The sequence below is a fragment of the Mesonia algae genome (assembly GCF_003253545.1).
In the GTDB taxonomy this organism is placed as follows: domain Bacteria; phylum Bacteroidota; class Bacteroidia; order Flavobacteriales; family Flavobacteriaceae; genus Mesonia; species Mesonia algae.
Window position 1 is genome coordinate 115344 of the sequence record NZ_QKYV01000004.1, and the last position, 115343, is coordinate 230686.

General features: G+C 32.5%; 105 protein-coding genes, 1 tRNA gene and 3 other RNA genes (2 of these 109 cut by a window edge). 54 read left to right on the forward strand and 55 right to left on the reverse strand.

Annotation, left to right across the window (positions count from 1 at the left end):
* The 4 genes in view from LX95_RS07915 to LX95_RS07930 are tightly spaced (at most 41 nt apart) and all read right to left on the reverse strand, a layout consistent with a single transcriptional unit that may run on beyond the window.
* Positions 1–1896 carry the 5' portion of a gliding motility-associated C-terminal domain-containing protein gene (locus LX95_RS07915; protein WP_111540910.1) on the reverse strand. The gene continues 486 nt to the left of window position 1, outside the view, so 1896 of the gene's 2382 nt are visible here — the first part of the coding sequence; it begins with the start codon at positions 1894–1896; its stop codon lies off the left edge, out of view.
* A gap of 41 nt (positions 1897–1937) precedes the next feature.
* Complete coding sequence (locus LX95_RS07920; RefSeq protein ID WP_111540911.1) at positions 1938–4811, reverse strand: T9SS type B sorting domain-containing protein; 2874 nt, start codon at positions 4809–4811, stop codon at positions 1938–1940.
* Between the two features lie 32 nt (positions 4812–4843).
* Positions 4844–5680, reverse strand: a complete 837-nt coding sequence (locus LX95_RS07925; protein ID WP_111540912.1) for an ABC transporter permease — start codon at positions 5678–5680, stop codon at positions 4844–4846.
* Entirely contained in the window at positions 5681–6589 is a 909-nt protein-coding gene (locus LX95_RS07930) for an ABC transporter ATP-binding protein (RefSeq protein WP_111540913.1), read from the reverse strand. It abuts the gene before it with no gap.
* Positions 6590–6683: 94 nt separating this feature from the next.
* Here LX95_RS07930 and LX95_RS07935 point away from each other — a divergent pair, with 94 nt between their 5' ends.
* On the forward strand, positions 6684–7751 hold the full coding sequence (locus tag LX95_RS07935; protein WP_111540914.1) for a hypothetical protein: 1068 nt from the start codon (positions 6684–6686) through the stop codon (positions 7749–7751).
* A gap of 75 nt (positions 7752–7826) precedes the next feature.
* Here the strand turns inward: LX95_RS07935 and LX95_RS07940 are convergent, their stop codons facing one another.
* The 5 genes from LX95_RS07940 to LX95_RS07960 form a co-directional block, all read right to left on the reverse strand.
* Positions 7827–8885 (reverse strand): nucleoid-associated protein, encoded by a 1059-nt coding sequence (locus LX95_RS07940; protein ID WP_111540915.1) that lies wholly within the window; start codon positions 8883–8885, stop codon positions 7827–7829.
* Positions 8886–9034: 149 nt separating this feature from the next.
* Positions 9035–9556 (reverse strand): IS1096 element passenger TnpR family protein, encoded by a 522-nt coding sequence (locus LX95_RS07945; protein WP_111541153.1) that lies wholly within the window; start codon positions 9554–9556, stop codon positions 9035–9037.
* A 27-nt stretch (positions 9557–9583) separates the two neighbouring features.
* On the reverse strand, positions 9584–10606 hold the full coding sequence (locus LX95_RS07950; RefSeq protein WP_111541154.1) for a COX15/CtaA family protein: 1023 nt from the start codon (positions 10604–10606) through the stop codon (positions 9584–9586).
* On the reverse strand, positions 10599–12041 hold the full coding sequence (locus LX95_RS07955; protein WP_111540916.1) for a CCA tRNA nucleotidyltransferase: 1443 nt from the start codon (positions 12039–12041) through the stop codon (positions 10599–10601). Before LX95_RS07955 ends, LX95_RS07950 begins: the two co-directional genes overlap by 8 nt.
* 1 nt (position 12042) lies before the next feature.
* Entirely contained in the window at positions 12043–12603 is a 561-nt protein-coding gene (locus LX95_RS07960; protein WP_111540917.1) for an L-threonylcarbamoyladenylate synthase, read from the reverse strand.
* Between the two features lie 130 nt (positions 12604–12733).
* Here LX95_RS07960 and LX95_RS07965 point away from each other — a divergent pair, with 130 nt between their 5' ends.
* The gene (locus LX95_RS07965; protein ID WP_111541155.1) at positions 12734–13519 is read left to right on the forward strand and encodes a glycosyltransferase family 2 protein; all 786 of its coding nucleotides are present in this window, start codon (positions 12734–12736) and stop codon (positions 13517–13519) included.
* On the opposite strand, the gene LX95_RS07970 is transcribed toward LX95_RS07965, so the two are convergent.
* Positions 13508–14641, reverse strand: coding sequence for a CDP-glycerol glycerophosphotransferase family protein (locus tag LX95_RS07970; RefSeq protein WP_111540918.1), 1134 nt, complete (start codon positions 14639–14641; stop codon positions 13508–13510). The genes LX95_RS07965 and LX95_RS07970 overlap by 12 nt on opposite strands.
* A gap of 90 nt (positions 14642–14731) precedes the next feature.
* Between LX95_RS07970 and LX95_RS07975 the strand changes: the two genes are divergently transcribed.
* Positions 14732–15490, forward strand: a complete 759-nt coding sequence (locus LX95_RS07975) for a lipopolysaccharide kinase InaA family protein (protein WP_111540919.1) — start codon at positions 14732–14734, stop codon at positions 15488–15490.
* Positions 15478–16098, forward strand: coding sequence for a YIP1 family protein (locus LX95_RS07980; protein ID WP_111540920.1), 621 nt, complete (start codon positions 15478–15480; stop codon positions 16096–16098). The genes LX95_RS07975 and LX95_RS07980 overlap by 13 nt, the downstream gene beginning before the upstream one ends.
* A gap of 14 nt (positions 16099–16112) precedes the next feature.
* Here the strand turns inward: LX95_RS07980 and LX95_RS07985 are convergent, their stop codons facing one another.
* The gene (locus LX95_RS07985) at positions 16113–16868 is read right to left on the reverse strand and encodes a glycosyltransferase family 2 protein (protein ID WP_111540921.1); all 756 of its coding nucleotides are present in this window, start codon (positions 16866–16868) and stop codon (positions 16113–16115) included.
* Positions 16869–17075: 207 nt separating this feature from the next.
* On the opposite strand from LX95_RS07985, the gene LX95_RS07990 reads away from it, so the two are divergent.
* Positions 17076–17900 (forward strand): glycosyltransferase family 2 protein, encoded by an 825-nt coding sequence (locus tag LX95_RS07990; RefSeq protein ID WP_111540922.1) that lies wholly within the window; start codon positions 17076–17078, stop codon positions 17898–17900.
* Here LX95_RS07990 and LX95_RS07995 read toward each other — a convergent pair.
* The 3 genes from LX95_RS07995 to LX95_RS08005 are packed head-to-tail and all read right to left on the reverse strand — an operon-like array spanning position 17897 to position 20688.
* Positions 17897–18799, reverse strand: a complete 903-nt coding sequence (locus LX95_RS07995) for an ATP-grasp fold amidoligase family protein (RefSeq protein WP_245924740.1) — start codon at positions 18797–18799, stop codon at positions 17897–17899. The genes LX95_RS07990 and LX95_RS07995 overlap by 4 nt on opposite strands.
* Positions 18789–19871, reverse strand: coding sequence for a glycosyltransferase family 9 protein (locus LX95_RS08000; protein WP_111540923.1), 1083 nt, complete (start codon positions 19869–19871; stop codon positions 18789–18791). Before LX95_RS08000 ends, LX95_RS07995 begins: the two co-directional genes overlap by 11 nt.
* A 1-nt stretch (position 19872) precedes the next feature.
* Positions 19873–20688 carry a 2,3,4,5-tetrahydropyridine-2,6-dicarboxylate N-succinyltransferase gene (locus LX95_RS08005; protein ID WP_111540924.1) on the reverse strand — a complete coding sequence of 272 codons (816 nt, stop codon included), beginning with the start codon at positions 20686–20688 and terminating at the stop codon, positions 19873–19875.
* A 90-nt stretch (positions 20689–20778) separates the two neighbouring features.
* On the opposite strand from LX95_RS08005, the gene ruvX reads away from it, so the two are divergent.
* The 6 genes from ruvX to LX95_RS08035 all read left to right on the forward strand — a co-directional run bounded on the left by ruvX (position 20779) and on the right by LX95_RS08035 (position 25815).
* Complete coding sequence (gene ruvX, locus LX95_RS08010) at positions 20779–21189, forward strand: Holliday junction resolvase RuvX (protein ID WP_111540925.1); 411 nt, start codon at positions 20779–20781, stop codon at positions 21187–21189.
* 68 nt (positions 21190–21257) lie between these two features.
* Complete coding sequence (gene def, locus LX95_RS08015) at positions 21258–21848, forward strand: peptide deformylase (RefSeq protein ID WP_111540926.1); 591 nt, start codon at positions 21258–21260, stop codon at positions 21846–21848.
* A 55-nt stretch (positions 21849–21903) separates the two neighbouring features.
* Positions 21904–22341, forward strand: a complete 438-nt coding sequence (locus LX95_RS08020) for a DUF5606 family protein (RefSeq protein WP_111540927.1) — start codon at positions 21904–21906, stop codon at positions 22339–22341.
* A gap of 195 nt (positions 22342–22536) precedes the next feature.
* A complete protein-coding gene (mazG, locus tag LX95_RS08025; RefSeq protein WP_111540928.1) occupies positions 22537–23310 on the forward strand; it encodes a nucleoside triphosphate pyrophosphohydrolase in 774 nt (257 codons plus the stop codon).
* Between the two features lie 14 nt (positions 23311–23324).
* Positions 23325–23780, forward strand: coding sequence for an SRPBCC domain-containing protein (locus LX95_RS08030; protein WP_146240766.1), 456 nt, complete (start codon positions 23325–23327; stop codon positions 23778–23780).
* 97 nt (positions 23781–23877) lie between these two features.
* A complete protein-coding gene (locus tag LX95_RS08035) occupies positions 23878–25815 on the forward strand; it encodes a M1 family aminopeptidase (protein WP_111540930.1) in 1938 nt (645 codons plus the stop codon).
* Positions 25816–25898: 83 nt separating this feature from the next.
* Here LX95_RS08035 and LX95_RS08040 read toward each other — a convergent pair whose 3' ends face one another.
* Positions 25899–26561, reverse strand: a complete 663-nt coding sequence (locus LX95_RS08040) for an alpha/beta hydrolase (RefSeq protein ID WP_111541157.1) — start codon at positions 26559–26561, stop codon at positions 25899–25901.
* A gap of 64 nt (positions 26562–26625) precedes the next feature.
* Here LX95_RS08040 and LX95_RS08045 point away from each other — a divergent pair, with 64 nt between their 5' ends.
* From LX95_RS08045 to LX95_RS08065, 5 genes are all read left to right on the forward strand, one after another.
* Positions 26626–27048 (forward strand): PaaI family thioesterase, encoded by a 423-nt coding sequence (locus LX95_RS08045; RefSeq protein ID WP_111540931.1) that lies wholly within the window; start codon positions 26626–26628, stop codon positions 27046–27048.
* 3 nt (positions 27049–27051) lie between these two features.
* Positions 27052–28164 (forward strand): chorismate-binding protein, encoded by a 1113-nt coding sequence (locus tag LX95_RS08050; RefSeq protein WP_111540932.1) that lies wholly within the window; start codon positions 27052–27054, stop codon positions 28162–28164.
* A gap of 72 nt (positions 28165–28236) precedes the next feature.
* Entirely contained in the window at positions 28237–29973 is a 1737-nt protein-coding gene (gene menD, locus LX95_RS08055; protein WP_111540933.1) for a 2-succinyl-5-enolpyruvyl-6-hydroxy-3-cyclohexene-1-carboxylic-acid synthase, read from the forward strand.
* An 85-nt stretch (positions 29974–30058) separates the two neighbouring features.
* Entirely contained in the window at positions 30059–30397 is a 339-nt protein-coding gene (locus LX95_RS08060) for a DUF2853 family protein (protein WP_111540934.1), read from the forward strand.
* Between the two features lie 94 nt (positions 30398–30491).
* Entirely contained in the window at positions 30492–31337 is an 846-nt protein-coding gene (locus LX95_RS08065; RefSeq protein WP_111540935.1) for a CvfB family protein, read from the forward strand.
* On the opposite strand, the gene LX95_RS08070 is transcribed toward LX95_RS08065, so the two are convergent.
* The 4 genes from LX95_RS08070 to LX95_RS08085 form a co-directional block, all read right to left on the reverse strand.
* Entirely contained in the window at positions 31334–32293 is a 960-nt protein-coding gene (locus tag LX95_RS08070; protein WP_111540936.1) for a DUF4421 family protein, read from the reverse strand. The genes LX95_RS08065 and LX95_RS08070 overlap by 4 nt on opposite strands.
* A 28-nt stretch (positions 32294–32321) precedes the next feature.
* Complete coding sequence (locus LX95_RS08075) at positions 32322–32846, reverse strand: hypothetical protein (protein WP_111540937.1); 525 nt, start codon at positions 32844–32846, stop codon at positions 32322–32324.
* 77 nt (positions 32847–32923) lie between these two features.
* Positions 32924–33298, reverse strand: a complete 375-nt coding sequence (locus LX95_RS08080; protein WP_111540938.1) for a protein kinase family protein — start codon at positions 33296–33298, stop codon at positions 32924–32926.
* A 41-nt stretch (positions 33299–33339) separates the two neighbouring features.
* Positions 33340–33642: a hypothetical protein gene (locus tag LX95_RS08085; protein WP_111540939.1), complete on the reverse strand. Its 303-nt coding sequence runs from the start codon at positions 33640–33642 to the stop codon at positions 33340–33342.
* Positions 33643–33915: 273 nt separating this feature from the next.
* Between LX95_RS08085 and LX95_RS08090 the strand changes: the two genes are divergently transcribed.
* From LX95_RS08090 to LX95_RS08100, 3 genes are read left to right on the forward strand one after another with little or no spacing between them, the layout of a single operon-like run.
* Positions 33916–34755 carry a 1,4-dihydroxy-2-naphthoyl-CoA synthase gene (locus LX95_RS08090; RefSeq protein ID WP_111540940.1) on the forward strand — a complete coding sequence of 280 codons (840 nt, stop codon included), beginning with the start codon at positions 33916–33918 and terminating at the stop codon, positions 34753–34755.
* Positions 34743–35288, forward strand: coding sequence for a PH domain-containing protein (locus tag LX95_RS08095; protein WP_111540941.1), 546 nt, complete (start codon positions 34743–34745; stop codon positions 35286–35288). Before LX95_RS08090 ends, LX95_RS08095 begins: the two co-directional genes overlap by 13 nt.
* On the forward strand, positions 35281–36804 hold the full coding sequence (locus tag LX95_RS08100) for a PH domain-containing protein (RefSeq protein WP_111540942.1): 1524 nt from the start codon (positions 35281–35283) through the stop codon (positions 36802–36804). The genes LX95_RS08095 and LX95_RS08100 overlap by 8 nt, the downstream gene beginning before the upstream one ends.
* Positions 36805–36819: 15 nt before the next feature.
* Here the strand turns inward: LX95_RS08100 and asnB are convergent, their stop codons facing one another.
* From asnB to uvrA, 5 genes are all read right to left on the reverse strand, one after another.
* A complete protein-coding gene (asnB, locus tag LX95_RS08105) occupies positions 36820–38484 on the reverse strand; it encodes an asparagine synthase B (protein WP_111540943.1) in 1665 nt (554 codons plus the stop codon).
* Positions 38485–38702: 218 nt separating this feature from the next.
* Positions 38703–41117 carry an alpha-ketoacid dehydrogenase subunit alpha/beta gene (locus LX95_RS08110; RefSeq protein ID WP_111540944.1) on the reverse strand — a complete coding sequence of 805 codons (2415 nt, stop codon included), beginning with the start codon at positions 41115–41117 and terminating at the stop codon, positions 38703–38705.
* A 261-nt stretch (positions 41118–41378) separates the two neighbouring features.
* Positions 41379–44141 carry a gluzincin family metallopeptidase gene (locus LX95_RS08115; protein WP_245924741.1) on the reverse strand — a complete coding sequence of 921 codons (2763 nt, stop codon included), beginning with the start codon at positions 44139–44141 and terminating at the stop codon, positions 41379–41381.
* A gap of 145 nt (positions 44142–44286) precedes the next feature.
* Positions 44287–44976: an LOG family protein gene (locus LX95_RS08120; RefSeq protein WP_111541158.1), complete on the reverse strand. Its 690-nt coding sequence runs from the start codon at positions 44974–44976 to the stop codon at positions 44287–44289.
* Positions 44977–45007: 31 nt separating this feature from the next.
* The gene (uvrA, locus tag LX95_RS08125; protein WP_111540946.1) at positions 45008–47839 is read right to left on the reverse strand and encodes an excinuclease ABC subunit UvrA; all 2832 of its coding nucleotides are present in this window, start codon (positions 47837–47839) and stop codon (positions 45008–45010) included.
* A gap of 292 nt (positions 47840–48131) precedes the next feature.
* Between uvrA and LX95_RS14530 the strand changes: the two genes are divergently transcribed.
* The 5 genes from LX95_RS14530 to LX95_RS08150 all read left to right on the forward strand — a co-directional run bounded on the left by LX95_RS14530 (position 48132) and on the right by LX95_RS08150 (position 51810).
* On the forward strand, positions 48132–48347 hold the full coding sequence (locus LX95_RS14530; protein WP_146240767.1) for a hypothetical protein: 216 nt from the start codon (positions 48132–48134) through the stop codon (positions 48345–48347).
* 317 nt (positions 48348–48664) lie between these two features.
* Positions 48665–48889 carry a hypothetical protein gene (locus LX95_RS08135; RefSeq protein ID WP_111540948.1) on the forward strand — a complete coding sequence of 75 codons (225 nt, stop codon included), beginning with the start codon at positions 48665–48667 and terminating at the stop codon, positions 48887–48889.
* 39 nt (positions 48890–48928) lie between these two features.
* Positions 48929–49738: an MbnP family protein gene (locus LX95_RS08140; protein WP_111540949.1), complete on the forward strand. Its 810-nt coding sequence runs from the start codon at positions 48929–48931 to the stop codon at positions 49736–49738.
* An 82-nt stretch (positions 49739–49820) separates the two neighbouring features.
* Positions 49821–50831 carry a cytochrome-c peroxidase gene (locus LX95_RS08145; protein WP_245924742.1) on the forward strand — a complete coding sequence of 337 codons (1011 nt, stop codon included), beginning with the start codon at positions 49821–49823 and terminating at the stop codon, positions 50829–50831.
* The gene (locus tag LX95_RS08150; RefSeq protein WP_111540951.1) at positions 50809–51810 is read left to right on the forward strand and encodes a transporter family protein; all 1002 of its coding nucleotides are present in this window, start codon (positions 50809–50811) and stop codon (positions 51808–51810) included. The genes LX95_RS08145 and LX95_RS08150 overlap by 23 nt, the downstream gene beginning before the upstream one ends.
* Positions 51811–51833: 23 nt before the next feature.
* Here the strand turns inward: LX95_RS08150 and LX95_RS08155 are convergent, their stop codons facing one another.
* Positions 51834–52445, reverse strand: a complete 612-nt coding sequence (locus LX95_RS08155; protein ID WP_111540952.1) for an acyl carrier protein phosphodiesterase — start codon at positions 52443–52445, stop codon at positions 51834–51836.
* A 94-nt stretch (positions 52446–52539) separates the two neighbouring features.
* Here LX95_RS08155 and glmM point away from each other — a divergent pair, with 94 nt between their 5' ends.
* A complete protein-coding gene (glmM, locus tag LX95_RS08160) occupies positions 52540–53928 on the forward strand; it encodes a phosphoglucosamine mutase (RefSeq protein WP_111540953.1) in 1389 nt (462 codons plus the stop codon).
* Between the two features lie 84 nt (positions 53929–54012).
* Here the strand turns inward: glmM and LX95_RS08165 are convergent, their stop codons facing one another.
* Entirely contained in the window at positions 54013–54894 is an 882-nt protein-coding gene (locus tag LX95_RS08165) for a lysophospholipid acyltransferase family protein (protein ID WP_111540954.1), read from the reverse strand.
* 185 nt (positions 54895–55079) lie between these two features.
* Between LX95_RS08165 and LX95_RS08170 the strand changes: the two genes are divergently transcribed.
* The gene (locus tag LX95_RS08170) at positions 55080–55727 is read left to right on the forward strand and encodes a rhomboid family intramembrane serine protease (protein WP_111540955.1); all 648 of its coding nucleotides are present in this window, start codon (positions 55080–55082) and stop codon (positions 55725–55727) included.
* 50 nt (positions 55728–55777) lie between these two features.
* The gene (locus LX95_RS08175; RefSeq protein WP_245924743.1) at positions 55778–56470 is read left to right on the forward strand and encodes an SIMPL domain-containing protein; all 693 of its coding nucleotides are present in this window, start codon (positions 55778–55780) and stop codon (positions 56468–56470) included.
* 79 nt (positions 56471–56549) lie between these two features.
* On the opposite strand, the gene LX95_RS08180 is transcribed toward LX95_RS08175, so the two are convergent.
* A complete protein-coding gene (locus LX95_RS08180; RefSeq protein WP_111540957.1) occupies positions 56550–57668 on the reverse strand; it encodes a TlpA disulfide reductase family protein in 1119 nt (372 codons plus the stop codon).
* Positions 57669–57811: 143 nt separating this feature from the next.
* On the opposite strand from LX95_RS08180, the gene LX95_RS08185 reads away from it, so the two are divergent.
* Positions 57812–60178: a GAF domain-containing protein gene (locus LX95_RS08185; RefSeq protein ID WP_111540958.1), complete on the forward strand. Its 2367-nt coding sequence runs from the start codon at positions 57812–57814 to the stop codon at positions 60176–60178.
* Positions 60179–60225: 47 nt separating this feature from the next.
* On the opposite strand, the gene LX95_RS08190 is transcribed toward LX95_RS08185, so the two are convergent.
* Positions 60226–61410, reverse strand: coding sequence for a Pycsar system effector family protein (locus LX95_RS08190; RefSeq protein ID WP_111540959.1), 1185 nt, complete (start codon positions 61408–61410; stop codon positions 60226–60228).
* A gap of 55 nt (positions 61411–61465) precedes the next feature.
* Here LX95_RS08190 and LX95_RS08195 point away from each other — a divergent pair, with 55 nt between their 5' ends.
* Positions 61466–65197: a metallophosphoesterase gene (locus tag LX95_RS08195; protein WP_111541159.1), complete on the forward strand. Its 3732-nt coding sequence runs from the start codon at positions 61466–61468 to the stop codon at positions 65195–65197.
* Between the two features lie 94 nt (positions 65198–65291).
* Positions 65292–65843, forward strand: a complete 552-nt coding sequence (locus tag LX95_RS08200; protein WP_111540960.1) for a GNAT family N-acetyltransferase — start codon at positions 65292–65294, stop codon at positions 65841–65843.
* 43 nt (positions 65844–65886) lie between these two features.
* Here LX95_RS08200 and LX95_RS08205 read toward each other — a convergent pair whose 3' ends face one another.
* The 4 genes from LX95_RS08205 to dnaN form a co-directional block, all read right to left on the reverse strand.
* Entirely contained in the window at positions 65887–66795 is a 909-nt protein-coding gene (locus LX95_RS08205) for a mechanosensitive ion channel family protein (protein WP_111540961.1), read from the reverse strand.
* A 12-nt stretch (positions 66796–66807) separates the two neighbouring features.
* On the reverse strand, positions 66808–67305 hold the full coding sequence (locus LX95_RS08210; protein ID WP_111540962.1) for a Dps family protein: 498 nt from the start codon (positions 67303–67305) through the stop codon (positions 66808–66810).
* 103 nt (positions 67306–67408) lie between these two features.
* Positions 67409–67717, reverse strand: coding sequence for a phosphoribosylpyrophosphate synthetase (locus LX95_RS08215; RefSeq protein ID WP_111540963.1), 309 nt, complete (start codon positions 67715–67717; stop codon positions 67409–67411).
* A 164-nt stretch (positions 67718–67881) separates the two neighbouring features.
* The gene (gene dnaN, locus LX95_RS08220) at positions 67882–69000 is read right to left on the reverse strand and encodes a DNA polymerase III subunit beta (protein ID WP_111540964.1); all 1119 of its coding nucleotides are present in this window, start codon (positions 68998–69000) and stop codon (positions 67882–67884) included.
* A 205-nt stretch (positions 69001–69205) separates the two neighbouring features.
* On the opposite strand from dnaN, the gene pyrR reads away from it, so the two are divergent.
* Genes pyrR through LX95_RS08260 form a run of 8 tightly spaced genes read left to right on the forward strand, consistent with a single transcriptional unit; the run spans position 69206 to position 76125 of the window.
* Entirely contained in the window at positions 69206–69745 is a 540-nt protein-coding gene (gene pyrR, locus LX95_RS08225; RefSeq protein ID WP_111540965.1) for a bifunctional pyr operon transcriptional regulator/uracil phosphoribosyltransferase PyrR, read from the forward strand.
* Between the two features lie 5 nt (positions 69746–69750).
* The gene (locus LX95_RS08230) at positions 69751–70674 is read left to right on the forward strand and encodes an aspartate carbamoyltransferase catalytic subunit (RefSeq protein WP_111540966.1); all 924 of its coding nucleotides are present in this window, start codon (positions 69751–69753) and stop codon (positions 70672–70674) included.
* A 5-nt stretch (positions 70675–70679) separates the two neighbouring features.
* On the forward strand, positions 70680–71018 hold the full coding sequence (locus LX95_RS08235; RefSeq protein WP_111540967.1) for a ribonuclease Z: 339 nt from the start codon (positions 70680–70682) through the stop codon (positions 71016–71018).
* 18 nt (positions 71019–71036) lie between these two features.
* Positions 71037–71945 (forward strand): ribonuclease Z, encoded by a 909-nt coding sequence (locus LX95_RS08240; RefSeq protein WP_111540968.1) that lies wholly within the window; start codon positions 71037–71039, stop codon positions 71943–71945.
* Between the two features lie 60 nt (positions 71946–72005).
* Positions 72006–72650, forward strand: coding sequence for a pyridoxamine 5'-phosphate oxidase (gene pdxH, locus LX95_RS08245; protein WP_111540969.1), 645 nt, complete (start codon positions 72006–72008; stop codon positions 72648–72650).
* 3 nt (positions 72651–72653) lie between these two features.
* Positions 72654–73139 carry a SixA phosphatase family protein gene (locus LX95_RS08250; protein WP_111540970.1) on the forward strand — a complete coding sequence of 162 codons (486 nt, stop codon included), beginning with the start codon at positions 72654–72656 and terminating at the stop codon, positions 73137–73139.
* Positions 73139–75211: a polyphosphate kinase 1 gene (gene ppk1 / locus LX95_RS08255; RefSeq protein ID WP_111540971.1), complete on the forward strand. Its 2073-nt coding sequence runs from the start codon at positions 73139–73141 to the stop codon at positions 75209–75211. The genes LX95_RS08250 and ppk1 overlap by 1 nt, the downstream gene beginning before the upstream one ends.
* Before the next feature lie 14 nt (positions 75212–75225).
* Positions 75226–76125: a Ppx/GppA phosphatase family protein gene (locus LX95_RS08260; protein WP_111540972.1), complete on the forward strand. Its 900-nt coding sequence runs from the start codon at positions 75226–75228 to the stop codon at positions 76123–76125.
* Here LX95_RS08260 and miaE read toward each other — a convergent pair whose 3' ends face one another.
* Complete coding sequence (gene miaE / locus LX95_RS08265) at positions 76126–76707, reverse strand: tRNA-(ms[2]io[6]A)-hydroxylase (protein WP_111541160.1); 582 nt, start codon at positions 76705–76707, stop codon at positions 76126–76128.
* On the reverse strand, positions 76707–78419 hold the full coding sequence (dnaX, locus tag LX95_RS08270) for a DNA polymerase III subunit gamma/tau (protein ID WP_111540973.1): 1713 nt from the start codon (positions 78417–78419) through the stop codon (positions 76707–76709). The genes miaE and dnaX overlap by 1 nt, the downstream gene beginning before the upstream one ends.
* Positions 78420–78524: 105 nt before the next feature.
* Here dnaX and rnpB point away from each other — a divergent pair.
* Positions 78525–78828, forward strand: an RNA gene (rnpB, locus tag LX95_RS08275) — RNase P RNA component class A.
* On the opposite strand, the gene LX95_RS08280 is transcribed toward rnpB, so the two are convergent.
* From LX95_RS08280 to LX95_RS08295, 4 genes are read right to left on the reverse strand one after another with little or no spacing between them, the layout of a single operon-like run.
* Positions 78827–79204 carry a hypothetical protein gene (locus LX95_RS08280; protein WP_111540974.1) on the reverse strand — a complete coding sequence of 126 codons (378 nt, stop codon included), beginning with the start codon at positions 79202–79204 and terminating at the stop codon, positions 78827–78829. The two genes, rnpB and LX95_RS08280, sit on opposite strands and share 2 nt — an antisense overlap.
* A 5-nt stretch (positions 79205–79209) precedes the next feature.
* Positions 79210–79749, reverse strand: a complete 540-nt coding sequence (gene rsmD, locus LX95_RS08285) for a 16S rRNA (guanine(966)-N(2))-methyltransferase RsmD (protein WP_111540975.1) — start codon at positions 79747–79749, stop codon at positions 79210–79212.
* The gene (locus LX95_RS08290) at positions 79749–80567 is read right to left on the reverse strand and encodes a DUF3822 family protein (protein WP_111540976.1); all 819 of its coding nucleotides are present in this window, start codon (positions 80565–80567) and stop codon (positions 79749–79751) included. The genes rsmD and LX95_RS08290 overlap by 1 nt, the downstream gene beginning before the upstream one ends.
* Entirely contained in the window at positions 80548–81201 is a 654-nt protein-coding gene (locus tag LX95_RS08295) for a hypothetical protein (RefSeq protein WP_111540977.1), read from the reverse strand. The genes LX95_RS08290 and LX95_RS08295 overlap by 20 nt, the downstream gene beginning before the upstream one ends.
* Before the next feature lie 115 nt (positions 81202–81316).
* Here LX95_RS08295 and LX95_RS08300 point away from each other — a divergent pair, with 115 nt between their 5' ends.
* Positions 81317–82756 (forward strand): ATP-dependent DNA helicase, encoded by a 1440-nt coding sequence (locus tag LX95_RS08300; protein WP_111541161.1) that lies wholly within the window; start codon positions 81317–81319, stop codon positions 82754–82756.
* 72 nt (positions 82757–82828) lie between these two features.
* Positions 82829–83554 carry a 3-deoxy-manno-octulosonate cytidylyltransferase gene (gene kdsB, locus LX95_RS08305; protein ID WP_211307654.1) on the forward strand — a complete coding sequence of 242 codons (726 nt, stop codon included), beginning with the start codon at positions 82829–82831 and terminating at the stop codon, positions 83552–83554.
* Positions 83555–83557: 3 nt separating this feature from the next.
* On the opposite strand, the gene LX95_RS08310 is transcribed toward kdsB, so the two are convergent.
* From LX95_RS08310 to LX95_RS08320, 3 genes are read right to left on the reverse strand one after another with little or no spacing between them, the layout of a single operon-like run.
* Entirely contained in the window at positions 83558–84868 is a 1311-nt protein-coding gene (locus LX95_RS08310) for a cryptochrome/photolyase family protein (protein WP_111540978.1), read from the reverse strand.
* Positions 84869–84870: 2 nt separating this feature from the next.
* Positions 84871–85566, reverse strand: a complete 696-nt coding sequence (locus tag LX95_RS08315) for an SDR family NAD(P)-dependent oxidoreductase (protein ID WP_111540979.1) — start codon at positions 85564–85566, stop codon at positions 84871–84873.
* 8 nt (positions 85567–85574) lie between these two features.
* Positions 85575–86036, reverse strand: a complete 462-nt coding sequence (locus LX95_RS08320) for an SRPBCC family protein (protein ID WP_111540980.1) — start codon at positions 86034–86036, stop codon at positions 85575–85577.
* A gap of 131 nt (positions 86037–86167) precedes the next feature.
* Between LX95_RS08320 and LX95_RS08325 the strand changes: the two genes are divergently transcribed.
* Positions 86168–86722 (forward strand): hypothetical protein, encoded by a 555-nt coding sequence (locus LX95_RS08325; RefSeq protein ID WP_111540981.1) that lies wholly within the window; start codon positions 86168–86170, stop codon positions 86720–86722.
* Between the two features lie 65 nt (positions 86723–86787).
* Here the strand turns inward: LX95_RS08325 and LX95_RS08330 are convergent, their stop codons facing one another.
* On the reverse strand, positions 86788–87795 hold the full coding sequence (locus LX95_RS08330; protein ID WP_111540982.1) for a M28 family metallopeptidase: 1008 nt from the start codon (positions 87793–87795) through the stop codon (positions 86788–86790).
* Positions 87796–87955: 160 nt separating this feature from the next.
* Between LX95_RS08330 and LX95_RS08335 the strand changes: the two genes are divergently transcribed.
* Positions 87956–88040 (forward strand) — tRNA-Ser (locus LX95_RS08335).
* A 370-nt stretch (positions 88041–88410) separates the two neighbouring features.
* Here the strand turns inward: LX95_RS08335 and LX95_RS08340 are convergent.
* From LX95_RS08340 to LX95_RS08360, 5 genes are all read right to left on the reverse strand, one after another.
* A complete protein-coding gene (locus LX95_RS08340) occupies positions 88411–89091 on the reverse strand; it encodes a DUF4276 family protein (RefSeq protein WP_111540983.1) in 681 nt (226 codons plus the stop codon).
* Between the two features lie 5 nt (positions 89092–89096).
* Complete coding sequence (locus LX95_RS08345; RefSeq protein WP_111540984.1) at positions 89097–90194, reverse strand: AAA family ATPase; 1098 nt, start codon at positions 90192–90194, stop codon at positions 89097–89099.
* 200 nt (positions 90195–90394) lie between these two features.
* Complete coding sequence (locus LX95_RS08350) at positions 90395–90973, reverse strand: hypothetical protein (protein ID WP_111540985.1); 579 nt, start codon at positions 90971–90973, stop codon at positions 90395–90397.
* Positions 90974–91207: 234 nt separating this feature from the next.
* Complete coding sequence (locus LX95_RS08355) at positions 91208–93664, reverse strand: TonB-dependent receptor (RefSeq protein ID WP_111540986.1); 2457 nt, start codon at positions 93662–93664, stop codon at positions 91208–91210.
* A 12-nt stretch (positions 93665–93676) separates the two neighbouring features.
* Positions 93677–95377: a M23 family metallopeptidase gene (locus LX95_RS08360; RefSeq protein WP_111540987.1), complete on the reverse strand. Its 1701-nt coding sequence runs from the start codon at positions 95375–95377 to the stop codon at positions 93677–93679.
* Between the two features lie 174 nt (positions 95378–95551).
* Between LX95_RS08360 and LX95_RS08365 the strand changes: the two genes are divergently transcribed.
* The 4 genes from LX95_RS08365 to rny all read left to right on the forward strand — a co-directional run bounded on the left by LX95_RS08365 (position 95552) and on the right by rny (position 97925).
* Entirely contained in the window at positions 95552–95842 is a 291-nt protein-coding gene (locus LX95_RS08365) for a cell division protein ZapB (RefSeq protein ID WP_111540988.1), read from the forward strand.
* A 6-nt stretch (positions 95843–95848) separates the two neighbouring features.
* The gene (locus LX95_RS08370) at positions 95849–96139 is read left to right on the forward strand and encodes a cell division protein ZapA (protein ID WP_111540989.1); all 291 of its coding nucleotides are present in this window, start codon (positions 95849–95851) and stop codon (positions 96137–96139) included.
* Positions 96140–96200: 61 nt separating this feature from the next.
* Positions 96201–96308, forward strand: a non-coding RNA gene (ssrS, locus tag LX95_RS08375) — 6S RNA.
* A gap of 45 nt (positions 96309–96353) precedes the next feature.
* Positions 96354–97925 (forward strand): ribonuclease Y, encoded by a 1572-nt coding sequence (rny, locus tag LX95_RS08380; RefSeq protein ID WP_111540990.1) that lies wholly within the window; start codon positions 96354–96356, stop codon positions 97923–97925.
* A gap of 53 nt (positions 97926–97978) precedes the next feature.
* Here the strand turns inward: rny and LX95_RS08385 are convergent, their stop codons facing one another.
* Complete coding sequence (locus LX95_RS08385) at positions 97979–101002, reverse strand: AAA family ATPase (RefSeq protein ID WP_111540991.1); 3024 nt, start codon at positions 101000–101002, stop codon at positions 97979–97981.
* 12 nt (positions 101003–101014) lie between these two features.
* Positions 101015–102223 carry an exonuclease SbcCD subunit D C-terminal domain-containing protein gene (locus LX95_RS08390; RefSeq protein ID WP_111540992.1) on the reverse strand — a complete coding sequence of 403 codons (1209 nt, stop codon included), beginning with the start codon at positions 102221–102223 and terminating at the stop codon, positions 101015–101017.
* Positions 102224–102334: 111 nt separating this feature from the next.
* On the opposite strand from LX95_RS08390, the gene LX95_RS14590 reads away from it, so the two are divergent.
* Positions 102335–102490 (forward strand): hypothetical protein, encoded by a 156-nt coding sequence (locus LX95_RS14590; protein ID WP_170116594.1) that lies wholly within the window; start codon positions 102335–102337, stop codon positions 102488–102490.
* Here LX95_RS14590 and LX95_RS08395 read toward each other — a convergent pair.
* Positions 102487–103011, reverse strand: a complete 525-nt coding sequence (locus tag LX95_RS08395; protein WP_111540993.1) for a 1-acyl-sn-glycerol-3-phosphate acyltransferase — start codon at positions 103009–103011, stop codon at positions 102487–102489. The two genes, LX95_RS14590 and LX95_RS08395, sit on opposite strands and share 4 nt — an antisense overlap.
* 87 nt (positions 103012–103098) lie before the next feature.
* A complete protein-coding gene (gene clpB / locus LX95_RS08400) occupies positions 103099–105714 on the reverse strand; it encodes an ATP-dependent chaperone ClpB (RefSeq protein ID WP_111540994.1) in 2616 nt (871 codons plus the stop codon).
* 191 nt (positions 105715–105905) lie between these two features.
* Between clpB and ytxJ the strand changes: the two genes are divergently transcribed.
* Positions 105906–106298 carry a bacillithiol system redox-active protein YtxJ gene (ytxJ, locus tag LX95_RS08405; protein WP_111540995.1) on the forward strand — a complete coding sequence of 131 codons (393 nt, stop codon included), beginning with the start codon at positions 105906–105908 and terminating at the stop codon, positions 106296–106298.
* 69 nt (positions 106299–106367) lie between these two features.
* Here the strand turns inward: ytxJ and fahA are convergent, their stop codons facing one another.
* On the reverse strand, positions 106368–107648 hold the full coding sequence (gene fahA / locus LX95_RS08410) for a fumarylacetoacetase (RefSeq protein WP_111541163.1): 1281 nt from the start codon (positions 107646–107648) through the stop codon (positions 106368–106370).
* Between the two features lie 109 nt (positions 107649–107757).
* On the opposite strand from fahA, the gene LX95_RS08415 reads away from it, so the two are divergent.
* Positions 107758–109032, forward strand: coding sequence for a serine hydroxymethyltransferase (locus LX95_RS08415; protein ID WP_111540996.1), 1275 nt, complete (start codon positions 107758–107760; stop codon positions 109030–109032).
* Between the two features lie 25 nt (positions 109033–109057).
* Complete coding sequence (locus LX95_RS08420) at positions 109058–109459, forward strand: DUF2059 domain-containing protein (RefSeq protein ID WP_111540997.1); 402 nt, start codon at positions 109058–109060, stop codon at positions 109457–109459.
* Positions 109460–109535: 76 nt separating this feature from the next.
* Here LX95_RS08420 and LX95_RS08425 read toward each other — a convergent pair whose 3' ends face one another.
* Both LX95_RS08425 and LX95_RS08430 read right to left on the reverse strand, forming a co-directional pair.
* Complete coding sequence (locus tag LX95_RS08425; RefSeq protein ID WP_111540998.1) at positions 109536–111077, reverse strand: hypothetical protein; 1542 nt, start codon at positions 111075–111077, stop codon at positions 109536–109538.
* Positions 111078–111080: 3 nt separating this feature from the next.
* Positions 111081–112145, reverse strand: coding sequence for a glutaminyl-peptide cyclotransferase (locus tag LX95_RS08430; RefSeq protein WP_111540999.1), 1065 nt, complete (start codon positions 112143–112145; stop codon positions 111081–111083).
* Positions 112146–112232: 87 nt separating this feature from the next.
* On the opposite strand from LX95_RS08430, the gene ffs reads away from it, so the two are divergent.
* The 3 genes from ffs (at position 112233) to fsa (ending at position 113904) form a co-directional block, all read left to right on the forward strand.
* Positions 112233–112331, forward strand: an RNA gene (gene ffs / locus LX95_RS08435) — signal recognition particle sRNA small type.
* An 86-nt stretch (positions 112332–112417) separates the two neighbouring features.
* A complete protein-coding gene (locus LX95_RS08440; protein WP_111541000.1) occupies positions 112418–113224 on the forward strand; it encodes an SDR family oxidoreductase in 807 nt (268 codons plus the stop codon).
* A gap of 23 nt (positions 113225–113247) precedes the next feature.
* Complete coding sequence (gene fsa, locus LX95_RS08445; protein ID WP_111541001.1) at positions 113248–113904, forward strand: fructose-6-phosphate aldolase; 657 nt, start codon at positions 113248–113250, stop codon at positions 113902–113904.
* Between the two features lie 47 nt (positions 113905–113951).
* Here fsa and LX95_RS08450 read toward each other — a convergent pair whose 3' ends face one another.
* Positions 113952–115343: the 3' portion of a TlpA family protein disulfide reductase gene (locus LX95_RS08450; RefSeq protein WP_111541002.1), read on the reverse strand. 33 nt of this gene lie beyond the right edge of the window; the window shows 1392 of its 1425 coding nt (coding positions 34–1425); the start codon falls outside the window, past its right edge; it ends in the stop codon at positions 113952–113954.

The window sequence follows — 115343 nt, forward strand, 5'->3', positions numbered from 1 at the left end:
TTGTTGTGAAATCTCACTTAAATCAAAATCATTGGAATCAAAACCAATATCACACTTTAAATCTCCATCGATCTCTGTAACCTCAATATCTTCAACTGAAAGAATAAAAGATGTAATATCCATGCAATCTTCAAAATTTGAATTAGTTAGAGATGCATAAATGGTTTGTGGATTATTGGTATTTTCAAAAAAACCAGGATTCATAACAGGATTCGTACCATTATATGCGTCGGTTTGAGTGGAGTAGTAATTAATATTAATATTTTGTTGATTATTTATGATTAGACTGTTATTTTGGGTTAGGTCAAAAGTAGCTAAACCGTCAATTTCATTAGAATCGCACACAAAAAGGTCTTCAGGGTTTCCAGCTATCGGTAAATCATGTATGATTAAGAAAAAGGAATCAATTTCATAGCAATCTGGATCTGTTAAAGATTGGATTTTGATAAATATTTCTTGAGGATTCTGAGTGTTTTGATATTCAGTTGTGTTGAGTATTGGGTCGTTATCATTTTCTGCATCATTTAGCGATAAGAAATAATTTACAATTGAATTGGTCTGGTTACCTAAAGCTAAGGCCGTGTTAGTTGTGAAATCAAAAGATTCGATGTTATCGTTGCTTGCGTCGTCGCAAATTTCAATATTTAAAGGAGGAGAAGCAATACCAATATATATTAAATGTGCGGAAACAGAGGTTATATTGTTATTTGGATTAAGCTCTGAAATTATAGTATTACCCTGATTGTTTAAATTAGTTCTTACTTCTAGATTAAAATTTTCAGGAATTGAAGAGGGAATAGTTAAACTAATTTGAAAATTATCGAACTCTCCAACAGGGATGATATTCGGGGTGAACACTTCATCTAATAATAAATTGTTAGCAAAGAAGGTAACAGAGATTCCACTAGGTAACACATCTGTTCCGTTAAAATTGTCAATGCTATAATCTACTAGAATTTCTCTTGAGTTACAAGTAATTGTAGTTTCATCTATATTTACTGCAGGGTCTGGTAAGGTGCTATTAAATACGGTAACAACACTATTTACCATTACATAGTCTGCTGAAGATGTTAATTCAATCGTAGCAAAAGTATCTCCAATGTTGATGAAGCTTTCTACCCCGTATACATCAAGATCCATGTTATATAGATCTGTCGCTCCTGTGAAACTGTTGGTGCCATTGAAAGCATTATCTGCAGGGTTAAGCGAATTGCTTAATACATTTCCGTTAATCCTCAATTCTTCATTATCGGCTAAAGAAGCATCACCTTCCCAGGCTAGAAAACCAATTTTAGCCCCTTCAGTATCAATTACATTTAAATTATCTAATTGAAAGTCTATACTATTGTTCTGAAAATTTCCTACTAACTCAAAACCATCATATAAGTTAATTTGATTGAGGGGAAGTGATAAATCTTTATAAACAATTATAATACTCCAGCCTCCAAAATTTACCCCATTATTACAATGAGATGGGTTTATAAAGTCTTCCAAATCTAATTCATCAATGGTATAATTTGTATTTCCTTGACTTTCTACAATTGTAGTAATATTAGCGAATGCAGCAAAAAAGTCTAAACCATTAACAATTAAACTAAACTCTCTTTGAGAAGTAACAATTTGATTGTTAACCAAAATTTCAAAATCTCCAGTACCAGAACCAGCCCAATAAATATAAGCAGCTTCTATCTCTTGTCCAGGATTCAGGGAAAGTGTAGCTGAAGAGCTTGTTAATATTTCACAATCTGAATTTACTTCATTTTCTTCAATATTTAATGTATTTCCAATGGCTGTATAATCATACTGACCATTAAATTGTGTGTATAACTCAATGTTTTGACTATTAGCTGAATAAAAAAAGAATGTAATAAAAAAGAATAGTAATGGTTTTTTCATAGGGAAGAATTTACTTCCCTAAAGATAGCATTTTTTTTAAGTTATCTTATTAGCGAGAAATTACCTGTAAAAACCTGTCCGTCTTCTAAAATAACCTTGTACCAATAATCGTTAGAAGGCATATTTTTTCCATTATAGCGGCCATCCCAACCTAGTGAATTTCCTTTAAGACCCGCTAAAAGTTTACCAAAGCGATCATAAATATAAATTTTAGCGTTTGATAAATTACTTTCATATTTTCCTAAAATCGTCCAGCGGTCATTGAACCCATCTTGATTTGGAGTAAAAAACTTCATTATGTTTTTAACACCTACTGTTTTTTTTGAAATACCGCAACCATTGATATCTCTTACATAAATACTGTAAATACCAGGTTTTAACCCATCAAAATGAGGTTCGGGTTGATATGGTCCTAAGCTATTATTTAACGCATATTCATAGCTTCCAACCGAATTTTCATTTAAGAGTATGTTTAAACTATTATTTTCAGAAAAATCATTAACCTTAACCTCAAAACTAGCTTTGTTAGATGCTTTTATAGTAATATTTCTTGTTTGGCTGCAGCCGAATTGATCTGTAACTGTTACACTATGAGTAGTGATTTCATTAGTTTCAATGGTTTCGCTAGTTTTTCCACTTGGGCTCCATAAATAAGTATAGTTACTAGTTAAATTGGAGGGAATACCAGAATTCAATTCTATTTTTTGCGGTAGGTCTTCTAGGCAATAAATTATTTCAGGTATATCTTCTCCAATAGGAATAGGTTCATAGACTTCTAAATTCACTTTTAAAATGTCATTACAACCTAAAGAAGTGTCTATTCGTAAATAAAGTGTTTGATTAAAAGGGTTTTCATTTTCAAACGAATTTTGATTCTCTATAGGATTGACTTGCGAAACTGCATTTTCTATGCTTGTATAAAAAATTCCGTTAAGGTTTTGATTGTTGTTAATTGCATTATCTTCAATTTCAGATAAATTAAAAATTTCGATACCTGAATCATTTGTAGGACAAAGACTTTTAGTGATTTCTGTATTTTGTATAATTACAACCTCTAATTCTACTGTTGCTATTTTTGAACATCCTGTTTGATTGTCAAATACTTTTACATATAGAATTTGAGGATTTGATGTGTTTTGATAATTGGTAATGTTATTAATAGCATTATTTTCATTTTCTGCTTCAGGAAAAGTTTCGAAAAATGAAGCTTCTATATTGGAAGAGGTTTCTATATCTGGATTTACCTTGCTATAAATACTTTCTAAGTTGAATAATGAAGTAGGTTGTGAGTTTAAAGAACAGTTTAAATATTCTACATTATTTGCGGTAGGAAAATCATTATATATTATCGTAGCAATACCTTTAAAAGGGCATTCTCCATTATTAGGTTCGATCTCTAATTTATAGGTGTTTGAATAGGGTAGTGTTTGAGTAGTATCAAAACTAGTATCTAAAGTATTGTCAACTTCTCCGGGAATTAATTGACCATCTTTATACCAAGAATAAGTTGCTCCGGGTATATTTTGATAGGATAAACTATAATTCTCTTGTGGACAAAGTTTAAGTTCTGTAACTATATTTTCATCATCTCCATCTATGATGTTTATCGTATTGAGAAAGAAAGACTGGATAAACGGTGGTAAACCAAATGTAGAGCTATTTCCGTTAAGGCTAATTGCTCCGTTTGTAGTAGATTGAGAATAGTCAACATTGGCAGCATCAGCTTCTGGATTATTGATTACCGCTAGAACATTACTGCCGATTATAGATTTGTAAATTTTTCCATTTGAAGCTAATTGTAATGCGGTTGCAGATGATCCAGTTGCTCCAGGAATAGACTGAATACTGTTAGGAATATCATTACTTTCTAAATCCCATTGGTATAGATTGAGTGTGTTTTGTTGAGTAGTTGTTGCATAAGCCTTTTTGGTGTTCATCGAAAACTCAACCCCATAAGCGTTAACATTTTCTATTAAAGCAGTACTGTTTGAAACGGTTCCTGTGATAGGATCAAAATCAGACAAATAAACACCACCGTCATCCCAATCTTCATTTCCATTTTGGTTAAATGTCCTAGTATTATGGGCTATTAGTATTTTTTCTCCATTTGGAGATGCTTTCATATAGCCTAAAGCACTGCGTCTGTAGGAGGCTATTGGTATATTAGGACCGGTTTGAGAAATGATAGGAGTAGTGTCAACACCAGAAGCATCTATCTTAAAAGCATAAAATTTATCAATAAAGTGCGTCATTAACCAGATAGAATTACAATCTGCACCCTTAACAGCTGTAATTTTTTCTGAACACTTATATTTTATTTCTTCAGCATCACTGGGGTCATAAGTGATCAATGGCATATTTTTTTCCGTGGCAACAATATCACCTAAACCGCCATTAAGGTTCATATCTACCAACGAATAATTAAGACCATTATTAAAGCCATCATCATCTTGCGGAATGGTTCCATTAATATCGGTATAAGTAGGAATAGAGTTTCCACTGGCATCTGCTGGTCCTTGATTAGGGTAGGCATTGGCATTTTCATGATGAGGTTCATCTACTGTGAAAATGTAATACAAATCATCATTGGTAGGGTGAGGAACGATAAGACCGCTAGAAGTACTGGAAGGATCACCTAATAATCCTGAACCACCAAAATAATTGGCATTTGCCATAATTTGGTGGTTTCTATTCCATACTGTTCTACCATCGGTATAAAAAAGTAGCTGACCATTTTCGTTAGAGATGGAGGAACAGCCTTCATTGGTATTCACTTGTCCGTTATTTAAAGCGGAAGGAGGAGACGTGTTAAAATTAACACCTGCATTGTTTCCAAAGTACCAAGTGTTGGCTTCTCCTTGTGCGTAAACTCCAATAGAGAATAGAACAAGAAAGAGATTCAATAAAGATTTCATGGAGCAATTTTCCCCAAAAATAATACTTTTAATTATAAATCTCTCTTTTTAAGCAGTGTAAGTGAACCCCATATAAATATGGCTGTCCAGCCTAAAACAATGATAACTTGATACCAGTGTACCGCATAATCAAACGCAACATCAGTTTGAAGTTGATTGGCAGCAGATTGTATAATATTTAATCGAGTAAAAGGTTGCTTTACCAAATTAGCCATAGATTCTAATGGTAAAAATTGAGAAATATATTCGGTAGTTACGGCATCTTTTAATATAAGAAAACGTAGAACGCCTATAATAATACTTTCAAAAATCCACCAAACAAATAGAAATCCTAATGCAAAAGCAGATCGTTTTACCAAAACGCCTAAAAATAAACAAAAACTAAAAAAGCCTAAAAGCTTAACGAAGTATGCCAGTAAGTATTCTAAATCAGAAAAAATAATCCCAATTTCAGTATAATCAGAAAAAATTAAACCTAAGATTAATGAGACTATAAATATAAAAACAGTGGAAATGAGTGAAAATGAAGCAACAACATAAAATTTAGATAGAATAAATTCCTTTTTACTTAAACCATCGATTAAATTTTGCTTAAGAGTACGATTACTATATTCATTAGAAATAAGAGAAACTATAACTATAGCTAAGAAAATTTTTAATAACGCTGCGCAATACGTGTTAAAGTGCCAAATGTAAGGGAAATTAAAAATTCCTTGATCGGCAATATGAATTTCTGCACCAAATAAATTAAATTTAATAGAGGCGATGAGAGCGATCAAGGTAAATAAGCCAAAATAAATAATAGATAATACTTTAGCAGATCTACTGTAGCGTAATTTTTGGAATTCTATTGTGAGTAATCGTAACATCTAGGCGCTTTTTTGATTGGTTAATTGTAAGAATTGCTGTTCTAAGCTCTCTCTTTTCTTTACTAAATGAGAAAGAATAATTCCTTTATCTATAAGTATTTTATGAAGCTCTTCGGCCTCCATAGGTTTAGTTAGAATAGCTGTAAAAAAATCATCTTCTTGATTTTTCTTTACGGAATCGAATAAATTAGTTTCCGTTAAGGCATTTTTTAGAACCTCCATATTACTACTTCTCAATTCAAAGAAACCATGATTTGCATTTAATTGATCAACAGGACCAGCGTAGAGCTTAACTCCCTTTCTAATTATAACTACATGATTACAAACTTTTTCTACTTCGTCTAGTAAATGTGAAGCCAATAGTATGGTAGTTCCTGTAGAGGCAATTTTTCTTATAATCTCTCTTATTTGATGAATTCCTTGTGGATCTAATCCATTAGTTGGTTCATCTAAAATAAGAATTTCAGGGTCATTAAGTAAGGCAGAAGCAATAGCTAAACGCTGTTTCATACCCAATGAAAAGGTTTGAAACTTACTGTTTTTTCGATCTAATAATCCAACAATTTCTAGCTTTTCCTCGATTTTAGCATCGGTCACATTTTTTATCTTGCATACCAAATCTAAATTTTGGGCTGCTGTCATATAAGGGTAAAAATTTGGTCTTTCTATAATGGCACCAACTTTTTTTAAGGCTTCGTGAGTGGTATCATTTCCATCAAACCAATGAAAATCTCCGCTGGTTTTATTAACCACATTTAAAACCATTCCTAGGGTGGTAGATTTACCACTACCGTTAGGGCCTAAAATTCCGTAGACATTTCCTTTCTCAATGGTAAAAGATAAATTATCTACGGCAGTAATGGGGCCAAATTTTTTTGTGAGGTTGTTAATCGTAAGAATTGTTTTCAAAATAAGATCGATTTTCTAATACGACGTCTAAGTTAACGTTTTGTTACAGTGATTTTACAAAATAGAATGCTATTTTTGAAAAAACCGAAAATCAATGGATGAGAAGTTGATGTCAAAAAAAAAGCCTAGTTTTCCTATAAATGAAAGGCTTAGCAAATATTTGATCAAGCACAATCGAAATACAAAAATCCCAGTTTTCTATGAGGATTTACTTAGGTTTTCGGGTTCGATCGTGGTTTACGATCAACATGATGAAGACACACTTTGGGTACGTTGTTATTATCCAGATCATGAACGCACCGAAATTGACAATAGTCTTAAGCGAGTATATACTATTCTACACTCTGATGGTAGTGATGATTCTTTTGAATTTTTAAATGTAGATGCCATTGATTATTGCACATTTGGAAATTCTAAACCTTTTCGCGTTAAGGTGAGAAATATTTTAAATGATAGTTACACTTACTTTTATGTAAAAAAAGCAGATGCCTCTAGAATCTACGGATTAGAGTTTGAACATATTCTTTCCCCGCACCGTATTAACTTTCTTATTTATAAGGAAACTCTTATAGAAGAACACATTGCTGGAATACCAGGTGACGTTTTTATAGAGGAAAAACTACAAGAGTGCGATGAGCGAGAAAAAACCCAAATCGCTAAGCAGTTTGTAAAATTTAACGAGCGCTGTACCTTACGTTTATTGGGAGACATGCGATCATATAATTATGTTGTGATTCCTACACACGATTTTGATCATGTTGCTTACCAAATAAGAGCCATAGATTTTGATCAACAATGTTATGAGGGTAAATTAAAAGTGTACCGACCACAATTTTTTAAAGAGAATTATGAAATGGTAATGCTTGTTGCTAATAAACTAGAGCAAAGCTCGATTGAGCAATACCGAAGAGAAGAACGCTCTCAAGTAGCTAAAAGATTAATTACCTCTCAAAAAAGATATAAAGAATTGATTCGTTGTATGACGCAAGATTCTATTTCTACCGATAAAAATGTAAAAAGACTTAAAGCCGATTTGGTTGAATTCTCTAAAGATGTAAAATTTAGACGAGCGAAAACTATGGGACATATATTAAAAACTGCTTTAGATTTTGTAAAACGTAATTATGTAGATACCAATACGAAAGAAATTATGGAGTTTTAATTTTCTGTAGTTTTAAAGCAAAAAAAAGGCAGCGATATAAATTATATTGCTGCCTTTTTTTTATATAAAATAAGATTAGTTTTTTTCTTCTTTGTTGAAGTATACAAGGTAATAGTACATTTGTTTTTCTTCATCCCAACCTTTTTCAATAAATTTTTCAGCGCTTTCAGGATTAATAAAATCTAACTTAATTTGCATGTTAGTATCTAAATTAATCACACTTTTAATTTTCTTTCTCGCAGAAGTTACTGCAGTATTAGAAACAGGAAACTCGGTTAAATCTTCAATCTTATATTTAGGAGCTTTCTCGGTTTTATAATTTTGAAATTCAGGAATCAAGTCTGGGTTTTCCATAACTTCGTTTAAGAAATTATTTTCTTGAAAGTTATCATTTTTAGCAAAATGATTTACTGCGCGGTTCATAAACATTACCTCTTGTTGTTTATCTTCTGCAGGTAAAACCACATCTTTAGCAAAATCCTGACAAAATTTTAAATACTTTTTAGTATAGAAATTTTCATCTGCAAATACATCTACTCCCAAAAATTGCTCCAACCAATATTTAGTATCGTAGCGGTTAGAATCTATAGAAAGCACCTTGTAACCCTCTTCTTTATTTTTGTTGAAAATAATAGCTCCTTTATCTAGCTTATTTAAATTCACACCTTGTTGTAAAATAGCTTCCAAGTTTTCAGACTTTTCTTCAAACTGAAGAAAATCGTGCTTTAACTCAGATTTAAAAATACCCACGGCGTCAACTTTCTCGTTATCCAAAAGCATATTTTCAAAATATACCACGTATAATTCTCCGTTTTTAATGTGTGGATGTTTTCCTTCGTTAAAAAGCAACTGCGCTATTTTCTTCGAATTTTCATGAACGGTCCTGGGATCATTAAAAATTTCTGAACAAGTATTGTATAAATCATGAAACTCCAAATCGGTTTCGTGTACAAATTGATAGTAATTCTCTTCCTTTTCTCTAAATGACTTCAAAAAATACTCTTTCAATAAAGAGTTAAGCTCGTCACTTATTACTAACGGAGACTGGGAAAGAAAAATCCCTTCATTTCTAGCTTTATTCCCCACGCGGTGAATAGAAAGCGACTCAATTTGAGCATTATATACGTTAATCATAGTGTTCTGTAAATTGAAATATTAATACTTTGGGCATTACCCTGCGGGTCGGGCTATTCGCTATATCTTTTTTAACAGCTTAGTGCTTCGCATAAGCAGTTAAAAAAGGATGCCGCTAATATCCCTAACGCAAAAAAATAGAGATTGATTTAATTCCAGTTTTCATCAAAATCGAAATCATCTAAACTCTCAAAACCATCTCCCTGACTATACAAATCTTCATCTTCTTCTGCATAAGGATCATCTTCGGCTTCAAAATTTTTATCTGGAGGACTATCAGGTAACTGCCCTTGAACATACATAAGATTCGGGTAATCTCTACCATCTTCTGGTTCTGTGATATCGGCCAACTCCACATAGAATGTCCACATACTTAAAAAGTCATACACATAAATGAGCTTGGTTTCTTTTTGAGAAACTACTGTATCTAATGCAGTTTCATTCATCATACGAACAGGGTTATGACCTTCGCTCATATCAAAAAGAACAATTTCTTCACCTTGATTCCACTCCTCATCACTTGTATAAAAGGAAGCCATTTCGGTTCCATCAAAACCAAAGGCCTGTGTAATCGCATTGTGTAAATCTTCTAAAGTATCGTTTTCTTCAATCTCGATATCTCTAAAAACATCATCTAACGTATCTAATACGATTCGAAATTTATAAATCATCATCTTTCAAAAATTTGGATTGCAAAGTTAGCTATTTTTTGTCTGAATTTCGGCTTTCTTGCTTTGCAATAAAAGGTAAAATTGAAGTCCAAATAGTACACTTGCAATAACCAAATGTGCAGCTTGAGTAGCAAACGGAAAATCAAAATAATACATCGCAATTCCCGTAAAAACTTCAAGAATAATAAGCAGCATCACCCAGTGGGTAAGAGAGTAGCCTAAATGCTGTTTTTTGTTTTTCCACCAAATAAACACATTTAATAAAAAGACTAAAACAGAAAAACTTCTATGAGCATAAAATTGAAAGTTTGGATTTTCTAACCATAGGTGCTTTTCGTAGCCTATATCTTTAATTTGCATATCCACAAACTGTCTAACCTCGGTACCTAAAACCACTTGAATAAGAGTTAGTACAATAGAAAGTATAAGTAAATTTTTAAATAAGAGATTATAGCTAAAATTTACTTTTTTAGGGCTAGCTAGGTGTAAAATATAAAGTATCAAGGCTACAATAATCAAAGCCACAACCATGTGTATCGTGATTCTTACCGGAGCCAACACTGAATATACCACCGTTGCGCCTAGCCAAGCTTGAAACCCCATTAAGAATGTAGTAAACCAAGAAAGTAAGGTTATTCTTCTATTTTTTTTCCATTTCCAAATAGATAAAATAGCCATTAAAAGAACGGCAAGCCCTGCAAGAGCTCCAAAAAGTCTATTAATATATTCTACCCAAGTGTGAGTAGGATTAAAAACGGCATAATCATGTTTGGTATAAAGTTCCCAATTACTTTTATTAAACTTTTTAGAAGATGTAAATTCAGATTTAGAGACTTGTAAAGTTTCGTCTACTATAATTACTTGCCCTTTGTGAAAATTTTGCTCTGGATGCCATTCTAATTGAGCACGTTCTGTAGGAGGTATAAAATGACCAAAACATTTAGGCCAATCGGGGCAACCCATTCCGCTTCCAGTCATTCTCACCACTGCTCCTGCGATGATGACTAGATAAACTAAAATAAGAGATATTTTAACAACTTTTCTAAACATTTTTGGTCTCATTAGTGGTTAATCCTAGTTGCGTGCCTTTTTCAATCATGAACGCTTTAGCAGCTTCATATTCATTCGGAATTTCACCATCTAAAATAGCTTCTTTTATCGCGCTTTTAATAATGCCTATTTCTTTAGAAGGTTGAATATTAAAGGTCTTCATAATCTCTTCACCTGAAACGGGTGGCTGGAAATTACGAACATGATCTCTTTCTTCTACTTCCTTAAGCTTTTGCCTTACTACTTTAAAATTGTTATGGTATTTTTTGTAACGTTTCGGATTTTTAGTAGTAATATCTGCCTCACAAAGCGTCATGAGACTTTCAATAGATTCTCCAGCATCAAAAATCAATCTTCTCACGGCAGAGTCGGTTACATGATCTTCTGCGATAACAATAGGACGTGAGCTCATGAAAACCATTTTTTGAACGAATTTCATTTTTTCATTCAAGGGCATTTTTAATCTTTTGAAAAGAGAGAATACCATTTTGGCTCCTACAAATTCGTGACCATGAAATGTCCAGCCAATTTTTTTGTGAAACTTTTTTGTGGGTGCTTTACCAATATCGTGTAGTAGTGCCGCCCAACGTAACCAAACGTCGTCTGTATTTTTAGCAATATTATCTACAACTTCTAAGGTGTGCCAAAAATTATCTTTGTGTCGTTGTCCTTCTTTTTCATCAATACCTTGTAAAGCCGATAATTCTGGCAATATAATGGGGAGTAATTTTGTCTTTCTAAGTAATCCAAATCCTATAGAAGGAGTAGGGGACGATAAAATTTTATTGAGCTCATCTACTACACGTTCTTTAGAAATAATTTTAATGCGTTTGTGGTGAGTAGTAATGGCATCTAATGATTTTTCTTCTATTTTAAAACCCAACTGAGAGGCAAACCTAATGGCACGCATCATTCGTAATGGATCATCTGAATAGGTTACACCTGGTTCTAGAGGTGTTTTGATGATTTGATTTTTTAAATCATTTAATCCGTTAAACGGATCTAATAATTTCCCAAAACTACTTTTGTTTAACTGAAGCGCTAGAGCATTAATGGTAAAATCTCTTCGGTTTTGATCGTCTTCCAATGAACCCGATTCTACTTCGGGATTTCGACTATCTTCGGTGTAAGATTCTTTACGTGCTCCAACAAATTCAATCTCCAAATCAAACGCTCTAAGCATGGCGGTACCGTAGGTTTTAAATACTTGTACCTTGGGTTGATGAGGCAATAGTTTTGCTACTTCTTCCGCTAAGGCTATTCCGCTACCTACAGCAACTACATCTATATCTTTGGCATCACCTCTTTGTAAAAAATAATCTCTAACGAACCCGCCAATTGCATAGGTTTCTAGAGAGAGATTATCTGCTGCTTGGGTTATATATTCAAAAACTTTATGTGATAATGCTTCTTTATACGTTTTCTCTTCGGGCATTTTATTTTCTAATAATTTGCACTTTTCCGTCTAAGGTCAATTTAATAATTGTTGAGGGTTTAGCGCTTTTATTTGCTGGCTGCAAATTTACAACATAGTCTACTCCTTTTAAAATTTCGGGACTTATTTGATCGAAAGATTTTGGAGTAGGTTGACCGCTAATATTAGCTGAAGTAGATACAATAGGGCGTTTAAATTTTCTTATTAATTTATTGCAAAACATATCCTTGCAAACTCTAATGGCTAATGAATTGTCTTCGGCAATTAAATTTTCAGCAACTCTAATAGGGTCATCAAATATGATGGTTGTTGGTTTTGCCGCAAATTTTAAGATATCATAAGCAACTTCTGGTATTTCTTCTACATATTGATTAAGCATCTTATAATCTGAAACTAAACAGATAAGAGATTTGCTTTCTGCTCTTTTCTTTAGTGCAAAAACTTTCTCTACTGCCTCTGCATTGGTGGCATCACAGCCAATTCCCCAAACCGTATCGGTTGGGTAAAGTATAAGTCCGCCTCGTTTTAAAACTGTTAGGCATTCGTGAATTTCGTCTATCATTTTATTTCATTATAAGTATATACACGTGGAAGTGCTAATCAATTTTATTATAGACTACAAATGTAAGTTTTTAAAGAGAGCTTTCGAAAAAAGAATAATATATTTGAAACTTATTCAATCCATTTATATTTTGAAGACCACTTTAATTATTACAACTTACAATTGGCCAAAAGCATTAGAGTTAGTGCTTAAAAGTGCAGAACATCAGACCCATATGCCAGATGAAATTATTGTTGCAGATGATGGTTCTGGTCTAGAAACAAAAAAAGTTGTAGAGAACTTCATAGACAAGCTGCCACTTACGCATTTGTGGCATGAAGATGAGGGTTTTAGACGAACAGTAATTTTGAATAAGGCTTTGGCAAAAGCTGATGGAGATTATATTATTCAGTTAGATGGCGACTGTATTATGCATCCTAAATTTATTGAAGATCATTATAAAAATATGCAAAGAAATACATTTTTGTATGGTAGTAGAGTAAATATAAAAAAAGAATTTGTAGAGAACCTTTATAAAACCAAAAATATCGTTTTTCCATATGGTGATGCGAGAGTAAAAAATAAAACTCGAAACTTTCATCATTCTTGGCTTCAAAAATTATACTCTCCCTCCTCAAAACTTTCAGAAAAATTAAGAGGCTGTAATTTATCTTATTTTAAAAAAGATATTATAGCTATAAATGGATATAATGAAAATATGACGGGTTGGGGCAGAGAAGATTCTGAAATGGCCATACGCTTATTAAATAAAGGTATTAAAGGTAAGCGGTTAAGATATGGAGGTATAATATATCATATTTGGCACTTAGTTGTAGAAAAATCACGACTAAATATTAATGATAGCATTCAACAAAAAGCACTTGACGAAAAGCTTACTTGGTGTGATGAGGGATTAAAAAAATATTTAACTGTTTAAGAAAATGTCTATTTCTTCCGCAGCTAATTGCGAAGCTGTTTTATTTTTTTCTTTGTGAAAATTTTCTTGATTAATTTTTACTTGAAGATCTTTATAATTTTCAAAATCTTGTAGACTATTTTTTAAACGATTATCTAGCTCTTCTATTTCATTGATTACTGCCCCCATTTGCCAAAACCTAAACTCTAATTTATTATGATACGATTCTTGATTGGAATTAAGGAAAATACAAGGTCTAGGATTAATAATAAATTCATAAACTTGGCTAGAGACATCACCTAGGTAAATATCTGCTTGTAGGGTATATGTCATATCAACACTATTATCGCTGCCTAAATCTATGTGGATATTTTCTGCATTTGTATAAATCTCGGGAAAATTACTTTTATCTTCAAATCCAGTTTTATTGAAAAGATTAATATGCGGAGCAAAAATGAGATTGTATGAGTTTTGTGCTAAAAAATAATCTAAAATATGCATTCCCCAAGAATACCAAGATGATAATGGTTTAGAAAAATGCGGATTGTAAACTACTGTTATTTTGTCATTATTAAAAAGATGCTTTTTTTTGGGTAATTGAGTAACAGCGTCTATTTTAGGGTAACCTGGTGTAATTGGATGCGGTCCTAGAAGGTTCTTTTTCTTATATTCCTCATATTGAAATTTGCCAAAAATTAATTGGAGGTCAAAATCTAATAATTCTTTGTTATAACTATAACTTCTACCAGGAGCACCGTGAGGAAATTTCAAAAATTTAGTATTACTTTCATACAAGGTCCTATATTTTAAAAATTTATGATGAGTATAATCTGTAAATATTAATGCATCATAATTTTTAAGAATTTGTTTTGCGTTTTTTTTTACCCAAAATCCTTTTCTAGGGATGTCTCTATTTTTGAGCGTGTCTGTAAAAGCTCTAAAAAAATGAGTTTTTAGTTCTAAAACCCTAACCTTATCTGCTTGAATATTTAATAATGATTGCTTTAAAAAAGTATGCTCGCCAGGGTATGTAAGAATATCAACAAAATTGGTTTTTGAAAGTTCTTTAGCCACAGTTATAAAATGAAAAACGTGATGAATTTCATCTAAAAACATAATCCCAATGCGATTTTTTTTCCTCATTTAAAAAATAGGTTTTGTATTAGAATACAAGGTTAATAATTTTAAATTTTAAATACTATTACCTTTTCATTATTATTGTAATTTTACAAAATGGATTATACTTTTTCAAACACCTGGAATGCTTATACCAAAGAAATTATTGGGTTTATTAAAAACTTTAAAGATGAAGGAAAACTTTTTGGTGATGGTGACAGAAATGTCATTAAGTTATTTGAAATAAATAATGCTGTAGTAAACGTAAAATCGTTTAAAATACCCAACCTGATAAATCAAATTGCTTATCGTTTTTTTAGAAAAAGTAAGGCTCAACGGTCTTTTGAATATGCCCAACATTTAGAAAAATTAAATATAGGCACTCCTAAGCCTATTGCTTATTTTGAAGAAAGTACTTTACTATTTTTTAAAAGTAGTTATTATGTAAGTGAGCATTTAGATTGTGATTTGACATATCGCGAGTTAACGAGAGATTTAAATTTTCCTCATCACGAAGAAATACTTAGAGCTTTTACAAGATTTACTTATCAGCTTCATGAACATAACGTACTTTTTTTAGATCACTCTCCAGGAAATACATTAATTAAGTTAAATGACGGAGATTATCAATTTTATTTGGTTGACTTAAATCGTATGAATTTTAAAAGTTTGAGCTTGGAAGAGCGTATAAAAAACTTTGCTCGATTAACTATACATAAAGAAATGGTAAAAGTTATGAGTGATGAATATGCTAAATGTGTAGGTGAAAACAAAAATAAAATTTTTGAAATGATGTGGAGTGATACTCAAAAATTTCAAGAAAAATTTTATAGAAAAAGAAGATTAAAGAAAAAAATTAAGTTTTGGAAAAAATAAGTATTCCATACATTTTAAAAAATATTTGGTTTAGACCCTCAAAAGTTCTGGAGCTTATTGTTACTTCTAAGAATAGAGATAATGTATATGTCTTACTTTTTTTGGGAGGGATTGCATATTCATTTTACAAAGCTATTGATAAGGGAGAATTAGATTTCTCATCTATTTACAGTGTGGTAATTTTTAGAGGCATTTTAGGAGGTCTTTTAGGCTGGTTAGTTTTTTATATTTTCACTTCTCTTTTAAGTTTCACGGGAGAATGGATAGGAGGAAAAGCAGAGGGAGGTCAATATAGAACAGTTTTAGCTTGGTCGATGATCCCGGCCATTGTAGGTTTATTTTTACTTATCCCTGGTTATATGATCTTTGGAAATGATTTGTTTTCTAATACTCAAGAAATTTATCAATTTGAAGATATTTCCTTTTACATAGGTTTCAAAATTTTATATTTTATCCTGAACTTATGGTCAGTAATTATTTTTATAAAAGGAATAAAAATAATTCAGAATTTTAGCACGTTAAGAGCTGTAGGAAATCTTTTTCTGCCAAGTTTAGCGTTGGTAGCAGTCTTTTTTATACTATTATTTATCTTTAACTTAATTAATTAATACTTAGGAAGAAGTTATTTGATACCTTTTCTAAGAAGCCAAATTTTTAAATAACGTGTAAAAATAGAATATGATCTAAGAAAAGCGATGGTTAAACCAGGGACTCCGTCTTTAAATCCGCTTTGTAAAAGATAATGCTTAAAAAAACCCCAAAACGGTTTAACAATAAAATGGTAAGCGGTTATTTTATCTACTTTTTCATTATAATCTAAAGCACGCCACCAAGCATATTTGTTCACTTTCTCAATATGATTGTCAAAACTGGTATAGGTATAATGAAGAAACCTACTATTTAGTTTTCCAATATTTCCATCAGAAGTAATTTCTTCGTGTACTCTTTTATTATTATAACGACATTCATCTCTTTTAAATAGACGAATAACTTTATCATTTTTCCAACCACTATGATTAATAGGTTTACCCATAAAGTAGTTTTGTCTTCCTATCCAATACCCGACTGTATCATTAGATGGGTTTTTAAGAACGTCTAAGATTTCTTGTTTTAACTCTGGAGTAACACGTTCATCGGCATCAACTAATAAAATCCATTGATGTTTAGCCTGAGGGATAGCCCAATTTTTTTGGGAAGAAGGGTAATCAAATTTTCGTTGTAAAACGACATCTGCAAGAGTTTGAGCTTTTTCATAAGTGCCATCAGTACTAAAACTATCTACCACCATGATTTCATCGGCAAAATCTACAGAAGCTATTACTTCTTCAATATTGTGAATTTCATTTCCGGTAGGTATTAGTGCTGTAAGTTTTTCCAACTTTTTTAATTATTGCTTTATACTAATGAAAAATTTTAATCTTAAACCAATGACAAATTTATATCAAACAAAAGATACTACATAACAAAGATGTATTTTTCTTAAAATGGTTGCGGCGATTTATTAACTTTTTTTGACTTTAATCAAGCGACTTGGTAAAAATCGTTATTTTTGTGGCTATAAAATTAATCCAATAAATTCTTGAAGTTGAATAATAGCATCAATATATCAGTTATCATTAGTACCTATAATTCCGAAGATTGGTTAGAAAAAGTTCTTTTGGGATATGCTTGTCAGGATGATACTACTTTTGAAATAGTAATTGCTGATGATGGTTCTAAACAACCTACGTTTGATTTGATAGAACGTTTACAAAAGGAAGTTTCTTATCCTATTCAACACGTTTGGCAAGAGGACGAAGGTTTTCAAAAATCAAGAATATTAAATAAGGCAATTTTAGCGTGCAAGGCAGATTATATTCTTATGAGTGATGGGGATTGTATCCCGAGAAAAGATTTTGTTTCTACTCATTTAAAATATCGTGAAAAAGGTTTCTTCCTATCGGGAGGATATTTTATGTTGCCTATGAACATCTCCAAAATCATCACCAAAGAAACTATTTTTTCTCAAGATTGCTTTAAGGTCAATTGGCTGAAAAAAAATGGTTTATCTTCTTCTTTTAAAAATAATAAGCTTAGTGCTAATGGTTTCATGCAAGGCTTATTAAATAAAGTAACACCTACGAATGCTAGTTGGAACGGACATAATGCTAGTGGTTGGAAAGAGGATATTGTAGCAATTAATGGTTTTGACGAACGTATGCAATATGGAGGTCAAGATAGAGAATTAGGAGAGCGTTTAATGAATAAAGGTGTTAAGTCTAAACAAATTCGTTATTCTGCTGTGTGCGTACATTTAGACCATCCAAGAGGGTATAAAAACCAAGATTCTATTAATAAGAATTTAGCCATTAGAGCAGAAACTAAAAATAAGAATAAGACTTGGACCAATTACGGTATTAAGAAAGATTAAATTTCTTTAATTTCTTTTTGGCCTTCAGCTAAGTGAGGTAATTGAATATAATCTCCTAAAATCTTATTGTATTTTAAAGGATGAAAATCTTTTCTTCCGTCAGACGGATAAAAAGTCATTTCTCCAAAAATGGTTTTATTTCTAATAGAATATAGATCAACCCTAACAAAAGGAAATTTATCTGCTAATGTTCTCGCAGCCCAAACCATTTCTTCAAAATTCTCTGGTTGAGTCATTTCTCCTTCATATACTTTATTTTCTTTATTGTAGAACTCTAGTTTGTTCCATTCTAAATCATAAAAAGCACGCTGATCATTAATACCTCTTTCTACATCTATTTGCAAAAACTTAGGTTCCCCGTTAAAACAAAAAAACTTGTAATCTAAGATAACATCTTTATCCATTTCGGTAAGAAACTTCTCGGCAATAAGCCTTGGCGGAACATTCTTATAAGCCCACTCAAAACCACCTCTAAAATATTGATTTTTACTCATCCATTTATTCATAAGGAAACGAGCTCTTTTTCTATTTAGTTTGGTTTTGTCATTTACAATTAAGTTAAAATGAAAACCATGAACTCCTTTAATTACAAATTGATGTGGAAGTTCATCAAAATTCACTTTTGAAGCTTTATCGTAAACAGCAATAAGTTCATTAAGGTATTGAGCACCTATTTTTTCTTTTACATATTCCCGCACAGAATATTTATCTACCAATTGAGTTAATATATCGGGGTGATAATAAGTTTTTAACCATTGTATTTTTTGGTTAAATTCTACAGGGTTATTAAGATCTAGTTTTTTTCCTAAATAATACTCATAATAAATAGGGATATAAGTTTCGGGAGGAAGAAACTTCATCTTTTTTAAAATTCCGTAAAGTAATTTTTTAACTCCCATTTAAACTAGTAATTGAATTTTTTATAAAATTAACTAAAGTTTTCTTTATTAACTCAGGTTCAAATTTAAGGTAATATTCTTTTTGATTCTTTCTAAAGTCTTTTTTATTGTAATTTTTAAATAATTGAGGTTCAAAATCTCTTAAATGAACATTTAAATTCTGGTCATCCTCATCATTTGCACCCCAAGTTTCTTTTCTTATCCAAGGTGAAAAAATTGCAAAACTAGGAATGTTTACAGCTTTGGCCATATGAATGGCTCCTCCTTCGTTGCCTATCATGGCATCACAAAAAGACGTAAGTATAATAAATTCTCTTAAACTAGGGGCGTAAAAATTAAGTATATTATTTTGTGTTTTTTGAGAACAATAAGACTTTAAGGTATTTACCTGATCTTGTTGTTTGGGAATATAATTGAATAAAAATTTAATATCTTTAAAGTGATTAACCAATTCATCTAATAATTCGGCTAAATAAGGAAGTGGATAGGTTTTGCTAGGAGAACTACCTAAAATATTGACCATCACCACGGGATCTTCTTTTAAAGACAATTTTTCATTTTTTAGTTTCAGTTGTAACTGATCTTTCTCTTTTTCAGTAATAAAAATTTGTGGTTCAACCTTGTAATTGATGTTTTTTACAAACGGAGTTAGCATATTGAGTCTATTCTCATAAGCTAATGGAATGCCGTGATTCCTCACTAAATCCATTCCCGATTGATGTGTATAAGCCCAATTAAGATAGGACTTTGATTTTCCTATTCTAATCTTTGCTTTAGAGAAAGAGGTAATAAATGCACTAGAAGTTTTGCTATAAACATCTATTACAATATCATATTTTTCTTTACGGATTTCTTTAAGAAAACGATAAAACTGAAGCTTGCTATTTTCAATTTCTGGCGTAAATAAAACCAATTTGTCAATAAACGTATTGTTTTCAACTACAGGGACTGTGTGGCTATTGACTAAATAATGTAATTCAGCAGAAGGGTGTTCTAGTTTTATAGCTTCAAAAAGAATAGAAGAAGTAAGAACATCTCCAATCATTTTCTGCTGAATTACAAGTACTTTCATATTATACCGCTACATCATAAGTTCGTAAGGCATCATTTAAAGATGTCTTCTTATTTGTACTTTCTTTGCGTTGACCAATTATTAGAGCACAAGGGACCTGATATTCCCCAGCAGGGAATTTCTTTGTATAACTCCCAGGAATCACTACAGATCTAGCTGGTACAATTCCTTTCATTTCTTTAGGTTCAGCTCCTGTAACATCTATAATTTTGGTTGAGGCTGTTAAAACCACATTAGCTCCTAATACAGCTTCTTTTTCAACACGAACACCTTCTACGACAATAGATCTAGATCCTAGAAATGCATTGTCTTCTATAATTACTGGAGCAGCTTGTAATGGCTCTAAAACACCACCAATACCAACTCCGCCAGATAAGTGTACGTTTTTACCTATTTGAGCGCAGCTACCTACAGTCGCCCAAGTATCTACCATAGTACCTTCATCTACATACGCACCAATATTCACATAACTAGGCATCATAATCACACCGCTAGAAATATAAGCACCATGTCTGGCCACTGCATTTGGGACTACACGTATTCCTTTTTCTTTGTAACCTGTTTTTAATGGCATCTTATCGTGATATTCAAAAATACCCGTTTCTAAGGTTTCCATTTTTTGGATAGGGAAATATAAAACAACAGCTTTTTTTACCCATTCGTTTACTTGCCAACCTTCTGTTGTAGGTTCTGCACAACGTAATTCTCCAGCGTCAATTTTATTTATTACTTCTCTAATGCTATTTTGCGTAGACTCTTCTTTTAAAAGCTCTCGGTTTTCCCAAGCTTCTAATATATGTTGTTGAAGTTTTTCCATAGATCTAAAAATTTTGCGTAAATATAAGGCTTCCGTATAAATATTATAGCAATACTAGGAGAAGTGTTACCTTTGCAAAAAAAAATTTTGATGGCAAGAATCCTCGCATTAGATTTTGGAACTAAACGTACTGGAGTAGCAGTAACCGATGAATTAAAATTAATCGCCTCTGGTTTAACTACGGTAGATACTAAAGAGTTAATGCAGTTTTTAAAGGATTATTTCCGTAAAGAAAAAGTAGAGCTAGTGGTGGTGGGAGAGCCCAAACAAAAAGATGGTACAGCCTCTCAAAGTGAAGTTTATATACAGTCCTTTTTAGAAGAGTTTGCTAAACAATTCCCTACGATGCCCGTAAAGAGAGAAGATGAACGCTTTACTTCTAAAATGGCTTTCCAAACGATGATCGATAGCGGTCTTAAAAAGAAACAACGCCAAAATAAAGCGTTAGTAGATGAGATTAGTGCCACGATTATCCTTCAAAATTACCTTTATAACGTATAGTGTCTCTCTCTTTTAATTTAAGATTTCAAATCACTACCTTTGCAAAAAAGAATTAAAGTATCTTATATATGATTTTACCTATTGTAGCTTACGGGGATCCCGTTTTAAAAAAGCAAGCGAAAGATATTCCAGAAGATTATCCTAAGTTAAAAGAACTTATAGAAAATATGTGGGAGACCATGTATGGCGCTTACGGAGTAGGTCTAGCGGCACCACAAATAGGTCTTCCTATACGTATGTTTATCATAGATCCATCTCCTTTTGCAGAGGATGATGATTTATCTGAAAATGATAAAGAACAGCTACAAGGACTCAAAAAAGTATTTATAAATCCGCAAATCACTGAGGAAACTGGAGATGAATGGGCTTTTAATGAAGGTTGTTTAAGTATCCCTGAAGTGCGTGAAGATGTGTTTAGAAAGCCAAATATCGTTATAGAATACTACGATGAAAACTTTAAAAAGCATACCCAAGAGTTTACAGGTTTAGCAGCAAGAGTTATACAACATGAGTACGATCATATTGAAGGAATTTTATTTACCGATAAACTTTCAAGCCTAAAAAAAAGATTAATTAAAGGAAAATTAGAAAATATTTCAAAAGGAAAAATAAGCATTGATTATAGAATGCGTTTCCCAAAAGTAAAAAAAGGGCGTTAAAATTTTTGTGATTACCTACAGAGATTAGATATTTGCCACCCAAAAAAAATAGAAGATGAGTTTAGACAAAGTTTTAGCAATTTCAGGGAAACCGGGATTATATGAGTTAAAGGCACAAACCAGAGGAGGTTTTGTAGCAGAAGCATTAGCAGATGGTAAAAAACTATCAGTATCTGTGAGACATAATGTAAGCATGTTAAGTGAAATCGCTATGTATACCTATACAGAAGAAGTTCCGTTAAGAGAAGTTTTTCAAAAAATAGCTGAGAAAGAAGATGGGAAAGAAGCTATTAGTCACAAAGAATCTAAAGCTAAATTAGAAGAGTATTTTAAAGAAATTTTACCAGAATATGATGAAGATCGTGTATATGTAAGCGATATCAAAAAAGTTTTTCAGTGGTATAATATCTTAATTGGAGCAGGAATGAACGACTTTTCTGCCCCAGAAAAAGAAGAAACTACTAAAGAAGAAGCAACTACAGAAGAAAACTAACATTTCTTTTTTTTGTTATATAAATAGAGCCTTGTTGAAAAACAGGGCTTTTTTTATGGCATTCCCTTCGGGCCGGGCTTTCCGCTATAGCTTTTTCACCGCAAAAATGCGATTAAAAAGGCTGCCGCTTCTATCCCTAATGCAAAACGATATAAAGTAAAATATACTTACATTTAAACTTTTAAATTTACCTTTATGACTACAAGAGAACAACAACTCAAAGCATTTGATAGACTACTAAGCATTATGGATGAACTTAGAGAGCAATGCCCTTGGGATCGTAAGCAAACTATGGAAACGCTCCGACACTTAACTATCGAAGAAACGTACGAGCTAGGCGATGCTATTTTAGATAATGATTTAGAAGAAGTGAAAAAAGAGTTGGGTGATGTTTTGTTACATATAGTGTTTTATGCTAAAATAGGAAGTGAAAAAAATGCTTTTGATATAGCCGATGTAGCAAATTCTATTTGCGATAAACTCATCGATAGACATCCGCATATTTATGGAGATGTAGAAGTAGCGAATGAAGAAGAAGTAAAGCAAAATTGGGAAAAGTTAAAGCTTAAAGAGGGTAAGGAAAGTGTTTTAGAAGGGGTGCCAAAATCTTTACCAGCTTTAGTAAAAGCAAGTAGAATACAGGATAAAGTCGCTGGTGTTGGGTTTGACTGGGAAGAACCACAACAAGTTTTCGAAAAAGTTAAAGAAGAGTTGGAAGAATTACAGCACGAAGTGAATAGTCAAAATCAAGATCTTATTGAAGCGGAGTTTGGAGATGTCTTGTTTTCTATGATAAATTATGCTCGTTTTTTAAAGGTAAATCCAGAAAATGCTTTAGAAAGAACCAACAAAAAATTCATTAAACGATTTCAATACATTGAAAAGAAAGCTAAGGAAAACAGTAAAGAATTAAAAGATATGACCTTGGCAGAAATGGATCTTTTTTGGGAACAGGCAAAAAAAATATAAACTTAAAAGCTAAAATGGAACAGAAAATAATTCAGAATACAATAAAAATAAATGCTACACCTCATCAAATTTGGGAGGTATTAACTTTAGCTGAACATACTCAAAAATATATGTATGGATGTAAAGCTATTTCTACTTGGGAAGAAGGAGCACTTTTAAAGTGGGAAATGTTACACGAAGGGAAACTTTTTATTCCTGTAGAAGGAATAATTCTCACTATAGAAAAGCCTTTTGTATTAACTTATACGGTTATTGATCCTTATGCAGATTATGATAATATTATTGAAAATCATTTGCAGGTTAATTATCATATAGAAGCCATTAATGAGAACGAATCTAGGTTGACTATATCACACTACGGTTTTGAGACAGTTGAAAGTGGAGAAAAACGCTATGAAGAAATTTATAATGACGGTAAAGGTTGGGAGTCTATTGTTCAGCAAATAAAAAATTTAGCAGAAGCTCTATAAATAGAACTTAAATTATTGTTTCTTCGTAAGATTTTATGTAAAATTAAGACTACAACGGTCAATTAAGTTAATTAACCCTAAGAATATCACACTTTATATGAAATATTTATATCTTTTCCTGTTTTTTATTGCTTTTCAATCAACCTTTGCTCAGCAGTTAGTTGATGAAGATTTTGAAATTTGTAAAGCAGAACGTCTTTCAGCAGAAAAGCGAATACAATTTGTTCCTAACAGTAATACGGGGAATTATGATGTGGATACCCAAGAATTGAATTTACAGCTAGATCCTTCCGTAGCTTATATCGAGGGTGTAATTACAACTACTTTTACAGCCAAACAAAGCTTATCGTCTATTATATTTGATTTAGCAGCAAATATGCAAGTAAATGAAGTTACCAATTCTAGTAATCAAATTCTTAGTCACTCGCGTAGTGGAGACGAATTAACTATCAATTTAAATACAACACTAGCTGCAGGACAAACTTATACATTGAGTGTAGATTATGAAGGTAATCCTATAAGCTCTGGATTTGGTTCTTTTGAGCAAACTACACATAATGGCCATGAGGTAATTTGGACGCTTTCAGAACCTTACGGAGCAAAAGCTTGGTGGCCTTGTAAGCAAGATTTAAATGATAAAATTGAAAGTGTAGATATTTTTTTAACGGTTCCCCGATTTAACAGCAATAACGAAGAAAATATACCTGTTGCCAACGGTCTAGAGGTGAGTAATAGCTTTATTGGTAATTCTAAAACCGTTCATTTTAGTCACGATTATCCCATTCCTGCTTATTTAATAGCTGTAGCAGTTACCAATTACGCGGTTATAAATAACAATTATTCTTTTAACGGAATGAACTTCCCACTTGTTGATTATGTATACCCCGAAAATTTAACGAGTGCTTCTCAAGATTTACAAGAAACCGCACCAATTTTAAATCTATTTTCAACACTATTTGGCAATTACCCTTATGAGAATGAAAAATACGGACACGCTCAATTTGGTTGGGGAGGTGGTATGGAACATACAACCATATCATTTATGGGTAACTTTAGTAGAGGACTTATAGCTCATGAAATGGCGCACCAATGGTTTGGAGATAAAGTAACTTGCGGAAGCTGGAAAGATATTTGGTTAAATGAAGGCTTTGCGACTTATTTATCAGGTTTAGTGGTAGAAGATTTTGACGGAGCTTCAGCTTTTAATAACTGGAAGGAAAGTAAAGTCCTACAAATTACATCGCAACCCGATGGTGCGGTTTACCTATCAGATGGTGATACTCTAAGTGTCGGGAGAATATTCAGCGGAAGGTTAAGTTACAGCAAAGGAGCGATGGTTCTTCATATGTTACGAAAAAAATTAGGGGATGCAGATTTCTATCAAGCGACTCAAAATTATTTAGATGATCCAGCTTTAGCTTATGGTTATGCTAAAACACCCGATTTTAGGCAAAAATTAGAGCAGCAAAGCGGTCTTTCTTTAACCGAGTTTTTTGATGATTGGATTTATGGAGAGGGTTTTCCAACTTTTTCTGCATACGTAACTCAGCCTACTTCTAGCAGTGTGACACTTACACTTAATCAAACCCAGAGTCATCCTTCAGTAAGCTTTTTTGAAACATTACTTCCGGTAAGACTTTTAGGTGCTAATGGAGAAATTTTAGATACCACGGTCGAGCATACCAGTAACAATCAGCAATTCACTATTCCTGTGAATTTTACTGTGATAGATGTAGAAATTGATCCGCAGTACGACGTAATCACTTTAAACAGTACCGCAAACTTATCTATTTCTAACGCTAAAACGGAATTATTTAAAGTTTATCCGAATCCTGCTCAAGATAAAATATACTTTTCTCAGGTTCAAAAACCAATCCAGCATATTGAAATTTTTGACCTTAACGGAAGAAGTGTAATTACTGAAAAACAAAATTTTAAAGAAGTGAATGTAGAGAGTCTATCTCAGGGAATTTACCTCTTAAAAGTGAATTTTGAAGATGCAACAAGCACAACAAAAAAGTTGATAAAAGAGTAACGTATCTCTATTTTGCGAATTAAAAACGCCGATAATTTTAAGAATTATCGGCGTTTTTAATTGGTGTATTAACTCAAAGAATTTTAGTTATTTACTTTTTGATCTTTCAAGATGTCAGCAATAAGTTGAGGTTTTACTTCGTGTACTCCCTCAAAAGGAAAAAGTTGTAAGCGATGTTTAAAAAGAGATTGTGCAATTTCTTTTTCGGCTTGTAGTTTAGCTTCAGTGATGTATTGATCTTTATTTCCGTAAAGAAAATTCACTTTGCAATTGTTGTTTAAATACTCAAACTGCTTTGGTTGAAGCTCTTTAGGAATACTTCCTGAATGCAAAAACAATGCTTTTGGTTGTAATTGTTTAGCAGCCATCCAGCGCGTAATAACAGATACTCCTTGAGAATATCCCAGTAAAATTAAATTTTTTTCCTTTCCTTCAGCTTCTTCCGTAAAGACAGCGTTTAAATAAGCCAGAACATTTTCCATTTCTAAGGCTGTAGCTTCTTTGGTAAGCCAACTGGCACCAACATGTTTAAAATCTTGTTTTTGGTAATATTTGGCTTGCGCTTGCGGGGCTACAATATAATTTTCTTTACTGTCTAATGTTTTAAAATACTGAATAAAATATCTGCTTAAATAACCTAATCCGTGACAGCAAATCCATATGTTTTTTGTGTCTTGGGTTAGCGAATTTAAAGTGGAATAGGAGTTAGTTGTGGTATAACTTACTTGCTTTTCTATAGAAGCCATTTTATAGGGTTTTTGTACTTTTACAAAAGTAAAACTTTCAGTAAGTAAACGTAAACTTAAACCAATGAAATATTCTAAAGAAGAAATTCTTGCCAGTTTTGCCAAGAGGTGTAAAAACACTTTAATGGAAACTTTAGCTATAGAGTTTATAGATATAGGAGAAGATTATTTAACAGCTAAAATGCCAGTTAATTCTAGGGTTCATCAACCCGATGGAGTGCTGCATGGGGGGGCTATGGTAGCTTTAGCAGAAAGTGTAGGGAGCGCGGCAAGTTTCATTTTTCTTGATGGAGAGCATTTTTATATTCGCGGAATAGAAATTTCGGCGAATCATGTAAAAAGTATTGCAAGCGGTGAAGTTTTTGCAAAAGCTCAATTTTTACATAAAGGAAGAACTACCCAAGTTTGGGATATAAAAATTAAAGACGCAGAAGAAAACTTAATTTCTGCTGTAAAATTAACGACCATTGCTTTGCCTAAAAAATAAACTATGAATTTCGATTCTTTTCTAGAAAAAGTAAGGGAACATCATTCTTTGCAATTACCTTTTGTAATCTACCGTCATCCTGGTGAGAAGTTGGTAAAGGGACAATTACAACCTAATAATATCATAGAATATATTAACGATTTTCAAGAAAAGGGTTTTGTATTTGCTCCGTTTAATTCACAAAAAAGAGCAATTGTTTTTTCATTCGCTTCCGCGGAAGCGATTTCTGTTGAACAAGAATCTTTTCAGGTCAACTTAAAAAAAAGAGAATATAAAGAAGAACAACAAGAACAAGATCGATATGAGAAGCTAATAAATAAAACTATAGATACTATTAAAGCTTCAGGCTTAGAGAAAGTGGTTATTTCTAGAAAGAAAGAAATTGAGTTAGAAACAGAACCTTTTCTTTATTTTAAACGCTTGTTAGAACTATATCCTGAAGCTATGGTGTACTGTTGGTATCATCCTCTTGTGGGAATGTGGATAGGAGCAACACCAGAAACATTAGTGAAAACAGAAGGTAGACGTTTAAAAACCATGGCTTTGGCTGGTACGCAAGTATTTAATAATACTAAAGAAGTAAGCTGGAAAGAAAAAGAAAAAGAAGAGCAAGCTATTGTTACCAGAGCTATTGTAGATGGGTTGTCTCAAATTGCCGAAGTAAGTAACCTACAAGTTGGAGAGCCACATACGGTAAGAGCTGGTAATGTTTTACATTTAAAAACAAATGTTTCGGCTACTTATGAAACAAGTGGTTTAAAGAAAATAATTAAAAAATTGCATCCCACACCTGCGGTTTGCGGTTTGCCTTATGAAATGGCGTATGATTATATTCTTACTAAAGAAAACTATGATCGTAGTTATTACACAGGTTATTTAGGAGAGTTGAATTTTCAACATACCAAAAATAGAAATCCACGTCGGAGAAATGTAGAAAACTCTGCTTATCAATCCGTTTCTAAACAAACTAATTTGTATGTTAATTTACGATGTATGCAAGTATTTGATAACCGATTAGAAGTATATGTGGGAGGAGGAATTACAAAAGATTCTCAACCTAAATCTGAATGGGAAGAAACACAAAGAAAGGCAGAAACGATGCAACAAGTGTTGTGAAACACATCTTATAAATCTTAGGCATTCCCCAATAATAAGTTTATTTTTGTAAGAATAAACAAGCAATTATTTATGCAAATTTCAAATATTCCTTTGGCACAATCGGTTGTGTTATTGTGTCTTTCTAAAGGTATAAATCATGTGGTTATATCACCAGGTTCTAGAAATGCGCCACTTACTTTAAGTTTTGCTAACCATCCTCAAATAAATGCCTATAGTATCGTAGATGAACGTTGTGCTGCATTTTTTGCTCTGGGAATGGCTCAGCAATTAAAAAGACCAGTGGCTTTGGTGTGTACATCGGGAAGTGCATTGCTAAATTATTATCCAGCTGTAGCCGAAGCTTTTTATAGCGATATTCCTTTGGTGGTCATTTCGGCAGATCGACCTGTGGAAAGGATTGATATAGGCGATGGGCAAACTATACGTCAAAAAAACGTTTTTCAAAATCATATCTTATATTCAGCTAATTTATATTCAGAGGTTGCTTTAGATATTTCTCCTGAAGATAGAAAAATACAACAAAAATTTTCGGAGGCCCAAAAACATAATGAAAGGGAAATTAACCTAGCCTTAAATACAGCAATAGAGCAAAACGGACCAGTGCATATAAATGTTCCTTTTTATGAACCTTTATACGGGATGGTAGAGAAAACATCGGTAAATCCCTTAGAAATTGAGCCTATAAAAGAACCTAAAACTATTTCCGCGGAAGCGTTAAAAAAATACGCATCTACGTGGAATAAAGCCAAAAGAAAATTGGTTTTAGTAGGTGTTCATGAGCCTAACCAAATAGAGCAAGAATTGTTAGATAAATTAGCGAAAGACCCTTCTGTATTAATCTTTACGGAAACAACTTCTAATTTACACCATAAAAAATTTATCACAAGAATAGATAAACTTATTGCTCCTTTAGAAGTAAGCGAGAATCCTGAATCTGAATTTCGACAATTACAACCTGAAATATTATTAACTTTTGGAGGGCTAGTTATTTCAAAAAAAATAAAAGCATTTTTAAGAACTCATAGTCCGCAGCAGCATTGGCACGTAGATACCAAAAAAGCATTGAATACTTATTTTTGTTTGAATAAGCATTTTGATGTTTCTGCAAATGAATTTTTACAACACTTTTTACCTCAAGTAAATCAACCTGAAAGCAATTATAGAGATTTTTGGTTAGAGGTAAAAGAACGAAGAGATATACATCATCTTCAGTATATAGAAAGAATCCCATTTTGTGACTTAAAAGCATTTAGTAAAATCGTTACCTACTTGCCTAAAAAACAACTTATTCATTTTTCTAATAGTAGTATCATTCGTTATGCTCAATTATTTAAGTTTGAAAAAGAGCAATTTATATATTGTAATAGAGGTACTAGTGGGATTGATGGCAGTACTTCAACATCGGTGGGGGGAGCGGTAGCATCTACGATGCCTACTACATTAGTTACAGGAGATTTAAGTTTCTTGTATGATAGTAATGCTTTGTGGAATAACTATATACCTAAAGATTTTAAAATTATTCTTATAAATAATCAAGGAGGAGGCATTTTTAAAATTTTACCAGGAGCTAAAGAAACCAAAAAATTTTCAACTTTTTTTGAAACTAAGCATCAACTCACTGCAGAACATTTGTGTAAAATGTATGGGTTTGAATATCAAACTGCAAGCAATGAAGAAGAATTAGAAGGTAATTTAGGTTTGCTTTACGCGGAAAAAAATAATAAACCTCAGCTTTTAGAGGTTTTTACGCCAAGCGATATTAACGATAAGTATCTAAAAGATTACTTTAAGTTTATATTGCCGTAAATTTCATTAAAAATTAAGAAATAATATTTTTAATTCTTCTTAAAAAGGTTAAATTGAACCTTTATTAACACTAAACGAAACCACTATGAGTAAGTTAGATGAAAAAATGGGTGACTACCTAAAACACTTAGACGAAATTGAAGGAAACCATGATGTAGAACTCCTAAGAAAAGTAGCTAAAGGTTTAGGACCATCAATATATAATAGAGATGCTTCAACAGTTTCTGGGTCTGATCCTAAAGAATTGCAAACTGTGAGAAAAAACTTTCTAGTTAAAAAATTAGGTTTAGAAGATACGGATGATTTAGATAAAGGTATTAATGCGGTTATCGAAAAATATGGTAAATCTAAAACTAATAAATATAGAGCTGTAGTTTATTATCTATTAGCAAAGCATTATAAAAAAGAAGATATTTATAATTAATATCTCTTTCATAAAATTTAAAAACACCGTAAAAATTCTACGGTGTTTTTTTATGTATTAAAAGCATTACCTTTGCCAAAAAATAAAGTAGTTTATGTTAGCGATAGGACAATTACATACCTTAACGATAGATAGAGATACTCCTCCTGGATTGTTTCTTAAAGATGATAGTGGAGAAAAAGAAAATGAGATTTTATTACCTAATAAATATAAACCAGAAAGTTTTGAGTTAGAAGATGAAATTGAAGTATTTGTTTACTTAGATCATGATGAAAGACCTGTAGCTACAACTTTGAAACCTTACGTAAAATTAGACGAATTTGCTTATTTACGTTGTGTAGAAGTTAATAAAATAGGAGCTTTCTTAGACTGGGGTTTAGAGAAACATTTATTTGTTCCGTTTAAGGAACAAGCTTACCCTATGAAAGAAGGTCAATGGTATCTTATTTTTTGTTATTTAGATGAGGCTAGTGAACGCTTGGTGGCATCAAGTAAAGTAAATCACTTTTTAGATAATGATGAGTTAACAGTAGAACCTTATGAAGAAGTGAGACTTATTGTAACTAATAAAACAGAACTTGGTTTTAATGTTATTGTAAATGAATTACATCAAGGGTTAATTTATCACGATGAAATTTTTCAGGATTTAAAGACAGGAGATCAGCTTAAGGGTTGGGTAAAGAAAACTAGAAAAGATAAAAAGATAGACATTACACTTCAACGTCCTGGTTATAGAAGTATAGAGCCCAATGCCCAAGCCATTTTAAATGAACTAGAGTTGCAAAATGGATCTTTACCTTTACACGATAAATCTTCTCCAGAGGAGATCAAATCTTACCTAGAAATGAGTAAAAAGAGTTTTAAAAGAGCTATTGGTACTCTTTATAAGCAAAAGATGATCACTATAGAAGAAAACGGAATTAAGCTGAATAAAGATTAATTATTTCTGCTAAAAAAATTATAAACCGCTCTATTAGCATCTTTTACAAACTGCGGAGCATTAAAGCGGTAACCTACTAAAAAAGATATGGATCTAATGGTGTCATCGCCTACGACGTTGGCACCATTATTTTGTTTTTGTAATGTCCCATTAGAGATAATACCAGCGTAAAAATTATCTGTATTATAACCCACAGATAAATCAATAGAGCTTGTAGTAAGTAAGGTAGTAACACTTCTATCACTGTCTATGGTTTGAGTGAGTCCTAATCCCAAAGAGAGCCCTCCAGAGACTAAAAAATGTTCATCTATAACCCAATTGTAATGATAGGCTGGAGCTACTGCCAAATTAATAAACCTAGCTTTCGTATCATAATCTACTTCTTTGGTTTGTTGTAAAGAAGTATAGTAATAAACTAAAGAAGGAATAAAGCTACCAGTACTTTTTAGCTGCCTTTCATTTTCAAAATTTTTAGCTTTATAGGAAAAGTTAGGGTTAAAATTAAATGAAGTGCTTCCGCCTACTTTAAAGGTTTTTAAGTTTTCTAAGTAAATAGATGGTTCATTGAGTAATTCTAAGGTCATCCCTTTTTGATAAAATAAATCAAGATGTTGTATCCAAGGTCCTAAAAATAAATCGGTAGAAAATGATAAGAGTTTAGAGTTTTTATTGTCTCTATTTTCGGTTAAAAAAGCAGGAGCAAAACCAATACTAAAAGCTAAAATGTCATAGTTGGCAGAAAATCCTAAAGATGTTTTTCGGTTGGGAGTTAGTAAAATTCTTTTATCTGCATTTTCATCATATAACTCAAAATCATTAGACCTATTCAAAGTAAACATTTTGGTAGATAATTTACCAGAATACCTTTCATAAAACGCTTGATTGCTAATACTATCTTGTTGAGAAAAACTTACTTGATAAAGTAATATAAAGACTAGTATAAAAAATCTATTCATAAATATAAAAGGAATTTTTAAGGTTTAATTAGTATCGCGTTATAGAAAACCTTGGTCGGTTAGATCTTCTATAATAAGAATTGTTTCTATAATAAGGGGTAAAATAAAACGGACGCTCTTGACTTTCATAAACCTCATTTCTTATGCCGCCATCTGGGGTAGTTCCATTAAAATTAAAATCATTATTAGTTCGCCTGTCAAAATTAAACTGATTAGCAAAAATTTGCACATTAGAATTTATTTGTGAGGCTTGCTTTTCAGGAAATTCATATTGTTGAGCTGCCAATTGTTTCTGTCTTTCATTATCCCAGGCCATTCCTAACATATCAATTTTTTTCTTTGTATTAACCCCATATACATCTACAGGAGGAATACTAAATTCTCTTTTTTCTATTTGCATTCCGTAAAAATGAGAGAGAGAAGTGGCGTTTTTTAAAGAAATAAAGTTGTCAAAACCACTGTTGAGGTTGGTCAATGTATTAGATGTAGATAACTCTTGGGCTTCCGCGGAAGAAAATCCGATAAATATTAAAATAAAAAAAATCCTTTTCATACTGAATAATATACCCTTCACACAACAAATATGATGCTAAAGTACCATAAATTAAAAAGTTTGTAGAATATAATACTTTAAAGTTTCGTATTAACTTGGGGAAATGGTCGAATTAAAAATTGAGTAGTATTTTCAATTAAAATTCCGCTAGGATAATTTAGATTAGGATACAAAGTTTCATTTAAAGAAGCTTCTTTTAAATAATTAATAGAATTATAATATCGAGTTTGTAACATCTTTTTTAAACTCACCTCTTTAGGTTTTAAAAAATCCCGATTAAAAGTAAAAGAATGATCTTGTGCAATATCTATATTCTGCAAAAATCGAGAAAGACGAGGAGTAGAGTCGCGCTCAGTATTTTGATTTAAGTCTACGCTATGACTTTTTTCTTGTCCCCAACTGTTAATTGAAAACAAGCCAATAGATAAGATATAAAAAAGTAAGTTTTTCATACTTAAAGATATTACTTTTTTATTTGAAAACAATTAAACTTTTAAATCCCTATAGAAAAATCTTTAAATATTCTCACTTCAACCAGAGGGTAAGGTTGGCAGGTTGGGTTTTTAGTATAAATTCCACGATTAGGGTAATTTCTATTAGGATCTAATTGTCTACGTAATTGTAATTCTTTTAAATCTTGATGAATAGAAAAGTGATTAAACTGTGATGTAGAGTTAATTTGTTTGGCGTTAAAACCAAGATCAAAAAGATAATTACTTCTTAGTTTTGAGGATTCTAGTATTGTAGGTATCTCTGCTTTCTCTTGTAGTAGAAAATTTCGGAACTTATCTCCCATCCAAAAGATGTAATTTGAGAAACATTTAAATTTTTAGGAGCCATTTCTTGAGAAATTCCGTAAAGCGGAAATCTCATGATTAATTTTAATAAGTATACAATTGATTTTATATAAAATAAGTCTTTTTCTAAATATAAGAAATCTGAAGCAAAAACCTTAAATTTGGACTCTTAAACTTTATGTTTCGAGAGTCTATAGTTCGATCAGCGTAATTTTCATTATTACTTACATTAGACTTAAAAAGAATTTTAAAATAAAACTAACAAAAAATATATGAGTTCGATAAACTGGAAAACCGCTAAAGAATATGAAGATATCACCTATAAAAAATGCGATGGGGTTGCTAGGATAGCTTTTAATCGTCCAGATGTAAGAAATGCATTTAGACCAAAAACGACATCAGAGCTTTTAGATGCTTTTCATAACGCACAAGAGGATACAAGTATAGGAGTGGTATTACTTTCAGCAGAAGGACCTTCTTCTAGAGATGGGGTTTATAGTTTTTGTAGTGGAGGCGATCAAAAAGCAAGAGGACAACAAGGTTATGTAGGTGAAGATGGTTACCACCGTTTAAATATATTAGAAGTTCAACGTCTTATTCGTTTTATGCCAAAAGCTGTTATATGTGTAGTTCCTGGTTGGGCTGTCGGAGGCGGACATAGTTTACACGTGGTGTGTGATATGACTTTAGCGAGTAAAGAACATGCTATTTTTAAACAAACTGATGCCGATGTAACCAGTTTTGATGGAGGTTATGGTTCTGCGTATTTAGCAAAAATGGTAGGTCAAAAGAAAGCTAGAGAAATTTTCTTTTTAGGTAGAAATTATTCAGCTCAAGAAGCCTTTGATATGGGAATGGTAAATGCAGTTGTGCCTCACGATCAATTAGAAGACACTGCTTTTGAATGGGCTCAAGAAGTATTGGCAAAAAGCCCTACATCTATAAAAATGCTAAAATTTGCCATGAACCTTACTGATGACGGTATGGTAGGACAGCAAGTTTTTGCAGGAGAAGCGACTCGCTTAGCTTATATGACCGAAGAAGCAAAAGAGGGTAGAGATGCTTTCTTAGAAAAAAGAGCTCCAAATTTTGACAAAAAATGGCTACCATAGAACCTCATACAAATTTTACCAATAACGCAATTTCATCCCAAGAGCTTCCAGATTATAAACTTGAAGCTTTAGAAAAGGTATCAAAAAGATTGCTTAAAAAAATACTAACAGGATTAATTGTTTTTTTAACCCTAATCCTAATAGTAGCGGGAGTTCTTTATTTGAAAGAATGGGTAAAATTAAATTACATTTTCGTGGGTGTATTAAGTGCGATAGGTTTATTATTATTATTAATGTTTATTTATCATTTTTTTGCACAAAAAAATTATGGTTATGTAGTGCGAGAGAAAGATATTTTATTTCAAAAAGGAGTGTTGGTTATTAAAACGACTATCATTCCATTTAATAGGGTACAACATGTTTCGACTACTCAAAGTTTATTCGATAAGTATTTTAAATTAAAAAATGTAAAAGTTTTTACGGCAGGAGGACAAGGGAGTGATATAAAAATTCCAGGACTAACTCCGCAAAAGGCATTGCAAATTAAAGAATGGATTGCTCATAAAATTGTAGAAGAAAAGATTGATGAGTAAAGCTTTTTCACAACCCGAACGACAATCATCCATAGGGATTATTCTTATTTTTTTAAGTGCACTGTATAAATCATTACGAGGACTCTGGGCTATTGCTGTGTATGCATTGTTAGGTAAAACTTCTCAGTTTAACTATACTTATATAGTTTTAGGGTTAACGGTTTTTGCACTTCTTATTCTCGTTTTTAGTATTCTTTCTTATCGGAATTTTCTTTTTTATATTAATTATGAAGATGATGAGTTTGTATTAAATAAAGGGGTTTTTTCATCTGAAAATATTACTATTTCATTCGATAAAATTCAGCAGGTATATTTTAAACGTTCTATTATTCAGCGAATGATTGGGGTTTATAGCGTAGTGATAGAATCTGCTGGGAGTAGTGAGAAAGAAATAGAAATTAAAGCACTATCAGAAGAGAAAGCGGTTTTGCTTCAAAAGAAATTACACTCTTTTATTAGTGAGGAACATGAACAAGAGAAGCCTGAGCTTTCTACCGATACCACTTCAGAAGAAAGGATTTCTCCTACTTATTGGGAACATCGATTAACATTCAACGACCTCTTAAAACTTGGTATTACAAGTAATTATTTTAGAGGTTTCGGACTTATTCTTATATTTTTTAGTTCGCTTTATAATCAATTTTCTGATTTATTTAAAGAGAATGAATATGCCGATGAAGCTGCCAATTATCTAAACACATTTCAATCGGTTGGAGAGATTGTTATGGTTTTACTATTTATGTTTGTGGCTGTCTTCCTTGTCGGAATTGTAGTAAGTATTATAGAAATTTTCATCAAGTATTTTGAACTGAAACTTACTCAGAGTAAAGATAGTTTAGAGTTAGAAATGGGCCTGAAAACCAATACCAAGGTATCATTACATCCCCATCGTGTTCAAATTTTGAGATTGATTACGAATCCAATTCAGCGAAAGCTAAATTTGTATCAATTACAGCTTTCACTAACGAGTAGCACAGAAACACATAAAAAAAATAGAATCAATATTCCAGGATTGTCTTGGGACAAAGCTAAAAAAGCAAGTCGATTTTTACACCAGCACGAACGTAAAGAAGGAGTGACTTATAAACCTCATCAACTCTGGTTGTATAGAAGATTGTTTTGGGGAATTGTCCCTTTACTCATAGCGGCAGTGGTTCTAAGTTTTATTTTTGATGATTTACATATTCCCGTTCTTTCTATTTTTATCTTAATCTATGTTGTGTTGTTTTTTATATATCAGCGGAAAGTATATCAAAAAATGCAATTGGAGATAAGTGAAGAGTTTTTGGTAAAATCTACGGGACTTTGGAGTAAAGTACAAGTGGTGATAGAAACTTTTAAGCTGCAATCTATAAGTGTAAGTCAGCCAGTGTGGTTAAGAAGAAGAAAATTGGTGAATATAACTTTTCATACCGCCTCGGGAGATGTCCGTTTTCCATTAGTAAGCGAAGAATTTGTAAAACAAGTAAATTATTTACTCTATAAAATAGAAACATCCACAAATGCGTGGATGTAACTACTATCTTGGGATTTAGTAAGCATCGCTATGTACTCGTGCTATCGCTCTACCGCTAGGATCATTCATATTTTTAAAACTCTCGTCCCAGGCTAATGCAACCGGACTACTACAAGCTACAGAGGGAACCGAAGGCACGCTTAAAGCTGCGGTATCACTCGGGAAATGTTCCTCAAAAATACTTCGATAATAAAACTCTTCTTTACTAGTAGGGGTTTGTATAGGAAATCTGTGATGTGCATTTTCAAATTGATGATCACTAATTTTATCATTTACCATTTCTTTTAGCGTATCAATCCAGCTGTAGCCTACGCCGTCACTAAACTGTTCTTTTTGTCTCCAAACTACACTTTTGGGAAGCATATCTTCAAAAGCTTTTCGAAGTACCCACTTTTCCATACGTTCCCCATTTATCATTTTGTCTTTCGGGTTAATGCGCATGGCAACATCTATAAATTCTTTGTCTAAAAAAGGAACTCTTCCTTCAATTCCCCAAGCAGCTAAACTTTTATTTGCTCTAAGACAATCATATTGATGTAATTTCTCTAGCTTTCTCACCGTTTCTTCATGAAATTCTTGAGCATTAGGTGCTTTGTGAAAGTATAAATAACCTCCAAAAAGTTCATCGCTACCTTCCCCACTTAACACCATTTTTATTCCTAAAGCTTTAATAGCTCTAGCCATGAGAAACATAGGGGTGGAAGCTCTAATGGTAGTTATATCATAGGTTTCGAGATGATAAATTACATCTTTAATGGCGTCTATGCCTTCTTGAATGCTAAATTTAATTTCGTGATGAACGGTATCTAGATGCTTAGCAACTTTTTGAGCAGCTGCCAAATCTGGACTACCTTCTAAACCTACGGCAAATGAATGTAAGCGTGGATACCAAGCATTTTCTCGGTCTCCAGTTTCTATGCGTTTGTCTGCATATTTTTTCGCTAATGCGGAAGTGATAGAGGAATCTAAACCTCCCGATAGTAAAACTCCGTATGGTACATCACTCATCAATTGACGTTTTACAGCTTCATCTAAAGCTTGACGGATTTTTTGTATCGAGGTCTCATTATCTTTTACAGTTTTATAATCTTTCCAATCTCTCGTGTACCAAGTTTTTAACTCTCCTTCTTTGCTAGATAAATAATGCCCTGGAGGAAATAATTCTATTTTGCTGCAAATACCCTCCAATGCTTTTAACTCTGAAGCTACATAGAAGGTTCCATTTTTGTCCCAGCCCATATATAATGGAATAATGCCCATATGGTCTCGAGCAATCAAATATTCATCTTTTTCTACATCGTAGAGAGCAAATGCGAATATTCCATTGAGGTCATTTAAAAATTCAGCGCCTTTTTCTTGATAAAGTGCCAATATGATTTCACAATCCGATTGTGTTTGGAATTCATAGTCTTTTTTTAGCTCTTTCCGTAAAGACAAATGATTGTAAATTTCACCATTAGCAGCAAGAACTAGGTTTTTATCTTTGCTATAGATAGGTTGTTTACCTGAAATAGGATCTACTATCGCTAAGCGTTCGTGAGCCATTATTACATTATTATTATCAAAAATCCCACTCCAGTCGGGCCCGCGATGTCTAATTTTTTTTGACATTTTTAATACTTGAGGTCTTAACACCTCTACCGATTCTTTTAGTTCAAAAGCACATACAATTCCGCACATAATCTTCTATTTTTAAATTAAAATTTCATTTTTGGGTATAAAAAAACCCGTCAGGTAAAAAACCTGACGGGCTATATATTCGCGACAAGTTTTTGTTACGGGAACGGGTTATTATTATTGTTATTTAAACGAAATACTAACATAAAACTTATCTTATTTGATCAATTGTTATTTGTAAATATAAATTAAAAATACAAATTTACCTTCTTTTTATTAAATTACTTTAATGCAGGAAACTGATTTGGGTTTACTTCATTAAAGATTTCATATACTTTTTCGAATACATCTTCAGCAGAAGGTTTAGAGAAATAATCCCCATCAGTACCGTATGCAGGACGATGCGCCTTAGCAGTTAAGGTTTGTGGTTTACTATCTAAATGTTTATATCCATTCTGGTTTTCTACAATTTCTTGTAGAATATATGCAGAAGCTCCTCCTGGTACATCTTCATCAATAACCAATAATCTATTAGTTTTTGCAACACTTTTTACAAGGTCGTGATTAATATCAAAAGGAAGTAAAGATTGTACATCGATAATTTCTGCATTAATACCTACTTCTAATAAGTCTTTAGCAGCCTGTTCAATAATTCTAAGTGTAGAACCGTAAGACACAAGCGTAATATCTTCACCTTCTCTTATGGTTTCTACCACTCCTACAGGAGTTCTAAACTCCCCTAAGTTATTAGGCATTTTTTCTTTAAGACGGTATCCGTTAAGGCACTCTACAATAAGTCCTGGTTCATCACACTCTAATAAAGTATTATAAAAACCAGCAGCAATAGTCATATTACGGGGAACTAAAATATGAATTCCTCTAAGTAAATGCACCAATCCTCCCATAGGAGAACCACTATGCCATATACCTTCTAAACGGTGACCACGAGTTCTCACAATAAGTGGAGCTTTTTGTTTTCCTTTAGTCCTATAATGTAAGGTTGCTAAGTCATCACTCATAATTTGCAACGCATACAAAATGTAATCTAAGTATTGAATTTCTGCAATAGGGCGTAAGCCTCTCATCGCCATTCCTATTCCCTGTCCTAAAATAGTCGCTTCACGAATACCAGCATCAGCAACTCTTAGCTCACCGTACTTCTCTTGCATTCCTTCCAAACCTTGGTTGACATCTCCAATGTTTCCTGTGTCTTCTCCAAAAATTAAGGTTTCTGGTTTGTTAGAAAAGATTTTATCGAAATTATTACGAAGAATTAGTCTCGCATCTACATCTTCCGCGTCAGCGTCATAAGTAGGTAATATTGCGTCTATGTTTAATGCAGAAAATTCACTTTCACTATGTAGGTGACTGCTATAATCAGGTTGTGTGATGTTTACATAATTATCAATCCAGTTGATCAATTCGCTTTTCGCGGAATTATTCTCTTCACGTACGTAACGTAAGGCTTTTCTTCCTGCTCTAAGAATTTGATGTTTTTCTGGGTTTCCTAATTGTTCTATTTCTTCTTTTAAAGGCTGAATGAAACTACGGTTAGAAGAGCTTTGAGCTAAGTTGTCTAACAAACTTGTCATTTCTTTTTGAGCTGCTTTAGGACCTTGAGTTACCTCGTTCCAAGCTGCTTTTTTACCTTCTCTAACTATTTTTTTAGCCTCTTTTTCTAAGGCTTTTAATTCATCTTCAGTAGCAAGGTCGCTTTCTAATATCCACTGACGCATTTGTACGTTACAGTCATATTCTTTTTCCCAATTAAGGCGATCTTCACTCTTGTAACGTTCGTGAGAACCAGAAGTTGAGTGTCCTTGAGGCTGAGTAAGCTCGTAAACGTGAATTAGAACAGGGACGTGCTCTTCTCTAGAAATTTTACTTGCTTTTTGGTAAGCTTCCATTAACTCAGGATAGCTCCACCCTTTTACTTTAATAATTTCGTAACCATCTCCCATTTCATCTCTTTGAAAACCTTTTAAAATTTCAGAGATGTTTTCTTTAGTGGTTTGGTACTTAGCAGGTACAGAGATACCATATTCATCATCCCAAACGCTAATAACCATAGGTACTTGCATTACTCCCGCAGCATTAATGGTTTCCCAAAATAGCCCTTCACTCGTACTTGCATTACCAATAGTTCCCCAAGCGATTTCGTTTCCTTTGTTAGAAAACTGAGGTGCTATATCTATTCCTTCAACGTTTCTGTATATTTTTGAAGCCTGAGCAAGTCCTAAAAGTCTAGGCATTTGTCCTGCAGTAGGAGAGATGTCGGCACTAGAGTTTTTTTGTTCTGCTAGGTTTTTCCATGTTCCATCTTCTTGAAGACTGTGGGTACCAAAGTGTCCTCCCATTTGTCTTCCTCCTGCCATAGGTTCTTTTTCTAAATTGGTATTACCATAAAGACCTGCAAAAAATTCTTCTACAGATAGAAGGTTTAATGCCATCATAAAAGTTTGATCCCTGTAATACCCAGATCTAAAATCACCGTTTTGAAAAGCTTTAGCCATTGCCAATTGAGGCACTTCTTTACCATCACCAAAAATACCAAACTTGGCTTTTCCTGTAAGTACTTCACGACGTCCTAGTAAACTACATTCTCTACTTATAACGGCAGTCTTATAATCTTGTATTACTTGTTCCTTAAAATCTTCAAAGGAAAGGTCATTTTTTTCTATAGTTTTCTCTTGCATGGGTTGTATGTTTAATACCCTCATAGGGCGTTATACGTGGTATGTTTTCAAAAATAATAAAATGCTTATTTAAGAATTCATACTTCAGTATTTGATTCCCAGACTGTTCATTTTGGGAACTTTGCGAAGATAAGAAAAATGATTTTAAAAATCAATCAAAAATTGAGGTGTGAAATTATTGAATTTTCAGCATTTTCTATTTTTACTGAATTATATTCAAAATTATGTAGTAATTAAAGCTTTTATTGAGAATTATTCATTTTAGTACCATCTCCTTGTAAAGAGTTTTAATAGGGTATTAAAATCTAAAGAAACGATGAATCTTATTTTTTGATCATAATTTGGCTGAGCTATTTCCCACCCTAAATTAGAGTGTATGGGGAAAAATACCTCGAAATAATCTTGCACCAAACTTACGCGTACTCCAGAATCATAGAGAAATTGCGCATTCTCCTCTTTATTTTTTACTAAACCAACATCACCATAAGCGTGAATCCAATTCCATATAGTGAAACTACCGTTAAGGGAAGTGAGCCATTGATTGGCAAATGCAGGTTGTAATTGAGATTTAAAACCTCCTTCGGCTTCAATAAATTGCTGACTAAAAAGTCCTTGATCTTCGCTTCTTCCGTAGTAATTATAATCAAATAAATAATCTGTAGGACGGTCTAAAGCAAAACTAAAATAGTCTGAATCTTTCGCTTCATTGAATAAGAAAGCACCAGCGAAAAAACGCAGTTCTATTTGTCTATTATTAAGAAATAGCTTTCTCCATTTTGAGGTTACCGATATTTTACTGAATTTTTTAGCTACTTGATAATCAAAAGTACCTGTAAAATAATCGGCAAAATTACGGTCGCTAAAACCGTACCTTGCGTTGAGTACGCTATAATCTGGTTCGTCTACTGTATTTAAAACATCTCTATCTCTAAAAACATTTATGTTTCGAATACTTATAAATTGATATTCGTTGCTTCTTAAATCGTCATCTCTAAAACCTATGCTAATAAAAGGAGTTACTTTATGATAGTATAAATCTTGTGCATAAGAAAAGCGAGTACCGCTAATTCCCATTTTAAACTCGTATAAATTTTGGTTTTGATATTGGGTAGAGTGTGTCACTGATGCAGAACCTAAGATAGCACCGCTACCAAAACCATATTTAGGAGCAATTTTATAATTAAAATTTCGAGATAAAATCGTAGTGTTATACAGTTTTGGGCCAATAGTAATACCATCATATAAATTATAATCAAACTCAGGAATAATAAAGAATTGATTGTAATAAGGATCTTCAATATCTAAAAGCAATCTTACTTGCACAGGTTTATCAAGCCAAGTGGTTACTTTTTTATAATTATCTCTTTGGTTAAATTCAGGAATTACAGCTTCATAATTTAAGGCAAGGCGTTCTACATTTTGCGCGGATATAGTGATGGTTTTCTTGTCTAAAAAATGATTTACCCAAGTTTTAGAAACTATATCTCTGTCTTTTATTCCGTAAAGGGAAATAGGGATTTCTTTATGGGTTTTATTTTTTATGGTTACTTGTAAAGAATCACCAGATTTTTTAACCTTACTAATCTTAAAGTCAATATTAATATTGTTACCCACATAGTCATCAAAAAACCAATTTACATCTTTAGAAGTATTTTGGCGGAGTATTTCTTTAAAAGCATTTGTGTTAGTGGGGTTTAAAACATTTTTAGTATAAAACTGTTTTATAGTCGTATTAATCACCTCGTCATCTTCTAAGTAATCTTTTAAATAATTAAAACCAATACCAGCTTTATAAGGATTAGCAATATTTTTATTGAATTTTATGAGCTTATCGTTGTTTTCATCTAAAGCTTGGTCTAGATTTAAACGAGCCATATTTAAATAGAGTAGAGGATAACGATCATTAAACTCTAAGTCTGAAGCATGAAACCATCTAACACCTATAATTTCACTAAAGGAACCCAATAGTTTCGTGTTCTTATAAAATTGGTTTACATAATCCATCAAGATGTAAGTGATGATACCTTCATTTAACCAACTTTCTTCTCTAGAATTAAGAATTAGTGTATTTTCTAAATAATTTCTGGTAATGGTTTTTAAGAGTTTAATATCATATTGAAAACCATCTGGAAAAGGCCTTATAAATGTTGGCAATTGGTTAAGTCCGTATACAGGATTAGAAAGATAATCTTCCTCTGAAACCATTAAATTTTTATGAGGAAAATCTCCTAGCCTGTAATTTAAATAGTGAGTAATTCTATCTACAATCAAGGCTTTCATTTCTGGCCTTAGGTTATTATCCTCAATATTGGTAATAACGTTAAGCTTGTCTGTTTCAATCGTTTCAAAATTAGATACTTTAACAATATGTAATTGAGTGTCTACTTGTTTTTTTTCGCTAAAGCGGAATTGATGTGTGCTTTCTAAGCTGGTTTTTCCCACGTTGTTGAGACCAGAAATAACCGTAAAGTCTTTAGGGACTTCTAAATTAAGTTCAATATCATAAGGAAGAACATATAAGTCATTAAGATCTTTATTGCTGTAAAATTGCCATCTCCCATCCTCAAATACCGAAGGAAATATGAGCCAATACCTTAACTCAAATCCTTTTTTGCTATAACCATAACGAGTAAATTTATCGTTAGGGATTTTAACGCGGTATTGAAGCTTAAATGTTATTTCTTCATTGGGAAATAGAGGCTGATCTAAATCTAACTTTATAATATCAGGATGCTTTTCTGGTCTTGACCAGTTGACGGCATGCTGATTGTGTGTAGAAATTGAAAACATCTCTGTATTTCCTCTTTCATAGCTTTTAGCATAATAAAAATTACGCTGAAACTCTTCCTCAAAACGTTGCGCTAAAGGAGTTCGCTTATCTTTAAAACTATTAGCCCAATCGGTAAGATAAACGTCATTTAAAATTTCTTGCGAAGTATTTTTATACGTAATTTCTTGACTAATATCTATCGTTTTCTCTTCTGCATTTAATTTTGCATCTACGGCAATAAAAGATTGCCCCATCGTAGAAAGACAGGTGAAAATAAAAATTAAAAAGAAGAGTAAACGGTTTATCAACCTGAATTAAGATTTTAAGATTTGGGTATTCATAAAAATGCTACTTAAAAAGTATATTATTTTAAGTAGCATGAACTGTGCCTAACAAACTTTAGAAATTAGGACTCAAATTAAATTGTTTGTAGAATTGGTCTAAAATTTCGATCACTTCATCCTCTGTGTCTACCATTTGAACCAAGTCCATATCCTTTGCACTAATATTTTTAAAAGAATCTAGCAGAGTAGTTTGTACCCACTCAAATAATCCTCCCCAAAATTCTTTTCCTACTAAGATAATTGGGAATTTATCTATCTTATGAGTTTGTATAAGAGTAATAGCTTCAAAAAGTTCATCTAAAGTTCCAAAACCTCCTGGCATTACTACAAAACCTTGAGAGTACTTTACAAACATTACCTTTCTTACAAAAAAGTAATCAAAATCAAGGTTTTTATCTTTGTCTATATATGGATTATCATGTTGCTCGAAAGGTAAGTCTATGTTTAAACCTACCGAAACTCCTCCAGCATTATGAGCACCTTTATTACCAGCTTCCATAATACCAGGACCTCCTCCTGTAATTACACCGTAACCGTGTTCTACTATCTTTTCGGCAACCTTGGTAGCTAGCTTATAATATTTATGATTTTCATCTGTTCGGGCCGAACCGAAGATAGAGACACAAGGTCCTATTTCGCTCATTCGTTCATAACCTTGAACGAATTCTGCCATAATTTTAAATAAAGCCCAACTATCGTTGGTTTTAATTTCGTTCCAGCTTTTATTCTGTTGATCGCTTCTCATGATACTCATTATTCAAAAATTTACAAGACGGCTAATGTAATTCTTTTCGTAAGAATTTGGCCGTATAACTCTTTTTATGCTTTACAATTTCTTCTGGGGTTCCTTCTGCAACTACTTTTCCTCCATTTTTTCCGCCTTCATAACCTATATCAATAATATGATCGGCAAGCTTAATTACATCCATATTATGTTCTATGATAAGTACGGTATTTCCTTTATTGGCTAGTTTATTTAATACCTCCATCAATACACGAATATCTTCAAAATGTAATCCAGTAGTGGGTTCATCTAAAATATAGAATGTATTTCCTGTATCTCGTTTAGATAATTCCGTAGCTAATTTAATACGTTGTGCTTCTCCTCCAGAAAGGGTGGTGCTTTGTTGTCCCAAGGTAACGTAGCCCAACCCCACATCTTGAATGGTTTTAAGCTTACGGTATATTTTAGGGATTTGATCAAAGAAATCGGTAGCTTCATTTATGGTCATTTCTAAAACATCACTAATCGATTTTCCTTTATATCTAATCTCTAGGGTTTCTCTATTAAAACGTTTTCCTTGACAAGTTTCACACTCCACATACACATCGGGTAAGAAATTCATTTCTATTACCCGTAAACCTCCACCTCGACAAGTTTCACAGCGTCCGCCTTTCACATTAAAGCTAAAACGACCCGGTTTGTATCCTCTAATCATCGCCTCTGGAGTTTTTGCGAATAAAGATCTAATTTCTGAAAATACACCTGTGTACGTAGCAGGATTAGAACGCGGAGTTCTCCCAATAGGGGATTGGTTAATATCTATGACCTTATCAATATGGTCTAAACCTTTAATGCTTTTGTAAGGAGCTGGCACTTTTACACCATTAAAATAATGGGCATTCATAATAGGGTAGAGGGTCTCGTTGATTAAAGTAGACTTCCCACTTCCTGAAACGCCAGTTACCAATATCATTTTTCCTAAAGGAATCTTTACGGAAACATTTTTTAAATTGTTACCAGTAGCACCTTTTAATTCAATAAAATTACCGTTACCTTTTCTACGTTTCTTCGGAACTTCAATTTCTTTAGTTCCGTTAAGGTAAGAAGCGGTGATCGTTTTATGTTTTAAAATCTCTTTAGGAGTTCCTTCACTAATAATTTCTCCGCCAAATTTTCCGGCAAACGGTCCAATATCTATCACATAATCGGCACGCTCTATCATATCTTTATCGTGTTCTACCACAATTACAGAATTCCCTACATCCCGAAGAGACTCTAAAGAATTGATGAGTTTTTCATTATCGCGCTGGTGCAAGCCAATACTAGGTTCGTCTAAAATATAAAGAACACCTACCAGCTGAGAACCAATTTGAGTAGCTAATCGAATACGCTGTGCTTCTCCTCCCGAAAGGGATTTTGAACCTCTATTGAGTGAGAGGTAAGTAAGACCAACGTCTACTAAAAACTGTAATCGCGTTTTGATTTCTTTTACAATCTCTTCGGCGATTTTCCATTGGTTGGTAGATAAATGCTTTGGCAATTCTTCAAACCACTTGGCTAATTCTAAAATGTCTTTTTGAGCTAGATCTGCAATGTTTTTCTCGTTAACTTTAAAATAAAGTGATTCTTTCCTTAACCTAGTACCTTCGCAGGTAGAGCAAGTCACTTTATCCATATAACCTTTTGCCCAACGTTTAAGACTGGTAGAATCATTGTTGTTAAAAGTACTCTCAATGAATTTGGCTACTCCTTCAAAGTCTATTTTGTAATTTCGGGCAACACCTAACTCTTTAGAGCTGACTTCAAATTTTTCTTTCCCTCCGTAAAGAATCATATCTAATGCTTCTTTAGGAATATCTTTAATAGGATCAGTAAGTTTAAAATCAAAACGCTGCGCAATTAATTCTAACTGCTTAAAAGCCCAGTTCTTTTTTTGTGGCCCGTGTGGTTCTAATCCCCCTGCTTTGATCGATTTTTTATCATCAGGAATAATTTTTTGAACGTTGACTTCGTATAAAGAACCTATCCCATTACATTTTGGACAAGCGCCTTTTGGAGAGTTAAAAGAAAAATTATTAGGCTCAGGATTAGGGTAAGAAATACCAGAAGTAGGACACATTAAAGTTCTACTAAAATACCTGCCTTCTTTCTTTCCATGTTCTAAAACCATAAGTACATCATCTCCTTGACTCATGGCAGTATTAATACTTTCGGCTAAACGCTTATCTGTATTTTCGTCTTCCTCAATTTTTATACGATCAATCACCACCTCAATATCATGAGTTTTATAGCGATCGAGTTTCATGCCTTTTTCTATATCTCTTATCTCCCCGTCGGTTCTTACTTTTACAAAACCTTGCTTAGCGACATGCTCAAATAACTCTCTATAATGTCCTTTTCGAGACCGAACGACAGGAGAAAGGATATTGATTCGTTTTCCCTTAAACTCTTGTTTAATAAGCGATTTGATTTGTTCATCACTATAGCTTACCATTTTGTCACCCGTTTTGTAACTGTAGGCATCGCTAGCACGAGCATATAATAAACGTAGGAAATCGTAAATTTCTGTAATGGTTCCTACTGTACTACGCGGACTTTTACTCGTAGTTTTTTGCTCAATTGCAATTACAGGAGATAAACCATCAATTTTATCAACATCTGGACGTTCTAAACCCCCTAAAAACTGTCGGGCGTAAGCAGAAAAGGTTTCAATATATCTTCGTTGTCCTTCAGCATAAATTGTATCGAAAGCTAAGGAAGATTTACCAGATCCCGAAAGACCAGTTATTACCACCAATTTCTCTCTAGGGATCTTAACATCTATGTTTTTTAAGTTATGAACTCTGGCGCCCAAAACCTCTATATTTTCTTCGAATTTTGCCATAATTTTTTGCAAGACACAAATTTACTCAAACAATTGAAATTGAGAAACCTCAGTTCTTAAAGCTTTAATAAAATTTTTTAACGTTTTGTTTCTCCTCAAAAAACTTCTCTAATATAAAAAGCTATCGTATTTTTGTACTGTGAAATATGCACTACCCATATTAGCGATGGTTATTTTTTTTAAGCCCGTGCTTCCATTTTTGGATTACGCGTTTAATTATGATTATATCGCAAAAGTTTTGTGCATTAATAAAGACAAGCCAAAGTTAAAATGTAACGGTAAATGTTACTTAATGCAACAGCTGGCTAAAAATGCCGAAGAAGATTCTTCAAAAGAAAACTTGCCCAAAAAAGTAGAATTTCAATTATTGTTTTTTCAAGATAGTAGGTTGCTAGAATTTGAAGTTTTACCACAACCTATAAACAAACAATCTTCAACCTTGTGGGTATCAAAGTCTTATAAGAAACGCTATATAGATGCCCTTTTTAGACCTCCCATTTACGCTTAATTCTATTGTATTCGCTTTAAATTTATTTTAATTAGGTAAGGATTGTTTTTCTAACCTATTGCTTTCTTTGTAATTATATAATAGAAAATACATTTCTAGCGCTTAGCTTTTCCGTTTAACGGAAGAGAGAACTGATGTTATTATAGAAATAAGCCACCATACTATTGAAATATCTATTTTATATATTTTCTTTTTTAATCTTATTTAAACCTGCTTTCCCTGTCATAGAATACTTAGTTAATTATGACTATATAAGCAGAGTGTTGTGTATCAATAAAGATAAGCCACAATTACAATGTGATGGAAAATGCTACCTGATGAAACAGTTGGCAAAAAACGCTAGTGACGAACGAGATAAAGATAAAACCGAGCGAAGAAATAAGGTGGAAACTCCTTTTGTTTTTGTTTTAAAAGAAGAAAATATACTCCCAATTATTGAAGAGGTAGAAAGTCACGAAAAATTTACTTTCTACCAGAATTTTTACAAAAAAACCATTCATTTTAAGTTATTAAGGCCACCCATGTATGTTTTGAATTCCTAAAAGAAAACAAAAAATACATTTAATTTAAAATATACAAAAATGAAATTAATACACATAAAATTATCCATATTAGTTGCCGCTTTTATAAGTTTAACTTCTTGTTCATCAGACGATGATAACAATTCTGATGCACTAACAGGTGAAAACAATGTAAGTCTTGAATTTGATAATAGTATGAATGGAGATGACCTTATTTTAGGAGCATCAACTTATACCAATTCAAACGACGAAACTTTAACCATTAATAGACTTAATTACATTGTAAGCAATTTTGTACTTATTGATGAAGAGGGAAATGAGTTTATTTATCCTAAAGATGAGAGCTATTTTGTAATAAGTGAAGAAAATGCACTTAATGAAGTAGTACTTACCAATATCCCAGCAGGAAAATATGTGCAAATGAGATTTGGAGTAGGTGTCGATCAAGAGAAATACCAACAGGGAGCTGAAGGACAAGGAGATTTTTTACAGATTGCTGAAGAAAACAATATGATGTGGGCTTGGCAAGCAGGATACAAATTCTTGAATTTTGAAGGTACATTCACAGCGCCATCTATTGCTAGCAGTACAGACTTTAAAATACATATGGGAAGTCATGGAAGTACTTTAGATAATTATAAAGAAGTAACTGTAAACCTTCCATCTACAGCAATGGTTAGTGATGAAATGACTCCGCTTATTCATCTTGAAGTCGATGCTAATCAAATTTTAGATGGGGAACACAAAATATATTTATCAGAAGCTCCTGTAGTGATGGTAGATGAGGTTAAATCACCTCAAATTGCAGAAAACACCTCTACGATGTTCGAAGTACACCACGTACATAACGGAGAAGGCGGACACCATTAATTAATTTTTCTCACCCAAAATTTACTTTGGGTGAGAATATTATTTCTTTATTATGAAGAAAATATGTCTATTTCTATTAAGCATGTTTTTATTGGCATGCTCAAACGATGATACAAGTTATGTTGCTGTAAACAAAAAGCTGTCATTTGAAGTTCCTGCTAATTTTCCTAATGTAACCTATAATTTAAATGCAAACCCTCTTACAGAAAAAGGGTTTGAATTAGGGAAAAAACTATTCTATGACGGAAATCTCTCGGCTAACGGATTTATCTCTTGTGGTTTTTGCCACGAGCAACGTTTTGCGTTTACACATCATGAACATCAATTTAGCCACGGGATAAACGATTTGGAAGGTACAAGAAATGCTCCTCCAATTCAAAATGCCGCATTTATGAAAGAGTTTACTTGGGACGGAGCCACTTCTCATTTAGATCTTTTTCCTATTATACCCATTACCAATGAGGTAGAAATGGGAGAAACACTTACCAATGTGATGGCCAAATTGCAAGCGAACCAAGAGTATCAAAAGCTTTTTTTGGAAGCATTTGAAAATGGAGAAGTTAATAATGAAAACTTTTTTAAAGCCCTATCTCAGTTTATGGTGATGATGGTTTCTTCTAATTCAAAATATGATAAATATGTAAGGGGAGAAGATGATATTTCTTTTACGGAAGAAGAAACTTATGGGCATCAAGTTTTTAAACAAAAATGTGCCTCTTGTCATAAAACCGATTTATTTACAGATGATGCTTTTAGAAATAACGGTCTACCAGCATATCCAGGAATCAATGACCTAGGCAGAGCTGAAGTTACTGGAAGTGCTTCAGATAATTATAAATTTAAAGTGCCAAGCTTAAGAAATGTAGAGGTAACAAAACCTTATATGCACGACGGAAGGTTTGGGAGTTTAAAATCTGTACTCGATTTTTATGACAATGGAGTGCAAGACTCAGAAACTTTAGATCCTATTTTAAAACAAAATGAGAGGTTGGGAATTTCGCTAAGCGAAGGAGAAAAAGAGGCCTTAATTGCTTTTTTGCTAACCCTAACCGATAATGAATATTTAAACGATGAAAGATTTGCAGAATATTAAATTTAGCTTTTTTATCCTATTTTTAGGTTTTACACTATCCTTATGGTCTAAGCCTCTAGGAAAAGTAGAAGATACTTTGCCAACTACTTCTCAAAGACAGGTATATTTTTTTGAGGATTGCGATGTGTGTGGTTGTAGTGGTAATGGAGGAAGTATGGGATATGGCGGTAATTTAACCAATAATTTTATAGGAGTACGTTACTTAAAGCAATCCTATAAATCTAGAGATGGAATTTTTAATAATTCTCCTTGGGTAGATGAAAATTTCAACACGCTACAATTATGGTCTAAAATACCAGTTACTGAAAAGGTAAGTGTACATGCAATTGTGCCTTATCATTTTCATGATCGTGAATTTGGAGACAATTCAACTCAAAAAATTAACGGAATAGGAGATATATCGGTATTAGCATTTTATAAACTTATACAAACCAATAAAGATTCTTTAATGTTAAATCCCGATAAACTTGCACATACGTTAAGAGTTGGAGGAGGAGTAAAAGCACCTACAGGAAACTATGAAAAAGACAATAACGCAGGGAGTGTAAATCCTAGCTTTCAAGTAGGGACAGGAAGTTGGGATTATACAGTAGGTCTAGATTACAATTTGGGGTATAGAACGTACGGAGCAAATGTGTTATTAAATTACACGTTTAAAACTGAAAACGATTTAAATTACCATTTTGGAAATCAGACCAATTACGGATTAAGCTTTTTTGGATCTTTCAATAGTCAGAATGCTGTTTCTATTTCACCAAGTTTAGGAATTGCAGGAGAGATTTTTGAAGAAAATGAACAATATGGTGAAGCGGTAGTCAATACTAAAGGAGATGTGCTTTTCTCACAATTGGGTATACATACTACTTATAAAAAATGGTCAGTTGGAGCTAATGTCATGTTACCAATTCATCAAAACCTTAATAGTGGTTTGGTAGAGGTAAATTATAGAACCGCTGTTTATGTCAATTTTTCAATTTAATACTTAAAGCCTCAATACTTATTTTAGTTTGGGGCTTTATCATAAAGTTGATCAATAAGGCTTAACTCTTTTTTACTGTATGCTATTAATTCCGTAAAGAATAAAGAAAACTCATGTTCTAGTTCTTCATAAAATTCTTCTAACTCAACTATAGATTCGTGTAAAGGAACACGATGTTTTATACGATGATTCATTTGTGCTAATATGCCCTCAATTCCGTTTACGGAAGCATAACTTAACAACCAGTTTTGTTCTACCATATAAGGATAAAAACGTTGCACATTTTTAGGTAAGATTTCAAAATGAGTTTGAAGTAATTCATAAAAAGAATTCACGTAATCACTCAACGGAATGTTAGAGTAAGATTTCCAATTTTTAGCCAGAAAATGATCGTAGATCACATCCATTAATACCGTATTGTAATGACCGTATTTTTCAAAAAAACGATGAGCACTTTTAAAAACAATAGGGTGTGAATCTGTAAAACTATCTATTTTTCGATGCAATAAAATACCTTTTTGCATTTCTACAGGGAGGCTTTTGTATTTTTTTCCTTTAATAGAATCGGCTGCAAAATTTCCTATTTGCACTAAATCTCGGTCCTGAGAAAGGTAGATGTGAGCTAAAAAATTCATGGTTCTAAAGTAAGCTTAATAATAACTTTAAACAAGGCTTTTGTGGCAGATGTATTTGCACTTATATTTGTAATCTAATTAAATCAATCATTGTATGACATTAATCAAATCAATATCAGGAATTAGAGGAACCATTGGCGGGAATGTAGGAGATAATTTAACCCCAATAGATGCAGTTAAATTTGCTTCGGCATACGGTACTTGGATTAAACAGCAGACCAATAAAGACCAATATCGAGTTGTGGTAGGAAGAGATGCGAGAATTTCTGGTGAGATGATTCAGCAATTGGTAATGAATACTTTGGTAGGTTTGGGAATACACGTTATAGATTTAGGACTTTCTACAACACCAACGGTAGAAATGGCTGTGCCTATGGAGCACGCCGATGGCGGAATTATTTTAACCGCAAGTCATAACCCTAAACAATGGAATGCCTTAAAACTGTTAGACCAAAAAGGAGAATTTCTTAACGGAAAAGAAGGAGCTAAAATTTTAGAAATTGCAGAAAGTAATTCTATCGCTTTCGCGGAAGTAGATGATCTTGGTAAAATTAGTGTAAACGATGCTTACATAGATTTGCATATAGAAGAAACCTTAGACCTAGATTTAGTCGATGCTGAAGCTGTAAAAAATGCAAAACTAAAAGTGGTGGTAGATGGCGTTAACTCTACAGGAGGTATTGCAATCCCAAGAATTTTAGAAGAATTGGGAGTTGAGGTAGTAAAACTTTATTGTGAACCCACAGGTGATTTTCCTCATAACCCAGAACCTTTAAAAGAACATTTGGGAGACATTTGCGAGCTAGTAGTAAAAGAAAATGCCGATTTAGGAATTGTGGTAGATCCAGATGTAGACCGTCTTGCTTTTATAGATGAAAAAGGAAATATGTTTGGAGAAGAATATACTTTAGTCGCTGTAGCCGATTATATTTTAGGTAAAAAAGGAGGAAATACTGTAAGTAACCTTTCTTCTTCACGTGCTTTAAGAGACGTAACCGAAAAACACGGAGGTTCTTATCAAGCTAGCGCTGTTGGAGAGGTAAATGTGGTGCAACTTATGAAAGATACCAACGCAATTATTGGTGGTGAAGGAAACGGTGGTATTATCTTGCCAGAACTACATTATGGTAGAGATAGTTTAGTGGGAGTAGCTTTATTCTTAACCTATTTGGCAGAAAAAGATATGACGGTTTCGGCTTTACGAGAAACCTATCCTGCTTATTTTATGAGTAAAAATAAAATAGAGCTTACGCCAGAATTAGATGTAGATCGTATTTTAGAAGAAATGGGCACAAAATATGTTTCTGAAGAGGTTTCTACAGTAGATGGTGTTAAAATTGATTTTCCTGAAAACTGGGTGCATTTGAGAAAATCTAATACAGAGCCTATTATAAGAATTTATACCGAAGCTAAATCTCAAGATGAAGCTACGCAGTTAGCAGATAAAATTATTGCAGAAATTAAAGCTATTGCAGGATTGTAATAAATTAGCAAACATAATCTATAAAAATGCCCATCATATCGTTTTAATAGATGGGCATTTTGTTTTTTATATTTTAAGTAAACCTTAAAAATCTTTCTTTTGATGTTTCCAACGTTTATGCGTCCAAAGGTAAAATTCGGGTTGGTTTCTAATTTGCTTTTCTAACTCATTGAAAAAGGAAGTGGTGATTTCAAAATCTTCTGTTTCTTTTGGGTTTTCCGCTAAGGGAAGTAGTGTAGCTTCATAAAAACCACGTTTTACTTTTTCTACTTTTAAATATAAAACAGCAAAATCTAATTTTTTTGCCATCGCTTCCGAACCATTAAAAACAGGAGTTTCCGTTCCCATAAAGTTAGTCCAATTCTTAACAGTGTTCTTTTTAGGAGATTGATCGGAAATCATATAATAACTAGAAGAAATTGCATCTCTCTTATTTCTAAGCATCGTCGGGATTACTTCTCTGCTGCTAATTAAAGTGGTGCCTAAATTGGCACGAATATCTTTAATTAACTTGTCAAAATATTGGTTTTTTATCTTTTTATAAATCGCATAACCTTTATTTTTGGTTTTGTAAAAATTAATGGCTGTTGCCCATTCGTAGCTAGCGTAATGACCACACATTACTATAATTCCGGCAGATTGTTCTTCTAAACGTTGGAGCTCTTCAATATTTTTATAGACAAATCTTTCTTTTAGTTGTTTTTCAGAAATAGATAAGGTTTTTATCATTTCTAAAAACATATCGCACATATGGTGATAGAAAGCTTTTTCAATTTTCTTTAACTCTTCAGTAGACTTGTTAGGGAAACATAACTCTAAATTGCCTCTAACTACTTTTTTTCGATACCCAATTAAATAGTAAACAACCACATATATAAAGTCAGAAAACAGATAAAATAAAGGAAAAGGTAGTTTTGAGACTAACCACAATAAGGGATAAGCGATATAAAAAACAAATTTGCGCATAGTAAAAATTATGTGCAAATATAAAACTTAAATCTAAAATTTTATTTGGAACACCAGTTAGTTTTTCTAGATAATACAAACCAAATTCTAATAAATTTTATGTCATAAAAGCTTAGGTAATCTTAGGATTAGAAATAGGCTTTTTGTAAAGTTATAGTATATTTGAATAGTAATAAATACAACTTATGGGAGATATAGAAATCATTACTTTAGTGATTATAGCGATTAATTCAATCGTTTCATTTAAAGGTTTCAACGATCAGGTTTTCTTTGAAAAATATAAATTTGATATTGGGCGAATTAAGGCGGGAGAAAAAATACGTTTTTTTACATCGGGATTTTTACATGTAGATATTACACATTTATTTGTAAATATGTTGACTTTATATTTTTTTGCAAATGTGGTGATCTACAATATGGGAGCTGCTCAATTTCTTATAATTTATTTAGGTAGTTTATTATTAGGGAATCTCTTAGCTTATTTCTTTCACAAAGATGAACCTTTTTATACTGCTGTTGGTGCAAGTGGAGCAGTTATGGGAGTATTATACTCCGCTATTTTATTACAGCCCGATATGATGCTAGGCTTATTCTTTATTATTCCTATTCCTGCCTATGTATTTGGGATAGGTTATTTATTATATACCATTTACGGAATGAAAAATAGACAAGATAATATTGGTCACGATGCTCATTTTGGAGGCGCCATGGGAGGGTATTTTATTACTTTAGTATTATCTCCTTGGATATTTACCGAGCACTTAATGATGGTTTTTTTATTGCTTATACCAATTGTGACTTTATTTATTCTGAAAAAAACTGATAAAATTTAAAATTTGGTATTCTTCTTGAAAGCTAATTAACAAACAGAAAAATAAAAACTATGAAAAAACTAATTTTTAGTATTTTAATGCTAGCAGCTGCAACAACATTTGCACAAACAGAACCAACTGGTGTTTTGGTAGTAGGAGAAGGAACTGTTATGGCAGCTCCAGACGAAGTGAACTTAAACATTAGAGTGGAACACGAAGGGAACAGTGCAGAAGAGGTGAAAAATGCGGTGGACAAGGATGTAAGAAACGTCTTCAAGTTTTTAAAGAAAAGCGGAATTGATGACAAGTATATTCGTACCGAATATTTAAATGTAAATAAGAACTATCAATACCAAACGAAAACCTACAATTATGTAGCCAACCAAGCGATATCAATTAAATTGAAAGATCTAAATAAATATGAAAAAGTGATTTCTGGTTTATTGGCAACAGGTATTAATAGAATAGACGGAATTCAATTTGGCGCTTCTAATATAGATGAACTTAAAACTCAAGCTAGAAAAAAAGCCATGCAAAATGCTAAAGCTAAAGCGGAATTATATGTAAATGAATTAAATTCTAAACTAGGATCTGTAGCTTATATTTCAGAAGTTGGTTCTTCTCAGCCTTATCCAGTAGCTTATAAGTCTATGGCGATGGACAGTGCAGAAAGCGGTGGAGGAGAATCTCCAAGTATTGCTATGGGGGAGATGGAAGTTAAAGTAAAAGTGAACGTAAGGTTTCATATTCTTTCCCAGTCATAAGAACCACAATACAGTTACCATAATAAAATAAAAAATCCCTGTTGAAGAACGGGGATTTTTATTTTGTTTAAAATTAAGCTTAATCTAATAACTCAGCAATTTTATCATCTAGCATTTTACCTCTTAAGTTTTTGGCTATAATCGTTCCGTTTTCATCTAAAATAAACGTAGCAGGAATAGATCTTACTTTATAAAGCTTAGCGATAGGCTCATTCCAATATTCTAGGTTAGATACATGTTGCCAAGTTAATTTATCATCTTCTATAGCTTTTAACCATTTATCTTTTTGTGATGCCTTATCTAAAGAAACACCAATAATATTTAAACCTTTATCGTGGTATTCATTATAAAGTTTTACCACATTAGGATTTTCAATTCTACAAGGCTTACACCAAGAAGCCCAAAAGTCTATGATAGTAATTTTTCCTAACGCATCATTTAAAGAAAGATCCTTTCCTTCAGGAGTTTTTGCGGTGAAGTTAGGCGCTTTAGATCCGATAGAAATATTCTTATTAGTTTCTAAATATTGCTGAATTTTTTTTCCAGATGGAGAATTTTTTGCTTTTTCAGATAAAGAATTATATAAAGCTTGTTTATCTGCATTAGGATTAATATTCATTCCAATCATATCAGAAAGAACTAAAATAGAAACCAATGAATTAGGATTATCTTTTATAAGCTTTTCTCTATATTCATTCTCTTGTTTAGTTAATCTTGCTCTTTCTTCTTGAAGAGATTGAGCCATTTGAGGATCATTTCTTAGATTAGGATCTCTAAATTTTTTCCCCAATTCATTTGCTTTTTCTCCTTGTTCTCCAATAAAAGTTAAATAATCAGATAACAATTGCTGATTTTTACCACCTTTTAATTTAGAGTTTCTTAAACTGTCTTTATAGATTGTAGCGTCTATCTTTTCATTTTCGTTAATAAATAAAACATTTCCCTGAACGTTTCCCTCTAAGCTAAGAATACTTAAGGTTTGATAATCTGCTTCTTCAAGATCAAAACTAAAATTCCCATTTTTTACAGTTGCAGTATCAACGGCTTTAGGAGCACCTTCATCAGTCATAGCAGAATAGTATACTTTTGTACCATCTTGGACATCAATTTTAGCCGTTAAAACAGGCTTGGTATCAGTTTCATTTTGACAAGCTACAAGCGTGGTTAAAGCTATAGTTAAAACTAGAAATTTTTTCATTTGATTATATAATTTGATTTCCTGCAAAAATAATTAACTTGCTTTAGATAACGGGCAGTTTAAGCTAAAATATTGTTAATTTAAAGTATTTTGTTTTACTTTATATGGGAGTAAGCTTAATTTGTTAAATCAATATTGTATAGATGAAAAATAAGTCAGAAGATTTACCATTTAGAATAAAAGTAAGCTTCCAAAAAGTGATAGAAGCTTATAAGGAAAGATATAAAACAGAAGATAAAAAATTAGCAAAAAAATATTTAGAAGATTTATTAGAGTACATACAAGAGTTTCCAGAATTAAGTGATGGTATAGAAAATGTTGAAGAAATAGAAAAATATGACGAACCTATACAAATTCTATTAGATGATATATTTCCAAACGTATTAACTAATAATGAAATAAAAGCAGCAACTGTTCCTAAATATGATATTGTATTAAGTCAAACCAATCGCTTTAAAGAGATTATTAATAATGCGGGAGAAGGTTTTGAATTTAGAATACGAAACTTTGAAAATGAATTTGATTACATAAGAGGGTGTCTATTGATACTTAAAAATTTCTATAAATATGATATAGATTTTTCAAGACCTCTTTATTATGATATTCCAGAAAAAGGAGGAATTACAAAAAATTATAGGTTAGCTGTAAATGCAGATTTTGTAAGTTTTGAAAAAACAGAAACGGCTTTAGAGGTAACCGAAGAAGATGTAGATGTTTTAATACAAAATACAGACAATATTGAGTTGTGGAAAGAGAAATTCCCTCCTCATAGTTGGATATTTAAAGGCTTTATTTTACTTAATTTAACAGATGTTACTGTAGATGATGGAATATCTGATTTAAAGACTGAGCTTTTAAATAATAATGTTCCTGAAGATAAAAATATGGATGGAATGTTAGAGATATTTAGATCTATTTATAGGATTCCAGATTTAGAGATAGGTTTTACCATGTTTGAAGACACTCTACACGAGTTCTATAACATGAAAAAAGGGTTAATTAAAAGCTATATCTTAGATAATAAATCTACATTTGATTGTAAAAATATACTTTGTGAATCTGCATATGATTCGCTAATCAATAAACAAAGTTACTTTGTCATTGCCAACGTAGAGAATTATGCGCGTAAAAATCCTGAGGTCTTATTAGCACAAAACCTATTAGCAAACAATGTAAAAAGTTGTATTCTAGCACCAATTTCTAAAAATAACAATTTATTAGGAGTTTTAGAACTGGTTTCATTTAGAAAAAATGAACTCAACAATATAAATGCAATCAAGCTTGAAGATGTTCTTCCTTATATTGTCACTGCCGTGGAAAGAAATAAAACCGACTTTGAGAATAGAGTAAAAGCGGTGATACAAAGTGAATGTACCTCTATACACCCGAGTGTACTTTGGGTTTTTGAAGAAGAAGCCAAACGATTTATTGAAGATTTAGATTCAGATGGTGTTTCTTCCTTTAGAGATATTGCATTTAGAGACATTTATCCGTTATATGGACAAATAGATATTGTGGGCTCTTCAGAAGAAAGAAATAACGCTATTCAAAAAGATCTCTTAAGTCAGTTAAATTCTATTTTAGTCATCATAAATGAGGCTTACGATATTGAGCCTATTCCTATTTATGAACAAATGAAATTTAGAATAGAAGAATTCAGTAAAGATCTCAAGGAAAATCTGAATGCTTCTAGTGAGCAAAAGATTATAAATTTCATATACAAGGAGCTAAATCCGCTTATAGAACATTTGGAGCATAAATCTGATAGTCTAAAAAGCAAAGTAGAGGAATACGAGAAAAATTTAGATCCTAAAACGGGAGTGATTTACGATCAACGAAAAAATTATGATGATACGGTACAAAGAATTAACCGTACACTATCTCGTTACTTAGATCGAAAACAAGCTGATGCTCAAAAAATATATCCTCATTATTTTGAAAGGTATAAAACAGATGGAGTAGATCATAATATGTATATAGGTAGTGATATGGTTAAAAATAAACCTTTTAGTGAGGTTTATTTATTTAACTTAAGACTTTGGCAGTTACAAGTAATGTGCGAAATGGAAAATAGATTCTACAACGTACAAGAAAATATGCCTTTAAAGTTAGACGCTGCTTCGCTAATTCTTGTTTTTAGTTCTACTTTATCTATTCGATATAGAATGGATGAGAAAAAGTTTGATGTAGATGGTACTTACAATGCAAGATATGAAATTATTAAAAAGAGAATTGATAAGGCCTATATTAAAGATACTGAAGAAAGAGTAACTCAAAAAGGTAAAATTGCCATTGTATACTCTCAAAAATCTGACGAAAGAGAGTATTTAAGATATATTAAATACCTACAAAAGAAAAATTATTTAGGTGATCAATTAGAATTATTAGAGTTAGAAGACGTGCAAGGAGTCGTAGGGTTACGAGCGATAAGAATTAATGTCCTCTACAAATCTGATGATAAACAAGAAAATATATCTTACGAAAATCTAATGAAAGAATTACATCATTAAAAAAAAAGCTCTTCGATTAAGAAGAGCTTTTTTATTTAATAATTTTTTTAAACAGACCAAAAAGCAATGACAAAACTAATAACCGATATAATAATACCTGTCATAAATATGGTGTAAGTCCATCGTAAAAGATTGTATTTTCTATTTAAGACAATACCTAATAAATACAAATCTTTTGTCAAGGCCTCATATACGTAATCTTTATCTTTTAAAATTTCGTCAATCGCCCATTTATATTGGTCGAATGGCATTTTATGAAAATTTCCGAAGAATAAAATATTCACATCTCTATTTCTTACTTGTTCTTTCGTGAACTCGCCGCTTGTTACATTAGGTCGAGTAGACATAATGGATAGAATAATAGAAGCCACACTAAAACAAACCAGCACCAATGTAGGCATCATCAAGTGGCGATTAGATGCCGCATCTAGCTTAGGAATAATATTAGCTAAAGCAAGCGAAATTATAATAGCATTTACAGAAAGAAGGATGTTGGCTTTGGTATCTGCAATATCACTTAGTTTAATATGGTTTCTTAACGTAGTCCTATATAGAGTTTGGATACTCCTTTCGGGATTATCATTTTTATATTTAGCTTTATATTTAGCTTTCGCTTTTTCTTTATCATACTTCTTAGAAAGTTTTTTCTGACTTTCCAAAATTGAAAGTAGATTTTCATCTTTTTTAGGTTTCCATTTCTCTATAGCATATGGAGTGTAATAACGATGTTTTTCGGTAAAAAGTTTAATGTTTTCTTCTACCCATTCATTCGTAGAAAAATTACGAATCTTCTGAATTTTAAGTTCCTGTCTTAAAAACTCACTAGTTTCATCAAAATATTCTTTCGATAAATGCGAAGAATCTGCATCCTTAATAATTTTTTCAGGCAAGGTTTCTGGTATGGCCAACATTCTCGTAGTAGAAATGTATTTGACCACCATCTCTATGATTTCTTTATCTACATTTTCTTCAGTTAAAAAGTCTTTAGCAATTTTTACACTTTCTTCTTCATGCCCTTCAGATTTAACCGTATAGCCAGTGTCATGAAGCCAAGCAGCTAGTAATAACGCTCGTTCTTCTTTAACATTTATTTCGGAATTTTCAATTAATTCTTTAGTACTTTTAACCACCCTTTGCGTGTGGTTATAGTTGTGATATATAAAAGTATTTGGTAGTTTTTCAGTAAATAATTGAAGAACAAATTTGTCTACTTTTTCTAAAATATCGGCCATAGGTTTATATTAAATGTCTTGCAAATTACAAAAAATCAAAGTTGATTTATTATTTATGAAGAAAAATAACATAGTTCTAACAATTATAGCTGCACTTGTCATGTTGGGTTGTGCTTCTTTCGAACCTAAGTATAAAGATGAAGATGCTCAAAAGGCAATTATTTATCCCGATCAAAAAGAGTTAGAGCACCGTTTTTTTCTTTTAGGTGATGCAGGATATTCTCAAGCAGGTGGAACTTCTTTAGGAATCTTAGCATTTAAATCTATGTTAGATTCTATGCCGTCTAAAAATTCAACTACTATATTTTTAGGAGATAATATTTATCCCGCAGGGATGCCTCAAGAAGGAGATCCGTTAAGGACGCAGTCAGAATATAGAATTGATGCCCAATTGGATGCTTTAGAAAATTACGATGGAAATATTATTTTTATTCCCGGTAATCACGATTGGTACGACGAAGGAATTAATGGTTTAGAAGAACAGAAAGATTATATAGAAAAGCATTTAAAGAAAAATAATGTATGGGCACCAAATTCGGGTTGCGGATTTGAAGTTAGAGATGTTTCTGAAGGTTTAGCTATAATTATTATTGATTCTCAATGGTTCTTAGAAGATTGGGATGAAAATCCTACCATAAACGATAATTGTCCAGAGATAAAAACTCGTGAAGCAATGTTGTTAGAATTTGCCAATGAGTTAAAGAAGAATGAAAATAAAAACGTCGTAGTAGCCTTACATCATCCTTTATTTACCAATGGTGTACACGGAGGTAATTATCATTTAAATAGACACTTATATCCTTCTCAAAAAAAAATTCCTTTACCTGTTTTAGGGTCTTTAGCTATGTTGATAAGAACCACGGGAGGAGTTTCCATTCAAGATGCACAAAACCAGCGCTACAAAAATATGGTAGATAGATTGTCTACCGCAGCAGCTGGATACGATAATGTCATGTTTGTATCTGGTCACGAACACAATTTACAATACAATGTAGAAGGGAACATTCATCAAATTATCTCGGGATCTGGTTCTAAAGAATCTTATGCTAGCTTAAGAAACAACGGAGTTTTCGCTTATCCAGGACAGGGTTTTGCTATTTATGATGTGTTTAAAGATGGTTCAACGTGGGTTAAATTTTATAAAAGTGTTAATAATAAACCGGTGTTAATGTTTCAGCAGGAAATATTTGAGCCTAAAAAAGAATTTGATTTCGTTCCTCTTATTTCCGATAAAATCTACACTCCTTATATCAAAGCTTCAATTTATGAACAAGAAGAAGCAGAAAAAGGAGTGGTGTACAAAAGTATTTTTGGTAATCAATATAGAAATCTTTACGGAAAAAAAATAAAAGCACCTGTTGCCTATCTAGACACTTTATATGGAGGTCTAGAAGTTATTAGAGCTGGAGGAGGTCACCAAACTAGATCTTTAAGGTTAAAAGATAAAAAAGGTAGAGATTACAATCTTAGAGCACTTAAAAAAAGTGCTTTGCAGTTATTACAGACTGTAGCGTTTAAAGATGAAGAAGTTGGAGAAGATTTTGAAAATACCTTAGCGGAAAAAGCGATTCAAGATTTTTATACTGCAGCACATCCCTATGCGTTTATGGTAGTGCCAGATCTATCTGAAGCCATTAATATATATCATACCAATCCACAAATTTTTTATGTTCCCAAGCAACAAGCCTTAAAAGACTACAATGAAGACTATGGGGATGAACTTTATATGTTGGTAGAAAGACCAGAAGAAGGTTGGATGGATTCTGATAAGTTTGGAAGCCCTAATGAAGATATAGAAAGTACTTCAGGTTTGTTTGAGCGTTTGCGAAGAGATGAAGAATATCATTTAGATGAAGCAACCTATATTAGAGCAAGAGTTTTTGATATGTTATTAGGAGACTGGGATAGGCACCAAGATCAATGGCGTTGGTCTGAGTTTGAAGATGAAGAAGGAAATAAAACTTTTAAGCCTATACCAAGAGATCGAGATCAAGTTTTTTCAAATTTTGACGGAGCTTTCTTTGCTACCTTAAGAGGAATATCGGGTTTTGGAAATCAATTTAGTACCTACGGCGAAAATATTGGCGATATCGAATGGTTTAACTCTTCTGTAGTAGGATTAGATAGAGCATTACTTCAGAATAAAGGAAAAGAAGAATGGTTAAAACAAGCAAAATATGTTCAAGAAAATATTACCGATGAAGTAATTGAAAAAGCTTTTTCTAAACTTCCAGAAGAAATTTTGGTTGAAGAATCTACAGCAAAATTAAAATCTGATTTAAAGGCGAGAAGAGGGAACATTGTGAACATAGCAGAAAAATACTATGACTACTTTGCCAAATTAGCCATCGTTACTGCAACAGATAAAGATGATTTTATAGATATTACAAGGCTAGAAGATGGTAGTGCAAATATTTCTATCTATCGAAATATAAAAGGAAATCGTAAATACATAGTGAGCAACAAGACTTATTCAAAAAAGGAAACCAAAGAAATTTGGATTTATGGTTTGGATGATGATGATGTCTTTAATGTAGTAGGGGAGTCTAATCACTATATTCCAATTAAGATCATTGGAGGACAAAATAATGACATTTTTAAAATTAAAAATGGAAAAGGAATCACAGTCTATGATTATAAGTCTAAACCAAATACGATAGACGAGATTGGGGACGCCAAACTAAGACTTACAGATAAGTATGCAGTAAATATTTATAATAAAGATAAAAAAATATCTTCTTCTACTTCAATTTTACCAGGACTAGGTTACAATCCAGATGATGGATTTAAAATAGGAGTACAAGCAGTGCTTACCAACAATCGTTTTAATAGAAACCCTTTTACTTCTCAACATAAGATTGGAATAGCATATTATTTTGCCTACGATGGTTTTGATGTTAGTTATGAAGGCCAATTTGCAAACGCTATTGGCAACTTTAATTTTGCTGTCGAAGGACATTATACCAGCAATAATTATGCAACTAACTTTTTTGGATTTGGGAATGAGACTACCAATTTTGCCGAAAATGGATGGTCTTATGATTACAATCGTGTAAAAATAAATAGAATAGGTGTAGAGGCAGGATTAAAACAAGCGACACCATTTGGTAGTTATTTTGAGTATATGCTCTCTTTTGAAACTGTAAATTTAGAAGAATCTTCAAATAGGTATGTAACCGACATATATGATGCCGAAGATGATGAATTCTTTGAAAGAAAATATTTTGCAGGAGCTCACGGTACGTATAAATACGAAAGTTATGATGATGAAATAAACCCTACGAGAGGGATGGATTTTGAGTTTACCCTTGGCGGAAAAATAAACACTACAGAAACTAAAAATTCTTATGCGTATATAAAACCACATTTAGAGTTTTATAATTCTATATCGAGAAATAGAAAATGGGTAATAAATACTCACGTAGATTCTCAAATAAATATAGGAAATGATTATGAGTTTTATCAAGCAGCTCAATTAGGAGGAGAAACGGGACTTAGAGGGTATAGAAATGAAAGATTCTCAGGACAAAGATCATTCTCAACCGGAGCAGATTTAAGATATAGTTTTAATCAAATTAAAACACGTTTCTTACCATTTCAAATTGGAGTTTTTGCCGGTGGAGATTTAGGAAGAGTGTGGTTAGATGGAGAAGGTAGTAAGCAATGGCACAGCGACTATGGTGGAGGTATTTTTGTGAACAGTGCTCAATCTATTAATGGAAAGTTTAATATGTTTAACGGAGAAGATGGCTGGCGTTTTAGTTTTGGATTCGGATTTAAATTTTAATTCCGTAAAGCTAATTGAAGTGAATATTTTAAGTTTTTTATGTTTCTGAACCGCTTCTATTTATCTGATTTAAATATAAATTTTGAAAAAATTAATGATAAACATTCATTCAGAAAGAGTTTTAATACGTCCTATTCATTCCAAAGATGCTTTAGAAGTTTTCTCGTATAGGTCAAATTTTGAAGTGAATAAGTATCAAAACTGGATTCCTTCAACTATGAAAGAAGTGAAGCGTTTTATTGATAAAAATCCAAATACTTTCAATGAACCCCATACTTGGTTTCAGTTAGTTATAGAGAAAAAAGATACTCAAGAAGTAATAGGAGATATTGGAGTACATTTTGAAGACCCACAGAATCTTCAATGCGAGTTAGGGTGTACTATAAATGAAAAATATCAGCATCAAGGTTTTGCATCAGAGGCCTTAAAAGCATTAATTAATCACTTGTTTCATCATTTAAATAAGCATAGAGTCAAAGCTTCAGTAGATCCTAGAAATGCAAAATCTATTCGGTTAATGGATCGCTTAAAGTTTAGAAAAGAAGCTCATTTTAAGGAGAGTCTATATTTTCGTGACGCTTGGGTTGACGATGTTATATATGTTATTCTTCAAAAAGAATGGAAAGTAATTGAATTCAAAAAATAAAAAATCCGCATTTAGCGGATTTTTTATTTCAAATATTTTAAACTTATTCCTGTTGTGAAGAATTAATTGTAATCGCTTCAGATCTAAATTTATTTTTCCCAAAATCAAGCGTTCTAATTGGGAAAGGAATATTGATGTCTTCCTCGTTGTAAGCTTTTTTAATCGCAAGGATAGCTTTGTGTGTGTGAAGTAGAATATCTCTCTGTTTAGTTACATCTGCCCAGAATCTTACTACGTAATTTATAGAGCTATCACCAAAACTTTGATAAGCAAACTCTATTTGTTCACCATTATTTTGTTTGAATATTTTTGCAATAGCGTCGATAGTTATTTTTTCAACTTTTTCGAGGTCACTTTCATAACCTACACCACAATTAACCATTATCCTAGATCTTGGGGTTCTACTAAAGTTTTTAAAAGAATCTTCGGCTATTTTGGAATTGGGAATAATTATATGATTATTATCCGATTGTTTGATAACAATATTTCGCAGATTAACTTCTAAAACTTCTCCAGCATATCCATTGGTTTCAATCCAATCACCAATTTGTAGTTCGGGTAAGAAACTAAGAATAACTCCGCTAAAAGTATTATTTAAAGTTCCCTGTAAAGCAAGACCTACAGCAAGACCAATTACCCCAGCTGCCCCTAAAATTGTGGTAAGTAACTTATCTAGATTAAGAACGCTAAGCGCTATAAAAAAGCCTATTGCGATTATAATTAGATTAAATACTCTAGTAGTTATTCCTCTAACGGAATGCTGCATGTTTCTTCTCAACAATAATTTATCAAGAAATTTGGTTACGTATTTAGCAACAAATACAAAAGCGATAAAAACTAAAACAGCCAAAATAAAATTGGGTAGATTCAAGACAATAGAATCTACCCAATTAGATAATTTATCCCAAATTCCACTTATGGCTTTGGTAATATCAAATACTTCTTCTTTCATGAATATCTATGATTAAGACTTGATTTCTTTATGAGTGTCTTTTGTTTTCATAGACCAAGCATCTAACATCCAGCTTGTTTTTTCTAATTCTCTAATATAAGCACCAATAAGATCTATGGTTCCTTCATCTCCTGCTTTATCTGCTGTTTCAACAACATTAGACATTTGTGAAAGAATCTTGCTGTGATCACCCAATAGTTCTTTTACCATTTCTTTATCAGACTTATCTGAATTAGATTCCTTTAAGTTAGATAGCTTTAAATAATCAGAAAAATTACTGGTTGGTTCGTATCTTAAAGTCAATATTCTTTCAGCTATTTCATCTATTTTAAGCATAGCGTCATCGTACATTTCTTCAAACTTTTCATGTAAATAGAAAAAGCTTTGACCAACAATATTCCAGTGATAATTTCTTAATTTTTGGTAGTAAAGATGATAATCTGCTAGTAAAATGTTTAGCTGTTCTACCGTTTTATTTGTTGTTTCTTTATCGAGGTTTAAATACTTCATAATAGTTTTTGTTTATAATATTTTTTATTTCAATACAAAAATACAATAGTTAATGGTTTTAATTTCTATTAAAAACTGACTTTAATATAATTTTAACCCACGCTTAAGGTTGAGTAATACGTAATTTTTCAAGAATTTCTTTAGAAATTTGTCCGCTATAAGCTCCATAAGCATCGGTGAGTAAGCCTTTCTTATTATTTGAGGTTGTTATAGCATATAAGATAGAATTATCATCAGGATTACTCATTCCTTCAAATCTTAATACTTTATCAACTTCAAATTCTTTTGCTGTAAATTTCTCTCTATCTTTTTTATTTTCTAGGTATTCATCAATAAGGTTAAAATCTAAAGTGTAACCTTCTTCTAATTTCAATTTATTGATAGCCTGAGATAATGTCCCGTAATCTTTCATGGTTAATTGGTTTTGTTTAGGTTCAATTTAATAGGAAACTCAGAAACTTTCAAGTTTTGTAATGGGTTTAGTATAAGTTTAACTCACTTAAGTATTTAAATAAAAAAACCCAACAATAAATGTTGGGTTTCGAGTGGTTATAAAATTGGTTGGTTAGTTGGGCATTAGCTATTAAGCATTACTGGCATTACTAGCATAGTTACTTTTTCGCCTTCATCTAAACCGTCTTTTGGAGTTAGAATACCAGCTCTATTAGGAAGGCTCATTTCTAATTGAACCTCGTTTGCGTTAAGGTTGTTGAGCATTTCGGTTAAGAAACGTGAGTTAAACCCAATTTGCATATCGTCCCCTTGATAATCACAAGTTAAACGCTCTTCTGCTTTATTATTGTAATCGATATCTTCGGCTGAAATATTTAATTCAGCTCCAGCTATTTTGAGTTTTACTTGATGAGTAGTTTTATTAGAAAAAATAGAAACACGTCTTACAGAACTTAAAAATTGACTTCTATCTATTACTAATTTATTAGGGTTTTCTTTTGGGATAACAGCTTCGTAGTTAGGATATTTCCCATCAATTAACCTACAAATCAATTGAGTTTCATCAAAAGAAAATTTAGCGTTAGAGTCATTATATTCAATTAAAACATCACTATCGCTTCCTGCTAAAATAGCCTTTAATAAGGTTAAAGGTTTTTTAGGCATAATGTATTCTGCCGTTTGTGTAGCAGTAACATCTTCTCTCGTGTACTTAACTAATTTGTGAGCATCTGTCGCCACAAATGTTAAACCTTCTGTAGAGAATTGAAAGAACACTCCGCTCATTACCGGTCTTAAATCATCATTACCAGATGCAAAAATCGTTTTGCTAATTGCGGTAGATAAAACCTCTGCAGGAACGATGGTTTTGCTAGGATCGTCTAATTCAACCGCATTCGGGAATTCTTCCCCATCAGCGTAAGCTAAAGCATATTTACCGTGACTAGAGCTTAATTCTAAAGTTCCATTTTCTTCAATAATAAAAGTAAGTGGTTGTTCAGGAAAAGTCTTTAAGGTATCTAAAAGCAATTTTGCAGGAACGGCTATTTTTCCGTTAGAATCAGAATCTACTTCTAAGACTGCAGACATGGTAGTCTCTAAATCTGAAGCAGAAACCTTAAGTTGGTTTTCATTTAATTCAAACAAAAAGTTATCTAAAATAGGTAACGTATTGCTGTTATTGATAACACCTCCTAAAATTTGAAGTTGTTTTAATAAATATGAACTTGATACTATAAATTTCATGTGAATGCAATTGAAAATTTAAAACATCTACAAATATATTTTATTAACTGAACAAATGCCATCATGCGCCCTATTTTTATTAACAGAAATACCCACAAATATTGTATAACTTTTAGAATTGAAAAATTGCACCTACTTATAGAACATTTAGAATAATATTTTTAATTACTTTTGCTTACTAGAATACCGAATTTCTTTCTTACACATGAGTCAAAAAATCTTACTTAACGCCAAAGAGATAGAAATTATCTTGCATAGGCTTGCCTGTCAATTGTTAGAAAAACACTTAGATTTTTCTGAAACAGTTCTTGTAGGTATTCAGCCAAGAGGTGTATTTTTAGCAGATAGAATTCAAAAGATATTAAAAGAAAATTACGGTTTACCCGATGTAAAAGTTGGTAAGCTAGATATTACTTTTTATAGAGATGACTTTAGAAGAAGTGATAAACCTCTAGAAGCTAATAAGACGAAGATAGAATTTTTGGTAGAAGATAAGCGAGTAGTATTTATAGATGACGTGCTTTATACAGGTAGAAGTATAAGAGCAGCTTTAACAGCTATACAATCTTTTGGACGTCCTAAAGAAATTGAATTGCTAACTCTTATCGATAGAAGATTTAGCAGACATTTACCCATCCAGTCTGATTATAACGGACGACAAGTAGATGCTATTAATGAAGAAAGGGTATTGGTAAACTGGACAGAAAACGCTAGTGAAGACAGTGTTTACCTTGTAAAAAAATAAAATTTATGAGTGAATTAAGTGTAAACCACTTATTAGGAATTAAATATCTTAAAGCAGAAGATATAGACTTAATTTTTAAGACGGCAGATCATTTTAAAGAAGTGATTAACCGCCCCATAAAAAAAGTTCCTTCGCTTAGAGATATAACTATAGCCAATCTATTTTTTGAAAATAGTACCCGAACAAGACTTTCTTTTGAGTTGGCCGAAAAACGCTTAAGCGCAGATATCGTGAACTTTTCTGCGGCATCTTCTTCCGTAAAGAAAGGAGAAACACTTATAGATACCGTAAATAATATCCTATCTATGAAAGTAGATATGGTAGTAATGAGACATCCCAATCCAGGTGCTGCAGTATTTTTATCTCAACATGTAGATGCAAAAATAATAAACGCGGGAGACGGGGCTCACGAACATCCTACCCAGGCTTTATTAGACTCTTATTCTATAAGAGAAAAGTTAGGAGATGTAAAAGGTAAGAAAGTTGTGATTGTTGGTGATATTCTTCATAGTAGAGTGGCATTGAGTAATATTTTTGCACTTCAATTACAAGGTGCAGAAGTTAAAGTATGCGGACCAAAGACTTTAATTCCCAAACATATTGAAGAATTAGGAGTAGAGGTAGAAACTAACCTTATTAAGGCTTTAGAGTGGTGCGATGTGGCAAATATGTTACGTGTGCAGAATGAACGTATGGATATGACCTACTTCCCAAGCACTCGAGAATACACACAACAATACGGAGTAAATAAAAAAATATTAAATCAATTAGGTAAGGAAATCGTAATTATGCATCCTGGCCCCATTAACAGAGGAGTTGAAATTACCAGTGATGTAGCCGATTCAAAAAATGCTATTATTCTAGATCAAGTTGAAAATGGAGTAGCTATTAGAATGGCAGTTATTTACCTCTTGGCATCCAAAATTTAATACCCATGAAATTAATAGAAAAAGATTTTTATATCATTGTGGAAGATGAAAAAGATGATGTGAAACAATTTGCATCATTTTTGGAAAGCACGGGTTATGAGAATATAAAAGATAAAAATGTAGTTGTAGATATCCAAAAATACGGAGAATTACAGTTACCTGAATTGCTTTCATTCTTATCACTTTCTAATAAGCATCGTTCTAGCAAACATTCTTTCGTATTGGTAAATGATACGATTATGATAGACGAAGTGCCAGTTGAACTTATTGTGGTGCCAACCTTGTTAGAGGCAGCAGATATAATTCAAATGGAAGAAATAGAACGCGACTTAGAAGCGTTTTAAAACCTAAAATTTCCATTGATGGAAGTCATTATTCTCGGCTGTTATTCTGCCACTCCACGTACGTTCAATCATCCAACCTCTCAGGTTCTAAACATTGCTAATCACTTATTTTTAATTGATTGCGGAGAGGGGACTCAGGTTGAGTTGAGAAGACATCGCGTAAAATTTTCACGAATCAAGCATGTATTTATTTCTCATCTGCATGGAGATCATTTTTTTGGCCTTATCGGACTTATTTCTACTTTTAGCTTATTAGGCCGAGAAACTGATTTGCATATTTATGGCCCAAAGGGAATTAAAGAAATAATTACCCTTCAGTTAAAACTCTCTAAAGCTTGGACGAGTTACGGCTTATATTTTCATGAACTAACTAGCAAGTCTCCCCAAGTAATTTTTGAAGATGATAAAGTAAGTGTAGAAACTATTCCTTTAGATCATCGAGTATATACTAATGGATTTCTGTTTAAAGAAAAAGAAGGAGATCGCAAATTACTAATGAATGAGGTGCTTAATTACGACATAGATAAAGCTTATTATAGAAGTATTAAAAAAGGGAAAGATGTAATCTTAGATGATGGTACTGTTATAGAAAATAAGTTGCTTACGGGACCTCCGCCACCTACTAAAAGTTATGCATTTTGTAGTGATACAGCTTATTTGCCATCTATTACAGAACAAATTAAAAAAGTTACCGCCTTGTACCACGAATCTACTTTTTTAGAATCTCACGTGCATTTATGTAAATCTACCAAACACTCTACAGCAAAACAAGCAGCACAAATTGCCAGTCAAGCTGAAGCAAAACAACTTATACTAGGTCATTATTCCACTCGCTACGATAATATTAATTTATTTAAAGAAGAGGCAAAGGCTTGTTTTGAGAATGTGGTTTTAGCAGAAGATGGAAAAACTATTTCTTTCGATTAATTTATTGCTAAACTTTTAAAATTCTCTTTTTCCCTAAGCTAGATTCTTGTAAATTGCAGTATGGAAAAAGACTTGCAAAACTATCGTAAATCTTACGAAAAATCAGAACTCAGACTTGATCAACTTCATCGAGATCCTATTTTACTTTTTAAAGATTGGTTTATAGAAGTAGAAAAAGCACAATTAGTAGATGAAGTAAATGCTATGAATATAAGTACGGTTGGGGAAGACGGTTTTCCTAAAACACGTATAGTATTGCTTAAAAAGTTTTCTAAAGACGGCTTTGTTTTTTATACTAACTATAAAAGTGAGAAAGGTTTAGCTATAGAAAAACATCCTAAAGTATGCCTATCTTTTTTTTGGCCTGCAGCCGAAAGACAAGTTATTGTTAAAGGAATTGTAGAAAAAACTTCGCAAGAGCAATCGAGTAATTATTTTGCTTCTCGCCCTAAAGGCAGTCAAATGGGAGCAATTGTTTCTCCGCAAAGTCAGCCAATTCCTAATAGGGAGTTTTTAGAAGAAAAGTTAAGCGAATTACAAAAAGAAGAAAGCGAACTTAAGCGCCCAGAGCATTGGGGTGGTTATATTGTAAAACCTCATGAAATTGAGTTTTGGCAAGGAAGAGCTAATAGGCTTCACGATAGATTTTTATATACCTTAGATTCAAAAACTAATGATTGGAATATCGTTCGTTTAGCACCATAATTTATGAAAACACTTATCTTAGTAAGACACGGAAAATCATCTTGGAAAAATGATTTACCAGATCATGAGCGTCCGCTTAAAAAGAGAGCTTTCAAGGATGCTAATCTGGTTATAAATGCCCTTAAGCTTCAAAAACAATATCACCCAAGAGTTTTTTCAAGTAGCGCGGTAAGAGCTTTAACTACTGCGCGATTATTTAAGGATGCTATACAAATTCCAGAAGATCAATTTTCAGTAAAAAAAGAACTTTATACATTTGAAGAGGAGGATTTATTAAGTTTTGTTAGAAACTGTGATGATCATATAGAAACGCTCATGCTTTTTGGTCATAATCCCGCTATGACGAATTTAATTAATGATTTAGGAGATGAATATTTAGATAATTTGCCTACTACAGGATTAGTAATTTTGCAATTTAATACCACTTCTTGGAAAGATATAAAAGCAGGAAAAACCTTATTAAAATTATTCCCGAAGACTTTTAGGTAATGCAACATAAAAATACATACAATAATAGAGAGATTAGTTGGTTGCAGTTTAATGCAAGAGTTTTGCAAGAAGCCGCAGATGAGAGTGTACCGTTAATTGAACGATTACGATTTCTCGGAATTTTCTCTAATAACCTCGATGAGTTTTTTAAGGTTCGATATGCTACGGTAAAGCGTATTACTCAAGCAGGAAAAGGAGCTAGAAAAGCCCTTGGCGGAATTACTGCAGGGAAACTTTTAAAGCAAATAACACAGATTGTCATAGATCAACAATCTCGCAGTTTAGAAATATTACATGATATTCAACGAGAACTAACAGATCACAATATCTTTATAATCCGTGAAAACGAGGTAACCGATCAACAAGCGCAATTCTTAAAAGATTATTTTCTACAAAAAATAAGTCCGGCTCTAGTCACAATTTTACTCAATGATCTAGAGGAGATTCCGCGCTTAAAAGATAGTGCGGCATATTTGGCTGTGAAGATGATTTTAAATACCCAACATAACGGAAAGGTAGATGAAAAGCAGTACATTCTTATAGAGATACCTAGGGGAATTGATCGTTTTGTAGAAATTCCTTCAGAAGACGACAAGAAATACATTATAATTCTAGATGATCTCATTAGATATAACTTACAAAGTATCTTCAATATTTTTGATTACAAAAGTATTTCGGCTCATATGATTAAAATCACCCGTGATGCCGAATTAGATATGGCGGGGGATTTAAGTAAAAGTTATATAGAAAAACTATTGTCTAGTGTAAAAGATAGAATTGAAGGTCAGCCTGTAAGATTTGTATACGATAAAAACATTGAGCCAGATACCTTACACTTTTTACTATCAAAAATGGGGATTGATGATTCAGATAGTTTAATTCCTGGTGGGCGATACCATAATCGAAGAGATTATATGAAATTCCCAAGCCTGGGAGCTAAGAATTTGTTATACAAAAAATACAGTCCGCTTCCCGTTAAAGGCTTAAGCTTACAAGGAAGTTTGTTACAAAAAATTGCCGAAAAAGATTATTTACAATATACACCCTATCATACCTTTTCCTACACAGTAAAATTTTTGAGAGAAGCTGCTTTAGATCCTAAAGTGCAAACTATTAAAATTACAATTTACCGTCTAGCGGAAATTTCACATATCGCAAGTTCGCTTATCAATGCCGTTAAAAATGGAAAAAGTGTCACCGTTTCGATTGAGTTAAGAGCACGTTTTGATGAAGCAAATAATATTCGCTATGCAGAGCAAATGCAACAAGAAGGCGTGAAACTTATTTTTGGTGTACCTGGGCTTAAAGTCCATTGTAAAGCTTGTGTAATTGAACGTTTAGAAAATAAAAAATTAAAAAAATACGGCTTTATAAGTACCGGGAATTTTAACGAAAATACCGCAAAGCTATATACAGATTATACTTTGTTTACGGCAAATTCTTCTATATTAAAGGAAGTAAATAAAGTGTTTGATTTTTTTGAAATTAATTATAAAATCAATAAGTACAAGCATCTTATTGTTTCCCCACATTACTCTAGATCTACTTTTGAGAGTTTGATCAATACCGAAATAAAAAATGCCAAACAAAATCTACCTAGTGGAATTCGTTTAAAGCTTAATAGTCTTTCAGATTACAAGCTTATTGATAAGCTTTATGAAGCAAGTAGAGCAGGAGTTAAAATTAAATTGATTGTTAGAGGTATTTGTTGTTTAATTCCTGGAGTGGAAGGAATGAGCGAAAATATTGAAGCTATAAGTATTATAGATAAGCATTTAGAGCATCCTAGGCTATTTATTTTTGAAAATGCAGGAGAACAGAAAATATATATTTCTTCAGCCGATTGGATGACAAGAAATGTGGACTATCGAGTAGAAATTTCATGTCCTATATATCAAGAAGATATTCAAGAAGAGTTGGTAAAAACCTTTGAAATTAGTTGGAACGATAATGTAAAAGCAAGATGTTTTTCAAGTGAAACTGAAAATGCTTATATAAAAAATGACCAACCCAAGTTAAGAAGTCAGTTTGCTACTTACGATTATTATTTAGAAAATTTAGCTAAGAATTAAAAGACAGAACATACGTGTTAATTATTAAAAAATATGCAGCAATCGATATAGGCTCTAATGCCGTTAGATTGTTAATTTCTACCATTACAGAACCAGAAGATAAAGATCCAACGTTCAAAAAAACCTCACTCGTTCGAGTTCCCATAAGGTTAGGAGAAGATGTTTTTGTAAACGGTAAAATCTCTGCATTTAATATGATGCGTATGCGAGATACCATGAAAGCCTTTAATTTGCTTATGAAATCTCATCAAATAGAGCGTTATAAAGCTTGTGCAACATCAGCCATGCGAGACGCTAAGAACGGACAAGAATTAGCAAAAATTGTCAAAGAAGAATCAAGTATAGACATTGAAATTATAGATGGTGAGCATGAAGCAGCTATCATTGCGGCGACAGATTTGCATACACTTATTCAGGATGATAAAACATATCTTTATGTAGATGTAGGAGGAGGTAGTACCGAGTTTACGCTTTACGCGGAAGGTAAAACGATAGCGTCAAAATCTTTTAAATTAGGAACTGTTCGTATTCTTAACGATATGATTGAACCTAATATATGGGAAGAAGTTGAAGCTTGGATTAAAAAAGAAACAAAAAATTATACTAAGATATCACTTATAGGTTCTGGAGGAAATATCAATAATATTTTTAAAAGTAGTGGAAAAAAAATGGGAAAACCTTTGTCCTATTTTTATCTGAGCTCTTATTATCAATTGCTTAATTCCCTCACCTACGAAGAAAGAATATCGCAGCTAAATCTAAATACCGATAGAGCCGATGTTATTATCCCAGCCACCAAAATTTACCTTTCTGCGATGAAGTGGAGTCGAGCAAGGAAAGTATATGTTCCTAAAATTGGACTTTCAGATGGAATTATAAAATCACTTTATAATGACGAAAAGGCAAAGGAGTGATTAACCGTGAATACTTTCTTTTTTGCTCAAATCTTGCATGATTTTAGCTTCGTACTCTAATAGAGATTGCCATTTTTCGTCTACCTGTTCACGGTCTCCATATTGGCGTGCAAAATTGAGAAACATAGTGTAATGATTAGCTTCACTAATCATTAGCTTTTTATAAAAAATACGTAAATCTTTATCGTTTAATTCTTCCGATAATAGTTTAAATCTTTCGCAACTTCTGGCTTCAATTAATGCAGCATATAACAGTCGATGTACCATTTGGTCAATTCTGCTTCCGCCTTTAGGGAAAAATTTGAGCAATTGTAGAACATACTCATCCTTACGATCCCTTCCCATTTCATAGCCACGTTTTAAAAGTTCCTCATGCACCATTTTAAAATGACTCATTTCTTCTTGTACTAAATCTATCATAGCTTGAGTAAGCTCTGTGAATTCAGGGAAACTTACAATTAAAGAAATAGCTGTAGAAGCTGCTTTTTGCTCACAATAAGCGTGATCAATTAAAATTTCTTTTAAGTTTTTTTCAGCAATATTTACCCAACGAGGATCTGTAGGAAGTTTTAAACCAAGCATCATTTTATATCTAAATCAAAGGTTTTACGTAGTTTTTCGAGCATAGGATTCTTTTCGGCCATTTTATCAAATTTTTCTCTTCCTGTAAAAGCATATTTCTTTGCAACCGCTTCATTTACATCAATTTCAAGATCGACGTAAGAATTGTTTAGTCGCTTTCTTAAATATTTAATGACAGGACCTTTTGCTCTTTCTAATTCTACTTTCATGGTAGAATTTGGCAATGTGATGTTGAAAATCTTATTTTTTATTACAGGTGTATCTGTATCTAATATAGAAGCTAATATTTTCTGTCCGTTTTTTTGAAGTCTTTGTACATATTCATTCCAGGCAGCTAAAGCTTGCGTTTCAGTAAAGTTTTCGTCTAATTTTACCTCCTCTTTGGCGACTTTTTCTTTCTTTTGGGCTTCTATTTCTTTTTTACGTTGAATACTTTTTATAGAAAGACCAGAGGTTTTTTTCTTTAGAGTTTTCGCTTCCGCGGAAGCGTTAACAGGAGGAGCTTTTTCTTCTACAAGAGCGGGCTCAGTATTCTTTGTATTATTGGTAGCATTTTTAGGGTGCTCATTAGTGACAATGACTTCTTTAGAGGCCGGAGTAATGGAAACAAAGTTCTTGGCAGGAATTATAAAGTGCTTAGACTTTTTTTTTTCTCCATCGAAAGTGATGGAGGCCAATTGCATTAAGCAAAGTTCGACGAGTAAACGTTGATTTTTACTCGAACGATATTTAAGATCACATTCATTGGCGAGTTCTATAGCTTGCAGTAAGAAACTCTGACTCGCTTTTTGTGATTGCTCAAAATATTTCGCTTTAGTTTCTTCTCCAACTTCTAACAAGGCGATAGTAGATTGGTCTTTACAAACTAATAAGTCTCTAAAGTGTGAAGCTAAGCCGGCAATAAAGTGATTTCCGTCAAATCCTTTTGCTAAAATCTCATTAAACTGAATAAGAAGTTCTGGAATTTTATTTTCTAAAATATAGTTTGTAGAAGTAAAATAGACTTCGTAATCTAAAACATTTAGATTCTCTGTGACCGCTTCTCGTGTAAGCTTATTCCCAGAAAAACTAATTACCCTATCATAGATAGAAAGGGCATCTCGCATAGCACCATCTGCTTTTTGCGCAATAATATGTAATGCATCATCTTCTGCTTCTACACCTTCATTTTTAGCAATTCCAGATAAATATTCTTTAGCATCACTTACTGTAATTCTTTTGAAATCAAAAATTTGACATCTAGAAAGAATAGTAGGTATGATTTTATGCTTCTCTGTAGTTGCTAAGATAAAAATAGCGTGTTTTGGAGGTTCTTCTAATGTTTTTAAAAAAGCATTAAAAGCCGATGAAGAAAGCATGTGTACCTCATCTATAATATATACCTTATAAGACCCTACCTGTGGCGGGATTCTTACTTGATCTATTAAATTACGAATATCATCTACCGAATTATTAGATGCAGCATCTAATTCAAAAATATTAAAAGCAAAATCCTCTTGCTTATTTTCGGTAGCTTGTTGATTAATTTTTTTTGCTAATATTCTAGCACAAGTTGTTTTTCCAACTCCTCTAGGACCTGTAAATAAAAGTGCTTGTGCTAAATGGTTATTTTTTATAGCATTTTCTAACGTATTGGTAATAGCCTTTTGGCCAACTACATCGGCAAAAGTTTCGGGTCTATATTTTCTGGCAGATACTATAAAATGTTCCATCGCTTACAAAGATAAAAATAGGGGGGTGAATTTACTTATAAGTGGAGTGTTTTTTTTATTGGAGTTATTCACAATTTTCAATTGGGAAAAACTATATTTGCTGTCTAAGCAGACCGCCTTATCGCTCTATTTATAGAGAGGAAAGTCCGGACACCACAGAGAAGCATAGCGGCTAACAGCCGCCAATATCATTTTTGGTATTAGGACAAGTGCAGCAGAAAGAATGTACAGGTAATGCTGTAGTGAAACCAGGTAAACTCTATGCGGTGCAATGTCATGTAAACCAATGTTTGAGGGTGCTCGCCCGATGTTGGAGGGTAGGCAGCTAGAGGTTTTTGGCAACAAAAACCCCAGATAAATGATAAGGGCCTTTTAGGTACAGAATCCGGCTTATAGGTCTGCTTTTTTTAAATTGTTTCTTCCACCCAATTTATAGCACTTTCAATTTCCATAAACACATTAAAAGGTTTATTGTAAAATCTTTTTTCATATAGAGCCATATCTTTTTGACTTTGACTTTTGCAAACTATAGCAAATGCAGATAGATTTTTATATTGCGCGGTTGTGTAATAGGTAAGCGGATTTATAGAGTAGGCATTTACGCGATTTGCTATATAACCGAATTTTGTATTGGGATAGTATTTGTCAAATAAATCGCTAAACCAATCTATATGTTCATGATCTAGGGCAAGACCTTCTGTAATAGTAGATATTGCGTAAGATTCGTAAATTTCTATAGTGGTAATTTCATTAGAAATTACAGTTATGGGTGAAGTGCGAGACATCTTTTTTATTTAGAGAAGAATGAAAAGACAGATCCCCCGTAACGTCTTTCTTCCGTAAAATAGGTGTGGTTCTTTAAATGTACAGTGTGTTTTGAGTGTTCTATGATTAGAACTCCGTCTTCTTCTAAAAAATCGTTTTCAAAAACCAGTTGGACGATTTTTTCAAAAAGTTCCTCAGAAAAATCGTAAGGAGGGTCAGCAAAAATTAGATCGAACTTTGTATTTACTTTTTCTAAATATTTAAATACATCACTTTTAATAGTATTTACAGATCCTTCTAACTCTTGTGAAGTTTCTTTAATGAATTTTACACAACCGTAATGTTGATCTACAGCGGTGATATTTTGAGTGCCCCTAGAGATAAATTCATACGTGATATTCCCAGATCCTGAAAACAAATCTAATACCGAAATATCTTGAAAATGAATCCGGTTATTCAAAATATTAAAAAGACCTTCTTTTGCAATATCTGTAGTAGGACGAATAGGTAGCTTCTTTGGAGCTATTATTCTTTTACTTTTATATTTTCCAGAGATAATGCGCATTAAAATTGACTTATTAAAAGGTTATGTCTTTGAGTGTCTATGGTTAAATTTTCCGATAAGGAAATAGAAGAATACTCTTCTGCGAAAAATTCTATGTGTTGAATGTATGTAGAGAGTATTTTAAAGTTTTGATCTTCTTCTTCTATATTTCCACTTAAAAATACGGGAATATTTAATGGGTCTAACTCTAATTGCTCTAAAACAAATAACAGGTAATAAATAAAATCTTCTTTAGTTTGATAATTAAAACTATTAGCTAATTGTAATTTTCCATCTTTAAAAACTATGGTATGAAAATGAGTGGAGTATACATTTAGCAAAACCTTATTTTCTAGATCCTCTTTTTTAAATAGGTCAATTAATGTCGAACTTATATGTTTAAAAGAGAATTCTCCAAAAATTTCAAATAAGTAATTATTGATATTAGTATAGGGAATATAAACATTTTTAGCTGAAATAGATTCCACATTGTCGAAAGTCACATAGTCTGTAGCTAATATTTTGGTATTAAACTTTAGGTAATCTGTTAAGTTCTTTTCGGAAAAAAAAGCATCTGGGACTAACGTATATAAGGTGTTAGAGTAAAAAACTTCTAGTTCTTCTATAGTTTCTTTTTCTTTGAGAAATGAAAACTCTAAGATGGTTTTAATTTCTTTAAGTAGGTTTTCTGGCGTTTGTTTAGAGAGAAAAGACTTGTGTTTAAAGTCTAATACGGTATGGGTGTCTTTATTTCCTTTACAAAAAGAAAATCCATCCTGAGTTATCAGGATGGATAATTTAATTTTTATAGGTTGACTGTTATTGGTCGTTTGCTCCATAAACTTGTGGCCAGTTACCGTTGGTGTTAATCTCGGTCATAGAACCAATTTGAATGTATTCACCATTTACACCATCTACAGATATAACCTGCTTTTCTTGCATTAATAGATCTTTATCTAAGTCACTTAAAATAACGTCCTTAGAAACCTTTACCTCAAATACAGAGATTTCTGTATCGTTCTTATTAATTTTTCCAGACTCAATTTCAAACTTGGCTTTCTTATCGGTTGTAGGGACGTACATCATTTCCTTATAACGAGAAGAGTTTTTGAAGATAGAATCTTTTACAGGTACATATCCTAAAGTATCAACAATAGTTTTACTCTTATATTGATCTACACCGTAAGTCTTTTTGTATTCTTCGTCTAATATAGTAGTATCTCTACGTTGAGTTACTGTATATTCAGCTGTATCAATAAATTTAATTAAATTATCAAAGTCCCCTGCAAAAACACCAGTTACTTGCTTGTGAGCAAGTTGTGCTTTTCTAATATCCTTAAGTTTATCAATTACTTTTTGGTAACGAGCTTCTTTAACTTTATTAAATTCAATTGGTTCATAAACTGCGTTAAAAGTTAAATAACCTAAAACACCAATAACAATCCAAAGTAGTAATTGAATTACAAGTTTCATAGTTTAATATTTATGATTTATAGTATCTACGCAAATCTACAATTTTTTTTTGTTCGTAAAAGTTTCAAAAGATAAAAATGCGTCTTTATATTTGATTTTTTTATATTCTTCCATTATGACTTCACAAGAATTATACCGTTTACTAAAAGAACAGTTTTCTTTTCAACCTACCTTACATCAAGATATCGCTCTTCAAAAACTATCTCTTTTTTTGACGGAAGATAGTAAAGATAATATGTTTATCTTGAAAGGATATGCAGGTACGGGAAAGACTACTATTATTGGTACTATAGTTAAGAACTTATGGAAAATAAAGAAAAGCCCTGTACTTATTGCTCCTACAGGACGTGCTGCTAAGGTAATGAGTAATTACTCTGGTCATCAAGCATTTACTATTCATAAGAAAATTTATTTCCCTAAAAAAAGTGGAGGCGGAGCTAATATTCAATTTACTTTACAACCTAACAAACATAAAAACACTATTTTTATAGTAGATGAAGCTTCTATGATTTCTGATTCTACAGCAGATAAGAAGCTTTTTACGGATGGTTCTTTACTCGATGATCTTATTCAGTATGTGTATGCGGGTCGTAATTGTAAGTTAATATTTATAGGAGATACTGCACAATTACCACCAGTTCATCATAGTTTAAGTCCGGCGTTAGACCCTGAAAAACTTTCTATTAATTATGATAAAGAAGTAGATCAGGTAGAATTAACTGAAGTAATGCGTCAGCAATTAGAAAGCGGAATATTAGTCAATGCAACTTTATTAAGAGAAACGATTAAAAGCAGTTTCTACGACACCTTTAAATTCAAAAATACGGGTGGAGACTTTGTTCGTCTCATAGATGGTTATGAAATCATGGATGCTATTAATGATGCGTACAGTTCTCAAGGACACGAAGAAACAGCCATTGTAGTTATGTCTAATAAAAGAGCAAATATTTACAATGAACAAATACGTTCTCGCATTTTATTCCGCGAAAGCGAAATTGCTGCAGGAGATTATTTAATGGTGGTAAAAAACAATTATTTTTGGATTAAAAATAATAGTGAAGCAGGCTTTATTGCGAATGGTGATATTATTGAAGTCTTAGAAATTTTTGAAATCGTAGAGCTTTACGGATTTAGGTTTGCCGAAGTAAAAGTACAAATGGTCGATTACCCCAAAATGAGCCCTTTTGAAACTGTGGTTATGTTAGATACGCTGACCTCTAATACGCCTTCTTTGCCTTATGAAGAGTCGAATAACTTGTATCAAGAAGTGATGAAAGATTATGCCGATGAGACTTCTAAATACAAGAAGTTTTTAAAGGTAAAAAACAATAAATACTTTAATGCCTTGCAGATAAAATTCAGCTATGCGATGACATGTCATAAATCTCAAGGTGGACAATGGGATACTGTTTTTGTAGAGCAACCTTACCTTAAAGATGGCATTACCGAAGATTACTTACGTTGGTTATACACCGCTTGTACCCGAGCTAAAAAACAGTTGTATTTAATCGGTTTTAAAAACGATTTTTTTGAAGAGGAGAATGAAATACATTAGTAGAAAGAAAAAAAACTTATTTTTGAATCAAACTTTAATATCGTGAGCAAAGAAAAATTGAAAGTAATAGCCATGATTCCTGCACGTTATGCAGCTACTCGTTTTCCTGGTAAATTAATGCAAGATTTAAATGGTAAAACAGTGATTACTAGAACGTATGAGTCTGCATTAAAAACAGGATTATTTGAAGATGTTTTTGTAGTAACTGATAGTCAAATTATATATGATGAGATTATCGCTCAAGGCGGAAAAGCAATTCTAAGTAAAACTGAACATGAATGTGGGAGTGATCGAATTGCTGAAGCTGTAGAAGATATGGATATTGATATTGTTGTCAATGTTCAAGGCGATGAACCATTTACTTCCAAAAGTAGTTTAGAAAAAGTCTTGAAAGTGTTTTATGGTAGTGATGCTCACCAAATTGATTTGGCATCTCTTATGACTCCGTTACACCAAAAGGAGGAAATCGAAAACCCTAATAATGTCAAGGTAATTGTAAACAAAAACAGTTTTGCGCTTTACTTTTCAAGATCTCCTATTCCTTACCACCGAGATAAAGAGGTGGCGGTTACTTATTATAAGCACATTGGTATTTACGCTTTTAGAAAACAAGCGATTTTGGATTTTTACCAATTGCCTATGCTTACTTTAGAAGCTTCGGAAAAAATAGAATGTATTCGATATCTAGAATACGGTAAAAATATTAAAATGGTAGAAAGCGAACCTATGGGAGTGGGTATCGATACACCTGAAGATTTAGAAAAAGCAAAGCAAATTTTAAATAAAAGAGGAGCGTAATATTTATTTTTTTACAGCTTCTTTATATACTTGTAAACATCGTTCACGGGCTTCTTTGTGGTCTACCATCCTTTCTGGATAGTCTTTGGTGTCATATTCTGGAATCCATTGTTTGATGTATTCTTTATCCTTATCAAATTTTTCTAATTGCGATTGCGGATTAAAAATTCTAAAATAGGGCGAGGCATCGACACCACATCCTGCGACCCACTGCCAATTACCAACATTAGAAGACATTTCATAATCTAACAGTTTTTCAGCAAAATAAGCTTCACCCCATCGCCAATCGATTAAAAGATGCTTACAAAGAAAGCTGCCAACTACCATTCGAACTCGATTGTGCATCAACCCAGTTTTGTTGAGCTGTCGCATTCCTGCATCAACCATAGGGTAGCCTGTTTTACCTTTTTTCCATAGCTCAAATTCCTTCTCATTATTCCGCCATTTAATATTGTCATATTTAGATTTAAAAGCATCTGTGACCGTTTCGGGATAATGATAAAGAATTTGCATAAAAAACTCTCTCCAAATAAGTTCATTCCAAAAAGTTTCATTTTCCGCGTTAAGCGCCTTTTTTAATACTTTTCTTATGCTGATCGTACCAAATCTAAGATGCGGACTTAAATTACTAGTACTTTCTTTTGCGGGTAAATTTCTATTGTTTTCATATTCTTGAATAGTGGTTGGAGTTACGTCATATTCAGGGAATTGAATAGAAGATTTTTTAAAATCGATATCGTTTAAAGACAGGTTGGGTAATCTAGTATTTCCTATAAGGTTGGAAAGGTAATCGTTGGTATAATAAATCTTTAAATCATGATATTTAAAAACCTCTTTCCATTTTTTCATATATGGAGTGTAGACGAGGTATGGGGTGTCATCTGATTTTACCACTTCGCTTTTCTCAAAAATCACTTGATCTTTATAGGAGAAGAATTCAATTTCCTTATTTTCTAATAGGTTTTGTATTTGACTATCTCTTTCTTTAGCATATGGCTCATAATCTGTATTTGTAAAAACTGCTTGAATGTCATAATCTTCTAACAATTTCTCAAAAACGTTTATTGGTTTATCGTAAAACATGCCTATTGAACTCTCATAATTTTCTTGTAGTTCTTTACGCATAATTTGTAATTGCTCAAAAATATAGCTTACACGAGCATCGTCATTAGGTAACTCACTTAGGATGTCTTTATCAAAAATAAATACAGGAAGTACAGGATATTCTCCTTTTAAAGCTTGTAGAAACCCTAAATTATCATCGAGTCTTAAATCTCTTCTAAACCAAAAAATAGAAACTTTATTTTTTTTCACACTTATACTTTTAAAGTTGACATTCCGCCATCAAGATGAATTACCTGCCCCGTCATCCAACTACTTTTATCAGAAAGAAGGTAAGTAGTTGCATTTGCAATATCTATTGCTTCTCCCACACGTTTAAGCGGATGTCTTTCATTCATCAATTGTTTTTTCTTGTCATTGTTTAAAATATTGCTGGACAAGCTGGTGTTGGTGAGGGAAGGAGCTATTACGTTAACCCTTATTTTCGGAGCATATTCTGCAGAGAGTGCTTTGGCAAAACCTTCAATTGCTCCTTTAGAAGCAGCAACGCTAGTATGAAAAGGCATCCCTAATTTAACCGCCACGGTACTAAAATAAACAATACTAGCTTGATTAGATTTTTTTAAACGAGGAAGTATTGCTCGGGTACAATTTACTAAACTAATAAAGTTTTTATGCAAATCATCTTCAAAATCTTCTTGTTTAAGCATTTTAAAGGGTTTTAAATTGATTGTGCCAGGGCAATAAATAAAACCATCTAATTGTTCTGGCAGATCTAAATCTTCTAAATTATCTTTGTAAGCATCAAATGTGTGGTGAGTTACATTTAACTCTTTTAAGTTATCATTAGTTCTTGAAGCTACAATAACATTGTTGTTAGTATGCAGTTGTTTTACAACTTCTAATCCGATTCCATGGCTACCGCCGATGAGTAAAATATTTTTCATAATTATGAATTTTAAAGAGTTCCAAACATTTCAGTAAGTTTACTTTTCCTATACTCAAATATTTCTCTTAATTTAGGTTTAACCAGAAAAGGATGCACCATCTGACCTAAAACTCCTAAGGGTAATTTATAATCTACAATATCTTCCATTTGTACCCCACCTTTAATTTCTTTAATAAAGTGTTTATGATGCCATAAGGAATAAGGGCCAAAACGTTGTTCATCTACAAAATATTCGCCCTCTTTTACGTGAGTAATTTCAGTTACCCATTTAGTTTTAATACCAGCAATAGGGGTAACTATATATTGAATAATCTGGCCAGCATACATGCTTTTATTTTCTTCAGTCAATATATTGAAGCCCATATAATCTGGAGTAATTACTTTTAGATTTTTAGGATTGGATAAAAAATCCCAAGCTTCAGTAGTTGATATAGGAAGATTTTGCTTTTCGTGTAGTCTATAAATTTTCATAAAGCTAAATTAATATATATTTTGTTTAATGTAAAATAAAATAAGTTAAACAAAAGTTATTCTTTTCATTTTTACTTGAGTTTACATTTTTAAAAAATTACTTTTATTATATATTAATAAAAATCAAATTTATGAAGAGCGTTCTCGCCTTAAGTTTAGTGTTAACACTATTTGCTTGTAATGGCACTAAAACTATTAATGATGTATTTTCTAACGAAGAAAACACCGATGATAAGCAAGAGATGTCAAATTATATAAATGAAATAAGTTTAGTATCGGGTTGTTTATCAGGAGGAGAATGTAATTTTGAAGTAATGCAAAATACGAAAATGGATTTCAAAACAGATTCAGCTAATATGCTTTATCCAGATTTTGTAGACGCTAAAGATACAAATACTGTAAAGTTTGTATATAATGAAAATGCAGATAAAACTGAAACAGACGGTCATTATCGCGAAGAAATCTATTTTGAAGTAAAAGACGGAATTGATTCCATAAACCTAGAAAATGCAGAATTAGCAGATATTAACTTTCTTTACGGAAGATTCTGTTATTGCAAGGGTAGTGCAGGTTATTTTAAGGTGAAAGAGGGAACATTGTTGATGGAAGAAGGAAGATTAATTATTAGTTTCGCAAATGGTCAAGTACCTCAAAAATTATCAAAAATCACTGCCGATTACAAGTAAATAATTTCAAATAAAAAAAGCAGCTCTTTGGAGCTGCTTTTTTTATTTGAAATCTATTTGATGATTTAGTTAGCTTTATCAACCACTAATCTTTCATCTCTATTGGCAACTTCCCAAGCGGTATAAAAAATAAGTTTAGTTCGCTTAGTCATTAATTCGTATTCAATTTTGTCTGGTGTGTCGGTTGCTTTGTGATAATCTGCGTGAGTTCCGTTAAAGTAAAAAATAACAGGAATATTATGCTTAGCAAAATTATAATGATCACTTCTGTAATAAAAGCGATTAGGGTCGTTATCATCATTATAGGTGTAATCTAAGTCTAGATTCACATATTTATTGTTTACTTCTTCTGATAAATTATGCAGATCTGTACTTAATTTATCACTTCCGATAAGATAAATATAATCATCCTTACCTTCGTGAGCAGGATCAATTCTACCTATCATATCCGTATTTAAATCTGTTACTGTATTTTCTAAAGGAAAAATAGGGTTCTCGGTGTAATATTTTGAACCTAATAAACCTTTTTCCTCACCAGTTACGTGCAAGAACAGGATCGATCTTCTAGGTCGGTAACCATCTTTTGCTGCTTCTTGAAAAGCTTCGGCGATTTCTAACATAGCTACTGTTCCTGAGCCATCATCATCTGCTCCGTTATAAATATTACCTTCATCGTCCACGCCGATATGATCATAATGAGCAGAGATCACGACAATCTCTTCAGGAAACTCACTACCTTCAATAAATGCAACTACATTTTCTGAATCATTATATCTATCGTTAAAATAACTTGATGGTATTATTTGGTAGTAATCATCTCCGCCTAAAGGAGAAGGTACGTCCATTTTTTTATATTCTTTTTTTAAATACTCAGCAGCTTTCTTTTGTCCGGGTTCACCTGTATCGCGACCTTGAAACTCATCTGAGGCGAAAGTATAAAGGTGATCCTTTAATTCTGTAACTGTAATTGAATTACCGTAGGTTTCTACATTGGCTTCAGATACTGCTTTGTCTTTTTGAACGCTACAAGAAAAAATTGTTCCTATGGCTGCAAATAATAAAATTTTTCTCATCATTTATTTTAGCTTAATTTATAGTGGTACAAGGTATTAAATTAATGAGAATTTTATCTAATAGAAATTCTTAAAAAAAAAGTATAAAATTATTTTTGTGAATTGAAAAAAGCTTTTATATTTGCACTCGCATTCAGGGAATACCTGATGAGGCACTCAAGGAGAAATGGCAGAGTGGTCGAATGCGGCAGTCTTGAAAACTGTTGAGGGTCACACCTCCGGGGGTTCGAATCCCTCTTTCTCCGCTTTAAAAGCTCGTAACTTCAATGTTTACGGGCTTTTTGCTTTTAGTTAGTCAGCATTTAGTCAGCATCTCTGAAAATCATACAAATGCTTAGTCAACTTTATTGGCATTTTAGCAAAACTCTAAAAGATATAGATATATAAATAGACAGGTTTTGTTCCTCCAATTAATTACCTCTTCATTTTTATAGAATAATTATATGGTATAAAGAAAGGGGCTTATTAGGTTTGTTGTGTCCCTGTAAGAGTTCTTGATTCTGAAAATATTTTTGAAAAAAACATTGAATGTTAGGGGGGAGGGCGTATTAAAATCTCACTTTCTTTTTGATATTATAAGAGGGGCATTTATATATAGTCCCTAGTCCCTCAATTTTACTCATTAATTTTAAATATTAGATTTTCAACCCAAGCACTAAATCTTGGACATTGGTCAAGTATCGTTTCTATACCAATAATTGTGGCTATATCTTCTCCATCATTAGTTTTAACGTAGATATCTTTATATTTATTTAAAATCTTTTCTAGACGCTTAGAAGGTGATGTGTGGGGACTATCATTAATATCCTCTGGGTTGGGATACCTATTCCTCACATTTTTTAACTCTCTTAATATTCTGATATCGTCATATTTAAAATCAAAACCTTCATCTGATGAAAAAAGTAATGCCTCAAACTCATGTACTTGGATGTAAGGAATAAAATACCTAGTATTTGTACCCAAATCGGAGATATAATCATTCATCCCTTTTTCTAAAATTTCCGCACCTAAGGCAGCATTACTTTGATTTAATTTAGCTTCCGCATAATAGCGAAAATTATGAATAGGTAGAATGCCGTAATAATCAAAAAAAGTAGTTACAATTTTCCCTTTTTCACTTAAATGATTTCTTAATTCTGTAAAAATTTTAGAAAACTGAACCATACCTCCTTTTGTATGATTAATTGGTGTAACGGTCATGTGAACTCCAGTTTTCTCATATATGTAAGGAACTAAAATTGAATAAAAAACTCTTACTTCAGTTTGACCTTCAACGATGCAATGAACCCTTTTCATAACTTTTAATACGGTTGTCCTTTAATAATATTTTTTAACCATAATTCTCCTAAAGAAAAATCATTTAACCATTTATTTAGGTCCTTGTCCTCCAATCGATTAAAAACGGACTGATTATTAAATCTATCTACTGTAATTATATCTTCTGGGTCAAAATTACTTACTAGATTAACAGATTGTGTTGAGATAATAATTTGACATTTAACAGAAGCTTTTTTAATTAATCCTGCTAATTTATTTATAGCTACTGGATGTAATCCTAACTCAGGTTCATCAATAATTATTACCTCTGGTAAATTAGGTTGCGTCAATAAAGCAGTTAATGCAATAAAACGGATTGTTCCATCAGAGAAATGATTTGCATTAAAGGGTGTATCTGGATGATTAATTTCTCTCCATTCTAAATTTATTCTTTCTTCATTTAATCTATCGGGTTGCAATTCAAATTTTTCAAAATAAGGAGCAATAGACTTGATGGTGTGTTCAATTCTCTTAAAATATTTTGTTTGCTTTTCCTGAAGTAAATATAAATAAGCAGCTAAATTCCCTGCATCTTCTCTTAATGATATATTATCATTTAACATTGCTGGAGTTCTAAGTGCAGATGTATCACTGGTATCGTGAAAATGATAAATTTTAAAGTTCCTTATGTAATTATTGACATAATATGAAATACCTTTATTATTGTTTTTAAGTACGCTTTCTTTTGAATTTGAATTAATTACATTCCAAGACCAGCCACCTCCATAAAAATCAGTCAATCCTCCCTTTGACTTATTAAAGTATGTAATTTCTTCATTTAAAAATAATGTATTATTATCCGTTCCTTCTAGATTGAAACCATATGCATTTTTATAATCAAATTCGAGATATCCAGATATTTCTTTAGATTCTTTTCTACCGAAATGCAACAGATTCTCAGCACCTCTTTTGATAGAGTAATTTTCTAGTCTTTGTTCGTAAATATTATTAACGAGTTTAAAAAAAGATATAAAATTGGATTTACCAACTCCGTTCGAACCTATAAGAACGTTAATCGGTTTTAAGTTTAAATCGAGTTCTTTTATTGATTTAAACCCTTTTATTTCTATCTTATTTATCATTCTAGTATATAAGGATATATTACAATAGCTAAAATATTAAAATGCTATGTAGCAAATGTAGATTAAATATAACTTTATTTAAAATATCATTCGAACTGTAATAGAATAAATTTTCTGTTTTTAAAAAAGTGTTTTTCAATCCTATAAAGATTTTTGCTCTCTTTTATATATTTGACTAATATTCGAAAGTCACATTAAAGTTAATAATAACCAATTAACGGCTGGAATTTTTTAGCCAGTTGCTTTTCTAAAACTGTAACTAAATATTTCATATCCTTATCAAAAGTGATATAGTGTAATTTTAATTCTCCAAACTCTATTGGGTCATACCAATGAAATAATTGCATACCTGCGGTCGTTTTGTAACGACTGTACCCTAAATGAGTTACTAACCTTCCCCAAAAACCAGTTTGAACTTTACCCACATATAATATTTTAGTATCAGAGCTAAATGTTTTTTTGTAGGAAGAAGTATATCTATAATTTGGATGAGAAAAATCTTTTTTTAAAGGTTCTCTATAACTCTCTATTTTTTCTCTTATTTGTTGATTTTTATCTGAAGACTCTAACTCAAACCAATATAAAACTGGTTGCTTAACCTCCTTGATTTCTTTAAATTCAGGAATCGTTTCTGTAATGTTCTTTTCATTTAAATAATCTTTGTGAAAGAAGGTCTGATTAATAACAATTGAATCAATTTGTTTATCTAGAATATTAGATTGTAATTTTTTTAAACTCTCTATAGATTCCTCAATAAAATCACTAAATATTTCATTCATAATTATCATTTATATTTTATCCCATTCCATCAATAAAGATCACTTCTAGCATTTATTTATCTCTCAATAAGTATTTGGATTTTTGAAGAATATTTATGAAAATTGGCTAAAATGTCCAAGACTCATATGTTCTAAATAAAACTAGCTTATTTTATTAGGTGAGTTATGAAATCGGGTAATTAGCAGATTGGTTTTGCGAAAACCTAAAAGATAATATCTAGTAAACACTTTTATTTAAAATCTCATAGATAGCTTCACGTTAAAAACCCGTGGAGATAAATAATTAGGTATTGAATATAACCTCTTGGTGTATACATCTCTTACAAAAGTATTGGTAATAGAGTTTTGATTATCAAATAGATTAAAAATTTCTATTCCGATATTTAACTCTTCAAATACTTTTAACCAATTGGTGTTGGTATTATTTTCAGAAGGATCTACAATTACATAAGAAAAGCCAACATCTGCTCTTCTGTAATCTGGTAAACGGGTTTGATAATCGTATGGATCTGCATAATTAGGAGAACCCCCAGGCAATCCAGTATTATACACTAAATTTAAATACATTTTTAAGCTTGGTATTTTAGGAACATAATCCTGGAATAACACAGCGAATTTTAGACGTTGATCGGTAGGGCGTGAGATATAACCTCTGTCGTTTATGTTCTCTTCGGTTTTTAAATAACCAAAACTTAACCAGCTCTCGGTTCCCGCTACGAACTCACCGTTTAACCTAAAATCAAATCCATAAGCATATGCTTCAGCAATATTAGCAGCCTCATAACGTATTCTAACATTTTCTAAAGTATAAGGATTTACATCAGTTAACTTTTTATAATATGCTTCAGAAACCAATTTAAATGGTCTGTCTCCCATTTTAAAACTATAGTCATTTCCTAATACAAAATGCACCGATTTTTGAGCTTTTACATCTGGATTAACTTCGCCCGTTTGTCCTCTTAACTCCCTATAAAAAGGAGGTTGATAATAATACCCTCCAGAAAGTCTAAATAACATATCTGCTTCCCAATTGGGCTGAATGGCAAATTGAGCACGCGGACTAATAACGCTTTGCGCGGAAGCGGTTTCATCATCATTAGTTACCGCCCAAGTATGAGAACGTACACCAGCGTTAAACCAGGCATCACTTTCTCCTAAGGTAGTTTTGTAGCTCCATTGTACATAAGACTGTATTCTATTAATTTGAGTAGAATTAAACGCTCTTACACTATTAAAAGATTCTAAGGGAGCGTTAAAAGCTTCATAAGGCTGATTGTTTTGAAAATCTTCAAAAGGAGGTCTTATAGAAAATCCAGCAGAATCTATAATTTCATATTCCTGAATACGGTCTCTAATGTCTTCATGTGTATATTTAATTCCATAATCAATTTGATGATCTTTAATTTTTAAAATTCCTTTATGTTCCACATTGAAAATTAAAGCATCTAGATCGTTTCTTGCGTGGGTAAGTTGAGCTCCAACACCTTCAGAAAATTCAACTTCTCCAAGATCTGAGCTTCCAATATCAGTATTTACATCACCTAATCGATATTCTGCTAAAATATCATAATGTTCTTGCTCTTGCGTATTGTAAACCGAACCAATAAGCTTAGCGGTATAATTATCTGAAATTTCATAAGAGCCTTTTAAAGCCGCGAAATAGGTTTCGTATTGATCTTTCTCTTGTCCTTCATAAAAGATAAGTAAAGCTTTAGGATCTTGAATGGTACCAAAATTGGTTTGTCTCGTAAAGGGTTCGTAGTCGTATTTATTGATAGAAACATTTCCTAAAAAACCTAATTCAAACTTATCATTTACTTGATAGCTAAGATAAGTCTGAGCATCGGCAAAGCGAGGTTTAAAGTTACTTTCTGTTTCTTTAGCGTTTACAAAAAGACTGTTATCTCTATACCTTAGACCTAAAATAGCAGACAGCTTCTTATTTTTAGAAACACCTTCTATAGATGCGCTTGCTCCTAATAAACTGGCTTGGAGAGAAGCTCCAAAATCTACAGGTCTTCTATAGTCAATGCTTAATACAGAAGAGAGTTTATCTCCGTATTTGGCTTGAAAACCTCCAGCAGAAAAGTCAACATTTCTAACCATATCGGTATTTACAAAGCTTAAACCTTCTTGTTGTCCAGAACGAATTAAAAAAGGACGATAAACTTCTATTTCATTAACGTAAACGAGATTTTCATCATAGTTTCCTCCTCTAACGGAATATTGTGTGCTTAATTCATTGTTAGAAGAAACTCCAGGTAAAGTTTTTAGTAAATTTTCTACACCGGCATTGGCCCCCGGTATTTTTCTTATCGTTTTAGGTGAAATGGTAATAAGGCCTTCTACTTTACTTCTTCGATCTCCTGTAATAATTACGGTACTTATTTGCTCGATGTCAGTTTTTAAAACAGGATTAATTTCTTTGTCTTCACCTTCTTTTAAATTAACTGTAAAAACCACTTTTTTAAATCCTACATAGCTAATGGTTACGATTACATTTTTATTTGCAGGTATAGCGAGATTATAAAAACCGTTTTCATTCGTAAGTGTTCCGCCATCTAGATAGCTAACATTCACAGATGGAATAGGGGTGTCGCTTTCATCAAGTATAATTCCTTTTATTTGGGCAGTTTGCGCAAGTAAAGTCGTAGAAAATAGGAGTAGGGCTAAGTAAAGAAAACTTTTCAAAGGATTGTAGGTTTAATTTTTTCTGAAAAATGTACCTTCAAATGTAGTACTATTTCCTACATTATCAAGTACGATAAGTTTTAATTTGTTTTCGGTTTCTTTTATGATATCATCCTCAAAGTAATATACCAGTCTGTCTGTTTTATAATCATACTCCATCAATATAAATTTTCCGTTAATAGTAGCTCGGTAGCCCCCAATATTGGTGAGTTCATCTTCAATTTTAAATATCAATTCATTTTCACTAGACATCCATCGTTTTTCTCTAAAATTTATAGGAGTAATCTTAGGTCCTACATTATCTTGTCTAAGTTCATATTTACCGAAAGTTTTTGTGCTAACGCTAAAACGGTTGTTTTTCTTATAAGTGTCTACGTAATATGCAGCTCCCCAATCGGTCATTCTTGCTACATATAGCTGTTCTCTATCTTTTACGGTGTAATTGCTTACATCAAAACCAATAGTCATATTTTTATGTAGAGGAGTGCTGTCGTGATGTACTTTTATTCCTTCTCCGTCTTTTTGTATATCTAAATAAGCGTCTTCATATAAAGCGCCTTTAGGAATATAAATATCAAAACCATCTTCGTCAAAAGCGATTGCTTGTCCTGCTTTTGCAAAATAAGCCGTGCTGTCAATTTTTTTAGGAGTAATCTCTTCCAAAGGAAAGGTTTTACTAGTAATAGGAACTTTAATAGTACTGGTGTTTCCTTTAAAATCTTTTACTTCTATCGTATAATTATAGTCTAAGCTATCTTGAACATTTACAAAACCTTTTTCCCCATAAGTGGTAATGATGCTTAAAGGGTTATTATCTTCTTTAAATAGTTTTTGTACACGATTTCGTTCATTCTTATAGTAAGCATAGTCTATAAAACGATTAATATATCTACTTTCAGAAAAAGAGAACTTTTTAAAATCTATTTGCATCAATTTATTTCCGTTAACGGAAGTTTTTATTTGATATACGCCATTTTTGTTGGAAGCAAAATCTAACCGGTCTACTGTAGAAACCCCAAAACCTAAAGTGCCGTACGCTTCAAAATTTTCAGTAATATAATTTCCGTTTCCTAAAGGAATCACTCTCAATTTTTGTCGGTTATTATTTTGATTAACGTGAGAATTTTCTCCCTGCGGATATACAAACACTCCTTCAATTAAAGGATGAGAATTATCTTGAATATTAAAACCAAAGTCTAAAGGATTCATTGGGCTTGCTGCAGCGTCTCTAATTTCGAAATGTAAATGCGGACCGCCACTACCGCCACTGTTTCCGCTGTAAGCGATAAGTTCGTTTTGTTTTACAGGCAGTTCGTTAGCTTTAGGAAAAACTTCTACTTCATAGCTTTCTTTTGCATACTGTACCTTTCTAATATAGGCTTGTATGGCTGGAGAGAATTTTTTTAAGTGTGCATAAACAGTAGTGTAACCATTGGGATGTTGAATGTAAAGGGCTTTTCCATAACCAAAATGGGAAACTTTAATCCTACTTACATATCCTTCCGCGGAAGCGAGGACGTTTAAACCTGTTTTTTGATGAGTTTTAATATCTAATCCGCTATGAAAATGATTGGATCTTAATTCGGCGAAGGTACCCGAAAGAATTAAAGGGATTTCTAGCGGACTTGAAAAGTAATCTTGCGGTAAATCTTCTTGCGCTTTTACAGGAGAGCAGAGGAATAATGGTAACAAGAGTAAAAAAATAAATCTCATAAATAAGGATTAGAAATATGGTTAACTTTAAATATAGACTAATTATTATAAAAACAAAATATATTGATGAAATCCAGCGAAGTAACGCAATCTTTTAAAATAGATAAAGAAAACTGTTGCCATATTGATAAAGGTATGTTAACTTTGTATAGATAAGTATTACGTGAATAGCAGATGAGTAATTTGATTGAAATAGTTGATTCACTTGAAAATAAGATTAGTAAACTACTACATAAATATGAACTTTTAAAGCAGAAAAATAACGAATTAGAAGAAATCATAGAAGAAAATAAAAGTAGAATACTAGAACTTCAAACTGGTTTAGAGTCACTTTCACAAGAAAATCAAACACTAAAATCTGTTAACGCTATACTAGGCAGTAACGAACACAAAAGAGAAACAAAGCTCAAAATAAATAGCTTAATACGAGAGATAGATCAATGTATTGTTCAACTCTCTGAATAATTTTGAATGAGTGACAAATTAAAAATAAAACTATCTATAGCAGACAGGGTGTACCCCTTAACCATTGCGCCAAGCCAAGAAGAAGGTTTGCGTAAAGCTGCAAAAAAGATAGAAGAAGTTATTAAGCAATTTGAGCAGAGTTATGCCGTTAGGGATAAGCAGGATGTATTAGCAATGTGTGCTTTACAATTTGCAGCAAAGACCGAACAGCATTCAATAAATAATGATAAAGAAGTGATTGATGCAAGGCAAAAATTAAGCGACTTGGTTGCAGTTTTGGATGATCACTTAAAATAATAACGTTCTTTAAAATAAAAACAAAGGTTTACTGCCTGTATTAGTTATTTATATTTGATAAACTCAACACTTATTCTTTTAAAAAGGGTGAGTCTAAGTTGTAAAAGCAAGCCGTCTTAGAACGGATCCTTGATCAGCTTGTTAGCCCTATACTTGTTTAAAGGAGTTTATACAAAATCTATGCTAATACAGGCTTTTTTTATATATAAAATTTATGGATATACAATTAATTATAGGAGCAGTCATAGGAATAATAGTAGGAGCTATTATTGCCTATTTTATCGTTAAATCATCGCAGAGCAAGAGCGCAAATTCTATTGTTGCAGAAGCAAAAAAAGAAGCAGCGTCTATTTTGAAGGAAGCTAAAGCGGATGGAGAAAGTAAAAAGAAAGATAAAATTTTACAGGCTAAAGAAAAGTTTATCGAACTTAAGTCTGAGCATGAAAAAGTTATTTTATCTAGAGATAAAAAAATTGCTGATGCAGAAAAGAGAACAAGAGATAAAGAATCTCAGGTTTCATCTGAACTATCAAAAAACAAGAAATTAAATAAAGATTTAGAGGATAAAGTAAAAGATTACGATTTTAGAAACGATTACCTAGAAAAGAAGCAGGAGGAGATTGATAAAGTTCACCAAAATGCAATTAAGCAGTTAGAGGTTATTAGTGGTGTAAGCGCAGAAGAAGCAAAAGCTCAATTGGTAGAGTCATTAAAAGAATCGGCTAAAACTGATGCTATGGTGATTATTCAAGACACGATTGAAGAAGCTAAAATGACGGCTCAACAAGAAGCAAAAAAGATTATTATTAATACGATCCAGCGAATTGGAACAGAAGAAGCAGTAGAAAATTGTGTTTCTGTATTTAATTTAGAAAGTGACGATGTAAAAGGTAGAATTATTGGTCGTGAAGGGCGTAATATTAGAGCTATTGAAGCGGCAACAGGAGTTGAGATCATTGTAGATGATACTCCAGAAGCAATTATTCTTTCTTGTTTTGATTCAGTTCGTAGAGAGGTAGCAAGACTTTCTCTTCATAAGTTAGTAACTGACGGACGTATTCACCCTGCACGTATCGAGGAAGTTGTAAAGAAAACTCGTAAGCAAATTGATGAAGAAATTATTGAAATAGGTAAACGTACCGTAATCGATTTAGGAATTCACGGCTTAAACCCAGAATTGATTAAGATTGTTGGTAGAATGAAGTATCGTTCTTCTTATGGACAAAATCTATTGCAACACTCTAGAGAAGTAGCAAAATTATGTGGTGTAATGGCAGCAGAATTAGGTTTAAATCCAAAATTAGCTAAGCGTGCCGGATTGTTACACGATATAGGAAAAGTGCCTGATACAGAAACAGAAGTGCCTCACGCAATTTTAGGAATGCAATGGGCAGAAAAATACGGAGAGAAACCAGAAGTTTGTAATGCGATTGGAGCTCACCACGATGAAGTAGAAATGACTTCATTATTGTCGCCAATTATTCAAGTTTGTGATGCTATAAGCGGAGCAAGACCAGGTGCAAGGCGTCAAGTGTTAGATTCTTATATTCAACGTTTAAAAGACTTAGAGGAAATTGCATTTGGCTTTACTGGAGTTAAAAAAGCATACGCTATCCAAGCAGGAAGGGAATTAAGAGTGATCGTAGAAAGTGAAAAGGTGAACGATGATAAAGCATCTAATTTATCTTTTGAAATCTCTCAGAAAATTCAAACTGATATGACTTATCCAGGTCAGGTTAAAGTAACTGTAATTAGAGAAACAAGAGCAGTAAATATAGCTAAGTAAAATATTTATTAGGACATAAAAAAAGCCCTCAATATTTAATTGAGGGCTTTTTTTTACACCACCTTCAAGCTACTATAACCTTGCCCATTCTGGCTTAGTTGTATCTGTGTGGCAATACGTTCTTTTAAGCTGGTTACGTGACTAATTACCCCAATCATTTTAGAAGATTTGGCTTGAAGAACTTCTAACGTATCTAAAGTTTGGTCTAAGGTTTCAGGGTCTAACGTACCAAAGCCTTCATCTATAAATAAAGAATTAATTTCTACATTCCTAGAAGCAAAATCAGATAAAGCTAAGGCTAATGCTAAACTTAGCAAAAAAGTTTCTCCACCAGACAGCGTCTTTACTGAACGTCTTTGTCCACCCATATGCTCGTCTATCGCCACTAAACTATCATCTTCGTCTGCCAAAGGTTTGTCCATTTTATAACGATCTGTAAGTAAGACGAGACGCTTATTAGCCAACATTAATAATTGGGATAGGGTTAAATCTTGTGCGTAATCATTAAATTTTTTCCCTTTAGAATCACCAATTAAATCGTTTAAAGTTTTCCAGCGTTTGTTTGTTTTCAACTGTTGACCAATCCCTTCTCTAATAGTTAAAATTTGTTTTAAATACAGCTCTTGATTTTTTATAATACGTTGCAATTCGTTAAGTTGAATTTCAACATCTTTTCTTTTATTTTCTTGATCTTTAGAGTTCTTTTGTAACTCTTCAAGTGATTTTTTAGTAGTTTTTTCTAATAAAATCTTCTGCTGAATTTTAAGTTCCTGCAAACGAGAGCTTAAGCTAATTTGTCTATTTTTTAAATCTTGTAATTCTTTCGAATATTTTTTAAAGAGAGAATGAGGTAAAAGTTTTTCAATGGCTGAAGCAATACTGGTATAACCCAATTTACGGAATTCTATTTCTAAGGTTTGCTTTGTTTTTTCTTGCTGTTTTTCTAGTTGGTTAAGCTCAGTAGAAATAGCTTTTTCTTCATTTTTTAATTGTTTTTCTTCTTGCTGAAGCCGTACATAAGCTTGTTCTGCATCGCCTAATTCTTTTTCAAAGTTGTTTCCCTTATATAAATCTTGTATTGCTTCTTTTTTATGAACCCCGCGAACCAATAAATCGTTTAATTCTTCAATTGATTTTTGCAGTTTCTGTAAATCAACTAGCTGCTCTAAAACTCTTTTGTACTTTTGTAATTCGGTTGTTTTTTTGATTAAATGCTCTTCAAATTCAGTAAAATTATTTTCTTTTAATTGCTGAATTTCATTGACAAAATTTTCTTGATAGTTTTGTTCCTGAAGTTTTATTTTCTTCTCAATTTCTATGATTTTTTTTTCTAAAGTAGAATTTTGCTGTTGCAGTCCCTTTAATTGAGTTTCCGCTTGGGTAAGCTGCTTTTGGTTTAGATGTAAAGATTGCTGGAATACCTTTATTTCAGTAGAAATTTTATCATTGTTCACCGGTACATGTTCTGCAAACGGATGTTCTTTACTTCCGCATAAAGGGCAAGGGGTTTCGGGCTGTAGATCTAGACGATAATCATCTAATTTTTTTTGTAAGTCTGCTATTTTTTGGGCGTTTTGTTTCGCTTCCAATTGCGCAGTTTGCAAATCAACTTGCTGCTGAAAATCCTTAATTTGCGGGGGAAGGTTTTTTAAGTCTAATTGATTTTGTTCTAAAAGTTCAGATTCTTTGACGCTCTCTTTTTTTAGTTGCTCAATCTCTAAATATACTTTTTCTGCAGCTCTAATTTTTTTTAGCTGAAGCTGAATTTTTTCCTGCTCCAATTCAAAATCTATGGTAGTAGAAAAAGAATGCTCATCTTCTAAGTTTTCTTTCTCTTTATTTTTTTTCTGAACAAGAATATGTACCTCATGTTTAGTTTCGAGCGGATTATTTTGGGATAAAACTAAATTGAAGCTCATCAATTGCTGCTGAATATTCTTAGATAGAGTTTTAAATTCAGTTACAATATTTTGGCGTTCGCTATATAAATTACGTAGGTTTTGTTTGTAATTGTTTAAACTTTGTGTAAAGTTATCTTCTAAAGTGTTTAAGCCAAAAAGTGAATTAAAATCAGTTTTATTTTGTTCGAGTTTTCTAGATAGTGTTTTTAATTGCTCTTCGTTTTTAACACGTTTAGTCTCTAATTGTTCTAATTGAGATGTGGTGTTTTTCCAAGAATTAATTTCATCTGTAAAGTCCTGTAATTCTTGATGCTTATTTAAAGCATCTCCTTTTTCTTTCTCGAAAATATTTTTTTCTTTATCATTTTCAAGATGTTCATTTTCTACACCTTGAATATTTTTTTCAAGTTCTACTAAGTTTTCTTTGTCAGTGATTTGAGTTTTTAAATCTTCAACCTCTTTTTGAAGCTTATCTTTTAAATCCTGAATATGCTGAGCTTGCTTTTTATTCTCTTCAAATTCTTCCTGCGGAATTAATTGTTCTTCAAACGTATTTATTTTTGCTTGTTGCTCTTTAACAGCACTTTCCAATTCACGGTATTTAAAGAAAGCTAACTGTCCTAGTTTTCTGTAAATTTCTGTTCCTGTAATTTTTTCTAGCAACTCCCCACGTTCCTCTTTTTTTACTTGTAAAAACTTGGCAAAATCTCCTTGCGCCAATACAACAGATTTAATGAATTGCTCATAATTAAGCCCGATGAGTTCCTCATTTTTTCCTGGGACTTCAGATTTTTTTAAATCTAAGTTTACTTGTGCTGTATCGGCCAAAAACATCTCATAATCTCGTAGATTACCATTTCTATTGGTAGAAATTTCCCAGCGAGAAATGTACTCTCCCATTGCGCATGCATAAGTTACTTCAGCGAAAGCTTCACTTTGATTACGAGTAAGTATAGCGCCTTTTTTCACAATTTCGTTGGTGCTCATTTTTCCCAACCTTGGAACTTGATTAAATAAAGCTAAAGAAATGACATCTAACAACGTGGTTTTCCCACTTCCTGTTGGTCCAGTAATGGCAAATAAATTGTTTTGCACAAAGGGTGATTGCGTAAAATCTACTTCGTGCTCACCTTTTAACGAATTAATGTTTTTAAAGCGAAGTTTTAAAATTTTCATAGTCAGTAAAATTTAATCAGAAGTGTGTTGCATTTCTTTTAATTCATCAAAAGTGTGTAGCAATTCTTGTTTTTCCTCATCAGAAAAGGCTTCGTTTTTCAGTAAAGACTCAAAAACTTCTTTAGGTTCTAAATCGGCCAAATTTTGCTGGGCACCAAAAACCTCACTGCTTTGTAGTTGCTGATTTTTAAAGTGAGCTCGATGTTTAATGATCTCTACATTTTCCTGATTAAAATTGCTAACCAATTCATCTAAATCTGCTAATTTTTGAGTGCTGTAATGCTCTTCTTGCATCTCAACTTCTACCAAAGTTGCCAAATTTTCTTCGAATTTTAAGTCGGTTAACTTCAATTTTAATTCTGCTAGGTTTCCTTTTAATTTTAAAAGCTTTCTGAAACTCGGAATTGGAATGCTTTTAGGTTCAAATCCGTTTTCGGTATCCAGTAACAAAACTCGTTTTTCATCTTTACGTTCGCTAAAGGAAAGCATTAAAGGAGAACCACTATAAAACGTAGGAATTTGAGCATTTATGCGTTGGGGTTGGTGAATATGCCCCAAAGCTACATAAGAAAAATAAGAATTGAATTGTTCTGCTTTAAAAGCAGCTTGGTTCCCAATTTGTATGTCTCGCTCACTCTCTGATGTGCTTACTCCGGCAGCATACAAATGCCCCATCGCCAATGCAGGAATCTGGGGATATTTTTCTTGACAAATTTCTGCAGCTTCATCAAATTTTGTTTGAATCCCTTTTCTAATTGCTGCGAGACGTTCTTCATAAGTATTTCCTTCGTTTGCTAGCCGCACATCTGCATCTCGTAAATAGGGAAGGGCTGCAATGACCACTTTTGGATTTTCGTTGTGGGGTAACGGAATGATACAATCTTCCATATTTTTGGGTAAACCTCCAATAACATCCATTTGTAAAGCCGAAAGTAACCCTTTTGGCGCATCTAACATACTAGGAGAGTCGTGGTTTCCTCCTGTGATGATCAATCTGCAATTCAAGTTTTTTAAGGTGACTAAGGTTTGGTAATATTGTTTTCTAGCTTCCGCGGACGGGTTTGCTAAGTCGAAAACATCTCCCGAAACTAAGATGACTTCTATTTTTTCATCGCTCACCAACTTACACAGCCATTGAATAAACAAGTTGAAGTCTTCGTACAAGTAATGTTTGTGTAAACGCTTACCAATATGCCAATCGGCTGTATGTAGTATTTTCATAAAAGATATTGAACTGAAAAAATAAATTTCAATTTACGAAGGAAACCGCGACTATAAAAATGTCTATAACTGCTTTTATAAACAAAAACTTATCTTTGTAGAAAAATTAGAATGGCAAAATCTGGTTCAGAAAAAAATACAAAAAATAAAGCGAAGCATACGAAGTTAATGAATCGGAAGAAAAATAAACTCCGCCAAGAAAAAGCAGATAGAAAAGCGCGCTTAAAAGAGTTGACTGCTAAAATGAAAGAGAAAAAAGAGAATTAAAGGTCTGCTTTTCCTTTAATATCTTTAAAAAATAGTTGAAGCAATCTTAGGTCTTTTTCGTAATTCTTAGTAGGGTAGAAGGGTTCTCCAATTTTGACCACTTTTCTTCCATAATCAAACCCCACAGGAATGATTGGAACATTGGCAGCCAAGGCAATATAATAAAAGCCAGTTTTCCAATTCAATACTTTTTTGCGTGTTCCTTCTGGAGCAAGGGATAGTCTAAATTCTTCTTTTTCTGCAAAAATTTTAGCAATAGCTTCCACTTTATTTTCACTATTACTCCTATCTAGTGGTGTGCCGCCCATCCATCTAAAATAAGCTCCAAACGGCCATTTGAACAATTCTTTTTTTCCTACAAAATCAATAGGGATTTTAACAATACTTCTAGTAAAAACACCAATATAGAAATCATGCCAACTCGTATGTGGAACCACAATAATAACAGATTTTTTTATTGAAGGATCAAATTCTCCTTCAATTTTCCATCCCATTATTTTATTAAATATATAATTGACCATCTACTATTTTAAGAATTTAGCAAAAATAAGAAATAAAAAAAGCTACCCCCAATGAGAGTAGCTTTTAATTTTTAAAAAATTGATTAATTAATTAGAAATGATAGGTTTTTCAGATTCATTTCTAAACACCAGTTCCTCATCAAAGGCATCTATCAAAATGATACTTTCTGCGGTAACTCGTCCCGAGAGAATTTCTTTAGAAAGTTTGTTGAGTACTTCTTTCTGAATAGTTCTTTTTACGGGTCTTGCTCCAAACTGAGGGTCAAAACCTTTTTTGGAAAGTAGTGCGATCGCTTCTTGAGTTGCATCTATCGTAATATTCTGCTCCGCTAGCATTCTGCTTACTCCTTTTAATTGTAACCCTACAATCTCTTGAATATTTTCTTGGTTTAAAGGCGTAAACATTACAATATCATCTATTCTATTTAAAAACTCAGGTCTTACCTGTTGTTTTAGTAAACCAAGAACTTCAATTTTAGCGCTCTCCATAGCAGTTTCCATATCTTTAACTGCTTCAAATTTTTCTTGAATTATTTGACTTCCCATATTAGAGGTCATTACGATAATGGTATTTCTAAAATCTGCTAAGCGTCCTTTATTATCGGTCAACCTACCCTCATCTAAAACCTGTAAAAGAATATTAAAAGTATCGGGATGTGCTTTTTCAATCTCATCTAATAAGACGACTGAATAAGGTTTTCTTCTAACGGCCTCGGTCAATTGTCCTCCTTCATCATAACCTACATATCCTGGAGGCGCACCTACCAATCTACTTACCGAATGACGCTCTTGATATTCACTCATATCTATTCGTGTCATTGCGCTATCATCGTCAAAAAGATATTCCGCTAAGGCTTTAGCTAATTCTGTTTTTCCGACTCCGGTTGTTCCTAAAAACAAGAAACTTCCTATAGGTCTTTTTTGATCTTGCAAACCAGCGCGACTTCTTCTAATGGCATCACTCACCGCTTGTATAGCTTCTTCTTGACCAACCACGCGTTTGTGTAATTCATCTTCTAGATTCAAAAGTTTTTCTCGCTCACTTTGTAGCATTTTGGTAATCGGTATTCCCGTCCATTTCCCTACAACTTCAGCAATATCTTCATTGGTCACCTCTTCTTGAATTAAAGATTTTCCGCCTTTTGCTTTTTGCTCAGCCACTTCTTTTTGAAGTTTTTCTAAACGTTCTTGCGCTTCTTTAATCTTTCCATAACGGATTTCGGCTACTTTTCCGTAATCGCCATCTCTTTCTGCTCTTTCCGCTTCTAACTTAAAGTTTTCAATGTCGGTTTTTGCTTGCTGAATATTATCTACAATCCCTTTTTCGTTTTGCCATTTAGCATTCAGTTCAGCTCGATCTTCTTTAAGGTTTGCTAAATCTGCTTGAAGTATTTTTAGTTTGCTTTCATCTTTTTCTCGCTTAATTGCTTCAATTTCAATCTCGAGTTGCATAATTTTTCTATCCAAAACATCTAACTCTTCAGGCTTAGAATTAATTTCCATACGGAGTTTAGAAGCAGCTTCATCCATTAAATCGATTGCTTTATCAGGTAAAAAACGATTCGTGATGTAGCGTTGAGAAAGTTCTACTGCAGCGATTATGGCTTCATCTTTGATTCTTACTTTATGATGGGTTTCGTATTTTTCTTTAATTCCGCGAAGAATAGAAATAGCACTTTCGGTATCGGGTTCATCTACGGTTACACGCTGAAAACGACGCTCTAATGCTTTATCTTTTTCAAAATATTTTTGATACTCATCTAAGGTGGTCGCACCAATAGCACGTAATTCGCCTCGAGCCAATGCAGGCTTAAGAATATTTGCCGCATCCATAGCTCCTTGTCCGCCACCAGCACCCACAAGTGTATGGATTTCATCTATAAAAAGCACGATATTCCCATCGCTAGAAGTAACTTCTTTAATAACCGATTTTAAACGTTCTTCAAACTCACCTTTGTATTTTGCTCCCGCAATTAAAGCACCCATATCTAAAGAATAAATTTCTTTATCTTTTAAATTTTCTGGGACATCGCCTGCAACAATACGATGCGCTAAACCTTCTGCAATAGCGGTTTTACCAGTTCCTGGTTCACCAACCAACATAGGGTTGTTTTTTGTTCTTCGAGATAAGATTTGAAGTATTCTTCTTATTTCTTCATCCCGACCAATTACGGGATCTAATTTTCCACTATCGGCTAGTTGGTTTAGGTTTTTAGCATATTTATTTAGAGAGTTGTAAGTTTCTTCTGCAGTTTGAGAAGTTACACGATGTCCTTTTCTTAATTCTTCGATTGCTGCTTTCAAACCTTTTTCTGTGGCACCTTGATCTTTTAAAATTTGAGCAACCTTACTTTTAGAATTGAAAATCGCTAAAATGAGATGTTCTACAGAAACATATTCATCATTCATTTTCTTAGCAATTGAAGATGCATCCGTTAAGGTTTTTCCAGCTTCTCGAGAAAGCACGATATCTCCACCACTTACTTTAGGGAAACTTTCCATGGTTTTATCTAATATTTGATTAAACAAAGCCACATTAATGTTAAGTTTTTTGAGTAAAAATGGAGTTACGTTTTCGTCTACCGAGGTAATGGCTTTAAATAAATGTTCATTCTCGATTTGTTGATGGCCAAATTCTTGAGCAAGCTGTTGCGCCTGCTGTATCGCCTCTTGTGATTTTATGGTATAATTGTTAAAATTCATATTTTAATGTTTAATATGGAATAGTCAACTAATGTGCCTTTTATGAAAAATGACAAAATGGCATTATTCCACGATAACAGCGTGACAATATTACATATTTGTGAAATAATTAAGTGATATGGTAATCTTTTTATAAAGTTAGAAAGAAGAAGAAATAATATCCTTAAATTTATTTTAAAAAGTTAGTTACAATGGGATTATTAGATAAACTATTTAAAAAGCAAGATGATGTTGCTAAAAAGGAAATTAAAGAAATTCCTTGGAAAATGTTAACCAAAGAAGAAGATTTGGATCTTATTTTAGATGAATCTGAAGAAGTTAGTGTGGTAATATTTAAACATTCTACCCGTTGCGGAATAAGTAGAACAGTTTTAAAACAATTTGAGAAAACCTATGATTTTGAACTTACTGAAGTGCAACCTTATTATTTAGATCTGCTTCAATATAGAAATGTTAGTAATGCAGTAGCTGAAAAGTTTAAAGTTATGCATCAATCTCCACAAATGATTGTGGTCAAAAACCGAGTAGTAGTTCATCAATCTTCACATCATGAAATTGATGCAGATATACTCGCGTCGTTTTAAATAGAAGTTAAAGAAAAAATAGCCATTTCTGATTATAGAAATGGCTTTTTTAACATCAATTCTTTTCTTTTAATTTTTAAAAGGAGGTAAGATTTTAGTGCTACACTCTCCAAATCCTATTCGAGTATTTTTATTTTCGCAATGACCTCTTAAAATTACGGTATCATTATCTTGTATAAACTTACGATCACCACCTTCTTTAAGTTTTATAGGCTTTTCACCATTCCAAGAAAGTTCTAACATAGAGCCATAGCTATCTTTGGTAGGTCCAGAAATAGTACCACTTCCCATCATATCTCCACTATTTACAGGGCAACCGTTAACAGTATGGTGTGCTAATTGCTGACTCATATTCCAGTATAAATGCTTAAAGTTGGTATTAGAAACTACCGTTTCTTCTTTTCCTTCTGGCTGAATCGCAACTTGTAAATGAATATCAAATGTTTTCTTTCCTTTAGATTTTAAATAAGGGAGTTGTTTAGTACTAGGTTTAGGTCCTTCAGTTCTATAAGGTTCTAAAGCATCTAAAGTAACAATCCATGGAGAAATGGTAGATGCAAAGTTTTTTCCTAAAAATGGTCCCAGTGGAACATATTCCCATTTTTGAATATCTCTTGCACTCCAATCATTAAATAAAACTAAACCAAAAATATGTTCTTCTGCATCATTTACAGGAATAGGTTCTCCTAAATGATTGGCAGCAGTAGTGATAAAAGCCATTTCCAATTCAAAATCTAAATTTCTTGAAGGGCCAAATATAGGTGTGTCCGATCCGTTAGGAAGTTTTTGTCCATGAGGCCTTCTAATAGGAATTCCGCTAGGAATAATTGAAGAACTTCTACCGTGATAAGCTACAGGAATATGAAGCCAATTTGGTAATAAAGCTTTATCTGCTCCTCTAAACATTTCTCCCACATTTCTAGCATGCTCTTCACTCGAATAGAAATCGGTATAATCGCCTACTTGTACTGGAAGTTGCATTTCTATCTCATCTAGGGTGAAAAGAATTACTTTTTGGTGTTCTTTATTTTCTTGAAGTGTTTTGTTGTTTACATCAAAAATATCGGCAATCTTATTTCTTACTGCACGCCAAGTTTTTCTTCCGTCAGCAATAAAATCATTCAGGGTGTCTTGTAAGAAAATATCATCAGTTAATGGAATATCTTCAAAATACCCTAATTGGTGTAAAGCGCCTAAGTCAATCGCATAATCTCCAATTCTGGTACCAATGGTAATGACATCGTCCCTAGTTAAAAATACTCCAAAAGGAATATTCTGAATAGGGAAATCTGTATTCTTAGTAATATCTAACCAAGTTTTTCTATCGGGATTATTGGCGGTTATCTGCATGGATGTAAATTCAAATAGTTTTAATAATATGTATTCAAATATATTATTTTCCATGTATTAACCGAATGCTTTTCTTATTTTTGATAAAATTTTTAACGTTATTTAACTCATGAATAGAGATACTCAAATTTTCGATTTAATAGAAGCAGAAAAGAACCGCCAAATCAACGGACTAGAATTGATTGCGAGCGAAAACTTTGTAAGTGAACAAGTTTTAGAAGCTGCGGGATCTGTACTTACTAATAAATATGCTGAAGGTTACCCAGGAAAACGTTATTACGGAGGTTGTGAAATTGTAGATGAAGTAGAAACACTTGCCATAGAAAGAGCTAAAGAACTTTTTAATGCAGAATATGTAAATGTGCAACCCCACTCAGGATCTCAAGCTAATACTGCTGTGTTTTCAGTGTGTTTAAAGCCAGGAGACACTATTTTAGGGTTTGATTTATCTCACGGTGGACATTTAACCCACGGTTCTCCAGTTAATTTTTCAGGAAAATTATATAATCCTGTGTTTTACGGAGTAAAAAAAGAAACGGGTTTAATTGACTACGATCACGTAAGAGAAGTAGCGTTAAAAGAAAAGCCAAAAATGATTATTGCTGGAGCTTCGGCTTATTCACGCGAATTTGATTATAAGAAATTTAGAGAAATAGCAGATGAAGTAGGGGCAATCTTGTTAGCAGATATGGCGCACCCTGCAGGTTTAATAGCTAAAGGTTTAATAGGTGATCCTTTACCGCATTGTCATATTGTAACCACGACAACGCATAAAACTATTAGAGGACCTCGCGGAGGAATGATTTTGATGGGGAAAGACTTTGAAAATCCATTCGGACAAAAATTAAAAAATGGAAATTTAAAGAAAATGTCTTCTTTATTGAATAGTGGTGTTTTTCCAGGAAACCAAGGAGGGCCTTTAGAGCATATTATAGCGGCCAAAGCAGTTGCTTTTGAAGAAGCTTTGTCTGACGAGTTTCTACATTATATGGTACAGGTAAAGAAGAATGCAAAAGCTATGGCTGAAGCATTTGTAAAAAGAGGTTATGACGTAATATCTGGAGGAACCGATAATCATATGATGTTAATCGATCTACGAAATAAAGGAGTAACCGGAAAACAAGCTGAGGAAACATTAGTTAAAGCTGAAATTACTGTAAATAAAAATATGGTTCCTTTTGATGATCAATCTCCTTTTGTGACTTCTGGGATACGTGTAGGAACACCAGCGATTACTACTAGAGGATTGAAAGAAGAAGATATGGATAAAGTAGTAGGGTTTTTAGATGCTGTAATTAGTAATATTGAAGATGAAAGCCTTATCGAAAAAACGAAACAAGAAATACACGAAATGATGGGACATAGACCATTATTTCAAGCTTAATATAAAAACTAAATAAACATAACTTATGAAAAAATTAATTTTATCGGCAGGATTGGTCATGCTAAGTTTTGCCTCTTTTGCTCAAGACGATTTTAAGACAGAGATGTTAAACTTTGTTGAGGTACAGTCTGGTTCTACAATGGATGCAGCACTTAGTCAAATAATGCCTATGATTCCTGAAGGGAAAAGAGAAGCTTTCAAAAAGGAATTAAATGAGGAAATGAAAGGAATGTATTCAGAAATTGCTGATATTTATATTGAAAAAGTAGGAAAAGAAGATCTTCAGAAAATGTTGGATTTTTATGAAACTCCAGCAGGAAAAAACATTTTAGAAAAAACTCCAGCTGTTGTTGAGGCAAGCATGTCTTTAAATCAAAAATATATGATGAAAGCGCAAACGATAGTACAGAAATATATGAGTAACTAAACTTATATTTTTTCAAAAAACAAAAAAGCATTTTCTTAACGGAAGATGCTTTTTTTTATTTAAGATGAAGAAAAGCTTACTCTTCAAATATAACACTCTCATAAGCTCCAGCATCTGGAGAATTACCTCTAGAAGTTCCTAAAATATCTTGAGCGGTTGTTGTTGCAGGATTTGCCAAGCCGTTGGCAGCAGATTCTTCTCCTATTTGTAATTGATTAAGCTCTGTAGCTTTAAAAATAGGATCTTCATTTAAAATGTTATTTTCAAATAGAGCAGAATCTTCAAAGTTATATTCTGGAATATCTACATAAAGGTTATTAAAATCATTGAACTTAATTAAGCAGTTTTCAAATTTATAATTGAAAGCCGCTTCTTCAGATTTTGAGAATAAAAGTTCTAAGTTTTCATTTCCGTAAATAATACAGTTGTAGAAATTGGCTTCAATCAAATCTGCTACAAAAATGTTTTCTTGGGTTTCTAATAAATTCTCAATCAATACCGCAGGAAACTGCCTAAACCCATTGTTAAAATAATTTACAAAAGTAGAGTTGGTAAAGTTATATCTTCCGCCAAGGGAAAGGTTTAGAGAGGCTTGTCCGCTATTGTTAATCACTAGATTTTCTCCTTCAATAAACCCAGTTCTAGCCAAAAGTCCAACATTAGCGGAGTTATAAATTTGTGTATTTTTAATGGTTAGGGTAGGTTGGTTACTTCCATCGTTATTATCCATACGAATACCCACCGATGCATTTTTAATCGTTGCGTAATTAATTTGATTATTGGTACTTCCGTCTGTTAACCAAATAGCTCCCCATTGACCAGCAACATCGCTAAAAGCAGGTTCTAAACGATCGCCTTCAAAAATAACTTCATTCTCTAAAACTTCGGGATCGTTGCTTAAAGCCCCATTTACGTGCAAAGAACCATTTTCTGCAACTATAAGTCCGCTTTCACGATGAAAATGTACGCGTGCTCCAGCATCAATAGTGAGTGTTTTATTAGAAGGAACGGCGGCATAACCGTAGATTACATAAGGTTTTTCGTTGGTGAAATTAAGTTCGGTGTCATCTAAGACAAATCCTTCAATGAGAATCTCGTTGCCTTCATCATCAAAGCCAAATGAAAGCGTTTCCGTAGTGCCATCAGCAAATTTTTCAGGATATAAAAAATGAGCATCTTGTATAAGTGTAACTAATTCTACTTTTTGTTGATTGCTGTTGGTATCGAATTCTATAGCATCCGTATATAGAAATTGATTGTCAGTTTGAGATAAATTTTCAATATCGGCTGTAGTTTCAACAAAAATAAAAATACTGTCATTCGCAAGAATATCGATGTCTCGGAAACTTTTTCCGGGTAAACCGTCCACATTTAAACGATAATTAGAACTTTCACCCTTGGCTAGTTGAATATTAGGAATAGTGATATCATCATCACTTTTATTGTGTACCGTTAGGTTATAAGTGCTAGAGCCAATATTGGTAAAAACAGTATCTAGATAAACCGTGTCTTTAGAAAAAGTAAGTTTTCCCGAACTGGGTGTAGTTTCAAAATCTTTTCTACAAGAACTCCACAATACTACCGAACAAAGCAATAAAATGCCGTAAACATATCTCATAAATTACTTTTCTTTAATTTTTATCTCAAAAAGCTTATCCCAGTTTTTACCAGTAACGTATAACTTTTTGGTGGTTTTGTTATATGCAATTCCGTTAAGAACATTTTCTTGACCAGCTATATTCTTACTGTTCCCTAATTGGTCTCTTAATCCACGCATATCAATTATTCCCTCGATTGCTCCGCTAATAGGGTTTATAATCGCTATCCCGTCTTTTTGCCACGTATTAGCGTAAATTTTTCCTTCTACCCATTCTAACTCATTCAGTTTAGTAGAAAGTGAAGTGTGGGTTACGGGTTGAAAATAACTTTCTTCTTCTAAAGTTTCTGGATTTAAGATCCATATTTTCTCAGTCCCGTCGCTTTTGTATAGTTTTTTGCCATCATTACATAATCCCCAACCTTCTTTACTTTCGCTATAACTAAACGTTTTTAATTTTTTTAAATTGTTTACATCATAGATTATTCCTTCGCCAGAACGCCAAGTAAGTTGGTATATTTTGTCATTTAAAATGGAGATCCCTTCCCCAAAATAAATATCTTTCAATTTTACCTTTTGAAGTACCTCACCCGTCTCATAATTTAATTTTCGAAGCGTTGATTGCGCATTTCTTCCTGTTCCTTCATATAAAGTATCATTATAAAACTCTAAACCTTGCGTAAACGCATTAGAATCGTGTGGATAGGTATTTACCACTTCATAAGTATATATTTTAGGAGCTTTATTGTGGTGCAAAACCAGTTCTTTTTGTATATCAAAACTTTCTCCTCCTATAAAGACTTTAGCCTTTAACATATTTCGACCTAAAGGTTTTTCTAATGGAACAGAAATACTTTCGCTTAAAGCGGAAGAACCTAATTTTTGATCCTTATAAAAATACTGGACAGAGTCAATCTGAATGTCTTTTGGGTTATTTAATTTTAAATTTATAGCGTCACCAGCTTGTATTTTTTCATTTTTTGAATCTATTTGAAGAGAAATAGATTCTTTTTTCATTTCTAGGCTATCACCACAAGAGAGAAGAGTAGAGGTTAATAAAATGATTGACAGAGGCTTATAAAATTGCATAATTGTTTGCTTAAATTTGTGTGGCTAATTTAGTTAATTCCTTTTAAAAAAAGCTTGTGAAAAAAGATAAACCTTGTATATTTGCACCGGCAAGTCCCACACAACCAGCTCCTGCTGAATCCCCCAGGGCGGGAACGCAGCAAGGGTAAGCGGTCGTAGCGGTGTGATGTGGGTAGCTTGCCTTTTTTTGTACCCAAAACTCAAAGAATTTTCTTCTCTGCATTTTTTCACTTTCGCTTCAAAAGTCGATATTTGCCACATATCTCAATTACATGTCAAAACAAGTTGTATTAATTACTGGAGCATCTTCTGGTATAGGAAAATCTATAGGAGAATATTTACACCAAAAAGACTATAAAGTTTACGGTACTAGTCGAAAACCCAAGCATAAAGAGCTTAACGGAATACATTTCGTAGCTCTAGATGTAACTTCTTCAGAAACTATTTCTTCCGCTGTAGCGAAAATACTAGAAAAAGAAGGGAGAATAGACTTTCTTATCAATAATGCTGGAATGGGAATTACAGGTCCTATTGAAGAAACACCAGACGAAGAAATTAAAAAAGTATTTGATACCAATTATTTTGGAGTTATAAAAGTGATTAAGGCTGTGTTACCAAGTATGCGAGAGCAAAAAAGTGGTTTTATTATTAATATAACCTCGATTGCTGGTTATATGGGATTGCCTTATCGCGGAATTTATTCTGCTACCAAAGGAGCTTTAGAACTTACTACCGAGGCTTTTAGAATGGAATTGAAAGAGTTCGGAATTAAAATGACGAACATTGCTCCTGGAGATTTTGCCACCAATATTGCGGCTGGGAGGTATCACGCTCCTGTAAAAGAGAATTCTCCTTACAAGAAAAATTATGGAAATACGTTAGCATTAATGGATAAGCACGTAAGCAGTGGTGAAGATCCTATCATAATGGCTAAAAAAGTATATGAAGTAATGCAAGAAAAAAATCCTACTATACACTATAAAGTAGGAGAATGGTTACAAAAAGCCAGTATAGCTTTAAAGCATATTTTGCCCGATAAAATGTATGAAAAAATGCTTATGAATCATTATAAACTATAACTTTACGGAAAAAACCGATCAACATGAAATTTTTTATAGACACAGCAAATTTAGATCAGATTAAAGAAGCTCAAGATTTAGGAGTCTTAGATGGTGTAACTACCAATCCTTCTTTAATGGCAAAAGAAGGTATTTCTGGAAAAGAAAATATTTTACAACATTATAAAGATATTTGTGAGATAGTAGATGGAGATGTGAGTGCAGAGGTAATTGCAACAGATTTTGATACTATGGTTAAAGAAGGAGAGGAGCTTGCGGCTTTACACGATCAAATTATCGTAAAGATTCCTATGATCAAAGATGGGATTAAAGCTATTAAATACTTTAGTGATAAAGGAATCAAAACCAATTGTACATTAGTTTTTTCTGCTGGTCAAGCATTGTTAGCAGCAAAAGCAGGAGCTACATATGTTTCTCCGTTTATAGGAAGATTAGATGATATCTCTAGTGACGGATTAAGTCTTATTAGTGAGATTAGACTTATTTATGATAATTACGGTTTTGCTACCGAAATTTTAGCAGCTTCAGTAAGGCATACGATGCACGTAATTGATTGTGCTAAAATTGGTGCAGATGTGATGACTGGACCTTTAAGTTCTATTGAAGGTTTATTAAAACACCCTTTGACGGATATTGGTTTAGAAAAATTCTTAGCAGATTATAAGAAAACCAACGGGTAAAACTCAATTAAACAAAATAAAAAAAAGCGCTCATTTGAGCGCTTTTTTTATTGATTTAAAAATTGTAAAATCTTGTTTTCAAAATTAGGATCCTCGAGATTTAATCTGTTTTGAACAATGTTACCTCGGTTGTCGATAATTAAAACTTTATCTATAAAACTTTTATATAAGTAACGTTCGTTTTTTCGATCTCTAATTTGATATTCGAAAGCTTTATCGTAACCAAAATTCTCTATTGATTTTTTCCAGAGCTTAGTATCCTCTTCATCAATATTTACCGCAATAAAAGTAATTTCGGGATATCTGTTTCGTAATTCATTAATAAGATGGTGGTGTAGTTTATGATTTTCTGCATATAAAGACCAAGTATAGGTAACAATAGGTTTTCTAGATATTGCAGAAAATTTTAGCTTTTCCCCATCAGCAGACAAAAGTTTAGCATCTGAAACATTTTTACCAATAAAGTATCTTTTTTGGAGGTTCCCTAAAGTTTTTAACTCCTTTAATTGGTCTTTAGGAAGATTAAATTTGTTTAGCAAGCTAATAGTAGAATCTATTTGACCATCACTTACTGAAAAGTTGATTTGTTTCTTAGCAATTTTACTTAAGAAACTATTTCTTATGTTTTCAATCTCAAATAAACTGTCGCTAAGGTAAAGACGTTGTTTTATATTTTCAATAGTATTCGCCTTAAAGCAATGAGAGGGATCTTCTGTTTCATTATCAATGCAAGTCTCTATGGCTTTATTTTTTAGATAATTGTCTAAAAAGCGTTGATAAGTGTAATAAGACTGGATTGAAGCATCATTAAAATTCACATTTTTACGATAGTCGAAAAAATCATTAGGAATTTCACTTCTAAAATCACTAAAATATCTATTGATTAAATAAGCATAGCGTTCTCTTAAATCATAATATTCATAATCAATAGTTTTATGAGCTACTTCCGTAAAGGTTTCAGAAAACTCATATTTATCTTTTAAAGAAGCTAATCTTTCTAATTTGAAATTTTTTATCGAATCGGTTTTTTCAGCAAAATCATCCGGACTCATTTTATAATAAGAAAGGATAAGGTCATTGTCTTTCTCATTAAGAAGATACATCTCCATCAAAAAATTGTTTTCATGAGATTTATCGTTTGTATACATTAATGATTCGTCAAATTCATCCATGTTTACACGTAGAAGTAAACTGTCTCCTTCTTCTATATAAAAAACTTGACTTTCGGGAGTGTGTCTAAAAGTATAAAGACCAGGGGAGAATGTTTCTTGGTTAAAAGTATACGAGAATTTTTTGTTTTTATCTAGAAAAATAGAATCTATGAGTTCGTTATTCTTTTCTAACGTTATATAATCGTAATTACTTTTAACAATTTCTCCGGCTAAATAAGTGCCATTAGTATTCTCAGATTCTTTTTTGCAGGAGAATAGAGATAATAC

Excerpts from the sequence above, each read along its gene's own strand:
- LX95_RS07920 (WP_111540911.1), bottom strand. The coding sequence starts at position 4,811 with ATGAAATCTTTATTGAATCTCTTTCTTGTTCTATTCTCTATTGGAGTT.
- LX95_RS07925 (WP_111540912.1), bottom strand. The coding sequence starts at position 5,680 with ATGTTACGATTACTCACAATAGAATTCCAAAAATTACGCTACAGTAGA.
- LX95_RS07935 (WP_111540914.1), top strand. The coding sequence starts at position 6,684 with ATGGATGAGAAGTTGATGTCAAAAAAAAAGCCTAGTTTTCCTATAAAT.
- LX95_RS07940 (WP_111540915.1), bottom strand. The coding sequence starts at position 8,885 with ATGATTAACGTATATAATGCTCAAATTGAGTCGCTTTCTATTCACCGC.
- LX95_RS07945 (WP_111541153.1), bottom strand. The coding sequence starts at position 9,556 with ATGATTTATAAATTTCGAATCGTATTAGATACGTTAGATGATGTTTTT.
- LX95_RS07950 (WP_111541154.1), bottom strand. The coding sequence starts at position 10,606 with ATGTTTAGAAAAGTTGTTAAAATATCTCTTATTTTAGTTTATCTAGTC.
- LX95_RS07955 (WP_111540916.1), bottom strand. The coding sequence starts at position 12,041 with ATGCCCGAAGAGAAAACGTATAAAGAAGCATTATCACATAAAGTTTTT.
- LX95_RS07960 (WP_111540917.1), bottom strand. The coding sequence starts at position 12,603 with ATGATAGACGAAATTCACGAATGCCTAACAGTTTTAAAACGAGGCGGA.
- LX95_RS07970 (WP_111540918.1), bottom strand. The coding sequence starts at position 14,641 with ATGAGGAAAAAAAATCGCATTGGGATTATGTTTTTAGATGAAATTCAT.
- LX95_RS07975 (WP_111540919.1), top strand. The coding sequence starts at position 14,732 with ATGGATTATACTTTTTCAAACACCTGGAATGCTTATACCAAAGAAATT.
- LX95_RS07995 (WP_245924740.1), bottom strand. The coding sequence starts at position 18,799 with ATGGGAGTTAAAAAATTACTTTACGGAATTTTAAAAAAGATGAAGTTT.
- LX95_RS08000 (WP_111540923.1), bottom strand. The coding sequence starts at position 19,871 with ATGAAAGTACTTGTAATTCAGCAGAAAATGATTGGAGATGTTCTTACT.
- LX95_RS08005 (WP_111540924.1), bottom strand. The coding sequence starts at position 20,688 with ATGGAAAAACTTCAACAACATATATTAGAAGCTTGGGAAAACCGAGAG.
- ruvX (WP_111540925.1), top strand. The coding sequence starts at position 20,779 with ATGGCAAGAATCCTCGCATTAGATTTTGGAACTAAACGTACTGGAGTA.
- def (WP_111540926.1), top strand. The coding sequence starts at position 21,258 with ATGATTTTACCTATTGTAGCTTACGGGGATCCCGTTTTAAAAAAGCAA.
- LX95_RS08020 (WP_111540927.1), top strand. The coding sequence starts at position 21,904 with ATGAGTTTAGACAAAGTTTTAGCAATTTCAGGGAAACCGGGATTATAT.
- mazG (WP_111540928.1), top strand. The coding sequence starts at position 22,537 with ATGACTACAAGAGAACAACAACTCAAAGCATTTGATAGACTACTAAGC.
- LX95_RS08030 (WP_146240766.1), top strand. The coding sequence starts at position 23,325 with ATGGAACAGAAAATAATTCAGAATACAATAAAAATAAATGCTACACCT.
- LX95_RS08035 (WP_111540930.1), top strand. The coding sequence starts at position 23,878 with ATGAAATATTTATATCTTTTCCTGTTTTTTATTGCTTTTCAATCAACC.
- LX95_RS08040 (WP_111541157.1), bottom strand. The coding sequence starts at position 26,561 with ATGGCTTCTATAGAAAAGCAAGTAAGTTATACCACAACTAACTCCTAT.
- LX95_RS08045 (WP_111540931.1), top strand. The coding sequence starts at position 26,626 with ATGAAATATTCTAAAGAAGAAATTCTTGCCAGTTTTGCCAAGAGGTGT.
- LX95_RS08050 (WP_111540932.1), top strand. The coding sequence starts at position 27,052 with ATGAATTTCGATTCTTTTCTAGAAAAAGTAAGGGAACATCATTCTTTG.
- menD (WP_111540933.1), top strand. The coding sequence starts at position 28,237 with ATGCAAATTTCAAATATTCCTTTGGCACAATCGGTTGTGTTATTGTGT.
- LX95_RS08060 (WP_111540934.1), top strand. The coding sequence starts at position 30,059 with ATGAGTAAGTTAGATGAAAAAATGGGTGACTACCTAAAACACTTAGAC.
- LX95_RS08065 (WP_111540935.1), top strand. The coding sequence starts at position 30,492 with ATGTTAGCGATAGGACAATTACATACCTTAACGATAGATAGAGATACT.
- LX95_RS08070 (WP_111540936.1), bottom strand. The coding sequence starts at position 32,293 with ATGAATAGATTTTTTATACTAGTCTTTATATTACTTTATCAAGTAAGT.
- LX95_RS08075 (WP_111540937.1), bottom strand. The coding sequence starts at position 32,846 with ATGAAAAGGATTTTTTTTATTTTAATATTTATCGGATTTTCTTCCGCG.
- LX95_RS08080 (WP_111540938.1), bottom strand. The coding sequence starts at position 33,298 with ATGAAAAACTTACTTTTTTATATCTTATCTATTGGCTTGTTTTCAATT.
- LX95_RS08085 (WP_111540939.1), bottom strand. The coding sequence starts at position 33,642 with ATGGGAGATAAGTTCCGAAATTTTCTACTACAAGAGAAAGCAGAGATA.
- LX95_RS08090 (WP_111540940.1), top strand. The coding sequence starts at position 33,916 with ATGAGTTCGATAAACTGGAAAACCGCTAAAGAATATGAAGATATCACC.
- LX95_RS08095 (WP_111540941.1), top strand. The coding sequence starts at position 34,743 with ATGGCTACCATAGAACCTCATACAAATTTTACCAATAACGCAATTTCA.
- LX95_RS08100 (WP_111540942.1), top strand. The coding sequence starts at position 35,281 with ATGAGTAAAGCTTTTTCACAACCCGAACGACAATCATCCATAGGGATT.
- asnB (WP_111540943.1), bottom strand. The coding sequence starts at position 38,484 with ATGTGCGGAATTGTATGTGCTTTTGAACTAAAAGAATCGGTAGAGGTG.
- LX95_RS08110 (WP_111540944.1), bottom strand. The coding sequence starts at position 41,117 with ATGCAAGAGAAAACTATAGAAAAAAATGACCTTTCCTTTGAAGATTTT.
- LX95_RS08115 (WP_245924741.1), bottom strand. The coding sequence starts at position 44,141 with ATGGGGCAATCTTTTATTGCCGTAGATGCAAAATTAAATGCAGAAGAG.
- LX95_RS08120 (WP_111541158.1), bottom strand. The coding sequence starts at position 44,976 with ATGAGAAGCGATCAACAGAATAAAAGCTGGAACGAAATTAAAACCAAC.
- uvrA (WP_111540946.1), bottom strand. The coding sequence starts at position 47,839 with ATGGCAAAATTCGAAGAAAATATAGAGGTTTTGGGCGCCAGAGTTCAT.
- LX95_RS14530 (WP_146240767.1), top strand. The coding sequence starts at position 48,132 with ATGCAACAGCTGGCTAAAAATGCCGAAGAAGATTCTTCAAAAGAAAAC.
- LX95_RS08135 (WP_111540948.1), top strand. The coding sequence starts at position 48,665 with ATGAAACAGTTGGCAAAAAACGCTAGTGACGAACGAGATAAAGATAAA.
- LX95_RS08140 (WP_111540949.1), top strand. The coding sequence starts at position 48,929 with ATGAAATTAATACACATAAAATTATCCATATTAGTTGCCGCTTTTATA.
- LX95_RS08145 (WP_245924742.1), top strand. The coding sequence starts at position 49,821 with ATGTTTTTATTGGCATGCTCAAACGATGATACAAGTTATGTTGCTGTA.
- LX95_RS08150 (WP_111540951.1), top strand. The coding sequence starts at position 50,809 with ATGAAAGATTTGCAGAATATTAAATTTAGCTTTTTTATCCTATTTTTA.
- LX95_RS08155 (WP_111540952.1), bottom strand. The coding sequence starts at position 52,445 with ATGAATTTTTTAGCTCACATCTACCTTTCTCAGGACCGAGATTTAGTG.
- glmM (WP_111540953.1), top strand. The coding sequence starts at position 52,540 with ATGACATTAATCAAATCAATATCAGGAATTAGAGGAACCATTGGCGGG.
- LX95_RS08165 (WP_111540954.1), bottom strand. The coding sequence starts at position 54,894 with ATGCGCAAATTTGTTTTTTATATCGCTTATCCCTTATTGTGGTTAGTC.
- LX95_RS08170 (WP_111540955.1), top strand. The coding sequence starts at position 55,080 with ATGGGAGATATAGAAATCATTACTTTAGTGATTATAGCGATTAATTCA.
- LX95_RS08175 (WP_245924743.1), top strand. The coding sequence starts at position 55,778 with ATGAAAAAACTAATTTTTAGTATTTTAATGCTAGCAGCTGCAACAACA.
- LX95_RS08180 (WP_111540957.1), bottom strand. The coding sequence starts at position 57,668 with ATGAAAAAATTTCTAGTTTTAACTATAGCTTTAACCACGCTTGTAGCT.
- LX95_RS08185 (WP_111540958.1), top strand. The coding sequence starts at position 57,812 with ATGAAAAATAAGTCAGAAGATTTACCATTTAGAATAAAAGTAAGCTTC.
- LX95_RS08190 (WP_111540959.1), bottom strand. The coding sequence starts at position 61,410 with ATGGCCGATATTTTAGAAAAAGTAGACAAATTTGTTCTTCAATTATTT.
- LX95_RS08195 (WP_111541159.1), top strand. The coding sequence starts at position 61,466 with ATGAAGAAAAATAACATAGTTCTAACAATTATAGCTGCACTTGTCATG.
- LX95_RS08200 (WP_111540960.1), top strand. The coding sequence starts at position 65,292 with ATGATAAACATTCATTCAGAAAGAGTTTTAATACGTCCTATTCATTCC.
- LX95_RS08205 (WP_111540961.1), bottom strand. The coding sequence starts at position 66,795 with ATGAAAGAAGAAGTATTTGATATTACCAAAGCCATAAGTGGAATTTGG.
- LX95_RS08210 (WP_111540962.1), bottom strand. The coding sequence starts at position 67,305 with ATGAAGTATTTAAACCTCGATAAAGAAACAACAAATAAAACGGTAGAA.
- LX95_RS08215 (WP_111540963.1), bottom strand. The coding sequence starts at position 67,717 with ATGAAAGATTACGGGACATTATCTCAGGCTATCAATAAATTGAAATTA.
- dnaN (WP_111540964.1), bottom strand. The coding sequence starts at position 69,000 with ATGAAATTTATAGTATCAAGTTCATATTTATTAAAACAACTTCAAATT.
- pyrR (WP_111540965.1), top strand. The coding sequence starts at position 69,206 with ATGAGTCAAAAAATCTTACTTAACGCCAAAGAGATAGAAATTATCTTG.
- LX95_RS08230 (WP_111540966.1), top strand. The coding sequence starts at position 69,751 with ATGAGTGAATTAAGTGTAAACCACTTATTAGGAATTAAATATCTTAAA.
- LX95_RS08235 (WP_111540967.1), top strand. The coding sequence starts at position 70,680 with ATGAAATTAATAGAAAAAGATTTTTATATCATTGTGGAAGATGAAAAA.
- LX95_RS08240 (WP_111540968.1), top strand. The coding sequence starts at position 71,037 with ATGGAAGTCATTATTCTCGGCTGTTATTCTGCCACTCCACGTACGTTC.
- pdxH (WP_111540969.1), top strand. The coding sequence starts at position 72,006 with ATGGAAAAAGACTTGCAAAACTATCGTAAATCTTACGAAAAATCAGAA.
- LX95_RS08250 (WP_111540970.1), top strand. The coding sequence starts at position 72,654 with ATGAAAACACTTATCTTAGTAAGACACGGAAAATCATCTTGGAAAAAT.
- ppk1 (WP_111540971.1), top strand. The coding sequence starts at position 73,139 with ATGCAACATAAAAATACATACAATAATAGAGAGATTAGTTGGTTGCAG.
- miaE (WP_111541160.1), bottom strand. The coding sequence starts at position 76,707 with ATGCTTGGTTTAAAACTTCCTACAGATCCTCGTTGGGTAAATATTGCT.
- dnaX (WP_111540973.1), bottom strand. The coding sequence starts at position 78,419 with ATGGAACATTTTATAGTATCTGCCAGAAAATATAGACCCGAAACTTTT.
- LX95_RS08280 (WP_111540974.1), bottom strand. The coding sequence starts at position 79,204 with ATGTCTCGCACTTCACCCATAACTGTAATTTCTAATGAAATTACCACT.
- rsmD (WP_111540975.1), bottom strand. The coding sequence starts at position 79,749 with ATGCGCATTATCTCTGGAAAATATAAAAGTAAAAGAATAATAGCTCCA.
- LX95_RS08290 (WP_111540976.1), bottom strand. The coding sequence starts at position 80,567 with ATGGAGCAAACGACCAATAACAGTCAACCTATAAAAATTAAATTATCC.
- LX95_RS08295 (WP_111540977.1), bottom strand. The coding sequence starts at position 81,201 with ATGAAACTTGTAATTCAATTACTACTTTGGATTGTTATTGGTGTTTTA.
- LX95_RS08300 (WP_111541161.1), top strand. The coding sequence starts at position 81,317 with ATGACTTCACAAGAATTATACCGTTTACTAAAAGAACAGTTTTCTTTT.
- kdsB (WP_211307654.1), top strand. The coding sequence starts at position 82,829 with ATGATTCCTGCACGTTATGCAGCTACTCGTTTTCCTGGTAAATTAATG.
- LX95_RS08320 (WP_111540980.1), bottom strand. The coding sequence starts at position 86,036 with ATGAAAATTTATAGACTACACGAAAAGCAAAATCTTCCTATATCAACT.
- LX95_RS08325 (WP_111540981.1), top strand. The coding sequence starts at position 86,168 with ATGAAGAGCGTTCTCGCCTTAAGTTTAGTGTTAACACTATTTGCTTGT.
- LX95_RS08330 (WP_111540982.1), bottom strand. The coding sequence starts at position 87,795 with ATGAGAAAAATTTTATTATTTGCAGCCATAGGAACAATTTTTTCTTGT.
- LX95_RS08340 (WP_111540983.1), bottom strand. The coding sequence starts at position 89,091 with ATGAAAAGGGTTCATTGCATCGTTGAAGGTCAAACTGAAGTAAGAGTT.
- LX95_RS08345 (WP_111540984.1), bottom strand. The coding sequence starts at position 90,194 with ATGATAAATAAGATAGAAATAAAAGGGTTTAAATCAATAAAAGAACTC.
- LX95_RS08350 (WP_111540985.1), bottom strand. The coding sequence starts at position 90,973 with ATGAATGAAATATTTAGTGATTTTATTGAGGAATCTATAGAGAGTTTA.
- LX95_RS08360 (WP_111540987.1), bottom strand. The coding sequence starts at position 95,377 with ATGAGATTTATTTTTTTACTCTTGTTACCATTATTCCTCTGCTCTCCT.
- LX95_RS08365 (WP_111540988.1), top strand. The coding sequence starts at position 95,552 with ATGAGTAATTTGATTGAAATAGTTGATTCACTTGAAAATAAGATTAGT.
- LX95_RS08370 (WP_111540989.1), top strand. The coding sequence starts at position 95,849 with ATGAGTGACAAATTAAAAATAAAACTATCTATAGCAGACAGGGTGTAC.
- rny (WP_111540990.1), top strand. The coding sequence starts at position 96,354 with ATGGATATACAATTAATTATAGGAGCAGTCATAGGAATAATAGTAGGA.
- LX95_RS08385 (WP_111540991.1), bottom strand. The coding sequence starts at position 101,002 with ATGAAAATTTTAAAACTTCGCTTTAAAAACATTAATTCGTTAAAAGGT.
- LX95_RS08390 (WP_111540992.1), bottom strand. The coding sequence starts at position 102,223 with ATGAAAATACTACATACAGCCGATTGGCATATTGGTAAGCGTTTACAC.
- LX95_RS14590 (WP_170116594.1), top strand. The coding sequence starts at position 102,335 with ATGGCAAAATCTGGTTCAGAAAAAAATACAAAAAATAAAGCGAAGCAT.
- LX95_RS08395 (WP_111540993.1), bottom strand. The coding sequence starts at position 103,011 with ATGGTCAATTATATATTTAATAAAATAATGGGATGGAAAATTGAAGGA.
- clpB (WP_111540994.1), bottom strand. The coding sequence starts at position 105,714 with ATGAATTTTAACAATTATACCATAAAATCACAAGAGGCGATACAGCAG.
- ytxJ (WP_111540995.1), top strand. The coding sequence starts at position 105,906 with ATGGGATTATTAGATAAACTATTTAAAAAGCAAGATGATGTTGCTAAA.
- fahA (WP_111541163.1), bottom strand. The coding sequence starts at position 107,648 with ATGCAGATAACCGCCAATAATCCCGATAGAAAAACTTGGTTAGATATT.
- LX95_RS08415 (WP_111540996.1), top strand. The coding sequence starts at position 107,758 with ATGAATAGAGATACTCAAATTTTCGATTTAATAGAAGCAGAAAAGAAC.
- LX95_RS08420 (WP_111540997.1), top strand. The coding sequence starts at position 109,058 with ATGAAAAAATTAATTTTATCGGCAGGATTGGTCATGCTAAGTTTTGCC.
- LX95_RS08425 (WP_111540998.1), bottom strand. The coding sequence starts at position 111,077 with ATGAGATATGTTTACGGCATTTTATTGCTTTGTTCGGTAGTATTGTGG.
- LX95_RS08430 (WP_111540999.1), bottom strand. The coding sequence starts at position 112,145 with ATGCAATTTTATAAGCCTCTGTCAATCATTTTATTAACCTCTACTCTT.
- LX95_RS08440 (WP_111541000.1), top strand. The coding sequence starts at position 112,418 with ATGTCAAAACAAGTTGTATTAATTACTGGAGCATCTTCTGGTATAGGA.
- fsa (WP_111541001.1), top strand. The coding sequence starts at position 113,248 with ATGAAATTTTTTATAGACACAGCAAATTTAGATCAGATTAAAGAAGCT.